General features: G+C 60.8%; 103 protein-coding genes and 3 pseudogenes (1 of these 106 running past the window's edge). 50 read left to right on the forward strand and 56 right to left on the reverse strand.

Annotation, left to right across the window (positions count from 1 at the left end):
• The first annotated feature begins 123 nt into the window (after nucleotides 1–123).
• Nucleotides 124–1,926, forward strand: a complete 1,803-nt coding sequence (locus GPL81_RS03675) for an acyl-CoA dehydrogenase (RefSeq protein ID WP_160105243.1) — start codon at nucleotides 124–126, stop codon at nucleotides 1,924–1,926.
• A 141-nt stretch (nucleotides 1,927–2,067) separates the two neighbouring features.
• Here GPL81_RS03675 and GPL81_RS31775 read toward each other — a convergent pair whose 3' ends face one another.
• The 4 genes and pseudogenes from GPL81_RS31775 to GPL81_RS03690 all read right to left on the reverse strand — a co-directional run bounded on the left by GPL81_RS31775 (nucleotide 2,068) and on the right by GPL81_RS03690 (nucleotide 4,632).
• Nucleotides 2,068–2,913, reverse strand: a complete 846-nt coding sequence (locus tag GPL81_RS31775; RefSeq protein ID WP_425502522.1) for a methyl-accepting chemotaxis protein — start codon at nucleotides 2,911–2,913, stop codon at nucleotides 2,068–2,070.
• An 18-nt stretch (nucleotides 2,914–2,931) separates the two neighbouring features.
• Nucleotides 2,932–4,005, reverse strand: a pseudogene (locus GPL81_RS31865) (HAMP domain-containing protein); the annotation flags it as partial.
• 100 nt (nucleotides 4,006–4,105) lie between these two features.
• Nucleotides 4,106–4,405 carry a cell division protein ZapA gene (locus GPL81_RS03685; RefSeq protein WP_096513760.1) on the reverse strand — a complete coding sequence of 100 codons (300 nt, stop codon included), beginning with the start codon at nucleotides 4,403–4,405 and terminating at the stop codon, nucleotides 4,106–4,108.
• A complete protein-coding gene (locus GPL81_RS03690; protein WP_056852308.1) occupies nucleotides 4,402–4,632 on the reverse strand; it encodes a hypothetical protein in 231 nt (76 codons plus the stop codon). Before GPL81_RS03690 ends, GPL81_RS03685 begins: the two co-directional genes overlap by 4 nt.
• A gap of 378 nt (nucleotides 4,633–5,010) precedes the next feature.
• On the opposite strand from GPL81_RS03690, the pseudogene GPL81_RS31870 reads away from it, so the two are divergent.
• The 5 genes and pseudogenes from GPL81_RS31870 to selO all read left to right on the forward strand — a co-directional run.
• Nucleotides 5,011–5,766 (forward strand): annotated as a pseudogene (locus GPL81_RS31870) (MCP four helix bundle domain-containing protein); the annotation flags it as partial.
• Nucleotides 5,758–6,621 (forward strand): methyl-accepting chemotaxis protein, encoded by an 864-nt coding sequence (locus tag GPL81_RS31875; protein ID WP_425502523.1) that lies wholly within the window; start codon nucleotides 5,758–5,760, stop codon nucleotides 6,619–6,621. The pseudogene GPL81_RS31870 and the gene GPL81_RS31875, both read left to right, overlap by 9 nt.
• Nucleotides 6,622–6,867: 246 nt before the next feature.
• Nucleotides 6,868–8,610, forward strand: a complete 1,743-nt coding sequence (locus GPL81_RS03700) for a potassium/proton antiporter (RefSeq protein WP_160105246.1) — start codon at nucleotides 6,868–6,870, stop codon at nucleotides 8,608–8,610.
• 35 nt (nucleotides 8,611–8,645) lie between these two features.
• Complete coding sequence (gene mscK / locus GPL81_RS03705; RefSeq protein ID WP_121103890.1) at nucleotides 8,646–11,999, forward strand: mechanosensitive channel MscK; 3,354 nt, start codon at nucleotides 8,646–8,648, stop codon at nucleotides 11,997–11,999.
• Between the two features lie 48 nt (nucleotides 12,000–12,047).
• Nucleotides 12,048–13,511 (forward strand): protein adenylyltransferase SelO, encoded by a 1,464-nt coding sequence (gene selO, locus GPL81_RS03710; protein WP_160105247.1) that lies wholly within the window; start codon nucleotides 12,048–12,050, stop codon nucleotides 13,509–13,511.
• A gap of 6 nt (nucleotides 13,512–13,517) precedes the next feature.
• Here the strand turns inward: selO and GPL81_RS03715 are convergent, their stop codons facing one another.
• Nucleotides 13,518–13,907 (reverse strand): helix-turn-helix domain-containing protein, encoded by a 390-nt coding sequence (locus GPL81_RS03715; RefSeq protein WP_160105511.1) that lies wholly within the window; start codon nucleotides 13,905–13,907, stop codon nucleotides 13,518–13,520.
• Between the two features lie 390 nt (nucleotides 13,908–14,297).
• On the opposite strand from GPL81_RS03715, the gene trxC reads away from it, so the two are divergent.
• Nucleotides 14,298–14,732, forward strand: coding sequence for a thioredoxin TrxC (gene trxC / locus GPL81_RS03720; RefSeq protein WP_160105248.1), 435 nt, complete (start codon nucleotides 14,298–14,300; stop codon nucleotides 14,730–14,732).
• Nucleotides 14,733–14,866: 134 nt separating this feature from the next.
• Here trxC and GPL81_RS03725 read toward each other — a convergent pair whose 3' ends face one another.
• Nucleotides 14,867–15,637, reverse strand: a complete 771-nt coding sequence (locus tag GPL81_RS03725) for a ParA family protein (RefSeq protein WP_160105249.1) — start codon at nucleotides 15,635–15,637, stop codon at nucleotides 14,867–14,869.
• Nucleotides 15,638–15,991: 354 nt separating this feature from the next.
• Here GPL81_RS03725 and GPL81_RS03730 point away from each other — a divergent pair, with 354 nt between their 5' ends.
• The 20 genes from GPL81_RS03730 (at nucleotide 15,992) to GPL81_RS03825 (ending at nucleotide 34,358) form a co-directional block, all read left to right on the forward strand.
• Complete coding sequence (locus tag GPL81_RS03730; RefSeq protein ID WP_160105250.1) at nucleotides 15,992–16,717, forward strand: beta-ketoacyl synthase chain length factor; 726 nt, start codon at nucleotides 15,992–15,994, stop codon at nucleotides 16,715–16,717.
• The gene (locus GPL81_RS03735; RefSeq protein WP_160105251.1) at nucleotides 16,693–17,505 is read left to right on the forward strand and encodes a lysophospholipid acyltransferase family protein; all 813 of its coding nucleotides are present in this window, start codon (nucleotides 16,693–16,695) and stop codon (nucleotides 17,503–17,505) included. Before GPL81_RS03730 ends, GPL81_RS03735 begins: the two co-directional genes overlap by 25 nt.
• Nucleotides 17,483–17,758 carry a phosphopantetheine-binding protein gene (locus GPL81_RS03740; protein WP_077045064.1) on the forward strand — a complete coding sequence of 92 codons (276 nt, stop codon included), beginning with the start codon at nucleotides 17,483–17,485 and terminating at the stop codon, nucleotides 17,756–17,758. The genes GPL81_RS03735 and GPL81_RS03740 overlap by 23 nt, the downstream gene beginning before the upstream one ends.
• A 9-nt stretch (nucleotides 17,759–17,767) precedes the next feature.
• Complete coding sequence (locus tag GPL81_RS03745) at nucleotides 17,768–18,022, forward strand: acyl carrier protein (RefSeq protein WP_110965992.1); 255 nt, start codon at nucleotides 17,768–17,770, stop codon at nucleotides 18,020–18,022.
• The gene (locus GPL81_RS03750; RefSeq protein ID WP_096513769.1) at nucleotides 18,019–18,564 is read left to right on the forward strand and encodes a COG4648 family protein; all 546 of its coding nucleotides are present in this window, start codon (nucleotides 18,019–18,021) and stop codon (nucleotides 18,562–18,564) included. The genes GPL81_RS03745 and GPL81_RS03750 overlap by 4 nt, the downstream gene beginning before the upstream one ends.
• Nucleotides 18,561–20,246 (forward strand): acyl-CoA synthetase family protein, encoded by a 1,686-nt coding sequence (locus GPL81_RS03755; protein ID WP_160105252.1) that lies wholly within the window; start codon nucleotides 18,561–18,563, stop codon nucleotides 20,244–20,246. Before GPL81_RS03750 ends, GPL81_RS03755 begins: the two co-directional genes overlap by 4 nt.
• A 131-nt stretch (nucleotides 20,247–20,377) precedes the next feature.
• Entirely contained in the window at nucleotides 20,378–21,112 is a 735-nt protein-coding gene (locus tag GPL81_RS03760) for a glycosyltransferase family 2 protein (RefSeq protein WP_160105253.1), read from the forward strand.
• Entirely contained in the window at nucleotides 21,109–22,050 is a 942-nt protein-coding gene (locus GPL81_RS03765; RefSeq protein ID WP_160105254.1) for a lysophospholipid acyltransferase family protein, read from the forward strand. Before GPL81_RS03760 ends, GPL81_RS03765 begins: the two co-directional genes overlap by 4 nt.
• Entirely contained in the window at nucleotides 22,031–23,575 is a 1,545-nt protein-coding gene (locus GPL81_RS03770; protein ID WP_160105255.1) for an HAL/PAL/TAL family ammonia-lyase, read from the forward strand. The genes GPL81_RS03765 and GPL81_RS03770 overlap by 20 nt, the downstream gene beginning before the upstream one ends.
• A complete protein-coding gene (locus GPL81_RS03775) occupies nucleotides 23,568–23,993 on the forward strand; it encodes an acyl-CoA thioesterase (RefSeq protein WP_160105256.1) in 426 nt (141 codons plus the stop codon). The genes GPL81_RS03770 and GPL81_RS03775 overlap by 8 nt, the downstream gene beginning before the upstream one ends.
• Nucleotides 23,990–24,694: an outer membrane lipoprotein carrier protein LolA gene (locus tag GPL81_RS03780; protein ID WP_160105257.1), complete on the forward strand. Its 705-nt coding sequence runs from the start codon at nucleotides 23,990–23,992 to the stop codon at nucleotides 24,692–24,694. Before GPL81_RS03775 ends, GPL81_RS03780 begins: the two co-directional genes overlap by 4 nt.
• On the forward strand, nucleotides 24,678–27,017 hold the full coding sequence (locus GPL81_RS03785; RefSeq protein ID WP_160105258.1) for an MMPL family transporter: 2,340 nt from the start codon (nucleotides 24,678–24,680) through the stop codon (nucleotides 27,015–27,017). Before GPL81_RS03780 ends, GPL81_RS03785 begins: the two co-directional genes overlap by 17 nt.
• Nucleotides 27,014–28,174: a cation:proton antiporter gene (locus tag GPL81_RS03790; protein WP_160105259.1), complete on the forward strand. Its 1,161-nt coding sequence runs from the start codon at nucleotides 27,014–27,016 to the stop codon at nucleotides 28,172–28,174. Before GPL81_RS03785 ends, GPL81_RS03790 begins: the two co-directional genes overlap by 4 nt.
• Entirely contained in the window at nucleotides 28,161–29,408 is a 1,248-nt protein-coding gene (locus GPL81_RS03795; protein ID WP_160105260.1) for an NAD(P)/FAD-dependent oxidoreductase, read from the forward strand. Before GPL81_RS03790 ends, GPL81_RS03795 begins: the two co-directional genes overlap by 14 nt.
• A complete protein-coding gene (locus GPL81_RS03800) occupies nucleotides 29,405–30,130 on the forward strand; it encodes a class I SAM-dependent methyltransferase (RefSeq protein ID WP_160105261.1) in 726 nt (241 codons plus the stop codon). The genes GPL81_RS03795 and GPL81_RS03800 overlap by 4 nt, the downstream gene beginning before the upstream one ends.
• 173 nt (nucleotides 30,131–30,303) lie before the next feature.
• Nucleotides 30,304–30,756, forward strand: coding sequence for a hypothetical protein (locus tag GPL81_RS03805; RefSeq protein ID WP_246218879.1), 453 nt, complete (start codon nucleotides 30,304–30,306; stop codon nucleotides 30,754–30,756).
• Nucleotides 30,753–31,949, forward strand: coding sequence for a beta-ketoacyl-[acyl-carrier-protein] synthase family protein (locus GPL81_RS03810; protein ID WP_160105262.1), 1,197 nt, complete (start codon nucleotides 30,753–30,755; stop codon nucleotides 31,947–31,949). Before GPL81_RS03805 ends, GPL81_RS03810 begins: the two co-directional genes overlap by 4 nt.
• Complete coding sequence (locus GPL81_RS03815) at nucleotides 31,946–32,407, forward strand: hotdog family protein (protein WP_160105263.1); 462 nt, start codon at nucleotides 31,946–31,948, stop codon at nucleotides 32,405–32,407. The genes GPL81_RS03810 and GPL81_RS03815 overlap by 4 nt, the downstream gene beginning before the upstream one ends.
• Complete coding sequence (gene fabG / locus GPL81_RS03820; RefSeq protein ID WP_160105264.1) at nucleotides 32,404–33,132, forward strand: 3-oxoacyl-ACP reductase FabG; 729 nt, start codon at nucleotides 32,404–32,406, stop codon at nucleotides 33,130–33,132. The genes GPL81_RS03815 and fabG overlap by 4 nt, the downstream gene beginning before the upstream one ends.
• Nucleotides 33,132–34,358 carry a beta-ketoacyl-ACP synthase gene (locus tag GPL81_RS03825; protein WP_160105265.1) on the forward strand — a complete coding sequence of 409 codons (1,227 nt, stop codon included), beginning with the start codon at nucleotides 33,132–33,134 and terminating at the stop codon, nucleotides 34,356–34,358. The genes fabG and GPL81_RS03825 overlap by 1 nt, the downstream gene beginning before the upstream one ends.
• Before the next feature lie 157 nt (nucleotides 34,359–34,515).
• Here the strand turns inward: GPL81_RS03825 and GPL81_RS03830 are convergent, their stop codons facing one another.
• Together GPL81_RS03830 and GPL81_RS03835 are read right to left on the reverse strand one after the other, a co-directional pair.
• Nucleotides 34,516–34,779, reverse strand: a complete 264-nt coding sequence (locus tag GPL81_RS03830; protein ID WP_160105266.1) for a DUF6124 family protein — start codon at nucleotides 34,777–34,779, stop codon at nucleotides 34,516–34,518.
• A gap of 519 nt (nucleotides 34,780–35,298) precedes the next feature.
• Nucleotides 35,299–36,201 carry a LysR family transcriptional regulator gene (locus GPL81_RS03835; RefSeq protein ID WP_160105267.1) on the reverse strand — a complete coding sequence of 301 codons (903 nt, stop codon included), beginning with the start codon at nucleotides 36,199–36,201 and terminating at the stop codon, nucleotides 35,299–35,301.
• A gap of 176 nt (nucleotides 36,202–36,377) precedes the next feature.
• Here GPL81_RS03835 and GPL81_RS03840 point away from each other — a divergent pair, with 176 nt between their 5' ends.
• A complete protein-coding gene (locus tag GPL81_RS03840) occupies nucleotides 36,378–37,583 on the forward strand; it encodes an MFS transporter (protein WP_425502524.1) in 1,206 nt (401 codons plus the stop codon).
• A gap of 115 nt (nucleotides 37,584–37,698) precedes the next feature.
• Here GPL81_RS03840 and gspM read toward each other — a convergent pair whose 3' ends face one another.
• The 24 genes from gspM to GPL81_RS03960 form a co-directional block, all read right to left on the reverse strand.
• Nucleotides 37,699–38,154: a type II secretion system protein GspM gene (gene gspM / locus GPL81_RS03845; RefSeq protein WP_425502515.1), complete on the reverse strand. Its 456-nt coding sequence runs from the start codon at nucleotides 38,152–38,154 to the stop codon at nucleotides 37,699–37,701.
• Nucleotides 38,151–39,251 carry a type II secretion system protein GspL gene (gene gspL / locus GPL81_RS03850; RefSeq protein WP_160105269.1) on the reverse strand — a complete coding sequence of 367 codons (1,101 nt, stop codon included), beginning with the start codon at nucleotides 39,249–39,251 and terminating at the stop codon, nucleotides 38,151–38,153. The genes gspM and gspL overlap by 4 nt, the downstream gene beginning before the upstream one ends.
• Nucleotides 39,248–40,078, reverse strand: a complete 831-nt coding sequence (locus GPL81_RS03855; RefSeq protein ID WP_160105270.1) for a type II secretion system minor pseudopilin — start codon at nucleotides 40,076–40,078, stop codon at nucleotides 39,248–39,250. Before GPL81_RS03855 ends, gspL begins: the two co-directional genes overlap by 4 nt.
• Nucleotides 40,075–40,605, reverse strand: coding sequence for a type II secretion system protein GspJ (locus GPL81_RS03860; RefSeq protein WP_160105271.1), 531 nt, complete (start codon nucleotides 40,603–40,605; stop codon nucleotides 40,075–40,077). Before GPL81_RS03860 ends, GPL81_RS03855 begins: the two co-directional genes overlap by 4 nt.
• Nucleotides 40,598–40,981 carry a type II secretion system minor pseudopilin GspI gene (gene gspI / locus GPL81_RS03865; RefSeq protein WP_160105272.1) on the reverse strand — a complete coding sequence of 128 codons (384 nt, stop codon included), beginning with the start codon at nucleotides 40,979–40,981 and terminating at the stop codon, nucleotides 40,598–40,600. The genes GPL81_RS03860 and gspI overlap by 8 nt, the downstream gene beginning before the upstream one ends.
• Nucleotides 40,974–41,441, reverse strand: a complete 468-nt coding sequence (gene gspH / locus GPL81_RS03870; RefSeq protein WP_160105273.1) for a type II secretion system minor pseudopilin GspH — start codon at nucleotides 41,439–41,441, stop codon at nucleotides 40,974–40,976. Before gspH ends, gspI begins: the two co-directional genes overlap by 8 nt.
• Nucleotides 41,442–41,444: 3 nt before the next feature.
• Nucleotides 41,445–41,894: a type II secretion system major pseudopilin GspG gene (gspG, locus tag GPL81_RS03875; protein ID WP_160105274.1), complete on the reverse strand. Its 450-nt coding sequence runs from the start codon at nucleotides 41,892–41,894 to the stop codon at nucleotides 41,445–41,447.
• Nucleotides 41,895–41,897: 3 nt separating this feature from the next.
• Nucleotides 41,898–43,106 (reverse strand): type II secretion system inner membrane protein GspF, encoded by a 1,209-nt coding sequence (gspF, locus tag GPL81_RS03880; protein WP_160105275.1) that lies wholly within the window; start codon nucleotides 43,104–43,106, stop codon nucleotides 41,898–41,900.
• Nucleotides 43,107–43,108: 2 nt separating this feature from the next.
• Nucleotides 43,109–44,584: a type II secretion system ATPase GspE gene (gspE, locus tag GPL81_RS03885; protein ID WP_160105276.1), complete on the reverse strand. Its 1,476-nt coding sequence runs from the start codon at nucleotides 44,582–44,584 to the stop codon at nucleotides 43,109–43,111.
• The gene (gene gspD / locus GPL81_RS03890; RefSeq protein WP_160105277.1) at nucleotides 44,581–46,509 is read right to left on the reverse strand and encodes a type II secretion system secretin GspD; all 1,929 of its coding nucleotides are present in this window, start codon (nucleotides 46,507–46,509) and stop codon (nucleotides 44,581–44,583) included. The genes gspE and gspD overlap by 4 nt, the downstream gene beginning before the upstream one ends.
• An 8-nt stretch (nucleotides 46,510–46,517) precedes the next feature.
• The gene (locus GPL81_RS03895; RefSeq protein ID WP_343038517.1) at nucleotides 46,518–46,922 is read right to left on the reverse strand and encodes a type II secretion system protein N; all 405 of its coding nucleotides are present in this window, start codon (nucleotides 46,920–46,922) and stop codon (nucleotides 46,518–46,520) included.
• 101 nt (nucleotides 46,923–47,023) lie between these two features.
• Nucleotides 47,024–47,566, reverse strand: a complete 543-nt coding sequence (locus tag GPL81_RS03900) for a cytochrome b (protein ID WP_160105278.1) — start codon at nucleotides 47,564–47,566, stop codon at nucleotides 47,024–47,026.
• Between the two features lie 76 nt (nucleotides 47,567–47,642).
• Nucleotides 47,643–49,109 (reverse strand): N-acetylglucosamine-binding protein GbpA, encoded by a 1,467-nt coding sequence (gbpA, locus tag GPL81_RS03905; RefSeq protein ID WP_160105279.1) that lies wholly within the window; start codon nucleotides 49,107–49,109, stop codon nucleotides 47,643–47,645.
• Nucleotides 49,110–49,384: 275 nt separating this feature from the next.
• Entirely contained in the window at nucleotides 49,385–50,452 is a 1,068-nt protein-coding gene (gene hemE / locus GPL81_RS03910; protein WP_096513788.1) for a uroporphyrinogen decarboxylase, read from the reverse strand.
• Nucleotides 50,453–50,693: 241 nt separating this feature from the next.
• On the reverse strand, nucleotides 50,694–52,112 hold the full coding sequence (locus GPL81_RS03915) for an FAD-dependent oxidoreductase (protein ID WP_160105280.1): 1,419 nt from the start codon (nucleotides 52,110–52,112) through the stop codon (nucleotides 50,694–50,696).
• A 32-nt stretch (nucleotides 52,113–52,144) separates the two neighbouring features.
• Nucleotides 52,145–56,590 carry a glutamate synthase large subunit gene (gltB, locus tag GPL81_RS03920; protein WP_160105281.1) on the reverse strand — a complete coding sequence of 1,482 codons (4,446 nt, stop codon included), beginning with the start codon at nucleotides 56,588–56,590 and terminating at the stop codon, nucleotides 52,145–52,147.
• A 348-nt stretch (nucleotides 56,591–56,938) separates the two neighbouring features.
• Nucleotides 56,939–58,543 carry an AAA family ATPase gene (locus tag GPL81_RS03925; RefSeq protein ID WP_160105282.1) on the reverse strand — a complete coding sequence of 535 codons (1,605 nt, stop codon included), beginning with the start codon at nucleotides 58,541–58,543 and terminating at the stop codon, nucleotides 56,939–56,941.
• Nucleotides 58,544–58,553: 10 nt separating this feature from the next.
• The gene (aroB, locus tag GPL81_RS03930; RefSeq protein WP_160105283.1) at nucleotides 58,554–59,654 is read right to left on the reverse strand and encodes a 3-dehydroquinate synthase; all 1,101 of its coding nucleotides are present in this window, start codon (nucleotides 59,652–59,654) and stop codon (nucleotides 58,554–58,556) included.
• A 147-nt stretch (nucleotides 59,655–59,801) separates the two neighbouring features.
• Entirely contained in the window at nucleotides 59,802–60,320 is a 519-nt protein-coding gene (gene aroK / locus GPL81_RS03935; protein WP_056725695.1) for a shikimate kinase AroK, read from the reverse strand.
• Between the two features lie 4 nt (nucleotides 60,321–60,324).
• On the reverse strand, nucleotides 60,325–62,400 hold the full coding sequence (locus GPL81_RS03940; RefSeq protein WP_160105519.1) for a type IV pilus secretin PilQ: 2,076 nt from the start codon (nucleotides 62,398–62,400) through the stop codon (nucleotides 60,325–60,327).
• 13 nt (nucleotides 62,401–62,413) lie between these two features.
• Nucleotides 62,414–62,941, reverse strand: a complete 528-nt coding sequence (locus tag GPL81_RS03945; protein WP_160105284.1) for a pilus assembly protein PilP — start codon at nucleotides 62,939–62,941, stop codon at nucleotides 62,414–62,416.
• A complete protein-coding gene (pilO, locus tag GPL81_RS03950) occupies nucleotides 62,938–63,561 on the reverse strand; it encodes a type 4a pilus biogenesis protein PilO (protein ID WP_160105285.1) in 624 nt (207 codons plus the stop codon). Before pilO ends, GPL81_RS03945 begins: the two co-directional genes overlap by 4 nt.
• Nucleotides 63,558–64,124 carry a PilN domain-containing protein gene (locus tag GPL81_RS03955; RefSeq protein WP_160105286.1) on the reverse strand — a complete coding sequence of 189 codons (567 nt, stop codon included), beginning with the start codon at nucleotides 64,122–64,124 and terminating at the stop codon, nucleotides 63,558–63,560. The genes pilO and GPL81_RS03955 overlap by 4 nt, the downstream gene beginning before the upstream one ends.
• Nucleotides 64,124–65,185 carry a pilus assembly protein PilM gene (locus GPL81_RS03960; protein ID WP_160105287.1) on the reverse strand — a complete coding sequence of 354 codons (1,062 nt, stop codon included), beginning with the start codon at nucleotides 65,183–65,185 and terminating at the stop codon, nucleotides 64,124–64,126. The genes GPL81_RS03955 and GPL81_RS03960 overlap by 1 nt, the downstream gene beginning before the upstream one ends.
• Nucleotides 65,186–65,402: 217 nt before the next feature.
• On the opposite strand from GPL81_RS03960, the gene GPL81_RS03965 reads away from it, so the two are divergent.
• On the forward strand, nucleotides 65,403–67,841 hold the full coding sequence (locus tag GPL81_RS03965; protein ID WP_425502525.1) for a penicillin-binding protein 1A: 2,439 nt from the start codon (nucleotides 65,403–65,405) through the stop codon (nucleotides 67,839–67,841).
• 264 nt (nucleotides 67,842–68,105) lie between these two features.
• On the opposite strand, the gene GPL81_RS03970 is transcribed toward GPL81_RS03965, so the two are convergent.
• The 3 genes from GPL81_RS03970 to rpmE form a co-directional block, all read right to left on the reverse strand.
• A complete protein-coding gene (locus GPL81_RS03970) occupies nucleotides 68,106–69,374 on the reverse strand; it encodes a malic enzyme-like NAD(P)-binding protein (protein ID WP_096513799.1) in 1,269 nt (422 codons plus the stop codon).
• A gap of 182 nt (nucleotides 69,375–69,556) precedes the next feature.
• Nucleotides 69,557–70,345: a thermonuclease family protein gene (locus GPL81_RS03975; protein WP_160105289.1), complete on the reverse strand. Its 789-nt coding sequence runs from the start codon at nucleotides 70,343–70,345 to the stop codon at nucleotides 69,557–69,559.
• A gap of 35 nt (nucleotides 70,346–70,380) precedes the next feature.
• Nucleotides 70,381–70,599: a 50S ribosomal protein L31 gene (gene rpmE / locus GPL81_RS03980; RefSeq protein WP_008047849.1), complete on the reverse strand. Its 219-nt coding sequence runs from the start codon at nucleotides 70,597–70,599 to the stop codon at nucleotides 70,381–70,383.
• Between the two features lie 285 nt (nucleotides 70,600–70,884).
• Here rpmE and GPL81_RS03985 point away from each other — a divergent pair, with 285 nt between their 5' ends.
• The 10 genes from GPL81_RS03985 (at nucleotide 70,885) to GPL81_RS04030 (ending at nucleotide 83,989) form a co-directional block, all read left to right on the forward strand.
• Nucleotides 70,885–73,104, forward strand: coding sequence for a primosomal protein N' (locus GPL81_RS03985; RefSeq protein WP_160105290.1), 2,220 nt, complete (start codon nucleotides 70,885–70,887; stop codon nucleotides 73,102–73,104).
• 220 nt (nucleotides 73,105–73,324) lie between these two features.
• Nucleotides 73,325–75,061, forward strand: a complete 1,737-nt coding sequence (gene argS / locus GPL81_RS03990; protein WP_160105291.1) for an arginine--tRNA ligase — start codon at nucleotides 73,325–73,327, stop codon at nucleotides 75,059–75,061.
• A 1-nt stretch (nucleotide 75,062) separates the two neighbouring features.
• Nucleotides 75,063–75,773: an SPOR domain-containing protein gene (locus GPL81_RS03995; RefSeq protein ID WP_096513803.1), complete on the forward strand. Its 711-nt coding sequence runs from the start codon at nucleotides 75,063–75,065 to the stop codon at nucleotides 75,771–75,773.
• Between the two features lie 232 nt (nucleotides 75,774–76,005).
• Nucleotides 76,006–76,536, forward strand: a complete 531-nt coding sequence (gene hslV / locus GPL81_RS04000) for an ATP-dependent protease subunit HslV (protein ID WP_096513804.1) — start codon at nucleotides 76,006–76,008, stop codon at nucleotides 76,534–76,536.
• A 57-nt stretch (nucleotides 76,537–76,593) separates the two neighbouring features.
• Nucleotides 76,594–77,931, forward strand: a complete 1,338-nt coding sequence (gene hslU / locus GPL81_RS04005; RefSeq protein ID WP_160105292.1) for an ATP-dependent protease ATPase subunit HslU — start codon at nucleotides 76,594–76,596, stop codon at nucleotides 77,929–77,931.
• 143 nt (nucleotides 77,932–78,074) lie between these two features.
• Nucleotides 78,075–78,446, forward strand: a complete 372-nt coding sequence (locus tag GPL81_RS04010; protein ID WP_160105293.1) for a gamma-butyrobetaine hydroxylase family protein — start codon at nucleotides 78,075–78,077, stop codon at nucleotides 78,444–78,446.
• A 260-nt stretch (nucleotides 78,447–78,706) separates the two neighbouring features.
• The gene (gene phaC, locus GPL81_RS04015; RefSeq protein WP_160105294.1) at nucleotides 78,707–80,386 is read left to right on the forward strand and encodes a class II poly(R)-hydroxyalkanoic acid synthase; all 1,680 of its coding nucleotides are present in this window, start codon (nucleotides 78,707–78,709) and stop codon (nucleotides 80,384–80,386) included.
• A 148-nt stretch (nucleotides 80,387–80,534) separates the two neighbouring features.
• Entirely contained in the window at nucleotides 80,535–81,389 is an 855-nt protein-coding gene (gene phaZ, locus GPL81_RS04020; protein WP_160105295.1) for a poly(3-hydroxyalkanoate) depolymerase, read from the forward strand.
• A 127-nt stretch (nucleotides 81,390–81,516) separates the two neighbouring features.
• On the forward strand, nucleotides 81,517–83,199 hold the full coding sequence (phaC, locus tag GPL81_RS04025; protein ID WP_096513809.1) for a class II poly(R)-hydroxyalkanoic acid synthase: 1,683 nt from the start codon (nucleotides 81,517–81,519) through the stop codon (nucleotides 83,197–83,199).
• A gap of 169 nt (nucleotides 83,200–83,368) precedes the next feature.
• Nucleotides 83,369–83,989, forward strand: a complete 621-nt coding sequence (locus GPL81_RS04030) for a TetR/AcrR family transcriptional regulator (RefSeq protein WP_160105296.1) — start codon at nucleotides 83,369–83,371, stop codon at nucleotides 83,987–83,989.
• Between the two features lie 171 nt (nucleotides 83,990–84,160).
• Here GPL81_RS04030 and GPL81_RS04035 read toward each other — a convergent pair whose 3' ends face one another.
• The 3 genes from GPL81_RS04035 to GPL81_RS04045 form a co-directional block, all read right to left on the reverse strand.
• Nucleotides 84,161–84,961 carry a phasin family protein gene (locus GPL81_RS04035; RefSeq protein WP_160105297.1) on the reverse strand — a complete coding sequence of 267 codons (801 nt, stop codon included), beginning with the start codon at nucleotides 84,959–84,961 and terminating at the stop codon, nucleotides 84,161–84,163.
• A gap of 10 nt (nucleotides 84,962–84,971) precedes the next feature.
• The gene (locus GPL81_RS04040; RefSeq protein ID WP_096513813.1) at nucleotides 84,972–85,394 is read right to left on the reverse strand and encodes a phasin family protein; all 423 of its coding nucleotides are present in this window, start codon (nucleotides 85,392–85,394) and stop codon (nucleotides 84,972–84,974) included.
• Nucleotides 85,395–85,620: 226 nt separating this feature from the next.
• Nucleotides 85,621–85,896 (reverse strand): polyhydroxyalkanoic acid system family protein, encoded by a 276-nt coding sequence (locus tag GPL81_RS04045; RefSeq protein WP_160105298.1) that lies wholly within the window; start codon nucleotides 85,894–85,896, stop codon nucleotides 85,621–85,623.
• A gap of 167 nt (nucleotides 85,897–86,063) precedes the next feature.
• Here GPL81_RS04045 and ubiE point away from each other — a divergent pair, with 167 nt between their 5' ends.
• The 11 genes and pseudogenes from ubiE (at nucleotide 86,064) to GPL81_RS31885 (ending at nucleotide 94,236) form a co-directional block, all read left to right on the forward strand.
• The gene (gene ubiE, locus GPL81_RS04050; RefSeq protein WP_007989286.1) at nucleotides 86,064–86,834 is read left to right on the forward strand and encodes a bifunctional demethylmenaquinone methyltransferase/2-methoxy-6-polyprenyl-1,4-benzoquinol methylase UbiE; all 771 of its coding nucleotides are present in this window, start codon (nucleotides 86,064–86,066) and stop codon (nucleotides 86,832–86,834) included.
• Nucleotides 86,834–87,457, forward strand: coding sequence for a ubiquinone biosynthesis accessory factor UbiJ (locus GPL81_RS04055; protein ID WP_160105299.1), 624 nt, complete (start codon nucleotides 86,834–86,836; stop codon nucleotides 87,455–87,457). The genes ubiE and GPL81_RS04055 overlap by 1 nt, the downstream gene beginning before the upstream one ends.
• The gene (gene ubiB, locus GPL81_RS04060; RefSeq protein WP_160105300.1) at nucleotides 87,454–89,058 is read left to right on the forward strand and encodes a ubiquinone biosynthesis regulatory protein kinase UbiB; all 1,605 of its coding nucleotides are present in this window, start codon (nucleotides 87,454–87,456) and stop codon (nucleotides 89,056–89,058) included. Before GPL81_RS04055 ends, ubiB begins: the two co-directional genes overlap by 4 nt.
• 68 nt (nucleotides 89,059–89,126) lie before the next feature.
• Nucleotides 89,127–89,552, forward strand: coding sequence for a phosphoribosyl-AMP cyclohydrolase (gene hisI / locus GPL81_RS04065; protein WP_484573236.1), 426 nt, complete (start codon nucleotides 89,127–89,129; stop codon nucleotides 89,550–89,552).
• Nucleotides 89,545–89,877 (forward strand): phosphoribosyl-ATP diphosphatase, encoded by a 333-nt coding sequence (locus GPL81_RS04070; RefSeq protein WP_046816939.1) that lies wholly within the window; start codon nucleotides 89,545–89,547, stop codon nucleotides 89,875–89,877. Before hisI ends, GPL81_RS04070 begins: the two co-directional genes overlap by 8 nt.
• 25 nt (nucleotides 89,878–89,902) lie before the next feature.
• Nucleotides 89,903–90,175, forward strand: a complete 273-nt coding sequence (locus GPL81_RS04075; RefSeq protein ID WP_160105301.1) for a twin-arginine translocase TatA/TatE family subunit — start codon at nucleotides 89,903–89,905, stop codon at nucleotides 90,173–90,175.
• Between the two features lie 10 nt (nucleotides 90,176–90,185).
• The gene (gene tatB / locus GPL81_RS04080; protein WP_160105302.1) at nucleotides 90,186–90,614 is read left to right on the forward strand and encodes a Sec-independent protein translocase protein TatB; all 429 of its coding nucleotides are present in this window, start codon (nucleotides 90,186–90,188) and stop codon (nucleotides 90,612–90,614) included.
• On the forward strand, nucleotides 90,611–91,405 hold the full coding sequence (gene tatC / locus GPL81_RS04085; protein ID WP_096513819.1) for a twin-arginine translocase subunit TatC: 795 nt from the start codon (nucleotides 90,611–90,613) through the stop codon (nucleotides 91,403–91,405). The genes tatB and tatC overlap by 4 nt, the downstream gene beginning before the upstream one ends.
• Nucleotides 91,402–92,109 (forward strand): 16S rRNA (uracil(1498)-N(3))-methyltransferase, encoded by a 708-nt coding sequence (locus GPL81_RS04090; protein ID WP_160105303.1) that lies wholly within the window; start codon nucleotides 91,402–91,404, stop codon nucleotides 92,107–92,109. The genes tatC and GPL81_RS04090 overlap by 4 nt, the downstream gene beginning before the upstream one ends.
• A gap of 210 nt (nucleotides 92,110–92,319) precedes the next feature.
• Nucleotides 92,320–93,381 (forward strand): annotated as a pseudogene (locus GPL81_RS31880) (methyl-accepting chemotaxis protein); the annotation flags it as partial.
• Between the two features lie 141 nt (nucleotides 93,382–93,522).
• A complete protein-coding gene (locus GPL81_RS31885) occupies nucleotides 93,523–94,236 on the forward strand; it encodes a methyl-accepting chemotaxis protein (RefSeq protein ID WP_425502526.1) in 714 nt (237 codons plus the stop codon).
• A gap of 157 nt (nucleotides 94,237–94,393) precedes the next feature.
• On the opposite strand, the gene GPL81_RS04100 is transcribed toward GPL81_RS31885, so the two are convergent.
• The 18 genes from GPL81_RS04100 to GPL81_RS04185 all read right to left on the reverse strand — a co-directional run.
• Nucleotides 94,394–95,128, reverse strand: coding sequence for an amino acid ABC transporter ATP-binding protein (locus tag GPL81_RS04100; protein WP_160105305.1), 735 nt, complete (start codon nucleotides 95,126–95,128; stop codon nucleotides 94,394–94,396).
• On the reverse strand, nucleotides 95,121–96,080 hold the full coding sequence (locus GPL81_RS04105) for an amino acid ABC transporter permease (protein WP_160105306.1): 960 nt from the start codon (nucleotides 96,078–96,080) through the stop codon (nucleotides 95,121–95,123). Before GPL81_RS04105 ends, GPL81_RS04100 begins: the two co-directional genes overlap by 8 nt.
• 130 nt (nucleotides 96,081–96,210) lie before the next feature.
• On the reverse strand, nucleotides 96,211–97,008 hold the full coding sequence (locus tag GPL81_RS04110; protein WP_160105307.1) for a transporter substrate-binding domain-containing protein: 798 nt from the start codon (nucleotides 97,006–97,008) through the stop codon (nucleotides 96,211–96,213).
• Nucleotides 97,009–97,303: 295 nt separating this feature from the next.
• The gene (gene mdoH, locus GPL81_RS04115; protein WP_160105308.1) at nucleotides 97,304–99,874 is read right to left on the reverse strand and encodes a glucans biosynthesis glucosyltransferase MdoH; all 2,571 of its coding nucleotides are present in this window, start codon (nucleotides 99,872–99,874) and stop codon (nucleotides 97,304–97,306) included.
• Nucleotides 99,867–101,681: a glucan biosynthesis protein G gene (locus GPL81_RS04120; RefSeq protein ID WP_160105309.1), complete on the reverse strand. Its 1,815-nt coding sequence runs from the start codon at nucleotides 101,679–101,681 to the stop codon at nucleotides 99,867–99,869. The genes mdoH and GPL81_RS04120 overlap by 8 nt, the downstream gene beginning before the upstream one ends.
• A 321-nt stretch (nucleotides 101,682–102,002) precedes the next feature.
• Nucleotides 102,003–102,440 (reverse strand): D-aminoacyl-tRNA deacylase, encoded by a 438-nt coding sequence (gene dtd, locus GPL81_RS04125; RefSeq protein ID WP_034148582.1) that lies wholly within the window; start codon nucleotides 102,438–102,440, stop codon nucleotides 102,003–102,005.
• Nucleotides 102,437–103,408, reverse strand: coding sequence for a prolyl aminopeptidase (gene pip, locus GPL81_RS04130; RefSeq protein WP_096513826.1), 972 nt, complete (start codon nucleotides 103,406–103,408; stop codon nucleotides 102,437–102,439). The genes dtd and pip overlap by 4 nt, the downstream gene beginning before the upstream one ends.
• A gap of 63 nt (nucleotides 103,409–103,471) precedes the next feature.
• Complete coding sequence (locus GPL81_RS04135; RefSeq protein WP_160105310.1) at nucleotides 103,472–104,443, reverse strand: alpha/beta hydrolase; 972 nt, start codon at nucleotides 104,441–104,443, stop codon at nucleotides 103,472–103,474.
• Nucleotides 104,443–105,390 (reverse strand): choline ABC transporter substrate-binding protein, encoded by a 948-nt coding sequence (locus tag GPL81_RS04140; RefSeq protein ID WP_160105520.1) that lies wholly within the window; start codon nucleotides 105,388–105,390, stop codon nucleotides 104,443–104,445. The genes GPL81_RS04135 and GPL81_RS04140 overlap by 1 nt, the downstream gene beginning before the upstream one ends.
• Before the next feature lie 282 nt (nucleotides 105,391–105,672).
• Nucleotides 105,673–106,476, reverse strand: coding sequence for an N-formylglutamate deformylase (gene hutG, locus GPL81_RS04145; RefSeq protein WP_160105311.1), 804 nt, complete (start codon nucleotides 106,474–106,476; stop codon nucleotides 105,673–105,675).
• 10 nt (nucleotides 106,477–106,486) lie between these two features.
• Entirely contained in the window at nucleotides 106,487–107,692 is a 1,206-nt protein-coding gene (hutI, locus tag GPL81_RS04150; RefSeq protein ID WP_160105312.1) for an imidazolonepropionase, read from the reverse strand.
• A gap of 17 nt (nucleotides 107,693–107,709) precedes the next feature.
• Complete coding sequence (locus GPL81_RS04155) at nucleotides 107,710–109,119, reverse strand: amino acid permease (protein ID WP_160105313.1); 1,410 nt, start codon at nucleotides 109,117–109,119, stop codon at nucleotides 107,710–107,712.
• A gap of 119 nt (nucleotides 109,120–109,238) precedes the next feature.
• Nucleotides 109,239–110,771: a histidine ammonia-lyase gene (gene hutH / locus GPL81_RS04160; protein ID WP_160105314.1), complete on the reverse strand. Its 1,533-nt coding sequence runs from the start codon at nucleotides 110,769–110,771 to the stop codon at nucleotides 109,239–109,241.
• Nucleotides 110,772–110,890: 119 nt separating this feature from the next.
• A complete protein-coding gene (hutH, locus tag GPL81_RS04165) occupies nucleotides 110,891–112,414 on the reverse strand; it encodes a histidine ammonia-lyase (RefSeq protein ID WP_121103926.1) in 1,524 nt (507 codons plus the stop codon).
• Nucleotides 112,415–112,550: 136 nt separating this feature from the next.
• On the reverse strand, nucleotides 112,551–113,381 hold the full coding sequence (locus GPL81_RS04170) for a quaternary amine ABC transporter ATP-binding protein (RefSeq protein ID WP_096513833.1): 831 nt from the start codon (nucleotides 113,379–113,381) through the stop codon (nucleotides 112,551–112,553).
• Nucleotides 113,378–114,229 (reverse strand): ABC transporter permease, encoded by an 852-nt coding sequence (locus tag GPL81_RS04175; protein WP_096513834.1) that lies wholly within the window; start codon nucleotides 114,227–114,229, stop codon nucleotides 113,378–113,380. Before GPL81_RS04175 ends, GPL81_RS04170 begins: the two co-directional genes overlap by 4 nt.
• 70 nt (nucleotides 114,230–114,299) lie before the next feature.
• A complete protein-coding gene (locus GPL81_RS04180) occupies nucleotides 114,300–115,268 on the reverse strand; it encodes an ABC transporter substrate-binding protein (protein WP_160105315.1) in 969 nt (322 codons plus the stop codon).
• Between the two features lie 69 nt (nucleotides 115,269–115,337).
• On the reverse strand, nucleotides 115,338–115,343 hold the final stretch of the coding sequence (locus GPL81_RS04185) for a purine-cytosine permease family protein (protein ID WP_160105316.1). 1,464 nt of this gene lie beyond the right edge of the window; only the last 6 of its 1,470 coding nucleotides appear in the window; its start codon lies beyond the right edge, outside the window — the gene reads right to left on this strand; the stop codon is at nucleotides 115,338–115,340.

Consider the following 115,343-nt stretch of genomic DNA (forward strand, 5'->3'; position numbering starts at 1 on the left):
GCAGGCTCACTCCTACATTTGATTAGTGTCGCCCTCACCTCTGCATCACTCTCATCAATCATCGTATCCAGCTTCAATTCGCCCACCTTAGACTCGGCCCATTCCAATGAAAGGTAGGCCGCCATGTCCGAGACGCTGCTCAGTTCCCGCAATCTGGCTTTCGAGCTGTATGAGGTCCTTGATGCCGAAGGCCTGACTCAGCGCGAGCGGTTTGCCGAGCACAACCGCGAAACCTTCGATGCCGCCCTCGGCACCGCCCGCAGCATTGCCGAGAAGTTCTTCGCCCCGCACAACCGCAAGGGCGACGAGAACGAGCCACGCTATGAGAACGGCCAGGCGATTCTGATTCCGGAAGTGAAACCGGCGGTGGACGCCTTCCTCGAAGCCGGTTTCCTCAATGCCGCGCGCAGTTTCGACGCCGGTGGCATGCAGCTTCCTACATTGCTGTCCCAAGCCTGCTTCGCCCACTTTCAATCGGCCAACGCGGCGTCGACCTCGTACCCGTTCCTGACCATGGGCGCGGCGAACCTGATCGAAAGCTTCGGCACCGAGGAGCAAAAAAGGCGCTTTCTGCAACCGATGATCGACGGGCGCTTCTTCGGCACCATGGCCCTGACCGAACCGCACGCGGGCTCATCGCTGTCGGATATTCGTACCCGCGCCGAGCCTGCGTCCGACGGCACTTATCGACTCAAGGGCAACAAGATCTTCATCTCCGGCGGTGATCACCCGTTGTCGGAAAATATCGTGCACATGGTCCTGGCCAAACTGCCCGATGCGCCCGCCGGGGTGAAGGGCATTTCGCTGTTTATCGTGCCCAAGTTCCTGGTCAACGATGACGGCAGCCTCGGCCAGCGCAACGATGTACTGCTGGCCGGCCTGTTCCACAAGATGGGCTGGCGCGGCACCACGTCCACCGCGCTTAACTTCGGCGATAACGGTGAATGCGTCGGCTATCTGGTAGGCAAGCCGCACCATGGCTTGAGCTACATGTTCCAGATGATGAACGAGGCGCGGATCGGCGTCGGCATGGGCGCGGTGATGCTCGGTTACGCAGGCTATCTGTACTCGCTGGAATACGCCCGTTTACGTCCGCAGGGTCGTGTGCCGGACAGCAAGGACCCGAACACCGCACCGGTGGCGATCATCCAGCACGCCGACGTCAAACGCATGCTGTTGACCCAGAAAGCCTACGTCGAAGGCTCATTCGACCTGGGGCTGTATGCCGCGCGGCTGTTCGACGACACCACCACCCTCGGGACCGAAGCCGAGCGCAAACAGGCCCACGAGTTGCTGGATCTGCTGACGCCTATCGTCAAATCCTGGCCGTCGGAGTTCTGCCTGAAGGCCAACGAACTGGCGATCCAGATCCTCGGCGGCCACGGTTACACCCGCGAATACCCGGTGGAGCAGTACTACCGCGACAATCGCCTGAACCCGATCCATGAAGGCACCCACGGCATTCAGTCGCTGGACCTGCTGGGGCGCAAACTGGCACAGAACGGTGGCGCGGGGCTCAAGCAACTGATCCGCCTGATCGCCGACACCGCCGAGCGTGCCCAGGCCCATGAGTCGCTTGACGCCCTGCGTGATCCACTGGAAAAACTGGTGGCGCGCCTGCAAACCGTGACCATTGGCCTGCTGACTGATCTGGCGCAGGGCAAGGTCAACAGCAGCCTGGCGAATTCGGCGCTGTACCTGAAAGTGTTCGGCCACACGGTGATTGGCTGGCGCTGGCTGGAACAGGCGATCCGGGCCGAGGAAGGGTTGGCCAAGGGCAGTGCGGCGGATGTGGGTTTCTATAAAGGCAAGTTGCAGGCGGCGCGCTATTTCCTGACCTGGGAAATTCCTGGATGCCACCATGAACTGGCGATTCTTGAGGCGCGGGATGATGTTTGCCTGGGCATGCAGGATGAGTGGTTCTGACCATAGCCTTTCGGTGCTGCTGAAAACCAATCGCGGGCAAGCCCGCTCCCACAGTGATCTCAGTTGCTCACAATAATGTGTTCAACACACAAACCCTGTGGGAGCGGGCTAGCCCGCGATGAGGACGGCACAGACAACACATCAACTGAGTTTGAACCCTCCCACCTGCCGCGCCAGGTCATCGGCCAGCCGCTGCAGCGTCTGGCAATCCTCACGACAAGCCCTGACCTCCCCCGCCGTCGCCCGTGCCAGATCGGAAATCCCCTGCACATTGCGGTTGATCTCCTCCGTCACCGCCGATTGCTCTTCTGTCGCCGTCGCGACCTGTTGGTTCATGTCGCTGATGTGCTCGACCTGCCCGGTTATCGCCGTCAATGACGCTCCTGTCCTCTGGCTCGACTCGACACCGGTGCCCGTTGCCGCCTGCCCGGCATGCATCGATGACACCGCATTCTCGGCGCCCTGCTTGAGGCTGCCGATCATCTGCTGAATTTCATCGGTAGAGGCCTGCGTACGTCGAGCCAACGTGCGAACCTCATCGGCGACCACGGCAAACCCGCGCCCCATGTCCCCGGCCCGCGCCGCTTCGATGGCGGCATTCAAGGCCAACAGGTTGGTCTGCTCGGAAATCCCGCGAATCACCGCCAGCACCTGATCGATCGACGCCACCTGATCGGCCAGCTCTCCCACGGCGCTGGCGGCGACACCGATTTCGTCGGACATGCTTTCGATATGGCGAATCGAACCGCCCACCACCTCCCTCGCCTGCATGGCCTCATCACGAGCCGTCTGCGAAGCGAGCGCCGCATGGCCGGCGTTCTGCGCGATGTCCTGCACGGTCAGACCCATTTCGTGGACCGCCGTGGCAACCATATCGGTCATCTCCTGCTGACGACCGGAACGCTCGGCGGTGTTATCCACCACCCGCGCCACCTGGCTGACCGCCGTGCGCAAGTGCCCGCTGGTGGTAAGAACTTCGCCGATCATGTCGCGCTGGCTGTCGAGGAATCGATTGAAGCCGCGAGCCAGGTCACCCAACTCATCGGCGCGACTGGAATCCAGCCGCTGGGTCAAATCTCCACCACCGCTACCAATGGCGACCAGCGCGGCTGTTACCTGACGAATCGGCCGCACCAACCCTCGGGCCAGCAATACCACCAGCAACAGGCATACCAACGCCACCGCCAGGCCGATACCGCTGCTCATCCACATGGCACGGCGTGCTTCGGCATAGATTTGCGACTGCGGCACTTCGGCCACCAGCGTCCAGCCCAGATCCCGCAGCGGCAGGCTTAATGCCAGATAATTTTCGCCCTCGCGCACAAAGCTGCTGCTGGTGGCGGAAAGTTGACCCATGACCGCACGCGCCGCCGGCTCGCTGATTTGCTCGGCCAAGGTACGTTTGCCGCTGAATTGCGCTTCGGGGTGAACCTGGATCAAACCGTCGGAACGCACGAGATAGACCTTGCCGCGCTTTCCGAAACTGAAGTTGTGGATCAGCTCCGACAGCTCTTTCATGCTCAGTCCGAGCCCGGCGACGCCCACGACTTTGCCGGCCTGTTCGACCTTGATGTCGATGAACAGCGCCAATTCTCCGGTAGCCGTGTCGTTGTCGATATTGAGGGTACGTGGCTGGCTGCTGTCGAGGAACGAGTAGAACCAGGCGTCTTTGGGATTGGAACGGCTCAGGGTCCGGTCCAGACCTTTTTCGGTGATGTAGTGGCTGGAAGCAGTCCCGATAATCAGCGCGGTAAAGGCCTTGTGCTCGGCGCGAATGCCTTCCAGATACTGCGCAAATGTGGAGGTCTGGCTACTGTTCTCACCCCCGGCCAACCAGTCGCGCACCATGCTGTTGCTGGCGATGTCCTTGGCGGCGGTAAGCGGTTGAACGAGGATGCGCTCGATGTCGTTGCGCATCGCCTCGATGCTCGATGGCAGCGCTTGTTCGACCAGATAGCGCTGGGCGAGTCGGTTGACCACGAGGGTATAAATGCCAACCACAATAAGAATACTGAGCAGCAAGGCGGTGCCCATGCTCAGGATCAACTGCCATTGAATACTGCGTCGCCAGAACTGCATGGAGCACCCCCAAAGAATAAGAGGCTGAAACACTGCAACAGCCGTGCCGATTGTATACAACTAAACCGACAATTTATTCTTTGGTTGTGCGCAAAGCCGATCAGGCCTGATTGATCGTCTTGGAGATCACTTCAACCGTGGCGCTGACTTGCTCTTGGTAACGGTCGAGTTCGAGCTTGTGCTGCTTTTGCATTTCAATCTGCTGGGAACACAGATTCATCGCGGCCAGCACCAGCAGTCGATCACCGATCAGGGTCGGGTATTTCTTTTTGGTCTCTGCCAGGGCAGCCTTCAACATCAATGCAGCGTCCAGCAGGGTCTGCTCTTCCCCGGCCGGCGCCTTGATCGAATAGTCCTCCCCCAGGATCGAGACGACTTTTACCCCTGGGCCGTAACTCATGCGCTGACAGGGCCAGCGCTGACGCGCTCAACCAGGGCCTGGATGCGTGCGGCGGTGGCGCCTTGTTTCTCTTCCTGTTCCATCAGGCTCAGTTGCAGGCTCTCGTTTTCATCCTTGGCCTGGGCCAGTTCGGCGCTCAGGGCTTGGTTGGTGCCGAGCAGGGTTTGGTTCTGTTGTACCAGGTCGCTGACCAGCTGTTCCAATTGGCTTAGGGATGCTTCCAACATTTTGATTTTCCAGGCATTTTCAAAGGGCGCGTACGATAAAGAAAAGTCACCGTGGATGCCAGGGTTAAACAGGCGCAAGGCCTTGATTTTCCTGACCGGTGACCTTCTCGCGAACTTTAAAGACTGTGATTGGCCGATCTGGTTCCTGCACTTCGTCGCCCGCCCCTTTTCCTTTTGCAGGAGCGAGCACGCTCGCGATGGACGTTAAGGTTTACGCGGGCAGTCTGGATAAGCGCGTTATCGTTAACGTCCATCGCGAGCAAGCTTTGCTCCCACGAGGCTCAAGACTTCAGCCGCATGACCGATAAGTCGTTCATACGTCAGCCCCGGCACCGCTCAGGTGCGTTCCATTCGGTAAATACCATGTCCCTTCGTAATATGAACATCGCCCCTCGGGCGTTCCTCAGCTTCGCGCTGATCGGTGGCCTGATGATGGTTCTGGGAGTGTTTGCCTTGAACCAGATGAGCAAGATCCGTGGCGCCGCCGAAGACATCACCAACAACAGTGTGCCGAGCATCAAGAGCCTGGACGACTTCACCCAACTGACCTTGCGTTTGCGTGTGCTTTCTTATCGTTTGCTGGTGAATCGTGAACCGGATGTTCAGCAAAAAACCATGGAACTGCTCGAACTGCGCAATCAGCAGATTCGCACGGCCCAGGCCACCTACGAAAAACTGATCGCCAGCCCGCAGGAACGTGCGGCCTACGATCAGTACGTGCAGCTGCTGGGACAATACCGCCAGATCGAAGACCGGATGAAGACCCTGTCACGCAATAATCAGGTCGACGAACTGCGCAGCCTGCTCAACACCGATTTGCTGAACAACTCCGAAGCGATCAACACGGTGCTGAACACGCTGCTGGAGATCAACACCCGGCAGACCCTCGACACCAACCAGCAAGCCGCCGATCAGTACGCTTCGGCATTCACTCTGGTGATCACCCTGCTGGTGATCGCCACCGGCCTGACCCTTCTGCTCGCCTGGTTGCTGACCAACAGCATCACCAAACCGATCGCCAACGCCTTGAATGCCGCCGAGCAAATCGCCGAAGGCAACCTGACGCGCCCAATCACCGTTGATGGCGAAGACGAGGCCGGCCGCCTGCTGCAGGCGATGTCCAGGATGCAGGACAAGTTGCGCGACACCCTGCAACGGATTTCCGGTTCGGCCACTCAATTGGCTTCTGCCGCCGAAGAACTCAACAGCGTGACCGACGAAAGCGCCCGCGGCCTGACCCAACAGAACAATGAAATCGAACAGGCCGCCACGGCGGTCAACGAAATGACCAGCGCCGTGGAGGAGGTCGCGCGCAATGCCGTCAGCACGTCCGAAGCCTCGAAGAACGCCACCACCTCTGCCGGTGATGGTCGTGACCTGGTGCAGGAAACCGTCAGCGCCATCGAACGCATGAGTGCTGACGTGCAGAGCACGGCCACGCTGATCAGCGATCTGGCCAATGAATCGCGCGATATCGGCAAGGTACTGGACGTGATTCGCGGCCTGGCCGACCAGACCAACCTGCTGGCCCTCAACGCCGCCATCGAAGCGGCACGTGCCGGTGAGGCCGGTCGCGGTTTTGCGGTGGTGGCGGATGAAGTGCGGGCCCTGGCGCACCGCACCCAACAGTCGACCAGTGAAATCGAACGCATGATCGGCAGCATCCAGAGCGGCACCGAGCACGCGGTGGATTCGATGCGCAATAGCACCGAGCGCGCCGAGTCGACCCTGAACATCGCCCGCGGCGCCGGGATGTCGCTCGACACCATCAACAGTGCCATCGTGGAAATCAACGAGCGCAACCTGGTGATCGCCAGCGCCGCCGAAGAACAGGCGCAAGTGGCCCGCGAAGTGGACCGCAACCTGGTGAACATTCGCGACCTGTCGGTACAGTCGGCCACCGGCGCCAACCAGACCAGCGCGGCCAGTAGCGAGCTGTCGCGATTGGCACTGGACCTGAACAATATGGTCGCGCGATTCAGCCTGTAATAAAGGGTAGTCACCATCCCGTAGGAGCTGGCTTGCCAGCGAAGACGGCCTCAAGAACATTGCAATATTTGAGGGCCTCTTCGCTGGCAAGCCAGCTCCTACAAGGGATCGGCGGCATTTGCAGATTGGGTTTTATTGATCTGCAAAACCTTTTTGACAGCATCACATTTCAACAGGTTAGAATCGCTGGCACGCAGACTGCATGGTCAGTTTGTGCCCGCCTTTCAGCTTTCTGGAGTACTGCCTTTGAATGCGACGACCATCAACAGCCTGTTCTTGATCGGCGCGTTGCTGGTAGGTGCGAGCATTCTGGTGAGTTCACTATCTTCGCGCCTCGGCATTCCGATTCTGGTCATCATCCTGGCCGTGGGCATGGCCGCCGGGGTCGATGGCGGCGGCATCATTTTCGATAACTACCCCACGGCTTATCTGGTCGGCAACCTGGCGCTGGCGGTGATCCTGCTGGACGGCGGTTTACGCACCCGGGTGTCGAGTTTCCGCGTGGCGTTATGGCCTGCATTGTCGCTGGCAACGGTCGGCGTGTTGATCACCACCGGGCTGACCGGCATGGCCGCCGCCTGGCTGTTCAATCTGAACCTGATTCAAGGCCTGCTGATCGGCGCCATCGTCGGCTCCACCGACGCTGCGGCGGTGTTCTCATTGCTCGGTGGCAAAGGCCTGAACGAGCGGGTGACCGCCAGCCTTGAGATCGAATCCGGCAGCAACGACCCGATGGCGGTGTTCCTCACCGTGACCTTGATCGACATGCTCGCCAGCGGCCAGACCGGCTTGCACTGGAGCCTGCTGACCCACCTGCTGCGCGAGTTCGGTATCGGTGCCGTTATCGGCCTGGGCGGTGGCTGGCTCATGCTGCAATTGGTCAACCGTATCAACCTGGCCACCGGTCTTTATCCGATTCTGGTCATCGCCGGCGGCCTGGTGGTGTTTGCCCTGACCAACGCCCTGCATGGCAGCGGTTTCCTGGCGGTGTACCTGTGCGGCCTGGTGATCGGCAACCGGCCGGTACGCAGTCGCCATGGCATCCTGCACATGCTCGACGGCATGGCCTGGCTGGCGCAGATCGGCATGTTCCTGGTGCTGGGGCTGCTGGTCACCCCCCACGACTTGCTGCCAATTGCGTTGCCGGCATTGGGCCTGGCGCTGTGGATGATTCTGTTTGCCCGCCCGCTGTCGGTGCTGGCCGGCCTGCTGCCGTTCAAGGCCTTCCATGGGCGTGAAAAGGCGTTCATTTCCTGGGTCGGCTTGCGTGGCGCAGTGCCGATCATTCTGGCGGTGTTCCCGCTGATGGCGGGCCTGCCCAACGCCCAGCTCTATTTCAACCTCGCCTTCTTTATCGTGCTGGTGTCGCTGCTGGTCCAGGGCACGAGCCTGCCGTGGATCGCCAAACTGCTGAAGGTGACGGTGCCACCGGAGCCCGCGCCGATTTCGCGCTCCGCCCTGGAAGTCCATGTCACCAGCGAATGGGAGCTGTTCGTTTATCGTCTCGGCGCCGAAAAATGGTGCATCGGCTCGCACCTTCGTGAACTGAAAATGCCCGAAGGCACCCGCATCGCAGCCCTGTTTCGGGGCGAACAACTGCTCCATCCGTCGGGTAGTACGGTGCTCGAAGTCGACGATTTGCTCTGCGTAATCGGCCACGAACACAACCTTCCCGCCCTCGGAAAGCTGTTCAGCCAGGCGCCGCAACGGGGCCTCGATTTGCGCTTCTTCGGCGACTTCGTGCTCGAAGGAGACGCCCAGCTGGCCGCGGTTGCTGCCCTGTACGGGTTGAAGGTCGAAGGCATCGATCCGGACATGTCCCTGGGCCACTTCATTGCCCAAAAAGTGGGCGGCGCACCGGTGGTTGGCGACCAGGTGGAATGGAACAACACCATCTGGACCGTCGCGGTCATGGAGGGGAACAAGATCGGCAAAGTGGGCGTCAGATTCCCCGAAGGAAGTCGCCCGGGTCCCGGCTTGTTCCTCTAAACTCCAATCTTCGTCCTGTTTTTTAATCGGTCTTTATGTCAAGCCTGCGCACTTTTTTCGTCCTGGTCCTGTTGGGCCTGAGTCTCTCCGTCGGCACGCTGCAAGCCGCCGAACCACCCACCCGCGAAACCGTGCAGGCGAGCCTGGACAAGATCGCCGACCGCAAATTGCCGGAGGCGGATCAAAAGGCCCTGCAATCGGTCCTGCAAGCCACGCTGACACAGCTCAACAACCGGCGTGATTACGAGCAAAAGCTCAGCGACCTCAAGCAGCGCCTGGCCACAGCCCCCAAGCAAACCGTCGAGAACCAGCGCGAGCTGACGCGTCTCAAGGCCAGCAGCGAGGTGCCGGTCGCGCAACGCTTCACCAAAGAGTCGATCCAGCAGCTTGAGCAAATGCTCACCGAGCGTTCAACTCAGCAAAGCGATCTGCAAAAGGCCCTGGCCGACGCCAATAGCCTGATCATTACCGCCCAGACCCGCCCGGAGCGCGCCCAGGCGGAAATCTCCACCAGCCAGACGCGCATCCAGCAGATCAACAATATCCTCAAGGCCGGCAAGGACAGCGGCAAGACCTTGAGCGCCGAGCAGCGCGACCAGCTCAACGCCGAACTGTCGGCCCTCAACGCCCTGATCCCGCTGCGTCGCCAGGAACTGGCCGGCAACACCCAGTTGCAAGACCTGGGCAACAGTCAGCATGACTTGTTAACGGAAAAGTCCGATCGCCTGGACCGTGAAATCCAGGAAATGCAAAACCTGATCAACCAGAAACGCCTGGCTCAATCCCAGGAGACGGTGACGCAGCAGTCCATCGAAGCGCAAAAGGCCGGTGGCAGCAGCCTGTTGGCCACCGAAAGCGCGGCCAACCTGAAGCTCTCTGACTATCTGCTCAAAAGCACTGACCGCCTCAACGAGGTCACCCAGCAGAACCTGCAGACCAAGCAACAACTGGACAGCGTGACCCAGAGTGATGCGGCCCTGGACGAGCAGATCAATGTGCTCAAGGGCAGCCTGCTGCTCTCGAAGATTCTCTACAAACAGAAACAGGCCTTGCCGCGCCTCAGGGTCGACCGAGACCTGGCCGACCAGATCGCCGACATCCGCCTGTATCAGTTCGAAGTCAGCCAGCAACGGGAGCTGCTCAGCAACCCGGCCACCTACGTCGACAACCTGCTGTCGGCTCAACCGCCCGAGCAAGTCACCCCGCAACTGCGCAAAAGCCTGCTGGAACTGGCCACCACTCGGGCGGATCTGCTGGAGCGGTTGAACCGCGAACTGAGTGCCGTACTCAACGAATCCATCACCCTGCAACTGAACCAGAAGCAACTGCTCAGTACCGCGCAAAGCCTGCGGGCAACGCTCGACGAACAGATGTTCTGGATTCCCAGCAACAAGCCGCTGGATCTGGAATGGATACGCGGCACACCGGATCGCCTGAAACGTCAGATCGATGCGCTTCCCCTGGCCTCCAGCCTGAGCGAACTGATTGATGGCCTGACCCAGCGACCGTTGCTGTTCCTGCCGCTGGCGCTGCTGATCGGTGCCCTGCTGTGGCGTCGCAAGAACCTGTATGCAAGGTTGAACAAGGTTCACCAGGACATCGGCCACTTCAAGCGCGACAGCCAGTTGCACACCCCGCAGGCGATCTTGATCAACATTCTGCTGGCGATGCCTGTGTCGCTGGGCCTGGCGTTATGCGGCCTGGCCCTGCAAATCGACGCCCGAGGGCAGAACGCCTATATGGGCTCGGCCTTGCTGCAAATGGCCCAGGCGTGGCTGGTGTTCTACACCGCCTATCGGGTCCTGGCACCGGGCGGCGTGGCAGAGCTGCATTTCCGCTGGGAAAAACCTCAGGTCGAATTCCTGCGCGGCTGGGTCCGCCGGCTCGGCATGGTGGTGATGGCGTTGGTGGCGGTGGTGGCGGTTGCCGAGCTGCAACCGGCGGCCCTGGCCGACGACGTGATGGGTATGCCGGTGGTGCTCACCTGCTACGCCTTGATGACCTGGCTGCTCAGCCGCCTGCTGATCAGCAGCCCGACCCACGAACACGCCTCGCTGTTCCGCAAGTCCGTGGCCATCATGTTCACCGCCCTGCCGGTGGCCCTGTTCGTCGCCGTGTGCTTTGGCTACTACTACACCGCGCTGAAACTCAGCGACCGGTTGATCAACACCCTGTACCTGCTGATGTTCTGGCTGGTGATCGAAGCCACCTTCGTGCGCGGCCTCAGCGTGGCGGCACGACGCCTGGCCTATCAACGCGCGCTGGCCAAGCGCCAGGCCGCAAAAGAAGCCGGCGACGGCGAAGCGGTGATCGAAGAACCAACCCTGGATATCGAGAAGGTCAACGAACAGTCCCTGCGCCTGATCCGCCTGGCCCTGCTCGGCGGCTTCATGGCAGCGCTGTACTGGGTCTGGGCCGACCTGATCACGGTGTTCTCGTACCTGGACAACATCACCCTCTACGAATACACCAGCGGCACCGGTGCCAACATGAGCATGGTACCGATCAGCATCGGCGACATGCTGGGTGCGCTGATCATCATCGGCATCACCTTTGCCCTGGCGCGCAACCTGCCTGGTCTGCTCGAAGTCTTTGTGCTGTCGAAGCTGAACCTGGCCCAAGGGAGTGCCTACGCCACCACCACGCTGTTGTCCTACGTGATCGCCGGGGTCGGTTTTGTCTCGACGCTCTCGACCCTCGGCGTCAGCTGGGACAAGTTGCAGTGGCTGGTGGCAGCCCTGTCCGTGGGACTTGGCTTCGGCATGCAAGAGATTTTCGCCAACTTCATCTCCGGCATCATGATCCTGTTCGAACGCCCGGTTCGGATCGGCGACACCATCACCATCGGCAACCTGTCGGGCACGGTCAGCAAGATCCGTATCCGTGCCACGACCATCACCGATTTTGACCGCAAGGACATCATTGTCCCGAACAAGACGTTCATTACCGGACAACTGATCAACTGGTCCCTGACCGATACCATCACCCGCGTGACGCTCAAGCTCGGGGTCGATTACGGCTCGGACCTGGACCTGGTGAAGGAACTGCTGCTCAAGGCCGCCCGTGATAACCCGCGCGTCCTGAAAGACCCGGAACCTCACGTGTATTTCCTGAACTTCGGCGAAAGCACCCTCGACCACGAGCTGCGCATGCATGTGCGTGACCTCGGTGACCGTAACCCCGTGCTCGATGAGGTCAACCGCTTCATCAACCGCGAGTTCAAGAAGCAGCACATCAACATCTCGTTCCGGCAGATGGAGGTCTACCTCAAGAACCTTCATGGCCAGGAATACAAGATGGTGCCGATCGAGCCGGAAACCAAAACCATCGTGCCACTCAACGATGACAAGCAACCGCCGCTGGCACCGCCTGCCGCCAAACTCGACTAACCGGGCATTCCCCAGCAGAATGCTCGGACATTCTGCTGGAGACGGCCTTTGAAAGCCCTCGACGAACTGACCTTCGATAATCGCTTCGACCGCCTGGGCGATGCGTTTTCCGCCCACGTGCTGCCCGAACCGATCGACAACCCGCGCCTGGTCGTGGCCAGCCCCGCCGCCATGGCGCTGCTGGATCTCGACCCGGCCGTGGCCGAAACCCCGGAGTTCGCCGAGCTGTTCAGCGGCCACAAGCTCTGGGCCGATGCGATCCCGAGGGCGATGGTCTATGCCGGTCATCAGTTCGGTTTCTACAACCCGCAACTGGGCGACGGTCGCGGCCTGTTGCTGGGCGAGGTGTACAACGAGGCCGGCGAGCATTGGGACCTGCACCTCAAGGGCGCCGGGCAGACACCCTTTTCGCGCATGGGTGACGGACGGGCGGTGCTGCGCTCCTCGATCCGCGAATTCCTCGCTTCCGAAGCCCTGCATGCATTGAACATTCCGACCACCCGGGCGCTGTGTGTGATCGGCTCCGACACGCCGGTCTGGCGCGAGAAACAAGAGCGCGCGGCCATGGTCCTGCGCCTGGCACCGAGCCATGTGCGCTTCGGCCATTTCGAATATTTCTACTACACCAAACGTCCCGAACAGCAGAAAGAACTCGGCGACCACGTCCTCGCCATGCATTTTCCAGAGTGCCTTGAACAACCGGAACCCTACCTGGCGATGTTCCGCGAGATTGTCGAGCGCAATGCCGAGCTGATCGCCAAGTGGCAGGCCTATGGTTTCTGCCACGGGGTGATGAACACCGACAACATGTCGATCCTCGGTATTACTTTCGATTTCGGCCCGTTCGCCTTCCTCGACGATTTCGACGCCAATTTCATCTGCAACCACTCCGACGATCAGGGCCGCTACTCCTTCAGCAACCAGGTGCCAATCGGGCAATGGAACCTCAGCGCCCTGGCCCAGGCCCTGACGCCGTTCATCAGCGTCGAGGCCCTGCGCGAAACCCTCGGCCTGTACCTGCCGTTGTTCCAGGCCCACTACCTTGACCTGATGCGCCGCCGCCTGGGCCTCACCATCGCCGAAGACGACGACCAGAAACTGCTGGAACAACTGTTGCAACTGATGCAGAACAGCGGCGTCGACTACAGCCTGTTCTTCCGCCGCCTGGGCGAAGAATCACCCGAAGCAGCTGTCCGTCGTCTGCGCGATGACTTCGTCGACATCAAGGGCTTCGATGCCTGGGGCGAACTCTATGTCACCCGGGTTGCCCGTGAAGGCGAGCTGGATCAGGAGCAGCGTCGCAAGCGAATGCACGCGGTCAATCCGCTGTACATCCTGCGCAACTACCTGGCGCAGAAGGCTATCGATGCAGCAGAAAAAGGCGATTACTCGGAAGTCCGCCGGCTGCACGCGGTACTGGGCAAGCCATTCGAGGAACAGCCGGGGATGGAAAGCTACGCCGAACGGCCGCCGGAGTGGGGCAAGCATCTGGAGATCAGTTGTTCTTCGTGAGGCGGGCTAGATAAAGGTTTCCACCGACGTTCCGAAGCGCTCGGCCAGCCAGCGGATCTGCCGCAGGTTGAGCTGGCGCTTGCCGCTAAGAATCTCTGAGACAACTGATTGGGTACCCACACCGGGCAGGTCACTCTGAGTCAGCCCGTGTTCTCGCATCAGGTAGCCCAGAACATCAACACCACTGGCTTCTGCCATAGGGTGATGCTTGTGATCCCAATCCTCGATCCAGTCTCCAATGATGTCTACAAGACTCATCAGAGGATGCGATTCGTCATCGCCGGTTATCTCGAGTAACTCGTCGAGTGCCAGCACCAGCGCGTCATAGTCGTCTTCGTTTTTTGGTTTGCGTAGCAAAGGCGAGACGAACTCCCAATGCTCAACTGCATTTTTCATAACATCGGGGCAAAGCCTGGCTTGCCACACTTGCTTTCCCTTTTTCTGATCACACCAAACATCCTCACGCCCAACAAAACCTCCCTCGTCTACGACAATGGGTTGAGCATTCACAACTGCGACACATTCAGCGTCACCAAGAAGCTCTGAAAGCGAATAGCGCTTATTGGCTCTTGCAGTCATTGGCTACGAGTTCCATAGGAGTAAAACGTCGGTTCTAGTGTTGCAGAACATTAGAAGCCGATTTCTCATTAGCCAATCAGTCGTAGCAGCAATACGCGTAGGCCTTCTCCGCAACTAGAGAAGGCAATGACTTACAACCTTTTCCTTGATTAAAGCCACCTTCGAACCCAGATCAGTGTCGTATTCTGCCTAATTGAGATCCAACTCATGACCGACCCACTCCTCATCCCCTGCCCCCACTGCAACGGCCTCAACCGCATCCCGGCAGAACGCCTGAACGACCATCCAAAATGCGGTCGCTGCAAGTCCGAGGTCCTGCTGAACAAATCCTTCGAACTGAAGCAAGGCGATTACGCCAGCCAGATCAAGGGCGATCTGCCGCTGCTGGTGGACGTGTGGGCGGACTGGTGTGGGCCGTGCAAGTCGTTTGCGCCGGTGTTCGAGCAGGCGGCCGGGCAATTGGCGGGCAAGTGCCGGTTGGCCAAGCTGGACAGCGAGGCTAATCAGCAGCTGTCGGCGCAATTGGGGATTCGTTCGATTCCGAGCCTGATTCTGTTCAAGAACGGCCGGGAAGTCGCGCGCCAGAGCGGGGCTTTTCCTTTGCCGCAGTTGATGAGTTGGTTGCGTAGCCAGGGGATCTGACGGCCGCGTCGATCAAAATGTGGGAGCGAGCCTGCTCGCGATGAGGGCCTCATATTCAACATTTCTGTTGATCGGTCTACCGCTTTCGCGAGCAGGCTCGCTCCCACATTGATGGATGGTGCCAGTAGCAGGAATCAGGCGTTTTCCAGCAGGTTATGCAACTCGACGAACTGTTGCGTCAGCTTGTGCCGCGGGTCGAGATGGATCAGCGGTGTATTGGCCTGGTGGGATTCGCGCATGCGTACCGAACTGCCCAGGTACACCGGTAGCACCGGCAAGCCTTCGGCAATCAATTCGTCGAGCATTTGCTGGGGCAGGCTGGCGCGGGCCTGGAACTGGTTGACCACGATACCTTCGACTTCCAGCCCTTCGTTGTGGTCGTCCTTCAATTCTTCGATTTCCGCCAACAGGCCATAAAGCGCCTGGCGCGAGAAACTGTCGCAATCAAAAGGAATCAGTACACGATCGGCAGCGATCAGCGCCGAAACCGCATAAAAATTCAGTGCTGGCGGTGTATCGAGGTAAATCCGGTCGTAATCTGCGTCAAGCTCTTCCAACAACTTACGTAGCTTGTTGATTTTATGCTTGGCTTCAAGCTTGGGCTGCAAGTCCGCCAGTTCGGCCGTGGCGGTGATGACATGGAGGTTGTCGAACGGGGTTTCGTAAATATCGACCTTGCTCTTCTTCGCAAATGGCCCGGAAGACAAGGTTTGCTTGAAGAAATCGGCAATACCCATCGGAATGTCATTGCCGGTGAGTCCCGTCAGGTATTGAGTGGAGTTGGCCTGGGCATCGAGATCCACCAACAGGGTGCGATAACCCTCGGTGGCGCTGACCGCCGCCAGATTGCAGGCAATACTGGACTTGCCCACGCCACCTTTCTGATTGAACACCACACGCCGCATGTCAAAACCTCCGTGTATCAAAGAATGACCGAGTGTAGTGGTCCACGGCATGGCTTAGCTACCTCCCTGACAGAGGGACTACGCGGTCATCGGCAATCTCCCGCCAGAAAAGCGGCAAACGCGGGCGTGAACAGTCACCAGAGCCGACAGACGGGGCGCTAGCATTGTGAATAATTTTCAAACGCGCAGTTTTCACCCACTAACCGGCCCATCGCGCTGTGCAAAATGTAACCAGCATTTGCTACACGTTCGCGGCACCGGGATAATGCGCACCACTCGGCGCCAGGCGCCACGTAGAGTGAGTCGTGGTTTTCTACCACTCACCGCGTCAAGAAGCCCGCAGGGGCGGGATGAATGTCTGTGATCAATTTCAACATCGCCCAGTGGCGCGCGTGGGCCCCGGGGCTCGAAAGCGTGGACGATTGGCAAGCCTGGAGCCGACAACCGGTCGTGCTGCCGGTCAGCGATGCCGCTCCCGACGTGTCGTTCCTGCCCGCCATGCAACGCCGACGCCTCAGTCGCCTGGCGCGAATGGCGTTCAGTGTCGGCTGGCCCCTGGCCGAAGGTCGTGAGGATTTGCCGCTGGTGTTTGTTTCCCGTCACGGTGAAACGCCACGCACCTTCGACATTCTTAGCGATCTGGCCGCCGATCAGCCGCTGTCGCCGACACAGTTCAGCCTGTCGGTGCATAACGCGATCATCGGCCTGTGGTCGATCATGCGCGGTGAAACCAGCGAAATGACGGCGCTCGCCTCTGCCGGTGACGGTCTTGAACACGGCATGCTGGAAGCGGCGGCCCTGCTCGATGAAGGTGCGCCCGCGGTATTGCTGGTGGTGACCGAGGACCAGCCGCCCGAGGCTTACTCGACCTGGATCGACGATGTACCTTTTCCTTATGCCGTCGGCCTGCTGATCACACCCGGCAATGACTGGCAGCTGTCGCTGAACAGCCCCGCGGATGCGTTGTCCAAACCCCGTTGGCCGCACGCGCTGAATCTGTTGCGTACATTGCTTGGCCAGCAAACCACCTGCCAACATGCCTGGAAAAATCGTGTATGGACCTGGCAACGCAACCCGTGACCGAAAAGAACCGCGACGCCTATTACTGGCGCCTGCTGGCCACCGCCGCGAGCTTTGCCCTGTTCGGGCTGGGCGGGCTTTGCCTGCGCCTGGTGGTTTTCCCGCTGCTGGGTTGCCTGCCGGGCGATGCCCAGACCCATCGGCTGCGCGCGCGGCAAACCGTCAGTCGCTGCTTCTGGTTTTTTGTCCGGTTCATGGCACGCGCCGGTGTGCTGACCTACGACATCCAGGGCGCGGAAAAACTTGGACGGCCCGGGCAAATGATCGTCGCCAATCACCCGTCGCTGATCGATGTGGTGTTCCTGATCGGCCTGGTGCGCCACGCCAACTGCGTGGTCAAGCAAAGCCTCTGGGAAAACCCGTTCACCCGCGCGCCCCTGCGCCGTACCGAATACATCAGCAACGACGGCAGCATGGACATGCTCGATGCCGCCGCCGATGCACTGAAAAGCGGCCAGACCCTGATCATCTTTCCCGAAGGCACCCGCACCCAACCGGGCCAGGCCCCAGCCTTTCATCGGGGGGGTGCGGCAATTGCCGTGCGGGGTGCGAAAATCCTCACCCCGGTGGTCATCAAGGTCAGTCCGACGACATTGACCAAGGCCGAGCCCTGGTATCGGATCCCCAAACGCCGCGTGCACTTCAGTTTCCGTGTCGGCGCCGATATAGACCCACAGGCCTTCGCCGCGCTGGGCCCGGCCCCTCAGGCCTCGCGCAAGCTCAACGATCATTTGCATTCTTACTTCATCAAGGAGCTCGCCGAAGATGAGCGATCTGAACACCGATAGCCTGAACCGGGACATCAAAGAGTTGATCATCGAAGCCCTCGGCCTCGAAGACATCAGCGCCGAAGACATTGGCGACCAACAGACACTGTTCGGCGAAGGCCTGGGCCTGGACTCGGTTGACGCGCTGGAACTCGGCCTGGCCATTCAGAAAAAGTACGGCATCAAAATCGACGCCGACGCCAAGGACACTCGTAATCACTTCAGCAACGTGGCAAGCCTCGCGGCGTTCGTCACTGCAAAACAGGCAGCTTGAGACCGGACCATGCAAACTCGTGACGACATTTTCAACACTCTGCGCGATGCCCTGGTCGAGCTGTTCGAACTGGACCCCAAACGGGTGAGCCTCGAATCCAACCTGTACCAGGACCTGGAAATCGACAGCATTGACGCGGTCGACCTGATCGATCACATCAAACGTCAGACCGGCAAGAAAATCGCCGCCGAGGAATTCAAATCGGTGCGCACTGTCAGTGACGTGGTCGAGGCGGTCTATCGCCTGGTTCAACCGGCCGCATGAGCCGACTGATCGGCCTCGGCCTGCTGCTGGCAGGCCTGCTGTACCCCTTCGCGGTGTATTTCGGCATGGAACATTTTGCGCCATGGCAGTTCGGTTTGCTGCTGGGCAGTCTGTGGCTGGCGCGGGCGCTGACCGGACGGCGGCGACCGGGCAGCCTGTGGATGGCCACGGTGGCCATCGTGTTCTGCCTGTTGCTGGCACTGTTCGACAGCCCTGCGTTATTGCGCTGGTACCCGGTATTGATCAGCGGCTTCATGCTGGTGCTGTTCGGGTCGAGTCTGATTTACGGTCCACCGATCGTCGAGCGCCTGGCCCAACTGCGTGAGGGGCATCTACCCGTCGAAGGCATTCGCTACACCCGCCAGGTCACCATCGCCTGGAGTGTTTTTTTTCTCTGCAACGGTTTGTGCGCCGCCGCCCTGACGCTTTGGGCGCCGCTGAGCTGGTGGACGTTGTACACCGGCCTGATTTCCTACGGATTGATAGGCCTGATGTTTGCCATTGAATGGCTCATACGACAACGGGTACGAGGCCACTCATGAATTGGATAAAACTTGAGCACCTGTTGCTCAAGGCTCAGCCGGAGCGTGCCGTAACGGCCGATCCGGCGTTGAATCACGCGCAGTGGTGCGAACAGGCCCTGAGCCTGGCCGCCGGCCTGCAAGCCTTGGGCGTGCGACGTATCGCCGTGCACCTGGCAGACGCCGCCGACCTGGCGATTGCCCTGTTCGGCGCCTGGCGCGCCGGGGTCAGCGTCCTGTTGCCGGCCGACTTGCAAGCCCAGACTCGCCAGCGCTGGTCGGGCGAAGTCGACCTGTGGCTGACCGATCAGCCCGATGACGCCCATCTGAACGATTTCCGCCACCCGCCGCTCAACGCTGCGGCGCTGGATCTGGATCTGGATCACTGTTCCCTGAGCCTGTGCACGTCCGGCTCCAGTGGCGAGCCCAAGCGCATCGAAAAAAGCCTGCGCCAGCTGGTCAATGAAGTCGAAGCCCTGGAACGGCTGTGGGGTGCCGACCTGGGCCCCGCCTGCATCATTGGCAGCGTCGCCACCCAACACATTTATGGCCTGCTGTTTCGGGTGCTGTGGCCGCTGTGCGCCGGGCGCCCATTCGTACGCCTGCAACTGGCCTTTCCGGAAGACCTGCAACGTACCAGTCGCGAACACCCGGCCTTCGCCTGGGTCACCAGCCCGGCGCTGCTCAAACGGATGGGTGACAATCTCGACTGGCCGGCCTTGAGCGCAGTGCGTCGGGTATTTTCTTCGGGTGGTGCATTACCGGCCGAGGCGGCGCAGAGCCTGAACGAACGCCTGCATCAATGGCCGACCGAAATTTTCGGGAGCTCGGAAACCGGGGGCATCGCCTGGCGCCAGGGGCACGATCTGTGGCAGCCCTTCGCTGATGTTGCACTGAGCCAGGACAATGACGGCGCATTGCTCATCACCTCGCCCTACTTGCCCGCCGGCCACGTCGAACACACCGCCGATGCCGCGCGAATCGCGGCGGATGGCCGTTTCGAACTGCTCGGGCGACTGGACAGGATCGTCAAACTGGAAGAAAAACGTATCTCGCTGCCAATGCTGGAACAGGCGCTGACGGCCCATGATTGGGTCTCTGAAGCGCGGCTCGGTGTCGTCCAGGAAAACCGGGCCTCACTGGGAGTGCTGTTGGTTCTCAGCGAAGCCGGGTTGCACGCCTTGCGCAATCAAGGCCGACGCAGCCTCACCGAGGCCTTGCGCCAACACCTGAGCCAGCATTGTGAAGCCCTGGCCCTGCCACGGCGCTGGCGTTTGCTGCGGCAACTACCGCTGAACGCTCAAGGCAAACTGCCCCAGGCCGACGTCGAGGCCCTGCTGCTGGCACCGCGCCCCAAGGCGCCGCAGGTGCTGGAACAGGTTGAAACCGAAGGCGAATGGAGCCTGCAACTGGCCGTGCCACCGGACCTTGCCTATTTCAGCGGCCACTTTCCCCGGGCGCCTGTGCTGCCGGGAGTGGTACAAGTGGAGTGGGCGCTGAATCTGGGCCAGCACTTGATGAACCTGCCGGCAAAGTTCGCCGGCATGGAAGTGCTGAAGTTCCAGCAACTGGTGCGTCCGGGGGATGAAGTCCAGTTGCACCTGCGCTTCGACCCGACCCGCAGCAAACTGTATTTCGCCTATCGCAATGAAACCGCCACCTGCTCCAGCGGGCGGATTTTGCTGGAGGCCGAGCATGCATAAGATTGGTGAGTGCTGCGCACTCATTCGCGAGCAGGCTCGCTCCTACACTGAGCGGGTGAACACCACAGCCCCCCTGTGGGAGCGAGCCTGCTCGCGATGCAGACACCTCGATCCCTCAGGTGTACCCAAAGATGCATAACCCCTGCGCTGTCATCCCGGTCTACAACCACGAAACCGCGATCACCACCGTGGTCGATGCAGTGCTCGCCAGCAATCTGCCCTGCATCCTGGTGGACGATGCCAGCGATAAACCCTGCGCCGTAGTCCTCGATCAACTGGCCCGACGAGACAACATCCACCTGATCCGCCTCGCCGCCAATCAGGGCAAGGGCGGTGCGGTGATGACCGGCCTGCGTGAAGCGGCGCGCCTGGGCTTCAGCCACGCCTTGCAGGTGGATGCCGACGGCCAGCACGACCTGCAAGACGTCCAACGTTTCATCGAACACTCGCGCAGCTATCCCGAGGCCGTGATTTGCGGCTATCCGCAGTACGACGCCAGTGTGCCGAAAGGTCGCTTGTATGCCCGTTACCTGACTCACGTCATGGTCTGGATCAACACCCTGTCATTGCAGATCCGCGATTCCATGTGCGGTTTCCGCGTCTATCCGTTGCCACCGGTCCTGGCCCTGATCGACACCGCGAAGATCGGCAAGCGCATGGATTTCGACTCGGACATTCTGGTGCGCCTGGCGTGGCGCAATCAGCCGATGCAATGGCTGAAAACCAAAGTCCATTACCCCTTGGACGGTGTTTCGCATTTCCGGATGTTCCACGACAACGTGTTGATTTCAAGCATGCACACCCGGTTGTTCTTCGGCATGTTGCTGCGCTCGCCCCTGATTCTCTGGCGACGGTGGCGAGCATGAACGCCGACAAGCAACACTGGGCCGATCGCGAGGAGCGCGGCAGCTTCTGGCTGATGAAATTCACCGCGTGCGCCGCCAAACTGCTCGGTCGCCGGCTGTTGAGCCCGCTGCTGTACGGCATCGTGTTGTACTTTTTCCTGTTCGGTCGCAGCGCCCGCCACAGCGCCTGGCAATACCAGCGTCGGCTCGCCGATTGGAGCGGTCGCAGCGAACTGCGCCCGACCCAGTGGCGAGTGTTCGGCCAGTTCATGGCCTTCGCCGATTCCATGCTCGACAAGCTCGACGTATGGAACGGCAAGCTGAGCATCGAGCAGATCGAAATCATCGACCCGGCGCTACTGCGCAACAAACTGCGCGGCAGGCGCGGACAGATGCTGGTGGGTGCGCATTTGGGCAATCTCGAAGTCTGCCGCGCGCTGGCGGAGATGGGTGAGAAGGTCACGATGAACGTGCTGGTGCACACCAAGCACGCCGCGCAGTTCAACCGGTTGTTGGGCGAAGCCGGCGCGACCAATCTGCGTCTGATTCAGGTCAGCGAACTGGACCCGGTGATTATGCTGCAACTGCACGAACGCCTGGAGCGCGGCGAATGGCTGGCGATTGCCGGCGACCGTGTACCGTTGCATGGCGGGCGCAGCGTGACCGTGGATTTCCTCGGCCACCTGGCAAAATTCCCGCAAGGCCCCTGGCTGCTGGCGGGCCTTTTGAAATGCCCGATCAACCTGCTGCTGTGCCTGAAGAAACCCGACGGTGATTATCGACTGACCATTGAACCCTTCGCTGACGCAATCACCTGGAACCGCAGCGACCGCGAGCAGGTCATTCATCAGTGGGCTTCCCGCTATGCCGAGCGCCTGGGTCACTATTGCCTCGAAGCACCTCAACAATGGTTCAACTTTTACCCTTTCTGGAAAACCGATGACGACGCCAACGCTTGAGCCGGTAACCTTCGGCGAACTCCCTTTGCGCATCGAAGACGTGCTGGCCCTGGCCAACCGCCAGGCGCCGACGCAGTTGCAGGGCGACCCCGCGTACCGCGAGCGTATCGCCAAGGGCGCGCGCTTTCTCGATTCCCTGCTGGACAAGGAAGGCGTGATCTATGGCGTGACCACCGGTTACGGCGATTCCTGCGTGGTGGCGGTTCCGTTGCATCACGTCGAGGCGTTGCCCCGTCATTTGTACACGTTCCACGGCTGCGGGCTGGGCAAGCTGCTCGACGCCCAAGCCACCCGGGCGGTGCTGGCGGCGCGGTTACAGTCGCTGTGCCACGGCGTGTCCGGGGTGCGCGTGGAACTGCTGGAGCGCCTGCAAGCCTTCCTCGAACACGACATCCTGCCGCTGATCCCGGAAGAAGGCTCGGTAGGCGCCAGCGGCGATCTGACGCCACTGTCCTATGTCGCTGCCACCCTGTCCGGCGAGCGTGAAGTGATGTTCCGTGGCGAACGCCGTCAGGCGGCCGATGTGCACCGTGAACTCGGCTGGCAGCCGCTGGTGCTGCGTCCCAAGGAAGCCCTGGCCCTGATGAACGGCACAGCGGTGATGACGGGGCTCGCTTGCCTGGCCTACGCCCGCGCCGATTACCTGCTGCAACTGGCGACCCGTATCACCGCGTTGAACGTGGTCGCCCTGCAAGGCAACCCGGAGCACTTCGACGAACGTCTGTTCGCCGCCAAACCGCACCCGGGGCAGATGCAAGTCGCCGCGTGGTTGCGCAAGGATCTGGCGATCGACGCACCGACCGCGCCGCTGCATCGCCTGCAGGACCGCTATTCCCTGCGTTGTGCGCCTCACGTGCTCGGCGTGCTGGCCGACAGCCTGAACTGGTTGCGTTCGTTCATCGAGATCGAACTCAACAGCGCCAACGACAACCCGATCATCGACGCCGAGGCCGAACGCGTGCTGCACGGTGGGCACTTCTATGGCGGCCATATCGCCTTTGCCATGGACAGCCTGAAAAACCTGGTGGCCAACGTCGCCGATCTGCTGGATCGCCAGCTCGCGCTGCTGGTGGATGAACGCTATAACCATGGACTGCCGAGCAATTTGTCCGGTGCCAGCGCCGAGCGCGCGATGCTCAATCATGGCTTCAAGGCCGTGCAGATCGGCGCCAGTGCCTGGACCGCCGAAGCGCTGAAAAATACGATGCCGGCCAGCGTGTTTTCACGCTCCACCGAATGCCACAATCAGGACAAGGTGAGCATGGGCACCATCGCCGCCCGTGATGCGATTCGCGTGCTGGAACTGACCGAACAGGTCGCCGCCGCCACGCTGTTGGCTGCCAATCAGGGCGTGTGGCTGCGCGAACAGGCGGACGATGCACGACCACTGCCACCCGCTCTGGCCGCCATGCACGAGGAATTGTCCAGGGACTTCCCGCCGGTCATCGAAGACCGCGCGCTGGAAAGCGAGTTGCGCCTGTGCCTGCAACGAATCGCCGAACAACACTGGAGGCTGCATGCGTAGCAAGGGAGTGCTCCACACCGATACGGAAATCCTCGTGCCGTTCTTTGACGTCGACAGCATGAACGTTGTCTGGCACGGCCATTACGTCAAATACCTGGAAATCGCCCGCTGCGCGTTGCTGGACAAGATCGGCCATAACTATACGGCCATGTCCGAAACGGGCTACGCGTGGCCGGTGATCGACCTGCAACTGCGTTATGTGCGCGGCGCGGTGTTTGGCCAGCGGCTGAACGTGCGCGCCAATCTGGTGGAGTGGGAGAACCGCTTGAAGATCAACTACCTGATCAGCGATCTGGAAACCGGTGAACGTCTGACCCGTGCCGTTTCCGTGCAGGTAGCCGTCGATATGAGCAACCGCGAGATGCAACTGGCCTCGCCGAAGGTCTTCACCGACGCTGTGGAGAGGGCCCTGCCATGATTTTCTGCCACCCCCGTTCCCCTGTAGGAGCGAGCCTGCTCGCGAAAAACGTCCGGGCAACGCGCTCATTCAGGCAGTACGCGTTATCGTTCCCGTCCATCGCGAGCAAGCTCGCTCCTACAGTTTTCTGTGTGTTACTGGGCATTCCGGGGCTGGCCCATGCCTTCGATCTGCAACAGCTCAGCGATCAACTGGCCAAACCCGAGGTGATTCACGGCAATTTCATCCAGGAAAAGCACCTACGCGCCCTGCCTCAGCCGCTGACCAGCAAGGGCACCTTCGTCCTGGCGAAAAACCACGGATTACTGTGGCTGCTCAAAACCCCGCTGCAACAGGATTACCGCATCACCGCCAAGGGCATTGCCCGACGTGATGCCGGCGGCTGGCAAATGCTGCCGGGCAAGAGCGCCGGTGCCGAGCAGAACCGCTTGTTCCTCGCCGTGCTGCAAGGCGACAGCAGTGGGCTGCAACGGGATTTCGAGCTGTCACTGAGCGGCGACGCACAGCACTGGAAGCTGACGCTGGTGCCACGCTCGATGCTGCTCAAGCAGGTGTTCAATCAGATCAACATCACCGGTGGCGAACTGGTGCACAGCATCGAACTGCTGGAAACCCAGGGCGACAGCACGCTGTTGCGCATGCAGGACAGCACCAGCACCCAACCGTTGAGCGACGCGGAGCAACATGACTTTGCCGAGTGAACGCAGGCTGCCGCGGCTGTTCCTGATCCTGCTGCTGGCAGTGCTGGCGCTCGCCGGTTGGCAATGGCGCGACGGAGCGCCGTTATCGGCCAACCTGATGGAACTGGTGCCCGGTACCGCGCCGGACGCCTTGGAACTGCGCGCCGAACAGCGCATGCAAGAACCGCTCAATCGCGAAATGCTGGTGCTGGTTGGCCATGAACATCGAGAGCAAGCCATCGCCATGGCGCAAAGACTGGGTGATCAATGGCAAGCCAGCGGCCTGTTCGAAAAGGTCCAGTGGAACCTGCAAGCCGACCTGCCGGCGCTGCGCACGCAACTGCTGCAAGGCCGACTGGCGATGCTCTCGGCCGATGACCGGCAGCAACTGATCGAGCACCCGGACGCGTTTATCCAGCAACGGGTGCAGGCGCTGTTCGACCCCTTCACCGGTTTCACCCTGGTGCCCAGCCAGGACGACTGGCTGGGCCTGACCGGGCGCATCCAGAACAGCCAGCCACAACACGGCTCGGTGCAACTGGACATCGGCAGCGGTGCATTGATTGCCGATGCCAATGGCAAAAGCTGGGTGTTGCTGCGCGCGCGGAGCACCGGCAACGCCTTTGACATGAACCTGCCGCTGCAAGTGGCCAACCTGCTCCAGCACAGCCGCGAGGAGGCCGCCGAATCCGGTGCGCAACTGCTGGCGGCCAGTGGTCTGCTTTATGCCGCCAACGGTCAGAAGCAAGCCAGCCGTGAGATCACCTGGGTCGGCGGCGGTGCCACATTCGGGATCCTGTTGCTGCTGTTGCTGGCATTCCGCAATTGGCGCGTGTTGCTGGCCTTCGTCCCGGTGCTGGTGGGCATGTTGTTCGGCGCGGTGGCCTGCGTCGCGCTGTTTGGTCACCTGCACGTGATGACCCTGGTGCTGGGTTCGAGCCTGATCGGCGTCGCGGTCGATTACCCGCTGCATTACCTGTCCAAAGGCTGGAGCCTGAAACCCTGGCACAGCTGGCCGGCCCTGCGCCTGACCTTGCCGGGCTTGACCCTGAGCCTGATCACCAGCGCCATCGGTTACCTTGCGCTGGCCTGGACCCCGTTCCCGGCACTGACCCAGATCGCGGTGTTCTCCGCCGCTGGCCTGCTGGGTGCCTATTTGTCCGCCGTGTGCCTGCTCCCGGCACTGCTCAAGGGTGTGGAGCTGCGGCCGGCACAGTGGCCATTGCGGGTGTCCGAGTTTTTGCTGGGACTGCGTGAAGCATTGCTCAAGCGCTTGCACACGCCGGTGCTGCTGGCGCTGTTGATTGCCTTCTGCGCCGGCGGCCTGTTGCAGCTCGAAACGAAAAATGACATCCGCCAATGGGTCGGTGCGCCGCAGCAATTGACCGACGAAGCGCAAACCATCGCACGGATCACCGGCTATCAGCCCACCAGCCAGTTCTTTCTGGTGCAGGCGGCCGATCAACAGCAATTGCTCGAGCGCCAGGCCGCGCTCAGTGAACGTCTGGATCAACTGGTCAACCTGGAAAAGCTCCAGGGTTACCTGTCGCTCAATAAACTGGTCAACCCGCCGAGCGAACAGCGTCAGGTGCGCGATGCATTGAACAAACTGCCGCAATTCTGGCAGCCGTTGCTCGATGTCGGCGTGCCGGTGGAGGCGCTGCAAGCGGAGTTGACGAAATTGCAGGCGCTGCCCGTCGAAGACATCGACGCCGCATTGTCCGGCCCCCTGGCCGAGCCTTATCGCCTGTTGTGGCTCGGGCCGACCGCTGATGGCGTGGCCGCGATGGTCAGCCTGCAAGGCTTGAACAACCCTTCCCTGCTGCGGGTCCAGGCCAAGGATTTGCCGGGGGTGACGCTGGTGGATCGACTGGGTGAGTTGAACAACGTGTTCGCGGCGACCCAGATCAGTGCCGCGGAGCTGAAACTCGCCTCCTGCGTGTTGATCGTGCTGGTGCTGACCCTGCCGTTCGGCTTTGGCGGCGCACTGCGCATCGTCTCCCTGCCGCTGCTGGCCGCGCTGTGCAGCCTCGCCAGCCTCGGTTGGCTGGGGCAACCGCTCACCTTGTTCAGTCTATTCGGATTGCTGCTGGTGACGGCGATCAGTGTCGACTACGCGATCCTCATGCGCGAGCAAGTCGGCGGCGCCGCCGTCAGCCTGCTGGGCACCTTGCTGGCGGCGTTGACCACCTGGCTGTCCTTCGGCCTGCTGGCGGTGTCGAGCACGCCGGCAGTGAGTAACTTCGGCCTGTCGGTCAGCCTGGGCCTGATGTTCAGTTTCATGCTCGCCCCCTGGGCCGGTCGCCAGGTGCATGCGGCCACGGTCGCGGAGCCGACAGCATGATGATTGCACTGTTTTGGGTAATGGCCCTGACGCTGTTCGCCGTGGCGACCCGAATCGGTCGCCACTTCGGCTTGATTCCGATCGTCAGTCAGTTGCTGTTGGCGACCGTTGGCTTGCCGTTGCTGATGTACTTCTGGATCGAGCCGCAATGGCAATTGAACGGCGCGGCGCTGGTGTCGCCGGTCTGGCTGAAAAACCTGTATAGCCTCAGTTTCGCGCTGTTGCTGGGCTATATCCTCAGCGATGTGATCGACCTGCACCTGGACCGCCAGAGCCTGAAAATCGCCTTGCCGAGCTTCTGCATTCCGTTTGCCTGCGGCCTGGCCACGGCGATCTGGCTGTTGCCGGCGCAACCCTGGATCAGTTCCCTGGCGGTCGGCCTGTTGTTCGCCATTACCGCGATCCCGGTGCTGTACCTGTACCTGCGGCATATCGATTACCCGCCCGCCGCCACCCGACGGCTGGTGCAGACCGCGATCCTCATCGACCTCACCTGCTGGACCCTGTTTGCCATCGCCCAGGGCACTCTGCACCTGAGCAGCCTGTTGCTGCCGTTGGCCGGCGCCTGCCTGCCCGTGCTGCTGAGACTGCTGGGGCTGCGTCAACTGTGGCTGTACAGCCTGAGCTTTTTCGCCCTGCTGGTGGTGGCCGAACACTACAAGCTCAATGCGCTGATTTTCGGCATTGGCTATGTATTGATCATGGCGGCGTTGAAAGCGCCGCTGGTACTGCCGTTGCCGGCGATCTGGATGAGTCGCTTGCAGACCTACATGGCCATTCCGCTGATCCTCACCTTCGGCATCGTGCAAATCAACGTGCACAGCGCGATGGACAGTCTTGGCTGGGTGCAACTGGCGGCGCTGCTGCTGTTGCCGATTGCGAGCAAACTGCTGGGCAACTGGCTCGGTCTCGGCTGGGCCGGCGCCTCGTTCCAGGGTGCCAGCCGGTGGCGGGAAAGCGTGCTGCTGAACATTCGCGGCTTGAGTGAGATCGTGTTTCTCAACCTGCTGCTGCAACAACAGCTCATCAGCCCGGCGCTGTACTTTGCGCTCATGCTGATGGGCCTGGTCGCGACCCTGCTGCCGGCATTGGCCGGCATGCACCGGATCCCCTTGAACGCTGCCGCCCCGGCAAGGAGCCCTCATGCCAACCGTTGAAACGGAACATCGCCAGATCGTGGTTATCGGCGCAGGCCCTTCGGGCGCCATCGCCGCCGCGCTGCTCAAGCGCAAGGGACATGATGTACTGGTGATCGAGCGCCAGCATTTCCCACGGTTTTCCATCGGCGAAAGCCTGTTATGCCACTGCCTGGATTTCGTCGAAGAAGCGGGCATGCTCGACGCCGTCAACGCTGCCGGTTTCCAGCTGAAAACCGGCGCCGCGTTTGCCTGGGGCGAGCAGTACAGCACCTTCGATTTCAGCGAAAGCTTCAGCCACGGCAAACCGACGACCTTCCAGGTGCAACGCGCCGATTTCGACCAGTTGCTGGCCGATCAGGCGGCGCTGCAAGGGGTGGAAATCCGTTATGGCGAAACCATCGCCAGCGTCGCTGTCGATCAAGGCAAGCCAGGGCTTGGCGTACGTCGCGAGGACGGCAGCGTATACCGCATCGAGGCTGATTTCCTGCTCGACGCCAGTGGTTACGGACGCGTCCTGCCACGCCTGCTCGACCTCGAAGCACCGTCGAACTTCCCGGTGCGCCAAGCGGTGTTCACCCACGTCGAAGACTTTATCGACAGCCCGGCTTTCGATCGCACCAAAATCCTCATCACCACCCACCCGACCCAGCGCGATATCTGGTTCTGGACCATCCCGTTCAGCAACGGACGCTGCTCGGTGGGCGTGGTCGCGGCCGCCGAACACTTCGAGGGCCGCACCGACAATCTGGACGACTGCCTGCGCGGTTTCATTGCCCAAACGCCAAGTCTGGCCAGCGTGCTGAACAATGCCGTATGGGACACGCCTGCGCGCACCATCGGTGGTTACTCGGCCAACGTCAAAACCCTGCATGGACCGGGATTTGCGCTGCTGGGTAACGCGGCGGAATTCCTCGACCCGGTGTTCTCCTCCGGCGTCACCATTGCCATGCGCTCGGCGAGCATGGCCGCTGGGGTGCTGCACCGCCAGTTACAGGGAGAGACGGTGGACTGGCAAAAAGAATTCGCCGAACCGCTCAAGCGCGGCGTCGATACCTTCCGTTGCTACGTCGAAGGCTGGTACTCGGGGACTTTCCAGGACGTGATTTTCCATGAGGGCAGCTCGCCGGAAATCCGCCGCATGATCAGCTCGATCCTGGCCGGTTATGCCTGGGACGCGCGCAATCCGTTCGTCAGCGAGGCCAAGCGTCGGTTGAAGGTCATATCCGAACTGTGCGCAAGGAATGCGACATGAGCTATTTGAGCGACAACTACGTCGAAGAAACCCGATTCGGCCTTTGGTTCCTGCGAAGCCATGCCTGGCAGCACTATGTGCTGCGCGTGGCGGTCAACGACTTGCGCAGCCTGTTCAGCGAAGCCCCGCCAAGCCATCCGGTGCTGCTGGATGCCGGTTGCGGCCAGGGCAAGTCATTCCAGTACCTGCGCCAGGCCTTCATGCCCGGGCGCCTGATCGGCGTGGACGCCGACCCGCACAGCCTGAACCGCAGCCGTGAAGAAGCGGTCAATCAGGGTATGACGGTGGAGTTGATCGGCAGCGACTGCGCCAGTATCAATGTACCGGACGCCAGCGTTGACCTGCTGTTCTGCCACCAGACCTTTCATCATCTGGTGGAGCAGGAACAGGCGCTGGCCGAGTTTTACCGCGTGCTCAAGCCCGGCGGCTATCTGCTGTTCGCCGAATCCACCGAGGCTTACATTGATACTTGGGTGATCCGCTGGCTGTTCCGTCACCCGATGCACGTGCAGAAAAGCGCCGCGCAGTACCTGGAGATGATTCGCCGGCAGGGTTTCGAATTTGGCCCGCGAAACGTGTCTTATCCGTACCTGTGGTGGAGCCGCGCCAAGGATTTTGGCCTGTTGGAATGTTTGGGCCTGAGCAAGCCGAAGCCCTTTGGCCAGCGGGAAGAAACCCTGGTCAATGTGGTTGCGCGCAAACCCCTTGAAGGTGCTGTTTGATGTTCACTGCCCGTTGCTCGATGCACTCTCCTGTAGGAGCGAGCTTGCTCGCGAAAAACGCATGGTCAACGCGTTTATTCAGACAGCACGCGTTATCGTTAACGCCCATCGCGAGCAAGCTCGCTCCTACAGGGGTAGTGAGTATTCTGCGATTTTTGTTGTTAGGTTTTGCCATGTTGCTCAATGCCTGCGCCAGCCAGGCGCCGTTGCCCGAGCAAACGCCGAATCTGTCGCTGCCACTGCAATTGCACATTCAGCGGCTGCAAGCCGAACAGCGTCAGGACTGGGTGCTGGTGATCCAGCGGGAAGGCCCGGCCATTCGCTGGTCGATGATGGACCTGCTGGGCATTCCCCAGGCACGCCAGAAGCTGATTGGCGGCCAATGGCGCGCCGATGGCTTGCTGCCACCCAACCCCGAGGCCCGGGAGCTGTTCGCCGCGCTGCTGTTTGCGCTGACCCCGCAAAAGGAGTTGAACGGCAACTATCCGGCAGCCTGGCAACATGGCGCCCAACGCTCCTTGCCGGAGCGTTGGGACGTCCGCTATTCACAACCGATGAGCTTTGAATTGAACCTGCCCAAAGGTCCGAAATACCAAGTCACGCCACTGAGCGGGGAGGCACCATGACCGCCTACCTGAACGCCCTGGGGGTCATCTGCTCCCTGGGCCGTGACAAGCACGAAATCGCGCGCAACCTGTTTGCCGGCGATTGTTCCGGCATGCGCAGCGAAGCCGGCTGGGTGCCGCAACGCTCCTTGCCGGTGGGCGCGGTGCGGGGCGAACTGGCGGCGATTCCCGCCGGACTGTCCCGGCAAAACACCCGCAACAATCAGCTGCTGATGGAAGCCGCCCTGCAAATTCGCCAGGACATCGATCACGCGATCCAGACGTATGGTCGCGACCGTATCGGCGTCGTTCTTGGCACCAGCACATCGGGCATCGACGAAGCCAGCCAGGGCCTGGCCCATTACATCCGCGAGCACCATTTCCCGGCGGAATACGACTACCAGCAACAGGAACTCGGCGCGCCGGCCAGTTTTCTCGCTGACTGGCTGCAACTGAGCGGCCCCGCTTATGTAATTTCCACCGCTTGTACCTCCAGCGCCCGGGCGCTGATGAGCGCCCAGCGCCTGCTCGACCTCGGGGTCTGCGACGTGGTGTTGTGCGGTGGCGTCGACAGCTTGTGCAAACTGACCCTCAATGGTTTCTCGGCGCTGGAAGCGGTGTCCGATCAGCGCTGCAACCCGTTCTCGGTCAACCGCAACGGCATCAATATCGGCGAAGCGGCCGCGCTGTTCCTGATGAGCAAGCAGGCGGGCGGCAACTCACCGATTGCCCTGCTCGGCAGCGGCGCCAGCTCCGATGCGCATCACATTTCCGCGCCGGAACCTACCGGGCGAGGCGCTTTGCAAGCGATGCACAAGGCGTTGAACCGCGCCGGCCTGCAACCGCAACAGATCAGTTACCTGAACCTGCACGGCACCGCCACCCAGCACAACGACGCCATGGAAAGCCGGGCGGTGGCCGCCCTGTTCCCCGCCGGCGTGCCCTGTTCCTCGACCAAACCCATGACCGGCCACACCCTTGGCGCAGCCGGCGCGCTGGAGGCGGCGTTCTGCTGGTTGAGCCTGAGCGCAGGCAACCCTGAACATGCCCTGGCGCCGCATGTCTGGGATGGCCAACCGGATCCTGAGTTACCTGCCCTGAATTGGGTGACCCCGACCGATCGCCTGGCGTCCACAGGTCCTCGCTACCTGATGAGCAATTCCTTCGCCTTCGGTGGCAACAACGTCAGCCTGATTATCGGAGACGCCCCATGATTGACTGGCCGCTCGCCGAATTGCTGCCCCACGCTGGCGACATGATCCTCATCGACCGGATCCTGGCGTTCGATGAGGAGCAGATTCACACCCGCCTCACGGTCAAGCCCGACGGGCTGTTCAACCGCCCCGACGGCAGTTTGCCGGCCTGGGTCGGCATTGAGCTGATGGCCCAGAGCGTCGCGCTCTTCGCCGGTTGCCATGCACGCCAGCGTGGGGATGCGGTGGAGCTCGGCTTCCTGCTGGGCAGCCGAAAGTTCGAATGCAACGTCGAGAGTTTTCCAGCGGGGACCGAACTGACCATCCACGGCATTCGCTCGCTGGAAGACGACAATGGCATGGGCGTGTTCGAATGCCACATCAACGCACCGGACATTCATGCCACTGCCCGTCTGAACGTGTACCGCCCGCCTCAGCCGGCTCAATATCTTGATGAACCCCAAGGAACCCAATCATGACTGAATCCGTACTGGTCACCGGTTCCAGCCGTGGCATCGGCCGCGCCATCGCCCTGCGCCTGGCCCAGGCCGGACATGACATCGTGCTGCATTGCCGCAGCGGCCTGACGGACGCCATCGCGGTGCAGGGCGAAATCGAAGCCTTGGGGCGCAAGGCGCGCGTCCTGCAATTCGACGTGTCGGACCGCGCCGCTTGTAAGACCATCCTTGAAGCCGACGTGGAAACCCACGGTGCCTATTACGGTGTGGTGCTCAACGCCGGACTGACCCGTGACGGTGCTTTTCCGGCGCTGAGCGAGGATGATTGGGATGTGGTGATGCGCACCAACCTCGACGGTTTCTACAACGTACTGCACCCGGTGATGATGCCGATGATCCGTCGTCGCGCCGCCGGGCGAATTGTTTGCATCACCTCGGTGTCCGGGCTGATCGGCAACCGCGGCCAGGTCAACTACAGTGCCTCCAAGGCCGGTTTGATCGGCGCGGCGAAGGCGTTGGCGATCGAACTGGGCAAACGCAAGATCACCGTCAACTGTGTTGCGCCCGGCCTGATCGACACCGCGATGCTCGATGAAAACGTGCCGGTGGAAGAACTGATGAAAATGATCCCCGCACAACGCATGGGCACCCCCGAAGAGGTGGCCGGCGCGGTGAATTTCCTGATGTCGGCGGAAGCCTCGTACATCACCCGGCAGGTTTTGGCCGTCAATGGAGGCCTGTGTTGATGAAACGCGTCGTCGTCACCGGCATGGCCGGCATCACCTCACTGGGCAGCGACTGGGACACCATTGTCGGCAACTTCGCGGCCAACCGCAGCGGCATCCGCCGGATGGATGAGTGGGATCGCTTCACCGAACTCAACACGCGCCTGGCCGGCCCTATCGATGACTTCAAGGTGCCGAGCCACTGGACCCGCAAACAGCTGCGCAGCATGGGCCGGGTATCACGGCTGGCGGTCGGCGCGGCGGAACAGGCGCTGGCCGACGCCGGATTGCTGGGCGACGAATCGATCAAGGACGGGCGCATGGGCGTTGCTTGCGGCTCGTCCACCGGCAGCACCGACGAGATCAAGGCGTTCGGCAACATGCTGCTCAACTCAGTGGCCGAAGGCCTGAACGCCAACTCCTACGTGCGCATGATGCCGCACACCACGGCGGCCAATATCAGCATTTTCTTCGGCCTTACCGGCCGGCTGATCCCGACGTCCAGCGCCTGCACCAGTGGCAGCCAGGGCATCGGTTATGCCTACGAAGCCATCAAGTTCGGACGCCTGCCGCTGATGCTTGCCGGTGGCGCCGAAGAGCTGTGCCCGACCGAAGCCATGGTCTTCGACGCGCTCTATGCCACCAGCCTGAAAAACGACACCCCGCAGTTGTCCCCCCGTCCCTACGACAGTGCTCGCGACGGCCTGGTGATCGGTGAAGGCGGCGGCATGCTGGTGCTCGAAGAACTGGAACACGCCCTCGCCCGGGGTGCGCACATCCATGCCGAGATCGTCGGCTTCGGCAGCAACGCCGACGGCCAGCACACCACCCGTCCGGAGCAAGTCACCATGCGCCGGGCCATGGAACTGGCGCTGGAAGATGCAGGGCTCAAACCGTCGGACATCGGCTACGTGAACGGTCACGGCACCGCGACAGAGCAAGGTGACATCGCCGAAACCCTGGCCACCAGCAGCCTGTTCGGCGAACACATGCCGATCAGCTCGCAGAAGAGTTTCCTGGGCCACACCCTTGGCGCGTGCGGTGCGCTGGAGTCCTGGTTCAGCATCGAAATGCTCAACCGCGACCTGTACGTGCACACCCTCAACCTGGACGAGGTTGATCCGAACTGCGGCAAGCTCGACTACCTGCGCGGTGAGTTCCGGCAGATGAGCAATCAATTTGTGATGAACAATAACTTTGCGTTTGGTGGGGTGAATACGTCGCTGATTTTCAAGCGCTGGTCATAAAAAAACACGCCCCCCTGCTGCAGCTATCCCTTGTGGGAGCGAGCCTGCTCGCGAAGGACGTCAACGATAACGCGTGCTGCCTGAATGAACGCGTTGTCTGGACGTTTTTCGCCAGCAGGCTCGCTCCCACAGGGTTCCACTGCACTCGCCTGATCGGTCATGGTGGATCGAGGTTATCCAACACCCGATTCACCGCCAGTTCCCCCAACATGATCGACTGCTGAATTCCCAATAGCGTGTGGCCCTGCGCGCCCTTCAGGTCTCTCGCGAAGTCACTCGCCATGACATTCGCCGAGGCCAGTGATACGCAGGCGTATTCCAGCAGGGTGTGGTTGTCGATGTCGGGCGCGATGAGGAAGATCGGACTGGGTTGGCGTGGCGCGTCCGGATCGGTGTCCGGGGGATTTGGCGTATGGATCATGAGTCAGCGTCCTGAAAAAGAAGGGTGGCAGCTGTACGCAGGTTAGTAGACCGGGCTACGACGAAACCGGCGCGCCCGAAGGCGCCCTGCGCACAGCCACCGTCAAGGGCAGGTATGGACATACCTGCCTATCAGGAGCGCAAATGCGCTTCGTCGAGCTACGGGCTACTAAACCCGATCACTGACCATCAGTGACCCGACTCAAGTTAGCGATGGCCCTCGAAGTGCACAAGCCGGCGGATTCTGGAGTAGGTGTAGGCAGCGCCGCAAGGCGCTGTAGCCTGTTGGAGGTACTTCAGAAAAGTCCCACAACCAGTGGCGAAGCTTCTGATCTTCTGTAGGAGCGAGCTTGCTCGCGATGGTCGTGAACGATGGCGCGTGTTTGCTGAGTACACGCGGCGTTCTTTAGTCCATCGCGAGCAGGCTCGCTCCTACAAAGGATTGGCCGCGCAGCACAGATCGAGTTCACACCGCGGAATCCTGTGGGAGCGAGCCTGCTCGCGAATGACGGCGCAGCCGTCAAGATTTCAGGGGTTCAACCTTGCGCGTGAGCAATTCGACAAACGCCCTGGCCATCGCCGACTTCTGATCCTTGCGCTGCACCAGCCACACCGCCGACACCGCCGCCGGATCCAGCAATGGCCGGTAAACCACGCCATCTATGCGCATCCGCTGATAAGACGCCGGCAGTACCGATACACCCAACCCCGCCGCCACCAGCCCGATGATCGTCATCGCCTCCCCAGCCTCCTGGGCGAAGTGCGGGCTGAAGCCAGCGTCCCGTGCCAGGCTGAGCAGTTGCGCATACAGACCACTGCCGTAGCTGCGTGGGAAAAATACGAAGGGTTCGAGGGCCAGGGCGGACAGGAACAATCCCTCTTCACTGTCCTTGACCAGCGGATGCTTGGAGCTGAGCACCGCCACCAAAGGCTCGCGCATCAACTCGACCACACTGAGCGAATCGGGTAGTCCAAGCGGCCGCATGATCCCGACCTCGATCGACTCATCGACCAGTGCATCGGCCACCTGCGTACTGCTCATTTCCCGCAGGTTCAGGTGCACCGCCGGGAAGCGCTGGCGAAACGAGAAGATCGCCTGGGGTATCGTCGAGTTGAACGGTGCTGAAGAGGTGAAGCCGATTTTCAGTTCGCCCAACTCACCCAATTGCGCCCTCCGGGCGACATCCGCCGCTTTGTCGACCTGCGCCAGCACCAGCCGTGCCTCTTCCAGAAACAGCCGACCGGCCTCGCTCAGCTCGACCCGACGATTGGTACGCTCGAACAAACGCGCGCCGACCTCTTGTTCCAGCGCCTGAATCTGCTGGCTCAACGGCGGCTGGGAGATGCCCAGCACCTGTGCAGCGCGGCCGAAGTGCAGTTCCTCGGCGACGGCAATGAAGTAGCGCAAATGACGCAATTCCATGGAAACCCCATTAGGTCGTTAAAGCTATCAAACAGGTCGAACAATATATTGGATTGAATCATTAGCCAGCTATATGCTTTTTTCATTGCCTGACCGGCTGCGCTCCTCCGAGGTCTACCGTGAAAACTGCTGTCGCTCCACTCACCCATGAAGTTTCTCCTGCCGCACAGGACGAAGTGGTCGCTGAACTCAAAGAGATCTACATCGAAAAAGGCACGCCAGCGTTCATGCGCACGGTGCTGGCATTGTTCTGTGGCGGCTTCGCGACGTTCGCCCTGCTCTACTGCGTGCAGCCGATGATGCCGCTGCTGTCCCACGAATATTCCATCAACGCAGCGCAAAGCAGCCTGATTCTCTCGGTGGCCACGGGCATGCTCGCCATTGGTCTGCTGATCACCGGCCCGATCTCCGATCGCATCGGACGCAAACCGGTGATGGTCGCGGCGCTGTTCGCCGCAGCGCTGTTCACCATGGCCAGCGCAATGATGCCGAGCTGGCACGGCGTGCTGGTGATGCGCGCGCTGATCGGATTGTCGTTGAGCGGCCTGGCGGCGGTCGCCATGACGTATCTGAGCGAAGAGATTCACCCTCACCACATCGGCCTGGCGATGGGCCTGTACATCGGCGGTAACGCCATTGGCGGGATGAGCGGGCGATTGATTACCGGCGTGTTGATCGACTTCGTCAGTTGGCACACGGCAATGCTGGTGATTGGCGGCCTGGCCATGATCGCGGCGGCGGTGTTCTGGAAGATCCTTCCCGAATCGCGCAACTTCCGCGCCCGTTCGCTGCATCCGCGCAGCCTGCTCGACGGCTTCACCATGCACTTTCGCGACGCCGGCTTGCCGCTGCTGTTCCTCGAAGCCTTTGTGCTGATGGGCGCGTTCGTCACGCTGTTCAACTACATTGGCTACCGCTTGCTGGCCGAGCCTTATCACATGGAGCAGGCGTTCGTCGGGCTGCTGTCGGTGGTGTACCTGTCGGGTATCTACAGCTCGGCGAAAATCGGCGCGCTGGCGGACAAACTCGGTCGTCGCAAAGTGCTCTGGAGCACCATCGCGCTGATGATCGCCGGCCTCGTCCTGACGATGTTCACGCCGCTGCCGCTGGTGATCTTCGGCATGCTGGTCTTCACCTTCGGCTTCTTCGGCGCCCATTCGGTGGCCAGCAGCTGGATCGGCCGCCGCGCCATCAGGGCCAAGGGTCAGGCGTCGTCGTTGTACCTGTTTTGCTATTACGCCGGTGGCAGCATCGCCGGTACCGCAGGCGGCTATTTCTGGCATCTGGGCGGCTGGAACGGCATCGGCCTGTTCATTGGCGCGCTGCTGGTGGTGGCGCTGTTGATCGCGTTGAAATTGGCGAAGCTCCCCCCATTGCGGTAAAGACCCTTGTGGGAGCGAGCCTGCTCGCGAAGGCGTACTGACATTCAGCATTGATGTTGGCTGACCAAGCGCTTTCGCGAGCAGGCTCGCTCCCACAAGGGGAATGTGTTTGGTTTCACTGTCGGAGCACCACCCGCGCCTCCAGTATGGCGTCACGCTTTTCCAGGGTCAGCGATTGCAGCGCGACACCCTCGTGCTCGATGTGATCCAGCCACAACAGCAATGCCTTGGCGTCGCCGCTGAGGGTCAGGCGCAGCAGTTCGCTGTCGGTATCCATCTGATGCAATTCCAGCCCAGCTCTGGCGGCACTTTCGCTGATGCGCAGCGATAAGGGTTGGTCAGTCGATACAGGTTTGCTGCTGTGGGGTAGCGTCTGTTGCAGTTGCGCCGCCAGCGCCAGTTGCCGTTGATACTGGCGTTCGGCAATGGCCAGCCGTTGCTGCACCGGTTGCCAGATCAGGCTGAATGCCGCAACGCTCAGGAAAAAAACACCCAGTACCATCAACACCCATTGTTCGCGCATGGACAGGCGTTGCCAACGCTGGACGATCACTGCCTTGAATGGCTTCATGCGCCCTGCTCCATGCTCAGGGTCGCCTGTACCCGGTCACCCTCTTTGCTCGCGCTGTCCACCCGCACTGGCAAACCTTGCTGACGCCCGCGCTCGCGCAGCAGTTCCAGCTCGGCAAAGCTGTTGGCGCTAAGCTGGACTTTCCAGCCATCGCCTTCACGAAACTCCATGCGCCGGACGTCGACATGGCTTGCACCGATGACTTGCTCGACCCGTTTGACCAGGCCGGCGATGTGACCGCCCTGCGGCTGCTCCCCCTGGCTTTGCAGCGCCTGGAGTTGCGCGGCGAGGTCGACGATGCGGGTTTGCTCCGGGTAGAGCGCCTTGAACTGCTGCTCATTGCGGCTGTAGAGCTGACGACTTTCATCTTGCAGAAAGCGGATTCGCGCTTCACTGGCCCCCCAGTTCAGCAGCAACAACATCAGTATCGCCGACCCACCCATTCGCCACGGCAGCGGCTTTCGCCCCTGGACAAAATCACCGTGCAGCAGGTTGATTGCCTGCCCATGACCCTCCATCAGCCACCGATCGACATTCCCCTCACGCTCGTCCCGCCATTGCCTGTCCAAGGTCAATATCGGCCTGATCAGCGCCAATCCTTCGTCCGACAATGTCAGACGAGCCGCCAGACCGCCGCCTAACAGCCAACGGCCGAACCACCAGACACCGAACGCCTGATCCCGTGGCAACAGATCGGCATCGACATAGGCCGAACGCACTTCAACACCCACTTCGGTCAGCAACGAGAGCACAGTGGCAAAGCGCTCCCGACCAATCACCATCACCGGATAGCGCCCTTGCGGGTCGCGTCTCCCGACGCTCAAATGCACCCTTTCCAGCACCTCACTCAGTTGTTCTTCAACGGCGAAGGCAATGGCTTGTGCGGAGGGCCGCCGTGCGGAGGGCCACGGCTCGCTGCGCAACCAACTGCACAATTCCATGGGCAACAGCAGGTCGACGGGATTGCCGTTCAGTACTTGAACCGCCTGATTCAAAGGCATGAGCTGTCGTTGACCGGTCGGTGACCACAGGCAGCAGGGCCAGTCGGCCGCCGGCGCGGCCAGGCCTTCGGGTGTCAGGTAGAGCCAGGTTTTCATTGGGCTATCTCGTGGACATTCGACGGCAGTAACCGTCGCTGCAGGATTTTCAGTTGGCGGGTCTTGGGGTCGCGTTCGACATCGGTTGCCAGGCGCAATCGACTTTGCCCCTGCGTCACCTGAACGCTGACCCGATACCAGCGACTTTCGATGCCCAGTCCATGGCTGCTCAACCCCGAACCGGAAAGCAATGGGTCGTGGGTAAACGCCTGAACGCTTGCCCAGGGCGTCGAAGAACGCTGGCGCAGCAGTGCGTCAGCCATCGCAGGCTCGACGCCATCGAGCGCGCGCAGTACCAGCGCCGGAGCCGTGTTGATGTTCAACGCGGCGTCCGTGGGCAATAGGGCGACCCAGGGTTCCAGTCGACGCAGCAGCGGACCGTCGACACCCGGCAGCAGGCGCAACTGACTCAGCTCCCGCAAAACGCCTACCTGTTCAAGTGACAATGGCGCAAGCTCGAGCAGTTTCAGCAAACGCATCCAGCGATTGAGCGTGACCTGATCGATCTGCCCCTGAACCAGCAAGGCATTGAGATTGAAGCGTCCGGCCAGGTCTTCGATGTCGACGTGGATTTGCGCGTCTTCAATGTCGAATCCGAGTGTTCGATCAGGGATCAAATCGCTGTTTTTTTGCTGCGCCTGCAACTGCAATAACGCCCAGGCTTCCCCACTGGCAGCCAGTTGCCGCAGGTGTATCTGCTGCAACTGTTGCCCGCTGCCTTGCAGCAATAAACGATGACTGCGCAGCACTCCGCCGATGATCAACAGCGCCAGGCTCATGACCAGCAACACGCTGATCAATGCCACGCCGCGCTGAGACGTCCTCATGGCAATACACCGGGCAACAACAGCACGCGGCGGATCGCCTCGAAACGCCCCGCCGATACTTGCAGTTCCAGCGCTTGCGGCGCCTTTACGCTCCCATCGTTATGCCAACCGGTCTGGCCGTCGTACAGGCGCCAGCTCAGCTGCCGCACATCCCCCAGCAGTTTTTGCCGTTGCAGGATCAGCGTGCCTTCGCCCCGGCTTTCGCGCCACAACGTGCCGCTGTCGAGCCGATAGGTCAGCGCCTGTCGTTCGCTGCGTGGCTGGTCCAGCGGGTTGCGCCAATGGCTGCGCTGCAAATGCAGCGCAGCGTGCTCAAGCACGATCGGTTGTTCGGTGATATGCAGCACGTCGCGCTCGATCACGGCCACGGCGCGTTGCAGGCCTCGTAGTTCACGCTCGTGGGCCATGGTTCCCTGCTGCATGCGCACCACGCCGTCGAACAGCGTCCAACTCGCCAGCCCCAGCAAAGCGAAGATCGCAATGGCGATCACCAGCTCGATCAGTGTGAAGCCGACCTGTTTACTCATGGGGTTGGGCTATCCAGCCACTGGCGCGGTGCACGGTCTGCTCGCGCCCGGCGAGGCTGACCTCGACATCGACTTTGTACAGACGCTCGTCGCTCGCTGCCCGGATGTGATGACGCACCACCCAGTCGCGACGATCCATTTGCACAACCCGCTGCGATTGCCCGATAACCCGGCCAGGTTGCAGGCGCAGCTCGTTCAATTGGTTGTCTGCCACCCACGCAGCGATAAGCCTCTGCTCAGCGGCGCCAGCCTGCTTCACCACGTATTGGCCTGCTGACAGCACGGCGGTCGCCAGGGTCGCAAAAATCGCCAGCGCCACCATGATTTCCAGCAGTGTGAACCCATCCATGCGCGGCACGAACGACGGCCTAGCCATCGATCCGCACCTCGCCGATACCATCGCCGGAAAGACTCAACCAACGCCGGTCCTTAGTCTCGAATGTCAGGGTGAATACGCTGGTTTCATCGCTGCTGAGCATCAACAATTGAGGTGGCCCTTCGTTGGTACCCAGGCTCGCGGAATAGCCGTCGTGCTCCAGACGTAAACGCAAGTTATCGGGCCATCGATAAAACGCCGACACCGGTTCCCAGCCCCGAATCGCCAGCCGTAGCGCGCGGTAACCCTCGTCGCTCAGGCGCACGCCGTACTCCTGACCTTCCAGCACCGCGCGTTCACGCAACTGTCGAATCATGCCCGCGAGGGTGTCTGCCTCTTGCCTGACCTGACGCGCCGGGTTCATGCCGCCGGCAAAACTCACCATGCCCACCAGCACGCCGATCAGCACGATCACGATCATCAGCTCCAGCAAGGTAAATCCCCGACAGCGGCGTCCCACGGATCAGCCACCCCAGTTGCCGATGTCGGTGGCATGCCCTTCGCCACCGACCACGCCATCAGAACCGAGAGAATACAAATCGTAGGTGCCATCGACCGATTTCACGCCGGGATTAAGGTACTGATAAGGCGTGCCCCACGGGTCCACGGGCAGGCTTTTCAGGTAACCCTGAGGGTTCCAGTTACGCGCTGCCGGCAGCCCGGAAGGACGTTTGTGCAACGCCTCCAGCCCTTGCTGCGTCGAGGGGTATTGGAAGTTGTCGAGGCGATACATTTCCAGGGCGGTGGCAATGGCCTGGATATCCGTCTTGGCCGCCGTGACCTTGGCCTGATCAGGGCGGCTCATGAACTGCGGCACCACGATGGCCCCCAGGATGCCGATGATGACCACCACCACCATGATTTCGATCAGGGTAAAACCGCGCTGGGACGTTCTGTGATTCAAGGCATTCATGGGTCAATTCACCAATTGGTTGAGGCTGAGAATGGGTAGCAGGATGGCCAGGACGATCAGCAGCACGACGGCGCCCATCACTACGAGCATGGCCGGCTCGAACAGGCTCACCACCAGGGCGATGCGTGCTGCCAGGCTACTTTCCTGTTGCTCGGCGGCACGTGCCAGCATGCGGTCGAGTTCGCCGGCCCGTTCGCCGCTGGCGATCATGTGCAGCATCATCGGCGGGATGTCGCCGCTCAGTTCCAGGCCCCGGGTCAAGGTGCCGCCCTCGCGGACAGAACGGGCGACATCGGCCATCCGTGCACGAATGGTCAGGTTGCCGATCACGGCGGCGGCGATTTCCAGTGCATCGACCAACGGCACTGCACTTTTGCCGAGAATCGCCAGGGTGCTGGCAAACCGCGCCGCTTCCATTGCCCGCAGCACCTCACCAATGACCGGCAGGTTCAACACCAGGCGATGCCAGCGCAGCCGCCAGACCGGTTGGCGCAGGCTCCAGCGCCAGAGGCTGATCAATAGCGCCATGCCACCGATGATCAGCAGGCCATGATTGCGAAAACCGTCGCTCACGCCGATCAACGCATGGGTCAGCCAAGGCAATGCCTGGCCGCTGTCGACGAAAATCTTCACCACGTCCGGCACCACGTAACCGAGCAGAAAGCCGACGATCGCCACGCTGGTCAGCATCAGGATCAACGGGTACACCAGGGCCATCTGGATTTTCTGCCGCGAGGCCTGCCGCGCTTGGGTGTAGGCCGCCAGTTGCTCTAGCACGTCACCCAAATGCCCGGAACGTTCACCGGCGGCGACGGTGGCACGAAACAATTCCGGGAACGCCTTGGGAAAAAGACCCAGCGCTGTGGAAAGGGCATGACCTTCCATCACCCGGCTGCGAACCGTCGATAACAGACCGGCAACCTTGCGTTTGACACTCTGTTTCGCCACCGCCCCGAGGGCTTCTTCAAGGGGCAAACCAGCCTGAACGAGGGTGGACAGTTGCAGCGTCAACAGCGCCAGGTCCGCCGCGCCGAGGCGCCCGCCCCGTGGTTGCGACCCCGCGTTGCCGCCTACCCTGACCTCCTGCAATTCGCGCGGCCATAAACCTCGCTCGCGCATCAGTTGCCGGGCATGGCGCGGACCGTCGGCTTCAAGTCGGCCCTTGCAGCGTCGGCCCTGGGCATCGTCGGCACGGTAATCGAAAGTCGGCATGCTTATTCCTCCTGGACCACGCGCAGTAACTCGTCGAGGCTGGTCACGCCGTCCAGCACCCGCTGGCGTCCATCCTGAAACAGGCTGCGAGACAGCTTGCGCGTCTCTTCGATCAACGCCTGCTCGCTGGCCCCTTGATGAATCAACGTCGACACGGCAGGCGTCACGCCGATCAGTTCGTAGATGCCGATTCGCCCGCGATAACCGTGCTGGCACTGATCGCAGCCCGCCGCCCTGAACAGCAGCGGAGGCGCCGCGCAATCGAGCCCCAGCCTTTGACACGCCGCCGCATCGGCGCTGTACGACACCTTGCAATGGCCACACAAGGTGCGCAGTAAACGCTGGGCCAGAATGCCCACCAATGACGACGCCAGCAGGTAGGCATCGACGCCCATGTCCACCAGACGCGTGACCGCGCCGACCGCGCTGTTGGTGTGCAAGGTCGAGAGCACCAGGTGCCCGGTCAGCGAAGCCTGCACGGCGATTTCCGCAGTCTCGCGGTCACGGATCTCACCGACCATCACCACGTCCGGGTCTTGTCGCAGGATCGCCCGCAAGCCTCTGGCGAAGGTCATGTCGACTTTCGGATTGACCGGCATCTGACCGATCCCCAGCAGGTGGTATTCGATGGGGTCTTCAACCGTGAGGATGTTGCGGGTCTGATCGTTCAGACTGCTCAGGGCGGCATACAGGCTGGTGGTCTTGCCGGAGCCGGTAGGCCCGGTCACCAAGAGAATGCCGTGGGGTCTGCCCAGTAGCTGACGCAGGGCCGCGAGGGTATCGTCGGGCATGCCCAGACGTTGCAACTCCAGTCGCCCGGCCTGCTTGTCGAGCAAACGCAACACCACCCGCTCACCGTGCGCCGAAGGCAGCGTCGAGACCCGCACATCGACTTCATGCCCCGCCAGTCGCAGGGCCATGCGTCCATCCTGTGGCACGCGCTTTTCCGCGATATCCAGCCGCGCCATGACCTTGATCCGCGACACCAGCAACGTTGCCAATTCACGCCTTGGCCGCAGCATTTCGCGCAATTGCCCATCGATGCGCATGCGTACCGAGAGGTACTGCTCAAAGGTTTCCAGATGCACGTCCGACGCCTGCTCGCGCACGGCTTCGCTGAGCAGTGCGTTGATCAGGCGGATGATCGGCGCATCGCCTTGCTGCTCCAGCAGATCGGCGGTTTGCGGCACCTGGTCCACCAGACTCAGCAGATCAAGCTCTTCGTCCAATCCTTGGGCCACTTGCTCGGCAGCGCTCTGTCCTTCGCGGTAGGCCGCAGCCAACCGGATCGAAAATTCCTCAGGTTGCAGTACGCGCAGCTGCAATGCATGACCACATAAGCGACGCGCCTCCGCCACCGCCGTGAGCGGCGTATCGGCACGTATCGCCAAGGTGCACTCGTCGCCTTCGCGCTCCAGCAAAACGCCGAATCTGCGGGCGAAACCGAAAGGCAATGGCTCGAAAACCCTGGCAGTCATGGCGATGTCGGCGCCGATTGGCGCAGGTCGAATAGCGGCGCATCGGAAACCGGCTCGAACAACTGACGTGCATCGGCGGGCAATAGCAACGAGTTGTTGCCCTGCGCCCCCGGCTTGCTCAGGTCACGCAGCGCGTTGTAACGCTGCTGGCTGACATCGACCAGGTCTTCCTTGCTGCGCACGATGGTGGGCCGCAAAAACACCATCAGATTGCTTTTGGTCTGGGTATCCCGGGTCCAGCGAAACAGGGCGCCAAGGTAAGGAATGTCGCGCAGCAACGGCACCCCGCTTTTCTGCGTGCGCACACTGTCGCGGATCAGGCCGCCGATCACGATGATTTCGCCGTCGTCGGCCAGGATGGTGCTTTTGAGCGCCCGCTTGTTGGTGATCAGGTCAGAAGAATCGATGCCCGATACCGAGGGCGCGATGTCCGACACTTCCTGCTCGACTTCCAGGCGCAGGCTCGAGCCGTCATTGATGTACGGCTTGATCTTCAGGCTGATGCCCACGTCCTTGCGCTCGACCGTGGTAAACGGGTTGTCCGCACCACTGCTGTTGGTGGCGTAGGAGCCGGTTTTAAACGGTACGTTCTGGCCAACAATGATTTCCGCTTCCTGGTTGTCCAGGGTTAAAAGACTCGGCGTAGAGAGCAGGTTGCTGCGGGTATTACTGGCCAGGGCTGAAATCAACGCGCCAAAACGGTCCCTGCCTAACTGCAGGGTCGCGCCTTCAGGTGCCGATTTTTTCTCGTCGAATTTCAAGCCGCCAACGATTGGAACATCGGTGCCGGGAAAATTGATGAACCCCTTGGCATCGCCCGTATTGAGACCCCACTGCACGCCCACGGCTTCAGCGATGTCCCCGGAAATTTCGACGATTGCCGCATGGATCAGCACTTGCGCCCGAGGTTGATCCAGCTGACGCACGATGCTCTCGATGGTCTTGACTTGCGCCGGTTCCGCGATCAACACCAGCGCATTCTGGCTTTCGTCGGCCTTGATCATGAAGGTCGCGCCGGTGGAGGTATCCTTTGCGCCGCCAATCGCGGTGGGCGCTTTTCTGCCCTGCCCCATAGATTCGAGAATCTCGGCCAATTGTTTGGCATCGCTGTGACGCAGACGAAGAACCCGGGCATTGTCGGGCGTCGCCGTGGCGCGAATGTCGAGACCGCGGGCAAGTTCGGTCAGGCGTTGGCGGACCGCTGACGGGCCAATGAGGATCAGACGATTGGTGCGGCTGTCGGCCAGCACCTGTATCGCAGTATCGGCGTTGCGCTTGCCCAGGGAAGCTTCCATCAACGAGACCACGTCGCTGGCCTGGGCGTGATGCAGTTGGACCACCGCGTGCATGTTGCCCTGCCCGGAGTCCAGTTGCCGAACCACCCGGGCAATGCGTTGTGTATTGGCGGCGGTATCGGTGACCACCAGTGCATTGGCCGACACCGACGGGCCGACATACCCATTGGCCGATATCAGCGGCCGCACCAACCCGGCAATGTCTGCGGCGCTGCTGGTGTTCAGCTCGATGACCCGAGTGACAAACTGCGATGCCGTGGCGTTTTTCGCCGTGCCTTGACCGGCACGGGTTTTCGCCTCAGCCACGGGTGTGATCAGGATCCGATCGCCCTCGTCGATCACCGTGAAGTTGTGGGCATCGAGCACCGAGTAAAACAATCGGCGCACACCCTCGCGGTCAAGGGCCTGACGGGACATGACGGTAATGCGCCCGGAAACCCGAGGGTCGAGCACCACGGTGGTCCCGAGAATGGACGAGATTTCTTCGACGATGTCCCGCAGCTCGGCGTTATTCATCGCCAGCTGCCATTTTTCTTCCTCGGCCCACAGTGCACCGGGCAAGATTGTTACTGACAACAGGGCAAGAAGAAGCATGGAGCGCAAAGCCCGCGCGCCAATGAAGCTGTTCATGGGGTTGCTCACTCTGACGGCCCGGAATGTGGGCGTAGATAACGCGCAGATATAACGCGGGTTTGGGTCTCGGCTTGTGGGTCGAATCGGCGCAGGAAACCCGCGGTGGACGTCTGTAGCGTCAACACTTCCTCTCGACCCTTGTTCCACAACACCGCCTGATTCGCCTCGACGCGGCGCAGCACGCTGCCGCCCGGCAGTTGATCGCCGACCTGGTAGATCCGCGAACCTTGCCCATCCGCCAGCAACGCTCGGGACAGACCCGAATCGCGGACAAAACTGGCCTGCAAGGTGAGCGGTTCCGCACTGGGCAGCAACGGGGTTTCTGCCGACAGGCCGAACACCGTGAGAATCGCTGATGTATCCAGGGGCGCACGAGGGGTTGGCGTCGCAACCGGTGCCGGGAACGACATGGGTGAGGCAAGGCTTGCGCGAAAGCTCGACTCCTGCCACGTCAAAAAAGCCGCATAACCTACGGACAAACCCAACACGCAGAGTGTGCAGAGTCGTCTGTTCACTCGATTTGTTCACTTCGAACACGATCGCAAAGGGACATACGCCGCAGCACGCGATGGCCGCACAGCTCATGGACAATCACCGCGCCGACATGCACAGCGATCAGCAACGAAAGGAACAGGCACGACCAGACGTGAATCGTGAAAAATCGCGCAATGAGCGCCGGATCACTCAGCGGCTGTGCGATCTCGACCACCCCGAACACATCGATCGGGCGATCCATCATCAACACACCGGTCGCCAGCACGACAGTGACCACGAAATAAATAAGCGTATGGACGAAAAACACGAGTTTTTTCTCCACCGACAAAATGCTCAAGTCCATGCTCCGGACGTGGGCGACAAAAATACCGAGGCGCCAGACAAAAAACGGGATGAACACCGTTGTCAGCGACACATTGATAAAGGCAACCCACTGACTGATCCGCACAGGCACTTCGACCATGGCCACGTAGAACCCTGACGCCAAGGTCCAGATGATCACAGCCGCCGATAGCCAATGCAGCCATACGCGCTGCCCGGAATAACCCGAAACCGACATGTTCAACTCGAACTTCAAACAGGAGAAAGCCTTCAGGCGATCCTTTGCTGATCGCCTGAAGGGTTACGGGAAGGGCTTAGATTTTGTCCCAGGCCATGTGCCAATGCGCACCGACGCCAGGTTCAAAACCATTGGCGGTCGGGGAGTATTGCTTGCAGTAACCGGACGCCTGGAGCGGCTTGCATTCAAAGACTTCGTTGGTCTTTGGTTGCAGCACTTTGGTACCGGCTTTGTAGTCGCTGAGGCCTTCAGGGAACACGAAGTCGTAGTCGGCACCAGCGCCTTCACCGGTCACGTTGACCGACTTTGTGTCCTGACGGGTGGTGCGGCCATCCAGGGTTGTGCCAACCAGGGTCAGGGTGTGCTCGCCAGGATTGCTGCGAACATCCATGACCAGGTTTGTAGAACCACTTTCCACCTGGGCCTTGGTGGAACCGACCGGCTTGTTGTTCTCGTCGAACAAGGTCGCTTCAACGTTCATTTTGCGGTTGGAGATCATGCCGAAATCGACCTTGACCTGGCCTTTCACCAGCACGTATTCGGCTTGCTGGGAGGCTACCGACATGCGCGCTGCGGTGTCTTCCTTCATGTCCAGTTGAACTTCGTAACGGGTCACGCCGCTTTCTTTTTGCGCATACAGACTGTTGTTGCCCTTGACCGGCTCAATGTTGCCTTCCGCGTCGCGAACGCCTGCACGGATGAGGGTGTGAGCCTTGTTGATCGCTTCTGCCAGCTTGAACGACCAGTTGTCTGGCGAGCCTTGTTCGGCAGTATCGATGGAGACTTCAACGCTGTAAGCGCTGCTCTCGCCACTGGCCGAGAACGCACGGGCCTTGACCTTGTCGCCCACAAGCAACTGGGTCGAAGGCGCGATGCTGCCTACGGAGGACCAGCCGCCCGGCAGTTCCGCTTCGGCAATGATGTTTACATCGGTTGCGTTGTAAAAGGCCGCATCGGTGTCACCGACGGTCCAGATCGCCAGAATGACATGCTGGCCGGTTTTGTCGGCCGGGAGGGTGCAGTTGTGCTTGGCACCGGACTCTGGCTTCTGGTTGCCGCCGTCAATGGTGCAGAACGGCGTGCTTTCGAACGTGGCGCGTTTGAGCGATTCGTTCGGGTTCCAGCCATTACGGCTGATGAAATATTCGTGTTTTGTCGCTGGGTGTACAGCGGTGTAACGCCATTGGAAATCAATATTGCGATCCTTGATTTCATTCAAATGCCAACGAGTGGCGGACTGTGCATCCATTGCGGAGAACAGCGAGTGGCCACCACTGGCGATCTTTCCGTCAATCGGCCCTTGCAACGGCGCACCGCCGGAACCGGCCGGGAAGCCCTTGAAGGTTTCGCCGACACTTTGCGGCTCGTATTGCGCGCCACCGCAGTTGGTATTCAAGCCTTTCTGGCAAAGCAGCGCACGGGAAGGTGGTACTTCCAGGTAGCCATGCGCCGAGGCGCTTTGTGATGCCAACATTGTCGATAACAGGATCATTGAAGAAGTGCAGACGGCCAGCGCACTTCCCTTGTAAGAATTATTTTTCATCGAACGAACTCCAGACTACTTATCGAATATTCAGTCGCGCATTACTTGCGCCGATGCTTGCGATACTGCCCAGCGCAGGGCTGAGCAAGAGGTCCGGACATTACGTGGATGAATGAATTTTCTATGTAGGGCAAATCTGTGGTGATAGCAGGAACATTCTCTACAACACCTGGATGTAAGAACTTCCTGACGACGCGCGACTACAACCAAACAGAAACCAAAAAAAAGCCTGTCGGGCGCCATGCCCGACAGGCTTTCAAACAACTTGCATGTTTTTACTCGTGATACTGCGCCGACAACTCATGTACGGCCCGCAAGAAGGCGCCTGCATGTTCCGGGTCGACTTCCGGCGTGATGCCGTGCCCCAGGTTGAACACGTGGCCACTGCCCTTGCCATAACTGGCGAGGATGCGACCGACTTCGGCGCGGATGGCTTCAGGCTTGGCGTAGAGCACGGTCGGATCCATGTTGCCTTGCAGGGCGACTTTGCTGCCGACGCGTTCACGAGCGTTGCCGATGTCGCAGGTCCAGTCCAGGCCCAGCGCATCCGCACCGGCGTCGGCGATGCTTTCCAGCCACAGGCCGCCGTTCTTGGTGAACAGGATGACCGGCACCTTGCGACCTTCGTGCTCGCGGATCAGGCCGCTGACGATTTTGCGCATGTAGGCCAGGGAGAATTCCTGATACGCCGCCGCCGACAGGTTGCCGCCCCAGGTGTCGAAGATCTGCACCGCTTGTGCACCGGCCAGGATCTGGCCGTTGAGGTAGCTGGTGACCGACTGCGCGAGTTTATCCAGCAGCAGGTGCATGGCTTGCGGGTTGTCGTAGAGCATGGCTTTGGTCTTGCGGAAGTCTTTCGACGAGCCGCCTTCGACCATGTAGGTGGCCAGGGTCCACGGGCTGCCGGAGAACCCGATCAGCGGCACGCGACCATTGAGTTCGCGGCGGATGGTGCTGACTGCGTCCATGACGTAGCCCAGGTCTTTCTGCGGATCGGGAATCGGCAGGGCTTCGATGTCGGCCAGGGTGCTGACGACTTTCTTGAAACGCGGGCCTTCACCGGTTTCGAAGTACAGGCCTTGGCCCATGGCATCGGGAATGGTGAGGATGTCGGAAAAGAGGATCGCCGCGTCCAGTTGTGGATAACGGTCGAGGGGTTGCATCGTGACTTCGCAAGCGAACGCCGGGTTCATGCACAGGCTCATGAAATCACCGGCCTTGGCACGGCTGGCGCGGTATTCAGGCAGGTAGCGACCGGCCTGACGCATCATCCACACAGGGGTGACGTCTACGGGTTGCTTGAGCAGGGCGCGCAGGAAACGGTCGTTCTTCAGGGCAGTCATGTCGGCATCCGGAAAAAAAGTGCGGGCATTTTCTCAGAGCCGGGCGCAAAAGGCACGGATACAGCTCAGCCTTTTGTCTATCGGGTCAATTTGTCGCGGGGGGAACACATCACAAATAACCCCAACCCTGTAGGAGCAAAGCTTGCTCGCGATGCAGGCGACTCGGTCAATTTGAACACCGCGCTGAAGCTATCGCGAGCAAGCTTTGCTCCTACAGAACAGGCCTGCTCGCGATTTCGGTTTAGACGCCCAGGTAATCCAGGATCCCTTCCGCCGCATTGCGGCCTTCGAAGATCGCCGTCACCACCAGGTCAGAACCACGAACCATGTCGCCACCGGCGAAGATTTTCGGGTTGCTGGTCTGGTGCTTGTACTGGCCTTGTTCCGGTGCCACGACGCGGCCCTGGCTGTCGGTCTGGATCTCGAACTGCTCGAACCACGGTGCCGGGCTCGGGCGGAAACCGAAAGCAATGACCACGGCGTCGGCCGGGATGATCTCTTCGGAGCCCGGGATCGGCTCGGGGCTGCGACGGCCACGGGCATCCGGTTCGCCAAGACGGGTCTCGACCACCTTCACGCCTTCGACCTTGTCTTCGCCGACGATAGCAATCGGCTGGCGGTTGTAGAGGAATTTCACGCCTTCTTCCTTGGCGTTTTTCACCTCTTTGCGCGAGCCCGGCATGTTCGCTTCGTCACGACGATAGGCGCAGGTCACCGATTTGGCCCCCTGGCGAATCGAAGTACGGTTGCAGTCCATCGCCGTGTCGCCACCACCCAGCACCACGACCTTCTTGCCCTTCATGTCGACGAAGTCTTCCGGCGACTTTTCAAAGCCCAGGTTGCGGTTGACGTTGGCGATCAGGAAGTCCAGGGCATCGTACACGCCCGGCAGGTCCTCACCGGCGAAACCGCCCTTCATGTAGGTGTAGGTACCCATGCCCATGAACACCGCATCGTATTCGGCGAGCAGTTGCTCCATGGTGACATCCTTGCCCACCTCGGTGTTGAGGCGGAACTCGATGCCCATGCCGGTGAAGACTTCGCGGCGATTGCTCAGCACGGTCTTTTCCAGCTTGAACTCGGGGATACCGAAGGTCAGCAGGCCACCGATTTCCGGGTTCTTGTCGAACACCACCGGAGTCACGCCGCCGCGCACCAGCACGTCGGCACAGCCCAGGCCCGCAGGCCCTGCGCCGATGATCGCAACACGCTTGCCGGTCGGCTTGACCCTGGACATGTCCGGGCGCCAGCCCATGGCGAACGCGGTGTCGGTGATGTACTTCTCCACCGAACCAATGGTCACCGCGCCGAAGCCGTCGTTGAGGGTGCAGGCACCCTCACACAGACGGTCCTGCGGGCACACCCGGCCGCAGACTTCCGGCAGGGTGTTGGTCTGGTGCGACAGCTCGGCGGCGGCGAGGATGTTGCCCTCGGCCACCAGTTTCAGCCAGTTGGGAATGAAGTTGTGCACCGGGCACTTCCATTCGCAATACGGGTTGCCGCAACCCAGGCAGCGGTGGGCCTGGTCGGCCGACTGCTGGGGTTTGAAGGGTTCGTAGATTTCCACGAACTCTTTCTTGCGTTGACGCAACAGTTTCTTCTTCGGATCCTTGCGCCCGACCTCGATGAACTGGAAGTCATTATTCAGACGTTCAGCCATTTTAAAACCTCATCAAACTCTTCAGGCGCATATCACTGCGGGTTGGCACGGGTGCTGGAAAGCAACGATTTCAGGGAGGCAGCCTTGGGCTTGACCAACCAGAAACGGCGCACGTAATCGTCGAGGTTTTCGGCGAGTTCACGACCCCACTCGCTGTCGGTTTCCTCGACGTACTCGTTCAGCACGCGTTGCAAATGGCTGCGGTAGGCTTCCATCGCCTCGCCGCTGATCCGCTGGATTTCCACCAATTCGTGGTTGACCCGGTCAACGAAGGAGTTGTCCTGGTCGAGCACGTAGGCGAAACCGCCGGTCATGCCAGAGCCGAAGTTGTAACCGGTCTTGCCCAGGACGCAGACGAAACCACCGGTCATGTACTCGCAGCAGTGATCGCCGGTGCCTTCCACCACGGTGTGAGCACCGGAGTTACGCACGGCGAAACGCTCACCCGCGGTGCCGGCGGCGAACAGCTTGCCGCCAGTGGCGCCGTACAGGCAGGTGTTGCCGATGATGGCACTGTCCTGGGTCTTGTAGACGCTGCCCTTCGGCGGAACGATGACCAGCTTGCCGCCGGTCATGCCTTTGCCGACGTAATCGTTGGCGTCGCCTTCCAGGTACATGTTCAGACCACCGGCGTTCCACACACCAAAGCTCTGACCGGCAGTGCCTTTGAAGCGGAAGGTGATAGGCGCATTGGCCATGCCCTGGTTGCCGTGTTTGCGGGCGATTTCGCCGGAGATCCGCGCGCCGATGGAACGGTCGCAGTTGCAGATATCCAGGGCGAACTCGGCGCCGCTCAGGTCGTTGATCGCCGAAGTGGCCATCTCGACCATTTTCTCGGCCAGCAGGCCCTTGTCGAACGGCGGGTTGCGCTCAACACCACAGAATTGCGGCTTGTCTGCCGGCACGTGGTCGCTGCCCAGTAACGGGGTCAGGTCCAGGTGATGCTGCTTGGCGGTCTGGCCTTCGAGGATTTCCAGCAGATCGGTACGTCCGATCAGCTCTTCGAGGGAGCGCACGCCCAGCTTGGCCAGCCACTCACGGGTTTCTTCGGCGACGTAGGTGAAGAAGTTCACCACCATGTCGACGGTGCCGATGTAGTGATCCTTGCGCAGCTTCTCGTTCTGAGTCGCGACGCCGGTGGCGCAGTTGTTGAGGTGGCAGATACGCAGGTATTTGCAACCCAAAGCAATCATAGGCGCCGTACCGAAGCCGAAGCTTTCAGCGCCGAGGATGGCAGCCTTGATCACGTCGAGGCCGGTTTTCAGGCCGCCGTCGGTCTGTACCCGGACTTTGCCGCGCAGATCGTTGCCACGCAGGGTCTGGTGGGTTTCGGCCAGGCCGAGCTCCCACGGAGCGCCCGCGTATTTGATCGAGGTCAGTGGCGATGCACCGGTGCCGCCGTCGTAGCCGGAGATGGTGATCAAGTCCGCGTAGGCCTTGGCCACCCCGGCGGCGATGGTGCCGACGCCCGCTTCCGCTACCAGCTTCACCGAGACCAGCGCCTTCGGGTTGACTTGTTTCAGGTCGAAAATCAGCTGCGACAAGTCTTCGATCGAGTAGATGTCGTGGTGCGGCGGTGGCGAAATCAGGGTCACGCCCGGCACTGCGTAACGCAGCTTGGCGATCAGACCGTTGACCTTGCCGCCTGGCAGTTGACCGCCCTCGCCCGGCTTGGCGCCCTGGGCGACCTTGATCTGCAGCACTTCGGCGTTGACCAGGTATTCCGGGGTCACACCGAAACGGCCGGTGGCCACCTGCTTGATTTTCGAGCTCTTGATGGTGCCGTAGCGCGCCGGGTCTTCACCGCCTTCACCGGAGTTGGAACGCGCACCGAGGCGGTTCATGGCTTCGGCCAGGGCTTCGTGAGCTTCCGGCGACAGGGCGCCCAGCGAGATACCGGCGGAGTCGAAGCGCTTGAGCACCGATTCCAGCGGCTCGACTTCGCTCATGTCCAATGGTGTGTCGAGGGTTTTGACTTTCAGCAGGTCGCGGATCATCGACACCGGACGATTGTCCACCAGCGACGTGTATTCCTTGAACTTGCTGTAGTCGCCCTGCTGCACGGCGGCTTGCAGGGTGTTGACCACGTCCGGGTTGTACGCGTGATATTCGCCACCGTGGACGAACTTCAGCAGGCCGCCTTGCTGGATCGGCTTGCGCGGGCTCCAGGCTTCGGTGGCCAGGGCTTTCTGCTCGGCTTCGATGTCGACGAAGCGCGCGCCCTTGATGCGGCTCGGTACGCCCTTGAAGCTCAGGTTGCAGACTTCCTCGGACAGGCCGATCGCTTCGAACAGTTGTGCCCCGCGATAGGAGGTGATGGTCGAGATACCCATCTTCGACAGGATCTTGAGCAGGCCCTTGGTGATGCCTTTACGGTAGTTCTTGAACACCTCGTAGAGGTCGCCCAGCACTTCACCGGTACGGATCAGGTCGCCCAGCACTTCATAAGCCAGGAACGGATAAACGGCAGAGGCGCCGAAACCGATCAACACGGCGAAATGATGCGGATCGCGAGCAGTGGCGGTTTCCACCAGGATGTTGGAATCGCAGCGCAGGCCTTTTTCGGTCAGGCGGTGGTGCACCGCGCCGGTGGCCAGGGAGGCGTGGATCGGCAGCTTGCCCGGGGCAATATGACGGTCGCTCAGTACAACCTGGGTACGACCGGCGCGCACGGCTTCTTCAGCCTGATCGGCGACGTTGCGGATCGCCGCTTCGAGGCCGACGCTTACGTCGTAGTTGAGGTCGATGATCGCGCGCTCGAAGCCCGGACGATCGAGGTTCATCAGCGAGCGCCACTTGGCCGGGGAAATGACCGGCGAGCTGAGGATCACGCGCGAAGCGTGTTCCGGCGACTCCTGGAAGATGTTGCGCTCGGCACCGAGGCAGATCTCCAGCGACATGACGATGGCTTCACGCAGCGGGTCGATCGGCGGGTTGGTGACCTGCGCGAACTGCTGGCGGAAATAGTCGTACGGCGTGCGCACGCGCTGGGACAGCACGGCCATCGGCGTATCGTCGCCCATCGAACCCACGGCTTCGTAGCCTTGTTCGCCAAGCGGACGCAGCACCTGGTCGCGCTCTTCGAACGTGACCTGGTACATCTTCATGTATTGCTTGAGCTGATCGACGTCGTAGAACGCCGAACCGTGGTCGTTGTCTTCCATGGTCGCCTGGATGCGCAGGGCATTCTTGCGCAGCCATTGCTTGTACGGATGACGGGACTTCAGGCGGTTGTCGATGGCATCGGTGTCGAGGATCTGACCGGTTTCGGTGTCCACGGCAAAGATCTGGCCCGGGCCAACGCGACCTTTGGCGATCACATCTTCAGGCTGGTAGTTCCAGACGCCGATTTCCGACGCCAGGGTGATGAAGCCGTTCTTGGTGGTGACCCAACGCGCCGGACGCAGACCGTTACGGTCGAGCAGGCACACCGCGTAGCGACCGTCGGTCATGACCACGCCGGCCGGGCCGTCCCACGGCTCCATGTGCATCGAGTTGTATTCGTAGAACGCACGCAGGTCCGGGTCCATGGTTTCGACGTTCTGCCACGCAGGCGGAATGATCATCCGCACGCCACGGAACAGGTCGATGCCACCGGTGACCATCAGCTCAAGCATGTTGTCCATGCTGGAGGAGTCGGAGCCAACACGGTTGACCAGCGGGCCGAGTTCTTCCAGGTCCATCAAGTCGTTGGTGAACTTGGTGCGACGGGCCACGGCCCAGTTGCGGTTGCCGGTGATGGTGTTGATCTCGCCGTTGTGCGCCAGGAAGCGGAACGGTTGGGCCAGCGGCCATTTCGGCAGGGTGTTGGTGGAGAAGCGCTGGTGGAACACGCAAATCGAGGTTTGCAGGCGCTCATCGCTCAGGTCTGGATAGAAGGCGGTCAAATCCGCCGGCATCATCAGGCCTTTGTAAATGATGGTCTTGTGCGAAAAGCTGCACACGTAGTGGTCGACGTCGGCGGCATTGGCCACGGACGAGCGGCGACGGGAGGTGAACAGCTTGACGGCCATGTCCTGATCGCTCAGGCCTTCGCCACCGATGTACACCTGCTCGATCTGTGGCAGGCGTTCAAGGGCCAGGCGGCCGAGGACGCTGGTGTCGATTGGCACTTTGCGCCAGCCGACCAGTTGCAGACCGGCGGCCAGGATCTCGCGGTTCATGTTCTCGCGAGCGGCTTCGGCTTTGACCGGGTCCTGATTGAAGAAGACCATGCCCACGGCGTATTGCTTGGGCAGTGCGACGCCGAACGTTTCCTGGGCGATGGCTCGCAGGAACACGTCCGGTTTTTGAATCAGCAGACCGCAACCGTCACCGGTCTTGCCGTCAGCATTAATCCCACCGCGGTGGGTCATGCAGGTCAGGGCCTCGATGGCCGTTTGCAAAAGGGTATGACTGGGCTCGCCCTGCATATGGGCTATCAGGCCGAAACCGCAGTTATCCTTGAATTCATCTGGTTGGTACAGACCTGCTTTCATAGACACTTTCTCACCAGGCTGCCTCTTGTCGAGGCAAATTTCTTTTCAATTCAACCACTTACCATCCGCGCCGAACGTACGCCAGCTTTGCGGGGGCAAAAGGGAGGTCATTGTACACACCGACACTTGGCCTCACAAATTTGACGACGAAATGTCGCAAATCTATGTCGCATTTGTGAAAGGTTTAAAGCGATCTGCTGTGCTAGTCAAAACTTTTTTAATTTTGACCGCAACGACTCAAAGACTACTGTGACGCAGACACCACAAAGCATGCGGCCTTGAGGGCGGCATGCCTTGCAGAAATTTTGAGGTGCCGGGAGAGGCGGCCTGGGTAAGGCCGCCGAATCTTCAGCGAGCTGTTGCCAGTTCCTGTTGGACGCTGGCGACAGAGCGAGGCCAAGGTTTACCAGCCTGAACCTTCGCTGGCAAGGCCTTGATGGCGGTAACGGCTGCATCGCGGTTGGCGAAGTTACCGTAGGTGATGACGTAAAGCGGTTTGCCGTTGAGGACTTTCTTGAAATAACGGTACTCGCCGCCCTGCTCCTTGACGAAGTTTTGCGCGGTCGCTTCGGAGCTGGTGCCGAGGATTTGCACGACGTAGTTGCCCGGTGCCTGACCGGCATACCAGGTACCGCCAGCAGCCTTGGCCGCAGGCGCCGGCTTCTCGGCAGGTTTCTCGGCAGGCTTGGCAGCAGCGGCAACGGCCGGTTTGGCGGGCGCTGGAGCAGGCTTGGCGGCGACTGGTGCTGGAGCCGGTGCCGGCTTGGCGGTAGCGACTTGAGTCGGTGAAGGTACCGGCTTGGCCGCTGGCGTCGGTGCAGGGCCGGCAGGGACGCCGGCAGGCGGTGCGATCGTGGTCACGGTCGGTGGTGTGGCGCTGGAACCTTCCACCGGCACGCCATCATCGCCTTCGGTGATGCCACCAGCCGCTTCGGCGAGCGGTTTACGCATGACCGGCTGTGAATTACCGACCAACGGCAGTGGCATCGGCTGAGTGTTACCTGCGAATTCGACGGCCGGAGCACCGCCGTTCGCCGAACCCTGGCCGAGCGGCAATTGCGCCTGCTCGTTGGCTGGTGCACCTGTGGTCGGTGCTTTGCTGCGACCCGGCATCAACCAGGCGGCGGCCACCGCGACCACAACGACGGCGGATATCGCCAATACGTGTTTCTTCGGCATATTGAACCCCATACTTGGACGCTTCACCGCTGAACGGCTGGCAATCATGGCTTCGATCATCGCATCGCGGGCGACCTGATTGATGTTGCCAGGCCAACCGTCGGAGCTTTCGTGAATATCAGAGATCTGATCCGCGGTGAAAAGTTCGATACCGCGCCCCGCGCCTTCAAGCCGCTGATCCAGATATTCGCGGGTTTCTTCTTCGGTGTAAGGCTGCAACTCGATGACGTGGAAGCGCTCTTCCTCAAGCTGCAAAGCCTCAAGCTGGGCAATCAGCGACGTCTCGCCGAACAGGAACACATGCGGGCGACCTTCCGATGCACCGGCGGCCAGCGTCATCAAGGCTTCGAGCGCAGACTCGTCGAGCTGCTCGGCGTCATCCACCAGCAGATAGACTTCCTGCCCCGTGAGAGCCAGCTGCACCACCTGATCCAGAATGGCACCGGTCTCGGCCTGGGCAATGTCCAGCGCCTGGGCGACCTGGCGCAGCAGGCCGGCAGAGTCGCCGGCGCCCCGGGCGGAAACCACCACGCTCTGCACTGACTGCTTGTTGGTGCTGGCCACCAAGGCCTGACGCAACAGGGTCTTGCCACTGCCTTGCGGGCCAGTGACCACCAGCAGCAACTGGCTGTAACGTGCCAGGTGGTGCAACTGCCCCAGCACCGGTTTGCGCTGGGCCGGGAAAAACTTGAAGCCAGGCACCCGTGGAGCAAAAGGGTCGTGACTCAACTGGAAATGGCCGAGGAAAGCCTCGTCGGCATGCAAACTAGTCATCGCGTTCTTATTAACCTTTAAGCTGAGCCAGGGCGCGGTAATCCGCTCCCAGCGTGGCCTGTAGAACCTCTTTCGGATAATCGTCGGTCACCACCGCTTCGCCCATGCGGCGCAGCAGCACCAGGCGCAAACGACCGTCGATCACTTTTTTATCAATAGCCATGTGTTCGAGGAAATCGGCTTCGGTCATCTCTTCAGGCGGGATGACCGGCAGGCCGGCGCGCTGGAACAGACGAATGCCGCGGTCGCGGTCCTGTTCGCTGATCCAGCCCAGGCGTGCGGACATTTCCAATGCCATCACGGTGCCAGCGGCTACCGCTTCGCCATGCAGCCAGACACCGTACCCCATATGGGTTTCGATGGCGTGGCCAAAGGTGTGGCCCAGGTTGAGCGTGGCTCGCACACCGGTTTCTTTTTCGTCAGCCCCGACCACGGCGGCCTTGGCCGCACAAGAGCGTTCGATGGCATAGGTCAGGGCTTGCTGATCCAGATTGCGCAGGCGGTCGACGTTGTCTTCGAGCCAGGTCAGGAACGGCTCGTCGCAGATCAGCCCGTACTTGATGACTTCGGCCAGACCGGCGGACAGCTCGCGGGCCGGCAGGGTGTTGAGGGAGGCAGTGTCGATCAGCACGACGTTCGGCTGATAGAAGGCGCCGACCATGTTCTTGCCCAGCGGGTGGTTGATACCGGTCTTGCCACCCACCGAAGAGTCGACTTGCGACAGCAACGTGGTCGGGACCTGGATGAAATCGACGCCGCGCTGGTAGCAGGCCGCCGCAAAACCGGCCATATCGCCAATCACACCGCCACCAAGGGCGATCACTGTGGTGCGACGATCATGCCGCGCGGTCAGCAGACCATCGAAAATCAGTTGCAGGGTTTCCCAGGTCTTGAAGGCTTCGCCGTCGGGCAGCACCACGGAAATCACCGAAAACTGCGCAAGGCTGCGGGTCAGACGTTCGAGATAGAGCGGCGCCACGGTTTCGTTGGAGATGATCGCCACTTGCCGACCGCGAATATGCGGGGCCAGCAGCTCAGGCTGATCCAACAGACCTTCGCCAATATGAATCGGGTAGCTGCGCTCGCCTAGATCGACCTTGAGTGTCTGCATGTGTCCCCACAGTGAAGATGGAATCAGGATTCCTGCCTTGAGTTAACGCTCCACGGCTTGTGTCGGTGTGACGCCGCTTGATAGCCGTTCGCCACAACCTTGAGCGGTTGTGGCAGACGCCGAGGATAGCGCATTTCGCGCCGCGCATTAACGGGGAGGCAGCTGCTGCAAGCGTTCGAGAATATCGAGCACGACCATTCGCGGCGGCCGCTCATCGGTTTCCACCACCAGATCGGCGATTTCCCGATACAGCGGATCACGGATCGCCAACAGGTCACGAAGGGTCTTGGCCGGATCGGCAGTGCGCAACAAGGGCCGATTGCGGTCGCGGGAGGTACGGCCGACCTGCTGCTCGACGGACGCATGCAGATAAACCACCCGTCCACCGGCATGCAGCGCCCGACGATTGGCTTCGCGCATGACTGCGCCACCACCGGTCGCCAGCACCACACCGTCGTAATCGCACAGCTCGGCAATCATTGCCTGCTCACGGTCACGAAAGCCCGGTTCGCCTTCCTTGTCGAAGATCCATGGGATATTGGCGCCCGTGCGTAATTCAATTTCCTTATCGGAATCTTTGAATGGCAAGCGCAGCTCTTTGGCCAGCAACCGGCCGATGGTGCTTTTTCCAGCGCCCATCGGTCCTACAAGAATCAAATTTCGCACAGAATCAACGACTCACAGCAATCGCCTGGTTATTCATGATACGCGGAGTGAGAAACACCAACAGCTCGGATTTTTTCTCCGAAACCACGTCACGCCGGAAAAGGCGGCCAAGATACGGCACATCGCCAAGAAATGGCACCTTATCTACAACCTTGCTTTGAGTATTTGAGAAAACGCCCCCAATCACGATGGTCTCGCCATCGTTCACCAGCACCTTGGCATTGACCTCGTTTTTCTTGATTGGCGGCACATCCTGCACCTTGTTCAGGTAGTCCGGCTCGTCCTTGGTGACCTTGACCTCCATGATGATCCGGTTGTCCGGGGTGATTTGCGGCGTCACTTCCAGCGACAGCGAAGCCTCCTTGAACGAGACCGAAGTAGCGCCGCTGGAGCTGGCTTCCTGATAGGGAATCTCGGTGCCCTTGAGGATTTTCGCGGTTTCCTTGTCGGACGTGACCACCTTGGGTTGCGAGACGATTTCGCCGTTGCCGGTTTTCTCCATGGCGGTAAGTTCCAGATCGAGCAAGACGTTATCAGTGATGAACGCGATGCCGATCCCCGAGGTATTGTTGGCAGCCCCCATGTCGACGAACGGCGAATTGGTACTGGTGCTTCCTGGCGTACCAATGGTCGATGAGCCGTTGACACCGTTACTGACACCAGACGTGTTCCAGTTGCCCCTATTCTGGACCGAGCCGCCCCAGCGCACCCCAAGACTCTTGTCGTAATCGACGTTCGCTTCGACGATCCGCGCCTCGATCATCACCTGGCGCACCGGGATATCCAGTTGCGCCACGATTCGCCGCAACTCGTCGAGTCGGTCCTGGGTCTGGTAGGCAATGATGTTGTTGGTGCGCTCATCGACGGTGATCGAACCCCGTTCGTCGACTTTCGCCTCGGCGCTGGTCACCGACTGGAACAACTTGGCAATATCGGCTGCCTTGGCGTAATTGACCTGCAGCAGCTCCCGGCGCAGCGGTGCCAGCTCGGCAATCTGTTTCTGCGACTCCAGTTCCTGGCGTTCCCGGGCGGCGATTTCATCGGCCGGCGCCACCAACAGCACATTGCCGATCTTGCGCTTGTCCAGCCCCTTGGTTTTCAACACCAGGTCCAGCGCCTGATCCCAGGGCACGTTTTGCAAACGCAACGTGATGCCACCCTGCACCGTGTCACTGGCCACCAGATTGAGATTGGTGAAATCGGCGATCAGTTGCAGTACCGAACGCACATCAATGTCCTGGAAATTCAACGAGAGCTTTTCACCACTATAGGCGTAGCGGTCGGCGTTACGTTTCTGCAGATCATCTACCGTCATCGGGCGGATGCTGACGGTCAGCTTGTTGTCGGTCTGGTAGGTCGAATAATCGAAGGCACCGCTGGGCTCGATCGTGATCGTGGCCTTGTCACCTGTGGCGCTGGCATTGACGAACTGCACCGGTGTGGCGAAGTCCTTGACGTCCAGGCGCACACGCAGCGGCTCGGGCAATCGGGTCTTGGTGAAACCGAGAACGATCTTGCCCTCGCGCTCCTGAATATCTGGCGCGATGGACGGATCCGACAAATCGATTACGACATTGCCTTCACCCTGAGTGCCGCGCTGAAAATCCACCGCGCGGATGGCCTTCGTCGTTGCTGCAGGTGCACGCGCCGGGGCCGGAGTCGGAACTACAGCGGCTGGCTGCCTGGAGGCTGTGCTTTTGGCACCCTGGCCCACCACCACAAACAGGTTATTGCCTTCGACCCGTGTGTCGTAAGGGGTCAACTGGGTCAGATTGATGATCAACCTCGTGCGGTCCTTGACCTCGACCACCGTCGCGCTTCGGGCATTGCCACTGCCAAGGTCGCGAGTCTTGTTCGACAGCTGACTGACGACACCCGGCAAGTCCAGTGCGATCCGTGCCGGGGACTCTGTCGTATACCCATGGGGCCTCGGAGGTTGCCCATCGAACGCCAGCTTCAACTCGACACGGTCCCCCGGCAGCGCAGCGACATCCAGCGCCTTGAGGTTAGCCGCTTGTACCATCGGCGAAAGCAGCGCTATCCATAGCGACATACCGAGGGTTGAGAAAATCCTGTTCATCATTCGAGTTCCACTATGAGTGCTCTTTCAAAGGGAGGGTCCGCGGCCTCTCCAGCCAGGCCCCCTGGCCATCAGGGACGATTTCCACCACATCGACTTGCGAGGCGTTGATAGCGACGATCCGGCCATCGTTACGCCCCAGATAATCTCCGACTTTCAGCCGGTGTACTCCGCCGGCACCCCGTAGCAGCGCAAAGGAGCCTGACGCATTGGAAATCGTGCCGACCATTTCAAACTGCTCGATGTTGAAGCCCTCGAGGTACTGCTTGACCCGATCGGGGTCCGGCTTGACGTTACGCGAGCCGCGCTGCTGACCGGCCAGGTCGATCCTGACCTGCCGGGAAAACGGACTGCGCAGGTTGGCGGCGTTGTAAGTGAATGTCGGGTAAGACCGGAATGTCGGCGTTGGTTCAATCTTGCCCGGCGCCCGCAGGCGCATTTCGTTCATGTAGGCATCCAGATCACTGAAGTCATTACCGCCACCGCAGCCCGTCAGCTGGACCAGCACCACGACCATGGAAAAAACACGAATCGGGCTCATGGGTGCAGCCCCTCGTCGTTGTAGCGATAGGTCCTGGCCAAAATGCTCATGCGCAATTTGGGGCCGCCGTCGGAACTGACCGGTGCCAGGTCGAAATCGTGCAGGGTGACAATGCGCGGCAGCCCGGCCACACCGCTGACGAAAGTGGCCAGGTCGTGATAGGCGCCGGTGACGGTAATCTGGATTGGCAACTCGATGTAGAACGGCTGGGTGACCTCCGGCAACAGCTTGATCTCTTCAAACTCCAGACCGCTGCCCAGGCCGGTGCGGGTGATGTCTTCCAGCAGGCCGGGCACTTCGGTATCACTGGGTAGTTGTCGCAGCAGTACGCCAAAGGAGTTCTCCATTTCCTTCATTTGCTGGGTGTACAGCTCCAGATTCGCCGCCATATGAGCCTTGGTCGCGAATTGCTCCTTGAGGGTCGACTCTTCCTCACGCTTGAGATTGAGCTGGCTCTCGAGTTCACCTGTGGAAAAGCTGTAACCGAACGCCAGCACCAGCACCATGATCAGTACACCCACCACAACCTTGATCGCGGGCGGCCAGGAACCGATGTTATGGGTGTCCAGATCATTGATATCGATCTTGCGCAGGCCTTCGAACCATTCGGACAGACTCATTTCCCGCCCTCCACCACTGCAGGCTGGGTCTGACGAACGGTGAGTTGAAAGACATTCGCCTGGTCCAGTTGACCGGCGGTGGTCGCCTTGACTTCCGTCAGGCTGGGCGCATCGAACCAGTCGGAGGCATCCAGATTGCGCATCAGGTCGGATACACGGTTGTTGGATTCTGCCGCGCCAGTAATGGACAAGGTCTTGCCAACCATTTTTACTTCGCTGAAATAGACCCCGTCAGGCAGCGTCCGCGCCAGCTGGTCAAAAATTCGCCCGCTGATCGGCCGATTGCCTTGCAGGTCCTGAATGATGCGCATGCGCTCGATCAATTGCTGGCGACGCGCCTTGAGGTCACTGATCTGCTTGATCCGCTCATCGACCACGACGATCTGCTGGCCGATGTAATCGTTACGCGCAACCTGCCGGTCGATGGCGTTGCTGATCGCCTGGTTTGCGATCAAAACCGCACCTGTCGCCCCCACCAACACGCCGACCAGCGTCAACAAAAAGCGCTTGCGGCGCTCTTCGCGAAGCTCTTCGCGCCAGGGTAAAAGATTGATCTGCGCCATCAGTCGAAACTCCTGAGGGCCAGCCCGCAGGCGATCATCAGGGCGGGCGCGTCACTGGCCAGCGCCATGGCGTTGACCTTGCTGCTCAGGGTCATGTTGGAAAACGGGTTGGCCACCTGCGTTGGCGTGCGTAATTGCTGCTCGATCAGTCGATCCAGACCGGGGACTGACGCAGTGCCACCGGCCAACAGAATGTGATCGACCGCGTGGTACTGGCCAGAGGCAAAGAAAAACTGCAGTGAACGCGAGACCTGCTGCACCAATGCCTCGCGAAACGGCTGCAACACCTCGCTGACGTAATCGTCCGGCAAACCGCCCTGCTTCTTCGCCAGGCCTGCCTGCTCGGTCGTCAGGCCATACCGACGCTGGATCTCTTCGGTCAGTTGACGGCCACCGAACAACTGTTCACGGGTGTAGATGATTCGCCCGCCAAGCAGCACGCTCAGCGTCGTCATGGTTGCGCCGATATCGACCACCGCCACCAGGCGCCCCTCGGAGATTGCCGAATGATTCTCCAGCAAACCAAATGATCGCTCCAGGGCATAGGCCTCCACGTCGACCACGCGAGCGGTCAGGCCGGCCAGGGTCAGGGCGGCTTCCCGAACCTCGACGTTTTCCTTGCGGCAGGCCGCGAGCAACACATTGACCCGCTCGGGGTTGCGCGTTGACACACCCTGGACTTCGAAGTCGATGGCAACCTCGTCCAGTGGATAGGGAATGTACTGATCGGCCTCGATTTTCAGCTGGCTTTCCATCTCGTCGTCGGAAAGACTGGCATCCATCTCGATGGTCTTGGTGATCACCGCCGAACCGGCCACTGCCACAGCCACGTTCCTGAGGCTGGTTTTAGCCTTGGTCAGCACACGAGAGAGCGCCTGACCCACACCTTCGAGCTCGGCGATGTTCTTCTCGATAACTGCGCTGGCAGGCAGCGGCTCGACGGCATAGGCCTCGACCCGATAGCGTTCGCCCTGGCGGCTCAGTTCCAGCAGTTTTACCGATGTGGAGCTGATGTCGATGCCCAAAAGCGCATTGGCTTTTTTATTGAAGAGTCCTGGCACTAGCAATTCCCTATGACTATCCGTGAGTTACGGACTCTGTAATGTGTATTGCGTTCCATCCGCCCGTCTTGACAGCAGCCGCCAATGACGCCTGCGACAGAAAAATGCTTATAATGCCGAGCGTTTTTTTCCGCTTTTTCTCAAGCGCGGGTTGTTTGCCTTTAGCCTGAACCCTGATGCCTAATTCATTTTTTGCCCTGGATATCCAAAAGCCTTGATTCGTCTGCTGAAATTTCTCGGTTGGTCCATCGTCGCGGTTTTCTGCGGACTGCTTTTGGGTCTGAGCGGGGCGTTTCTTTACCTTAGCCCCGGATTGCCATCCGTGGAGGCGCTGAGAAGCATCCAGTTGCAGATTCCGCTACGGGTGTACAGCAGCGACAACAAACTGATCGCAGAGTTTGGCGAAATGCGCCGTACTCCCATCCGTTTCGCCGACATTCCCCCCAATTTCATCAATGCGTTACTAAGTGCTGAAGACGATAACTTCGCCAATCACTACGGGGTCGATCCAAGCAGCCTGATGCGCGCCGCCAGCCAACTGGTCAAAAGCGGTCACATCCAGTCCGGCGGCAGCACCATCACCATGCAGGTGGCGAAGAACTTCTTCCTGACCAGCGAGCGCAGTTTTTCGCGTAAAACCACTGAAATTCTTCTGGCCCTGCAGATCGAACGGCAGCTGACCAAGGACGAAATCCTTGAGCTGTACGTCAACAAGATCTACCTGGGCAACCGTGCCTACGGCATCGAAGCGGCAGCTCAGGTTTACTATGGCAAGTCGATTCGTGACGTCAGCCTGGCGCAAATGGCGATGATCGCCGGCTTGCCGAAAGCCCCGTCACGCTTCAACCCGCTCGCCAACCCGGCGCGCAGCAAGGAACGTCGCGACTGGATCCTGGGGCGCATGTACAAGCTCGGCAAAATCACCGAAGCTGATTACACCGCCGCGATCAACGAGCCGCTGAACGCCAGTTATCACGTGCCGACACCGGAAGTGAATGCCCCTTACATCGCCGAAATGGCCCGCGCCGAAATGGTCGGCCGTTATGGCAGCGACGCCTACACCGAAGGTTTCCGCGTCACCACCACGGTGCCGAGCAACCTGCAGGAAATGGCCAATACCGCCGTCCACGAAGGCTTGATGACCTACGACCAGCGTCATGGTTATCGCGGCCCTGAATCACGCCTGCCGGGCAAGACCCGCGAAGCGTGGGCGACCGAGCTGACCAAGCAGCGCACCATCAGCAGCCTTGAGCCGGCCATCGTCACCCAGGTCGACAAGAACGGCCTGCAGGTCCTCACCCGCACGGGCAGCGAGCACGTGGGCTGGGACAGCATGAAATGGGCTCGCCCGTTCCTGAACACCAACAGCGTGGGCGCCAATCCCAAGCAGCCGTCGGACGTGGCGCAGGTCGGCGACCTGATTCGCGTGCAGCGCCAACCGGACGATTCGCTGAAGTTCAGCCAGATCCCGCAAGCCCAAGGTGCACTGGTGTCCCTCGACCCGCAAAACGGTGCGATCCGTGCACTGGTCGGCGGCTTCGCCTTCGAACAGAGTAACTACAACCGCGCATTGCAGGCCAAGCGCCAACCGGGCTCGAGCTTCAAGCCATTCGTCTACAGTGCCGCGCTGGATAACGGGTATACCGCTGCCAGTCTGGTGAACGATGCTCCAATCGTGTTCGTCGACGAGTACCTGGACAAGGTCTGGCGTCCGAAAAACGACACCAATACCTTCCTCGGCCCGATCCGCCTGCGCGAAGCGCTGTACAAGTCGCGCAACCTGGTGTCGATCCGCCTGCTGCAGGCGATGGGCGTTGGCAAAACCATCGACTACATCACCCGCTTTGGCTTCAACAAGCAGGATCTACCGCCCAACCTGTCCCTGGCACTGGGCACCGCGACCTTGACGCCAATGGAAATCGCTACCGGCTGGAGCACTTTTGCCAACGGCGGCTACAAGATCACCCCATATATCATCGACAAGGTCGAAAGCCGCAATGGCGATACATTGTTTGTCGCCAACCCGCCGAGCGTTCCCAAGGGCGATGTGGCCAGCGACGGTATCGCCGCGCCGGTCGCCGGGGCCTTTACGGTCAACGCCACGCCGGGCGAAGCACTGACCGCCCAACCAGCACCACAAGCTCCGGCAGTGGCCGAGCGTATTGTCGATGGCCGCACCACCTATATCCTCAACAGCATGCTCGAGGACGTGATCAAACTTGGCACCGGACGTCGCGCCCTGGCCCTTGGCCGCGGCGATATCGCCGGCAAGACCGGCACCACCAACGAATCCAAGGACGCCTGGTTCTCCGGCTATAACGCCGATTACGTGACCACCGTCTGGACCGGCTTCGACCAGCCTGAAAGCCTGGGCCGCAAGGAGTTCGGCGGCACCGTGGCACTGCCGATCTGGATGAACTACATGGGTGCGGCACTCAAAGGCCTGCCGCCGCACACGCAACCAGAGCCGGAAGGCATCCTGAGCCTGCGTGTCGATCCGGTCAGCGGCCGCGCAGCGACTCCAGGCACGCCAGGGGCTTACTTCGAACTGTTCAAGGCCGAAGACACACCGCCGTCGGTCAATGAGCTGGGTAACGGCAATGCGCCGGGCAGCCCGCTGCCAGCGGACGAAGCGGCACCGATCGATTTGTTCTGATCGGAGTCAAAAAAGCCCTGCCCTCGAGAGAGTCGCAGGGCTTTTCACTGCCTGCTGTTTTTTCGGTGATTGATCCGGCCCCTTCGCGGGCAAGCCCGCTCCCACAAGGTTCTGCGGCGCTCTCACGAATTGTCAATCACCGCAATCCCTGTGGGAGCTGGCTTGCCAGCGAAGAGGCCCGCACAGACAACACAAAAACCGCAGCCAATAAAAAGCCCCGACTCAATACGAGCCGGGGCTTTTTGGTTGAAGCGCTACAACGACTTAGCCGTTAAACACATCATCCACGCTTTTCAGCGGGTAGTGCTTCGGATACGGCAGGGTCGCCACGCCGGTCTCGATCGCTGCCTTGGCAACGGCGTCGGAGATCAGGGTGATCAGACGGGCATCCATTGGCTTCGGAATGATGTACTCACGACCGAATTCCAGCTTGATGCCGCCGTAGGCGTCGCACACTTCCTGAGGAACCGGCAGCTTGGCCAGTTCGCGCAGGGCATTGGCCGCGGCCACTTTCATTTCTTCGTTGATGCGCTTGGCGCGTACGTCCAGGGCACCGCGGAAGATGAACGGGAAGCCCAGTACGTTGTTGACCTGGTTCGGGTAGTCCGAACGGCCGGTAGCCATGATCACATCGCTACGGGTAGCGTGTGCCAGTTCCGGGGAGATTTCCGGATCCGGGTTCGAGCATGCGAAGACGATCGGGTTGGCCGCCATGCGCTTGAGTTGCTCGGCGCTCAGCAGGTTAGGGCCCGACAGGCCTACGAACACATCGGCGCCTTCGATGGCGTCATCCAGCGTGCGCTTCTCGGTAGCGTGGGCGAATACGGCCTTGTACTGGTTCAGGTCGTCACGGCCAGCATGGATCACACCGGTACGGTCGATCATGAAGATGTTCTCGACCTTGGCGCCCATGCTCACCAGCAATTTCATGCAGGAGATGGCGGCAGCACCGGCACCCAGGCAGACAATCTTGGCTTCCGGGAGGGTTTTGCCGGCGATTTCCAGGGCGTTGATCATACCAGCGGCGGTCACGATCGCGGTGCCGTGCTGGTCATCGTGGAACACCGGAATGTCGCACTGTTCGATCAGGGCGCGTTCGATCTCAAAGCACTCCGGTGCCTTGATGTCTTCCAGGTTGATGCCACCGAAAGTGATGGAGATGCGTTTGACGGTGTCGATGAAGGCTTGCGGGCTTTCGGAATCGACTTCGATGTCGAAAACGTCGATGCCGGCGAAGCGCTTGAACAGCACGCCTTTACCTTCCATCACGGGCTTGGAAGCCAATGGGCCGAGGTTACCCAGGCCCAGAATCGCGGTGCCATCGGAAATGACTGCAACCAGGTTGCCTTTGCCGGTGTATTTGTAGGCCAGTTCAGGATCGCGGGCGATTTCGCGAACTGGTTCGGCTACGCCGGGGCTGTAGGCCAGCGACAGGTCGCGGGCGGTAGCGGTGGCCTTGGTGAGCTCGACGCTCAGCTTCCCTGGACGAGGATTGGCATGATATTCGAGAGCGGCAGTTTTCAGATCAGACATTTTGGCATTCCGCTTTTACTGTTGGACAGACTGGTCAGCGAGGATACGCGCCTCGTAAAATCCCCACAAGACTGACCGGTCACCCCTGTCAACCGCCCTGCCCTACGACTTTTGGCCAAGAGCCGCGGAACACAAGGGATAGACTGTTCACAATCGACAGAAAAAATGTCTACAATTTTTTATCACTGCGCCACTTCGAGCATTGCCGGGTCCGTCAGCGGCAACATCCAGCGCGCCTGACCGTCCTTGAGTCCACCGCGGCGCGAACGATCCAGCACCCAGCCACGCGCCTCGATCTGCTTGCCCTTGAGCCTTTCGAGCGAAGCCGCATCGAAGCGGGCGAGTACATTGGGTGCAACACGCAATACAACCGACTCCTGCAACTCGATCCAAACCCCGCCACGATTGCGCTGAACCTTGCTCACACGACCGCTGAGCACGGCAAAACCGGACGCACTGATCTGATCCGCTTTCAGTACAGGTGACTGGCGCCACACGCCAAGCCCGGCCTGGCGGGCACTGCGTTCGGCGGCTTGCTGACAACCAACCAGATCGACATTCGGTGCAATCGCCACCAGAAATCCGAGGCCTTCGGCGAGCATTTGTGCTTCGAGATTGGCGCCATCGGCGCTGTAGACGTGGGCCAGGGTCCGGCCGTAGTGGTCCTGGCTTTCTTTACCGGGCAGCAAACCGACCCGCCCGTCGCTGGCCGCCACCAAGGCTTCGAGGCGTTTGCGCGCAGCCACGGCGAACGGCTCGTCGGAACGACCTTTCTTGCCCAGCTCCGGGGTATTCAAACCGATCATGCGTACGCTGCGGCCATCGACCAGGCGCAGTGTGTCGCCATCCACCACCCGCTGCACCGCGACAGACGTCAAAGCGCCCGGCGCCGGGCAGAAGGCCTGGGCAACGGATAGCCAAATCGCGGACACAAAAAAGGCGCCCACAAGGGACGCCTTTTTCATCAGCATGGAAAAACCGGAACGGCCTCCCAAGTTGATCGGCCTTAGGCCTTTTTCGCGCCGAAAGCACCGAAACGGTCGGCGAAGCGCTGAACGCGGCCGCCAGTGTCCAGAGTCTTTTGCTTACCGGTGTAGAACGGGTGGCATTCGTTGCAAACGTCGATCGCCAGGGCTTTGCCGAAGGTCGAACGGGTTTCGAACTTGTTGCCGCAGCTGCAGGTAACAGCAACTGCTGGGTATTCTGGATGGATATCAGCTTTCATGGTGTCTTCCTCGGGCTAGCGTGCCGCCACCCAACACTATTGTTGAATACCGCACGTAATTAGGCCGCGGATTCTACCAGACAATCCTGATCACGCAAGCTGTCACTGAGACCGACCGTCTGCTAGGCTCCCGGCCCAATATGCGTTCCCCTGCAGGAGTGAGCCTGCTCGCGATAGCAGTCTGCCAGTCGCCACAATATTGACTGAAAGATTGCTATCGCGAGCAGGCTCACTCCTACAGGTTGTATGCCACGCCCCTTTTGTTTGTCGATCGAGAACCCCCGCGTGCCCGACGCCATTCTGCGCCTCGCCCTGCCTTCGCCCCTGCGCCGCCTGTTCGACTACCGCGCTCCGGCCGGGGTACTGCGCGCCCGACTGCACCCCGGCATGCGCCTGCGGGTACCTTTTGGCAGGCGGGAAATGATCGGGATTCTGGTGGAGGTCGCCGATTCCAGCGAAGTCCCGGCGGAAAAGCTCAAGCGGGCCCTGGCACTGCTCGACGCCACGCCACCGCTGCCATCCGCATTGTTCAAGCTGTGCCTGTGGACATCCCAGTATTACCAGCACAGCCTCGGCGACACCTTGAGCTGGGCACTGCCGGTGTTGCTGCGTCAGGGCGAATTGGCCGAAGCGCGCCAGGAACGTTTCTGGTCTGCCGCCCCCGGCGCCAGTCTCGATGATCCGCGTATCGCCCGCGCCCCGCGCCAGCGTGAGGCCCTGGCGACACTAGCCCAGCATCCCCACGGTGTCGCCCATCAGTTGCTGAGCAAATTGATGCTGAACAAAGATAGCCTTGATCTGTTGCTGGCCAAGGAACTGGTGCAAGTCGAAGTCCGCAAGCACGCTCCCGGCGCGCGCCATGAACACTGGCTGGCCCAACCGGAGTTGCCGCTCAACCCGGAGCAGCGTGCAGCTTATGAGGCCATTCGCGCCGGCTTCGACAGCTATCACGCGTTCTTGTTGGCCGGTGTCACCGGCAGCGGCAAGACGGAAGTGTATTTGCAATTGATCCGCGAAACCCTTGAGGCCGGCAAACAGGCGTTGGTGCTGATCCCGGAAATCAACCTGGGCCCGCAAACCCTGGCGCGCTTCGAACAACGCTTCAATGCGCGCATCGCGCTGATTCACTCGGCAGTCAATGATCGCGAACGTCTCGATGCCTGGCTCGCCGCCCGCGACGGTGAGGCCGACATCATTATCGGCACCCGCTCGGCGCTGTTCACGCCAATGAAAAATCCGGGGCTGATCATCATCGATGAAGAGCACGACGGCTCTTATAAACAGCAGGAAGGCCTGCGCTATCACGCTCGCGATCTCGCACTGGTGCGCGCCCGGCAGGAAAACATTCCGATTGTGCTCGGTTCGGCCACACCCTCTCTGGAAAGCCTGCACAACGCCTACACCGGCCGTTACGGCCTGCTACGCCTGAATGAGCGCGCCGGCGGCGCCAAACAACCGCGTTTCCTGCGCCTGGACGTGAAAAGCCGCCCGCTGGACAGCGGCATTTCCGGGCCGATGCAACAAGCCATCGGCCAGACCCTGGCAGCTGGCCAGCAAGTATTGGTTTTCCTTAACCGCCGCGGTTTCGCCCCGACCCTGCTTTGCCATGACTGCGGCTGGATGTCTGAATGCCAGCGCTGCGATGCGCGCATGACCGTGCATCAGCGCCATGGCGAACTGCGTTGCCACCATTGCGGCTATGTCGAGCGCGTGCCGCGCCAGTGCCCGAAGTGCAACAAGGTCGATTTGCGCCCGGTGGGGGCCGGCACCGAACGGGCCGAAGAGCGTTTGGGCATCTTGTTCCCGGACTACCCGGTATTGCGGGTCGACCGCGACAGCACGTCACGAAAGGACGCGATGAATCAATTGTTCGCGACCATTCAGAAGGGCCAGCCGTGCATCCTGGTGGGCACGCAAATGCTCGCCAAGGGCCACCACTTTCCACGGGTGACTCTGGTGTCGATTCTCGATGCCGATGGCGGCCTGTTCTCCGGCGATTTCCGCGCCAGCGAGCGCATGGCGCAACTGATCGTGCAGGTCGCCGGGCGCGCCGGGCGGGCGGAAGAACCGGGCAAAGTGATCATCCAGACACACCTGGCCGACCATCCGCTGCTGGTGCAATTGACCGAACAAGGCTATTTCGCCTTTGCGGAACAAGCCTTGAGCGAACGTCGCGCTGCGGGTTTGCCGCCGTTCGCGCACTTGGCGCTGTTGCGGGCCGAAGCGCACAAACCGGGTCAGGCCGAAGGTTTTCTCGATGAAGCCTGCAGCGAGGCCGAGCGTTTGCTGGCCGAACAGGGTTTAACGGGGATTGAGCTGCTCGGGCCGGTTCCCGCACCGATGGAACGCCGGGCCGGACGCTATCGTGCGCAGTTGTTGTTGCAGGCGACAGCCCGTGCCCCGCTGCACCGCTTGCTTGCCAGCTGGTTGCTGGTGCTGGAGCAGATGCCAAGTGGGCGGGCGGTGCGTTGGTCTTTGGATGTCGATCCGGTCGATTTGTATTGATCTGAAGATCACCTCATCGCCTGTGGGAGCAAGGCTTGCCCGCGATAGCGCCCTCTAGATCGCCATCGCGGGCAAGCCTTGCTCCCACAGGGCCAATTTGTCACCACATATCCACATCCTGCCTGCTAAGGTTGGCAAGCCCGCCTTCGCCACGGATAATGCCCAGTTTTTCCACCAGCGCATCGAAGCGCCGCCGCGCCTGCGGTTGAAAGAGAAGACCATGAAAGACACCATTCGCCAGCTGATCCAACAAGCCATCACCCAACTCGTCAACGAAGGTGTGTTGCCTGAAGGCCTGTCGCCGGCGATCCAGGTGGAAAATTCCCGCGACAAGAAGAACGGCGACTTCGCCAGCAACATCGCCATGATGCTGGCCAAGCCTGCGGGCATGAAGCCACGCGACCTGGCGGAGAAAATCATCGCCGCGCTGCCGGCTGACGAGAACGTCTCCAAGGCCGAAATCGCCGGCCCAGGCTTCCTGAACTTCTTCCAGAACACCCAGGCCCTGGCCACACGCCTGGACGCCGCCCTCGCCGATGAACACATCGGCGTACGCAAGGCCGGCCCAGTGCAGCGCACCGTGGTTGACCTGTCCGCGCCGAACCTGGCCAAAGAGATGCACGTCGGCCACTTGCGCTCGACCATCATCGGCGACGGCGTGGCCCGGGTGCTGGAGTTCCTCGGCGACGAAGTCATCCGTCAGAACCACGTCGGCGACTGGGGCACCCAGTTCGGCATGCTGATGGCCTACCTGCAGGAAAACCCGATCACCAGCGACGAGCTGTCGGACCTGGAAAACTTCTACCGCGCCGCCAAGCAGCGCTTCGATGAATCCGAAGAGTTCGCCGACCGCGCCCGCGGCCTGGTGGTCAAGTTGCAGGCCGGCGATGCCGATTGCCTGGCGCTGTGGACCAAGTTCAAGGACATCTCGCTGTCCCACTGCCAAAAGATCTACGAACTACTGAACGTCAAGCTGACCATGGCCGACGTAATGGGCGAAAGCGCCTACAACGACGATCTGATCAACGTGGTCAACGACCTCAAGGCCGCCGGCATGCTGGTCGAGAGCAACGGCGCCCAGTGCGTGTTCCTCGACGAATTCAAGAACGCCGACGGCGATCCGCTGCCAGTGATCATCGTCAAGGCTGATGGCGGCTACCTCTACGCCACCACCGACCTGGCCGCCGTGCGCTACCGCAGCGGCAAGCTCAAGGCCGATCGCGCGCTGTACTTCGTCGATCAGCGTCAGGCCCTGCACTTCCAGCAGGTGTTCGCCGTGGCCCGCAAAGCCGGTTTCGTGACGCATCCGATGGAAATGGAACACATGGGCTTCGGCACCATGAACGGCGCCGATGGCCGCCCGTTCAAGACCCGTGACGGCGGCACCGTGAAGCTGATCGACCTGCTGACCGAAGCCCAAGAACGTGCCTACACCCTGGTGAAGGACAAGAACCCGGAACTGGCCGAGGCCGACCTGCGCAACATCGCCAAGGTCGTGGGCATCGGCGCGGTGAAATACGCCGACCTGTCCAAGCACCGCACCAGCGACTACAGCTTCAACTTCGACCTGATGCTGAATTTTGAAGGCAACACCGCGCCGTACCTGCTGTACGCCTACACCCGTGTGGCCGGTGTGTTCCGCAAACTCGGCAAGGACTTCAGCGAAGTCGAAGGCCGGATCGTTCTGGAAGCACCGCACGAGCACGAACTGGCCGCGAAACTCGCACAGTTTGGCGAAGTGCTGAACAACGTGTCCGAGAAAGGCACACCGCACATCCTCTGCACCTACCTGTACGACGTCGCCGGCCTGTTCTCCAGTTTCTACGAGAACTGCCCGATTCTCGCCGCCGACACCCCGGAACAAATGCAGAGCCGCCTGCGCCTCGCCGCGCTGACCGGTCGCACCCTCAAGCAAGGCCTGGAACTCTTGGGTCTGGAAACTCTGGAGCGCATGTAAGTTGGCTGCCAAGAAAAAACCTGCACCCAAACGTGGCGCCAGCCGTTACCAAGCTCCAGCGAAGCAACCGATCCCGGGCTGGCTATGGATGGCCATCGGCCTGACGGTTGGTGCCTTCATCGTGTTCCTGATGAAGCTGGAGCCGGGCAAAGGCAGCGATACGGTCAAGCGCGAGAAGGTCGAGCAGCAACAGAAAGCCACCAAGATCGCCGAGGCCAACAAGACCCCGCCGAGCCCTACGCAACCGGTGAAGCCGAAGTACGACTTCTACACCCTGCTGCCGGAGTCGGAAGTCATCGTGCCGCCGGATGCCGTACCGGAAAAAACCCTGCCGACACCACAAGTGCCGGCCATACCCACCACGCCGGTAACCCCGGCGGAAGCGGCGAAAATCGACACCGCCCGTGCCCAGGCCGCCCTGGCCGGGATCACGCCGCCCCCAGCGCCGCCCGTCTCCAAGGCCGCGCCGGTGACCAAGTTCTTCCTGCAGGCCGGTTCGTTCCGCAAGCAAACTGACGCGGACAAGGTTCGGGCACAGATCATTCTGCTTGGCCAGGCTGTGGCGGTTGAGTCCGGTACGGTCAAGGACGAGACCTGGTACCGGGTCTTGGTGGGGCCGTTCAGCAACCGCGAACAACTGACCACTGCGCAGAAACAACTGTCTGGCGCCGGGTTCAGCAATCTGTTGTTACAACAACGCCAGAGCCGCTGATTCCACCGGAAAGTCCGCGTCATCGTTCATCGCGGGCAAGCCTTGCTCCCACAGGGATCACGTAAATCCTGTAGGAGCAAGGCTTGCCCGCGATGGCGCCAGAACAGACAACACAGCATTCCCCGTCCAACACCGCTCGTCCCCTCTCCCGCCCCACAGTTGAAATCCTCTCCACCACCCCCATATGTATCGGCATAAGGCATTTTCGCCCCGCTGCGTGGAGACTCTTCCCTTGACCACCATCGTTTCAGTTCGCCGCCAAGGCAAAGTCGTCATGGGCGGCGACGGCCAGGTATCTCTCGGCAATACCGTGATGAAAGGCAACGCAAAGAAAGTTCGTCGCCTGTACCACGGTGAAGTCCTCGCCGGTTTTGCCGGTGCCACGGCTGACGCCTTTACCCTTTTCGAACGTTTCGAGGGTCAGCTGGAGAAACACCAGGGCCATTTGGTTCGCGCCGCTGTCGAACTCGCCAAGGAATGGCGCACCGACCGCTCCCTGAGCCGCCTCGAAGCCATGCTCGCGGTCGCCAACAAGGACGCCTCCCTGATCATCACCGGCAACGGCGATGTGGTCGAGCCTGAAAACGGCCTGATCGCCATGGGCTCCGGTGGCGCCTATGCCCAGGCTGCCGCCAGCGCACTGCTGAAAAAAACCGACCTGTCGGCCCGGGAAATCGTCGAGACCGCCCTTGGCATCGCCGGCGATATCTGCGTATTCACCAACCACACCCAGACCATTGAGGAGCAGGACTGCGCCGAGTAAGCCCGTACAGGCGCTATCGCGCCACGGCTCATTCTTGCTTGAGGTCCGCCAAATACTATGTCCATGACTCCCCGTGAAATCGTCCACGAACTCAATCGCCATATCATCGGCCAGGACGATGCCAAGCGCGCCGTCGCCATTGCCCTGCGCAATCGCTGGCGCCGGATGCAGCTGCCCGAAGAGCTGCGCGTTGAAGTCACCCCGAAAAACATCCTGATGATCGGCCCGACCGGCGTCGGTAAAACCGAGATCGCCCGTCGCCTGGCCAAGCTGGCCAACGCACCGTTCATCAAGGTCGAAGCGACCAAGTTCACCGAAGTCGGCTATGTCGGACGTGACGTCGAATCGATCATTCGCGATCTGGCCGACGCTGCGATCAAGCTGTTGCGCGAACAGGAAATCACCAAGGTTCGCCACCGCGCCGAAGACGCCGCCGAAGAACGCATCCTGGATGCGCTGCTGCCGCCGGCACGCATGGGCTTCAGCAACGATGACGCGCCGACGTCCGATTCCAACACCCGTCAGCTGTTCCGCAAGCGCCTGCGCGAAGGTCAGCTGGATGACAAGGAAATCGAAATCGAAGTCGCCGAAATGTCCGGCGTCGATATCTCCGCGCCACCAGGCATGGAAGAGATGACCAACCAGTTGCAGAGCCTGTTCGCCAACATGGGCAAGGGCAAGCGCAAGAGCCGCAAGCTCAAGGTCAAGGAAGCGCTGAAACTGGTGCGCGACGAAGAGGCCGGCCGCCTGGTCAACGATGAAGAGTTGAAGGCCAAGGCGCTGGAAGCGGTCGAGCAGCACGGCATTGTGTTCATCGACGAAATCGACAAGGTCGCCAAACGCGGCAACGTCGGCGGCGCCGATGTATCCCGTGAAGGCGTACAGCGTGACCTGCTGCCGCTTATCGAAGGCTGCACCGTCAACACCAAACTGGGCATGGTCAAGACCGACCACATCCTGTTCATCGCTTCCGGCGCATTCCACCTGAGCAAGCCGAGTGATCTGGTGCCCGAGCTACAGGGTCGCCTGCCGATCCGCGTTGAGCTGAAGGCGCTGTCGCCGCAAGACTTCGAGCGCATTCTGAGCGAACCGCACGCATCGCTCACCGAGCAATATTGCGCACTGCTGAAAACCGAAGGTCTGACCATCGAGTTCCAGCCGGACGGCATCAAGCGCATTGCGGAAATCGCCTGGCAGGTCAACGAGAAAACCGAGAACATCGGTGCCCGTCGCCTGCACACCCTGCTCGAGCGCCTGCTTGAAGAGGTGTCGTTCAGCGCCGGCGACCTGGCCAGCGCCCACGATGACAAGGCGATCCAGATCGACGCCGACTACGTCAACAACCACTTGGGCGAATTGGCGCAGAACGAAGACCTGTCCCGTTATATCCTGTAAGCAACTCTTACAGACGTAATGGAACTGTAGGAGCGAGCCTGCTCGCGATGACGGCGGTACATTCAACCCTTGTGTTGACTGTTGCACCGCTATCGCGAGCAGGCTCGCTCCTACAGGGTTCCGCACAAGACGGAAATCCGGTCATGATCCCCACCGACATCAAACTGCACAAAGCCTCGAAAACCCTGACGCTCAAGTACGCGTCCGGCGAGGAATACACCTTGCCCGCCGAGTTCCTGCGCGTGCACTCTCCTTCCGCCGAGGTCCAGGGCCACGGCAAACCCATCCTGCAATTTGGCAAGATCAACGTCGGCCTGACCAAGGTAGAACCGGCCGGTCAGTACGCACTGAAATTGACCTTCGACGATGGCCACGACAGCGGCCTGTTCACCTGGGAATACCTCTATGAACTGGGGCGACGTTATGACGCACTCTGGGAGGATTATCTGGCCGAACTCAAAGCCGCCGGAAAAACCCGCGATCCGAACGAATCCATCGTCAAGCTGATGCTCTAGCCCAAGCCTCTCGCTCATTAGAGGGCATTTTCTAATTCCATCTGTTTGAATGCTCGGCTTCAGAGTCGGCGATTGGCCTGCTTGCGAAAAAAATTAAACTCGGGTAACCAATGGAGCTGGCAAGTTCCCTGCAGTGCTCTCTGCGAACAAAAAGCAGCGATGCAGTATTAACGGTCACCTGGGCAGAAGTACCTGGTATTGGCTGTGTGACTGCACAGCAGGACCCCGGGTACTCGTGTCAGGACAATGGAGCGTCGTAGATGAGTAACAAGAATAACGATGACTTGAAGTATCAGGCCTCGGAAAACACCTTGGGACTGAATCCTGTCGTTGGGCTGCGTGGAAAGGATCTACTGGCTTCTGCTCGAATGGTGCTCAGGCAGGCCATCAAACAACCTGTGCACAGCGCCAAACATGTCGCGCATTTCGGCCTTGAACTCAAGAATGTGCTGTTCGGCAAGTCCGGGTTGCAACCGACCAGCGACGATCGTCGTTTCGCCGATCCGGCCTGGAGCCAGAACCCGCTCTACAAACGTTATCTGCAAACCTACCTGGCGTGGCGCAAGGAACTCCACGACTGGATCGACGACAGCAACCTCCCGGCCAAGGACGTGGCTCGCGGGCACTTCGTGATCAACCTCATGACCGAAGCCATGGCCCCGACCAATACGGCGGCCAACCCGGCAGCGGTCAAACGCTTCTTCGAAACCGGCGGCAAAAGCCTGCTCGACGGACTCTCGCATCTGGCCAAGGACATGGTGCACAACGGCGGTATGCCGAGCCAGGTCAACATGGGTGCATTCGAGGTCGGCAAGACCCTGGGTGTGACCGAAGGCGCGGTGGTGTTCCGCAACGACGTGCTGGAGCTGATCCAGTACAAGCCGATCACCGAGCAGGTCCATGAGCGCCCCTTGCTAGTGGTGCCGCCGCAGATCAACAAGTTCTACGTTTTCGACCTGAGCCCGGACAAGAGCCTGGCGCGATTCTGCCTGCGCAACAACGTGCAGACCTTCATCGTCAGCTGGCGCAACCCGACCAAGGAACAGCGCGAGTGGGGCCTGTCGACCTACATCGAGGCGCTCAAGGAAGCGGTCGACGTGGTCACCGCCATCACCGGCAGCAAAGACGTGAACATGCTCGGTGCCTGCTCCGGCGGCATCACCTGCACCGCGCTGCTGGGCCACTACGCCGCAATCGGTGAGAACAAGGTCAACGCCCTCACCCTGCTGGTGAGCGTGCTCGACACCACCCTGGACAGCGACGTCGCCCTGTTCGTCAACGAGCAAACCCTCGAAGCCGCCAAGCGTCACTCGTACCAGGCCGGCGTGCTGGAAGGTCGCGACATGGCCAAGGTCTTCGCCTGGATGCGCCCCAACGACCTGATCTGGAACTACTGGGTCAACAACTACCTGCTGGGCAACGAGCCACCGGTGTTCGACATCCTGTTCTGGAACAACGACACCACGCGGTTGCCGGCCGCGTTCCATGGCGACCTGATCGAGTTGTTCAAAAACAATCCACTGATTCGCCCCAATGCACTGGAAGTGTGCGGTACCGCCATCGACCTCAAGCAGGTGACGGCCGACATCTTTTCCCTGGCCGGCACCAACGACCACATCACCCCGTGGAAGTCCTGCTACAAGTCGGCGCAGCTGTTCGGCGGCAATGTTGAATTCGTGTTGTCCAGCAGTGGGCACATCCAGAGCATTCTGAACCCGCCGGGCAACCCCAAATCCCGTTACATGACCAGCACCGAGATGGCGGACAGTGCCGATGAGTGGCAAGAAAACGCCAGCAAGCACACCGATTCCTGGTGGCTGCACTGGCAGGCCTGGCAGGCCGAGCGCTCGGGCGAGCTGAAAAAATCACCGTTGAAACTGGGCAACAAGGCTTATCCGGCGGGCGAAGCGTCGCCGGGTACATACGTACATGAGCGGTAACTGACACACCCCGCCTCCCCCTGTGGGAGCGAGCCTGCTCGCGAAAGCGGTCAAACATTCAACATTGAAGTTGACTGACCCGACGCATTCGCGAGCAGGCTCGCTCCCACAAAGGATTCGGGGATGAATTCATAAACAGGGCTGAAGCATGCCGCAACCGTTCATATTCCGTACCGTCGACCTGGATGGCCAGACCCTCCGCACGGCGGTACGCCCCGGCAAGCCTCACTTGACGCCCTTGCTGATTTTCAACGGCATCGGCGCCAACCTGGAGCTGGTGTTTCCGTTCGTCGCCGCACTGGACCCGGACCTGGAAGTCATCGCCTTCGACGTTCCCGGTGTCGGCGGTTCGTCGACGCCAAATCTTCCGTACCGCTTTCCCAGCCTGGCGAAACTCACGGCACGCATGCTCGATTACCTCGATTACGGACAGGTCAATGTGATCGGCGTGTCCTGGGGTGGCGCCCTGGCGCAGCAGTTCGCCTATGACTATCCGGAGCGCTGCAAGAAGCTGGTGCTCGCCGCCACGGCGGCGGGCGCAGTGATGGTGCCGGGCAAGCCGAAAGTGCTATGGATGATGGCCAGCCCACGACGCTACATCCAGCCCTCGCACGTGATCCGCATCGCGCCGATGATCTACGGCGGCTCGTTCCGCCGCGACCCGACGCTGGCCGCAAGCCATGCGGCCAAGGTGCGTTCGGCGGGCAAGCTGGGTTACTACTGGCAGTTGTTCGCCGGCCTCGGCTGGACCAGCATTCACTGGCTGCACAAGATCAACCAGCCGACCCTGGTACTGGCCGGCGACGACGATCCATTGATCCCGCTGGTCAACATGCGTCTGCTGGCCTGGCGGATTCCCAACGCCCAGATGCACATCATCGATGACGGGCATCTGTTCCTGATAACCCGGGCCGAAGCCGTGGCGCCGATCATCATGAAGTTTCTCGAGGAGGAGCGGCAGCGTGCGGTGATGCACCCGCACCCGTCGTCACTGGGCGGTTAATCCGCCGCGCTTTTCTCAAGAAAAGTGGACGGCAGGATGCCGCGCCGCGCAACAACCCGTTACAGCGTCTATGGTGTTCTGGTTCGGTGTGTTTGTATTTGGCCTGAAGACGAAGGAGTGTTGAGTCATGCGCGACAAACCAGCGAGGGAATCTCTACCGACTCCCGCCGCGTTCATCAATGCACAGAGTGCGATTACCGGCCTGAGGGGTCGGGATCTGTTTTCAACCCTGCGCAGCGTTGCCGCACATGGTTTGCGCAACCCGGTGCACAGCGCCCGGCACGCCCTGAAACTGGGCGGTCAATTGGGTCGGGTGCTGCTGGGCGAAACCCTGCACCCGACCAACCCGCAAGACAGCCGTTTCACCGATCCGGCCTGGAGCCTCAACCCGTTTTATCGTCGCAGCCTGCAGGCCTACCTGAGTTGGCAGAAGCAGGTCAAAAGCTGGATCGACGAGAGCAACATGAGCCCGGATGATCGTGCCCGCGCGCACTTCGCGTTTGCCCTGCTCAACGATGCCGTGTCGCCGTCCAACAGCCTGCTCAATCCGCTGGCGATCAAGGAAATATTCAACTCCGGCGGCAATAGCCTGATCCGCGGGATCAGTCACCTGGTGGACGATTTCCTGCACAACGATGGTCTGCCCCGGCAGGTCACCAAGCAGGCTTTCGAAGTCGGCAAGACCGTCGCGACCACCACCGGCGCCGTGGTGTTCCGCAATGAACTGCTGGAACTGATCCAGTACAAGCCGATGAGTGAAAAGCAGTATTCCAAACCGCTGCTGGTGGTGCCGCCACAGATCAACAAGTACTACATTTTCGACCTGAGCCCCCACAACAGCTTCGTCCAGTTCGCGCTCAAGAATGGCCTGCAAACCTTCGTGATCAGTTGGCGCAACCCCGATGTGCGCCACCGCGAATGGGGCCTGTCGAGCTACGTTGAAGCGGTGGAAGAAGCCATGAATGTCTGCCGGGCGATCACCGGTGCGCGCGAAGTCAACCTGATGGGCGCCTGCGCCGGCGGGCTGACCATTGCCGCGCTACAGGGTCACCTGCAAGCCAAGCGGCAGTTGCGGCGGGTGTCCAGTGCGACGTACCTGGTCAGCCTGCTCGATAGCCAGCTGGATTCGCCGGCAACCCTCTTCGCCGACGAGCAGACACTGGAAGCCGCCAAGCGCCGCTCCTATCAAAAAGGCGTGCTCGACGGTCGGGACATGGCCAAGGTCTTCGCCTGGATGCGCCCCAACGATCTGATCTGGAGTTACTTCGTCAATAACTACTTGCTGGGCAAAGAGCCGCCAGCGTTCGACATCCTCTACTGGAACAATGACAACACGCGTCTGCCGGCAGCGCTGCATGGCGATTTGCTGGATTTCTTCAAGCACAACCCGCTGAGCCATCCGGGCGGCCTCGAAGTGTGCGGCACGCCGATCGACTTGCAGAAGGTCACGGTCGATAGCTTCAGCGTTGCCGGCATCAACGACCACATCACGCCGTGGGATGCGGTGTATCGCTCGACGCTGCTGCTGGGGGGCGAGCGCCGCTTCGTACTGTCCAACAGCGGCCATGTGCAGAGCATTCTCAACCCGCCGAGCAACCCGAAAGCCAACTACGTCGAGGGTGCCAAACTGAGCAGCGACCCACGGGCCTGGTACTACGACGCCAAGCAAGTCGACGGCAGCTGGTGGACGCAATGGCTGGGCTGGATTCAGGAACGCTCAGGCGCACAAAAGGAAACCCTGATGACCCTCGGCAACCAGAACTATCCACCGATGGAGGCCGCACCCGGCACCTACGTGCGCGTGCGCTGAAACTCAACACTCCACAGCCGGCACCCCCCCTGTAGGAGCGAGCTTGCTCGCGAAAAACGTTTGGGCAACGCGTTTATCCAGACAGCACGCGTTATCGTTAACGCCCATCGCGAGCAAGCTCGCTCCTACAGAGTTGGGGTTCGCTTGGCATGATCATTAAGAAGACTGGATGAAAACCCGCGATCGCATCCTCGAATGTGCCCTGCAGTTGTTCAATCAGAAGGGCGAACCGAACGTTTCCACCATGGAAGTTGCCAACGAAATGGGCATCAGCCCCGGCAACCTCTACTACCACTTCCACGGCAAGGAGCCGTTGATACTCGGGCTGTTCGAACGCTTTCAGGCCGAGCTGGCGCCCCTGCTCGATCCACCCGCCGACGTCGAACTGGGCCCCGACGATTACTGGCTGTTCCTGCACCTGATCGTCGAACGCCTGGCCCACTATCGTTTTCTGTTCCAGGACCTGTCGAACCTGGCCGGGCGCTTGCCGAAACTGGCCAAGGGCATTCGAAACCTGCTCAACGGCCTGAAGCGCACGCTGGCCTCATTGCTCGCGCAATTGAAGGCCCAGGGGCAATTGGTCAGCGAAACCCAGGCCCTGGGGCAACTGGTGGAACAGATCACCATGACTCTGCTGTTCTCGCTGGACTATCAGCGGATTCTCGATCGCGAAGGTGAAGTGCGATTGGTGGTTTACCAGATCATGATGCTGGTAGCCCCGCATCTGTTGCCGCCGATCAAAATAGCGACGGAGCGATTGGCGCTTCAATACCTGGAAGAACACGAATAACCCTTGTAGGAGCTGAGCTTGCTCGCGATGGAGTGTCAGACAACGATCGCTGACTGACACTCCATCGCGAGCAAGCTCAGCTCCTACAGGGGGTCGCGCTGTCCATGGAGTCGTGCACAAACAAAAACGCCCGACCTTGGCAGGCCGGGCGTTTTCTTGAGCCCTGAAGAATCAGGACTGACTGGTTGGCGTCGATGGAGCTGGCGCGACAGTCGGGGTTACAGCAGGGGTCGGTGCGGCAGCGGAGTTCGATGCGCTGACCGGAGCAGCCGGGGTTGCCGGCTTGGCGGCTGCCACTGCTGGTTTGGCTGCGGCGGCTTTAGGAGCGGCCGGTTTTTTCACTGCGGGCTTCTTCGCGGCAGCTGGTTTGGCTGCAGCGGTTTTTGCTGCAGGTTTAGCCGCAGCTTTTGCTGCGACCGGTTTGGCCGCCGGCTTGGCAGCGGCAGGTTTTGCAGCGGCCGTTTTGGCAGCAGGTTTAGCCGCCGCTTTGGCCAGCGGTTTAGCTGCGGTCTTCGCGGCCGGTTTGGCTGCCGCGGTTTTCGCCGCAACAGGCGCAACCTTGGCACCGGTCAGTTTTTCGATTTGCTTGGTCAGGGTATCGACCTTGCTGTGCAGTGCCTTGACCTCATTGCGGCTCGGTACGCCCAGACGCGAAATGGCGCTGTTCAGGCGCTTGTCGAAAGCCCCTTCCAGCTCATCCCACTTGCCCAGTGCGCGGTCTTTCACGCCGCTGATGCGCGACTTCGCCGAAGAAGCGGAGTCCTTCGCGGTATCCTTGGCAGTGTCGACTTTCTTGCCAATCGCCTTCTCAGCCTTCTCGCCGTCTTTAACCAATGCATCGAAGATTTTGCTGCCGTCAGTGTCGATCTTCGAGTACACGCCTAAACCAGCCAGCCAGATTTTTCGGGAGTAGTCTTCGACTTTCCCGATCCACGAGCTGCTTTCTTTTTCGGTGATCTTTTTAACAGCCATCCCGTTCTCCTTAAGATTTACGCGCGACGCGTTCGAGCAGTGCCGTCAGCTCATCGAGCTTGACAGAGAGTGTCTCAACGTCATGTTTAGACGGAATGCCGATACGATTCAAGGCACTTGCGACACGCGAGTCGAACGCCTTCTCGACCTTGTCGAGTTGCAGTTCGACCCGGCCCTTGAAAGTGCTCACTTCAGTCTTCGCTTCGTCGATCTCGGCATTGGCTGCTTCGAGTTTCTCGGCGACTGCCTTTTTGCTTTTGTTTTCAACAGTTTGACCAGCCTTGATCAGCTCTTGAAAGTACTCGCTGCCCTCTTGGCCAACCTTGGCGTAGGCCCCCAGGCCTGCCAGCCAGATCTTGCGGGCATAGGATTTGACGTCGCTGAGAGCGGCGGTCGAAGCGTCGATTTTTTTCTTCAAAATAACTTTGGCCATGGTGCACCTCACGCGCAGAAGGTTTGAGGAACTGCCCGCGAAAGTGTCGGGCTCCGGCACAAAGTAGGGAGAAAAATTAGAAACGGCACCCTAACAACTGACATAAACAGCAGGTGCCACAAACCTGTAGGAGCAAAGCTTGCTCGCGATGGCATCAACTCGGTGTAACTGAAAAACCGAGGCGCCTGCATCGCGAGCAAGCTTTGCTCCTACAGAAAAGCGCGAGCTACACCAACGCTTTGTCGAGCCCCTTTTCGATTTCCGCCTTGATCATGCTGCTCATGGCCGACATCATCAGGCCCAACTCCACATCGACCCTGATCGAATCTTCGCTCACATGCACCGCACCTTTCACACCCGGACGCCTGAGGTTCAGGGTGTCGCCGGACCATTGCGGCTCCAGGCCATATTGGTCGCAGAGTTTCTGCGCCAGCTTGTCGGCCTTCTCGCGTGCCGCTTCCTTACCCAGGCCGTGGGCACGCTCAACACTAATACGGGCCATCGATTGACTCCTGCTTTTTGAATACCGCCATGAATGCTTGTTCGGTGATTCCTGACCGCCGCTGCGGCAAAACGTCCCGAGGTTGATCCATCTTACCTTCAGCCTTGCCAAGACAAAGCATCCCTTGGGGATTAGAATGTCGCGCATTCTCTTTTGGTGACAGCGATATGACTGATCAGCGCAAAGGCAGCGATGCCGAACCCACCACTCACTTCGGCTTCAAAAACGTTCCGGAAAGCCAGAAAGCGGAAAAAGTCGCTGAGGTTTTCCATTCGGTAGCCGCCAAGTACGACCTGATGAACGACCTTCTGTCGGGCGGCATGCACCGTCTATGGAAGCGTTTTGCGATTGAACTGTCAGGTGTACGCACCGGCAACCGCGTGCTGGACATCGCCGGCGGCACCGGCGACCTGACCCGCAAGTTCTCGCACCTCGTAGGCCCGACCGGTCAGGTAGTGCTGGCCGACATCAACGAATCCATGCTCAAGGTCGGTCGTGACCGCCTGCTGGACCTGGGTGTGGCCGGCAACGTCGAATTCGTCCAGGCCGACGCGGAAAAACTGCCGTTCCCGGACAACCATTTCGACTGCGTGACCATCGCGTTCGGCCTGCGCAACGTCACGCACAAGGAAGACGCCCTGCGTTCCATGCTGCGTGTACTCAAGCCGGGCGGCCGCCTGCTGGTGCTGGAGTTCTCCAAACCGACCAACGCGCTGATGTCCAAGGCCTACGACGCCTACTCGTTCGCTTTCATGCCGTTGATGGGCAAGCTGATCACCAATGACTCGGAAAGCTATCGCTACCTGGCCGAGTCGATCCGCATGCACCCGAACCAGGAAACCCTGAAGTCGATGATGGTCGAGGCCGGTTTCGACCGCGTGACCTATCACAACATGACCGCAGGCATCGTCGCCCTGCACCGCGGCATCAAGCCCTGATGCTGCTCGCCGGCCTGCTCGCCAGCGTTGAACTCGGCCTGAACCGGGTGTTGCGTCTCGACAGCACGGCGCTGCCGCGGCTGGCGCATTTGAGCGGCAAGGTGATTGCCGTCGATTGCCGCAGCCCGGCGCTGCAACTGTTCATCCTTCCCAGTGACGAAGGCCTGATGCTCGCCTCCCAATGGGAAACCGGCGCCGACTGTACTTTGCGCGCGCCGGCCTCCAGCCTGTTGAAACTGGCGATGAGCAAGGACAAGACGTCGGTGCTGCACGCGCCGCAAGTCGAGCTCGACGGCGACAGCGGGGTGCTGCTGGAACTGGCGGCCATCCTGCAGGACCTTGAGCTGGACTGGGAGTACGAACTCTCGCGCTGGCTCGGCCCCGTTGCCACGCAACTGGTCGGCGGCCACCTGCGCAGCCGCGCCCGCTGGTATCAGCAAGGGTTCGCCAGCCTGGGCCAGAATCTGGGCGAATACCTGGCAGAAGAATCACGCACCCTCGTTGGTCAACGCGAAGCCGAAGCCCGATTCAGTGAACTGGACCAGATCAAGCTTGATCTGGAACGTCTCGAGGCGCGTTTCGAGCGCCTTTCCCGATCCCTCGACCCAAGCGATAACGCATGAAGCTGCTTGCCGTCCGCCGACTGTTGCGCATCCAGCGCGTCGTAATCCGCTACCGCCTCGATGACCTGCTGTTCGCCCTGCCGCTGCCCTGGTTTTTGCGGGCGCTGCGCTATGCCTTGCCGTGGCGCTGGTTCCCGCGCAAGACCCTCGACCTGAGCCGTGGCGCGCGATTGCGCCTGGCGTTGCAGGACCTTGGGCCGATATTCATCAAGTTCGGGCAAATTTTGTCCACCCGGCGCGACCTGCTGCCCGAAGACATCGCCGATGAGCTGATGATGTTGCAGGACCGCGTGCCGCCGTTCGATTCGCAAGTGTCGGTCAAGTTGATCGAAGAGCAGCTCGGCAAGAAGATCAGCGAAGTGTTCAGCCGTTTCGACGTCGAACCCCTCGCCTCGGCCTCGGTGGCGCAGGTGCATGCCGCGCAACTGAAAACCGGTGAAGAAGTCGTCGTCAAGGTGATCCGCCCGGGCCTCAAACCGGTCATCAAGCAGGATCTGGCGTGGCTGTTCATCCTCGCCCGCGCCGCCGAAAAAGTCTCTGCCGATGCGCGCCTGCTGCACCCGGTGGACGTGGTCAGCGACTACGAAAAAACCATCTACGACGAACTCGACCTGCTGCGCGAGGCGGCCAACGCCAGCCAGTTGAAGCGCAACTTCGACGGATCGCCGCTGCTTTACGTACCGCAGGTCTATTGGGACTGGTGCCGGCCGAAAGTGCTGGTGATGGAGCGCATCTACGGCATTCAGGTCACCGACCTGGCCACCCTGGCCGACCAGCGCACCGACATGAAAATGCTAGCCGAACGTGGTGTGGAAATTTTCTTCACCCAGGTGTTCCGCGACAGCTTCTTCCATGCCGACATGCACCCCGGCAACATTTTCGTCAGCACCGTGAACCCGTGGAGCCCGCAGTACATTGCGATCGACTGCGGCATCGTCGGCAGCCTGACCCCCGAAGACCAGGATTACCTGGCGCGCAACCTGTTCGCCTTCTTCAAGCGTGATTATCGGCGCGTGGCGCAGTTGCACATCGATTCGGGCTGGGTGCCAGCCGAGACCAAACTCAACGAATTCGAAGCGGCGATCCGTACCGTATGCGAGCCGATCTTCGAAAAACCGTTAAAGGATATTTCCTTCGGTCAGGTGCTGATGCGCCTGTTCCAGACGGCCCGGCGTTTCAACATGGAAGTGCAGCCGCAACTCGTGCTGCTGCAAAAAACCCTGTTGAACATCGAAGGCCTGGGCCGCCAGCTGTACCCGGAACTCGACCTGTGGAACACCGCGCAGCCATTCCTGGAGCGCTGGATGCGCGAACGTGTCAGCCCCAAGGCCTTGTTCGGTAACGTGCAGAGCCAGATCGAGCAGATCCCGCACCTGGCCAACATGACCCGCGACTTGCTCGAGCGCCTGTCCCAGCCCCACGCCAGCGATCCGCCGCCATCATGGCACCGACGCCGGGACGACTGGTTCCTGCGCCTGCTTGGCACCGCCCACCTGGCCGGTGGCGCCATCCTCGCCGCCGGAGGGCCGCTGAACCAGTTGGCCTATTGGCCGGCGGGCATCATGATGGCCGTCGGCTTGTATCTGGTCGTTCGCAGATAGCCAGTTGTGTCGCACGCTGGCACACTGTTTCAACGCCCTGATTTGTAATTTAGGCCACGGCTAATGAAGTGCGGGCCGCATCGGAGTCGAAGATGAAAAACTGGCTGGACGAGATCAAGTGGGATGCCGATGGCCTGGTGCCCGCCATTGCCCAGGATCACAAGACCGGGCGCGTCCTGATGATGGCCTGGATGAACCGCGAAGCGCTGGAACTGACCGCCGCCGAGAACCGTGCGATCTACTGGTCGCGCTCCCGTGGCAAGCTGTGGCGCAAGGGCGAAGAGTCCGGCCATGTGCAGACCCTGCACGAGATGCGCCTGGACTGTGATGCCGACGTCATTATCTTGATGGTCGAGCAGATCGGTGATATCGCCTGCCATACCGGCCGTCAGAGCTGCTTCTACCGCGTCTTTGAGAACGGCGACTGGACAACCGTCGACCCGGTCCTCAAGGATCCGCACGCCATCTATTCCGCAGGGCACAAACATGAGTGACACTCTGACCCGTCTGGCACAAGTACTGGAAGAGCGCAAAGGCGCCGCCGCCGACAGCTCGTATGTCGCCAGCCTGTACCACAAGGGCTTGAACAAGATTCTGGAAAAAGTCGGCGAAGAGTCGGTCGAAACCATCATTGCCGCCAAGGATGCCGCCGTTAGCGGCGACTGCAGCGATGTGATCTACGAAACCGCCGATTTGTGGTTCCACAGCATGGTCATGCTCGCCCAATTGGGGCAGCATCCACAGGCTGTACTCGATGAACTGGACCGTCGCTTCGGTCTGTCCGGACACGCTGAGAAAGCCTCGCGCCCGTCCGCCTGAATAACTATTAGAGAGGAGCAGCAACATGGGCATTTTTGACTGGAAACACTGGATCGTCATCCTGGTTGTTGTCGTACTGGTGTTCGGCACCAAGAAACTGAAAAACCTCGGTACCGACGTCGGCGAATCGATCAAGGGCTTCAAGAAAGCCATGAACGACGACGAAAAACCGGCCGATCCAACGGCGACGCCGGCCCAACCGGTGCCACCTGCTCAGCCGCAGGCCTCGGTGAACCAGCCGCACACCATCGACGTGCAGGCACAAAAAGTCGAAGAGCCGATCCGCAAAGACGTGTGAGCACTGACTTATGTTTGGTATCAGCTTCTCTGAACTGCTGCTCGTCGGCCTCGTTGCCCTGCTGGTCCTGGGCCCCGAGCGTCTGCCGGGCGCTGCGCGCACCGCCGGCCTGTGGGTCGGACGCCTGAAGCGCAGCTTCAACGCGATCAAACAGGAAGTTGAACGTGAAATCGGTGCCGACGAAATTCGTCGGCAACTGCACAACGAGCACATTCTGTCCCTGGAGCAGGAGGCGCGGAAGATTTTCACGCCGACCCAGCAGGAGCCGACGCCGGTAACGCCTGAGGCGACGCCGACGACTCAGGCGCCTGCCGTCGAACCTGCACCTGCTGAACCGACGCCCGTTGTTGCAGCGACACCGGTTGAACCCGTTATACCTGCGGCTGCGCCTGTCGTGCCGGCCCCTCAAGACCCAACATTGCCGCCGCGAGCCCCATGAGCGATCTTCCTGAAAACGACCAGCACATGCCGCTGGTTTCGCACCTCACCGAGTTGCGTACCCGTCTGCTGCGCTGTGTAGCGGCGATCTTCATCATTTTCGCCGGGTTGTTCGCCTTCACCCAGCAGATCTACACCTTCGTCTCCACGCCGCTGCGCCAGTACCTGCCAGTGGGCGCGACGATGATCGCCACCGACGTGTCGTCGCCGTTCCTGACGCCGCTGAAGCTGACGATGATGGTCTCGCTGTTCCTCGCCATCCCGGTGATCCTGCACCAGATCTGGGGCTTCATCGCGCCTGGCCTGTACAAGCATGAGAAACGCATCGCCGTGCCCTTGCTGGTATCGAGCATCCTGCTGTTCTACGCCGGCATGGCGTTCGCCTACTTCCTGGTGTTCCCGTTGATCTTCAAGTTCTTTGCCGCCGCCACCCCGGCCGGTGTGGAAATGATGACCGACATCACCAGCTACCTCGACTTCGTCATGACGCTGTTCTTCGCCTTCGGCGTAGCGTTCGAAATTCCGGTGGCCGTGGTGCTGCTGGTTTGGATCGGCGTGGTCGACGTCAAATACCTGAAGAAAATCCGTCCGTACGTGGTCATCGGCTGCTTCGTGGTCGGCATGATCCTGACGCCGCCGGACATCTTCTCGCAGACGCTTCTCGCCGTCCCGATGTGGCTGTTGTTTGAAATCGGCGTGCTGTTCGGCGGCCTGATCAGCAAACGTGGCGAACATCCCGACGACCAGCCGGCTGACGATCACAACGACCAGCCACCAGCGACCCAGCCGTGAACCTGCTGCTCCTCGAAGACGCCGACTTCATTGCGGCCGACCGGGTGATCCTGCGCGATCGCCGGCTGACCCACATGCAGGAAGTCCATCGCTGCGAAGTCGGTGACAGCATGCGCGTCGGGCGTCTTGGCGGGCTGATGGGCTCGGCCGAAGTACTGCGCCTGGACGCCGCCGAAGCGGAGTTGCGCGTCACTCTCGACCAGCCGCCACCCGCCAAGCTGCCACTGACCCTGGTTTTGGCCCTGCCACGCCCCAAAATGCTGCGCAGGGTGTTCCAGACCGTGGCCGCCATGGGTGTGCCACGCGTCGTGCTGGTAAACAGCTATCGCGTCGAGAAGAGCTTCTGGCAGACCCCCTTCCTGGAGCCGGAAGCGATTCGCGAGCAATTGATCCTCGGCCTCGAACAAGCCCGGGACAGTGTGCTGCCGCAAGTCATCATTGAGAAACGCTTCAAGCCGTTCGTCGAGGACCGCCTGCCTGGCATCACCGACGGCACCCTCGGCCTGGTTGGCCATCCGGGAAACTACCCGCCCTGCCCACGCGCGCTGAATGAACCGGTGACATTGGCCATCGGCCCGGAGGGTGGCTGGATTCCTTACGAAATCGATTTGCTCGGCAAATCCGGCCTGCAACCGGTGCAGTTGGGCGAGCGCATCTTGCGCGTAGAAACCGCCGTCACTGCGCTGCTGGCACGCCTTTTCTAACCACACATTCTCCCCTGTAGGAGCGAGCCTGCTCGCGATAGCGATGGCACATTCAACATGCCATTGACTGACCCGACGCCATCGCGAGCAGGCTCGCTCCTACAGGTCATCATTCCCCCAGGTCCGTCCATCGGGCTGCGCCTACAGAACCCCGCTCCCCTGCCGATATACCCCCCATAAAACCAATGTGTGGTCCGGGGGAGTTGCAGCATGTACCAATGGCTGGCCGATAAACTGGGGAACGTACGCGTCAATCGCAAACTGGGCATCGGCTTCGGACTTGTGTTGCTGCTGACTTTACTGATCACCGTCACCGGCTGGACCGGCCTGAGCGATGTGACCAGTCGCGGCGATAAGCTGGGGTTCATTTCCGATATCAACGGACTGACCAAAGACCTGCGCATTGCCCGCCTGGACTACGAAATGCGCCGCGGCGAACAAGGCCCGGGCGCCGTCAACGACCTGCTGGGCAAGCTCGACAGCAGCCTGCAAGCCGCTCGCCGGATGATCGAACAATCCACCGATGTGGCCATGATCGACCAGCAACTGGCCGCGGTCAGTCAGTACAAGCAAGCCTTCGCCGCCATGACCCAGGCCGGCGCCAACCGCGAAGACGCCCGCAGCAAACTGGGCGCGACCGCCGACAATGCCGTGGCCAAGGTCGCCGACGTCGAAAAGTCCATGCTGCAAGGTGACAGCGTTGCGCAGTTCAACAGCGTGATCGACCTGAGCAAACTGATCCAGCAGGCGCGCTTTCAGGTGCGTGGCTACACCTACAGCGGCAAGGCCGAGGCCGAACAGCCCGCGCTGGACGCCATCGACAATGCCCTGAAATACCTGGAAAGCCTGCCGTCGAAACTGCCGGAACAGCACATCGCCAACCTGCAGCAAGCGACCGACTCGCTCAAGGCCTACCGTGCTGCGGTCAGCCAATACCGTGATTCCCAGGTCGCCAGTGCCGAAGCGCTCAAACGCATGGGCACCCAAGGCGAAATCCTGCTCGATGTGAGCAACAAGCTCACCCTGTCGCAAACCCTCGTGCGTGACACCGACGTGGCGCACGCCCGGAACATGCTGTTGCTGGCAACTGCCCTGGCACTGGTCTTCGGCCTGTTTGCCGCCTGGGCCATTACCCGGCAGATCGTGGTCCCGCTGAACCAGACCCTCAAAGTGGCCGAACGCATCGCCGCCGGCGACCTGACCCACAACCTGACCTCCAAGCGCCAGGACGAGTTGGGCCAGCTGCAACGCGCCATCCAGAGCATGACCCAGGGCTTGCGCGAACTGATCGGCGGCATCAGCGACGGCGTCACGCAAATCGCCAGCGCCGCCGAAGAGTTGTCGGCGGTCACCGAGCAGACCAGCGCCGGGGTCAACAGCCAGAAGGTCGAGACCGACCAGGTGGCCACCGCCATGAACGAAATGACCGCCACCGTGCAGGAAGTCGCACGCAACGCCGAGGAAGCCTCCGAGGCCGCCATCACCGCCGATCAACAGGCCCGTGAAGGCGACAAGGTGGTGGGCGAAGCCATCGTGCAGATCGAACGCCTGGCCAAGGAAGTCGGCAACTCCACCGAAGCCATGGGCGAGCTCAAGCGCGAAAGCGACAAGATCGGCAGCGTGCTCGACGTGATCAAGTCCGTGGCCCAGCAAACCAACCTGCTGGCGCTCAACGCTGCCATCGAAGCCGCCCGCGCCGGTGAAGCCGGACGCGGTTTTGCCGTGGTCGCCGACGAAGTCCGCAGCCTGGCCCAACGCACCCAGAAGTCCACCGAGGAAATCGAAGAGCTGATCGTCGGCCTGCAAAACGGCACCCAGCAAGTGGCGACCATCATGGACAACAGCCGCAGCCTGACCGACAGCAGCGTCGAACTGACTCGCCGCGCCGGGAGCTCACTGGAAAGCATCACTCGCACGGTGTCAGCGATCCAGGCGATGAACCAGCAGATCGCCGCCGCTGCCGAGCAGCAAACCGCCGTGGCCGAAGAGATCAACCGTAGCGTGCTGAATGTGCGGGATGTGTCGGATCAGACGTCGGCGGCGAGTGAAGAGACCGCGGCGTCCAGTGTTGAGCTGGCGCGGCTGGGGACGCATTTGCAGATGCTGGTGGGTCGGTTCAAGGTTTAAGGCGATTCAATAACCTCGGTTCACTCCGAACCGAGGTGATGCCATCGCGAGCAGGCTCCCTCCCACAGGGGTTATGCGTCGAACACGAATGTTGTGTTCACCGCCGATCAATGTGGGAGCGAGCCTGCTCGCGATGGCGGTTCATCAGGCGCTGAAGTTACAGAACCTGCCGCAAAAAGGCCTGCGCCCGCGGATCCTTCGGCGCATCGAAGAACTGCGCCGGCGAAGCATCTTCCAGCAACTTGCCATGATCGAAGAACAACACCCGGTCCGCCACTTCCCGCGCAAAGCCCATTTCATGGGTCACGCAGACCATGGTCATACCTTCCACGGCCAGGTTCTTCATCACGTCCAGCACCTCACCGACCATTTCCGGGTCGAGTGCCGAGGTCGGTTCGTCGAACAGCATGACTTTCGGCTCCATCGCCAGCGCCCGGGCAATCGCCACGCGCTGTTGCTGGCCGCCTGACAAGCGCGAAGGAAATTCGTGGGCCTTTTGCGCAATCCCGACCTTTTCCAGCAGCGCCAGGGCCTTGGCCTCGCGCTCTTTCTTGCCGCGCTTGCGTACGACTTTCTGCGCCAGGCACAGGTTTTCCAGCACGGTCATGTGCGGAAACAGGTTGAAATGCTGGAACACCATGCCGACTTCCCGACGATAGGCGTTCACGTCGGTTTTCGGGTCGGCCAGTTGCAGGCCATCGATGCTCACCGAGCCGGAGTCGAATGTTTCCAGGCCATTGAGGCAGCGCAGGAAGGTCGATTTTCCGGAGCCGGACGGGCCGATCACCACCAGCACTTCGCCCTTGGCAACGTTAGTGGAAACGTTATCCACCGCGCGGACCACCTGGCCACGGGTGTCGAAGACTTTTACCAGATCGCGGACTTCAATCACTTTGCGCGAGCCTCCGCTCAAGCCGGCCGGCGATTTTCGACAGCGGCAGGTTGATCAACAAATACAGACCGGCAACGCAGAACAGGATTTCGAACGGCGAAAACGAGGTGGTGATGACTTCACGGCCACTTTTGAGCAGTTCGGTAATCGCGATGACCGATACCAGCGACGTGTCTTTCACCAGGCTGATGAACTGCCCGGCCAGCGGCGGCAGCACGCGCTTGAACGCTTGCGGCAGGACCACGTGACGCATCGACTGGCCGGCGCTCAAACCCAGGGAGCGCGCGGCTTCGTTCTGGCCACGGGCAATCGACTGCACGCCGGAACGAATGATTTCCGCCACGTAGGCGCCGGTGAACAGCGACAGCGCGGCGATCCCGGCGAACTCCCGCGACAGGTTCATCACCGTGCCAATGAAGAAGTAGAAAATGAAGATCTGTACCAGCAGCGGCGTGCCGCGCACCAGTTCGACGTAGATGGTCGAGAGGTCGCGCAGGGTCGGGTTGTTCGACAGCCGGCACAGGCCTGTCGCGAGGCCGATCAGCAGCCCGAGAACGCCAGATACCACGGACAGCCACAAGGTGGTCCAGAGCCCCCACATCAACGGTCCCGCGGCCCAGTGACGGGTCACGCCGATGACATCGCCTTCAGCCACATCATCGCCCTGGGCGACTTGCAGGCTGTTTTCGTCGACGCTCAGGTGTTGCTCATCACCGGCGTCGTTGCGCAGGGTGACTTCAGCCTTGTCGCCCTTGCGCAACAGTTCGCTGACGGTGGAGATGTCCGCAGCACGCTGGGTCTCTTCGGCATGGTAGGCGAAGTACTGCGGCACACGATTCCAGCGCCATTCGTAGGACATCAGCGAGGTGGCGTAATACAGCGCGCCGGCCAGGCCGATCAGCACCAGCACGGTCAGGGCGTGCCAGGGCCATTGGGCTTTTCTTTGTTTCATTGCAAGTTCCGGATTCTGTGTTGCCTTGGAGGCCCTCATCGCGAGCAGGCTCACTCCTACATTGGAATGCGTTCACCTGTAGGAGTGAGCCTGCTCGCGATTGAGGCGACGCGGTCAGTCTGACCGGCGCTTATTCCATGTCCTTGAGCCACTCGCTGCTCTTGAACCACTTGTCATGGATGCGATCGTAGGTGCCGTCTTCGTGGATCTGGTGCAGGAAGTTGTTGATGAAGTTGATGCTGTCGTAGTCACCCTTCTTCAAACCGAAGGCCAGCGGTTCGTAGGTGAACGGCTTGTCGAGGAATACCAGTTTGCCGTTGCCGACCTTGTTCAGCGCCACGACGTTGTAAGGCGCGTCGTAGATGAAGGCGTCAGCCTTGCCGTTGACCACGTCGAGCACCGCTTCCTGCTCATTGTCGTAGCCGTGGTACTTGGCTTTGGAGATCAGCTTTTTGGCGACCATTTCGCCGGTGGTGCCGAGCTTGGAGGTGATGCGGTAGTCAGCGGTGTTCAGGTCTTTATAGGACTTGATGGTGCCTTCCAGATCCTTGCGGATCAGCAGCGTCTGGCCGACCACGATGAAGGGTTCGCTGAAGTTCAGGCGCAGGTTTCGCTCCTGAGTCAGGGTCATGCCGCTGCCGATCATGTCGAACTTATCGGTCAGCAGGGCCGGGATGATGCCGTCGTAACCGGTGGACACCAGCTCCAGCTTGACGCCCATGGCCTTGGTCATGGCTTTGAGGATGTCGACTTCGAAACCGATGATCTCGCCGCGCTTGTTGGTCATTTCGAACGGCATGTAGGTCGGATCCATACCGACCTTCAACGTGCCGCGCTTGACCGCGTCATCGATGGCACCGGCCTGCACCGTACTGACTGCAACCAATGCCGTGACGCCGACCAGCAGCATCGACAGATACTTCTTCATCTTCAAGTCCCCAAAACCATTGCGTTGTGAGGCGCGCAAAAATGGCGGCTCCCCAGGAGGAAACGCACCAATACGGACAAAAATTATCCGGGCACACCAATTCGGGGACGGATCCTAAACTACTCGCCCGTTTGCACAAGGGTTTGGGAACGATCAGGCAAAAAAAAGCCCCGCTGGCTAGCGGGGCTTATGTAGGAGCGAGCTTGCTCGCGATGGTCGTTAACGATTACGCGTTTTTACTGGTTGAACGCGGCGCTCTTGAATCCATCGCGAGCAGGCTCGCTCCTACAGTTTTTCAGGCCAGTTGCGCCTGCACGCTCAGCGGTTTGAGCGGCAGCAGCGGTGCATGGGGGTCGGCCTTGACCGACTTGCGCCATGCGCCCAGCCACTCGGCGTGGCCTTCGCTCCAGACCTGCTCATGCAGGCGAGCCAAGGCGACCGGGTCGCTCAGCAGTTGCACACGCTCGTTGTTGCTCAGGCCTTCCGGTCCGACTTTCATCGCGTGCCGTACCCGCTCGACCCGCAGCCATTCGATCGGCTCGGCCTGACGGTGACGGGAGGTCGCCAGCGAGCATGCCAGGGCATTCTGCTGTGGATCGACCACCGAACGGACGAAGCCGTCGTTCAGCGCGTGGTAACGGTTTTCGTGGGTGTACTGGTCGGTCGCCAGCAACGCTTGTGGCGGATTGTATTCCTCGGGAATCAGGAACAGGCTCTCGTCACGGGACTTGAGGCCCAGGCCGACACGGCTGGAAATCACCGACACCGGAATCGACAGCATCAACGAACCGACGATCGGTACCAGCCACCACAGGAAGCTCGGATTCAGCCAGATCACCAGCAGGGCCCAGAAGAAGCCCAGCACGGTTTGCGGACCATGGCGCTTGACCGCCTCGCTCCATGGCGTGGAGTCGTCGTCACGCTGCGGCGAGTTCCAGGTCGCGGCCCAGCCGAGGAACGCGGCGAGGACGAAACGGGTGTGGAAAATCATCCGCACCGGCGCCAGCAGCATGGAGAACAACATCTCCAGCAGCATCGACAACGTCACCTTGAACTTGCCACCGAACTCTTTCGCGCCCTTGGCCCAGATCAGGATGATGCTCAACAGCTTCGGCAGGAACAGCAGCACGATGGTGGTCGAGAACAGCGCAATCGCCTTGTCCGGATGCCATTGTGGCCACAGCGGGTAGAGCTGGCGCGGTTCGAGGAAGTATTGCGGCTCCATCAAGGTGTTGACCGCCAGCAGCGCCGTCGACAGCACGAGGAAGAAGAACCACAGCGGCGCCGACAGGTAGGACATCACGCCGGTCAGGAATACCGCGCGGTGCACCGGGTGCATGCCCTTGACCAGGAACAGGCGGAAGTTCATCAGGTTGCCGTGGCACCAGCGACGGTCACGCTTGAGTTCGTCCAGCAGGTTCGGCGGCAGTTCTTCATAGCTGCCTGGCAAGTCGTAGGCAATCCACACGCCCCAACCGGCACGGCGCATCAACGCGGCTTCAACGAAGTCGTGGGACAGGATCGCACCGGCGAACGCGCCTTTACCGGGCAGCGGCGCCAGGGCGCAGTGCTCGATGAACGGCTTCATGCGGATGATCGCGTTGTGGCCCCAGTAGTGCGATTCGCCCAACTGCCAGAAGTGCAGACCGGCGGTGAACAGCGGACCGTACACACGGGTGGCGAACTGCTGCATACGCGCATACAGGGTGTCCATGCCCGACGCACGTGGCGCGGTCTGGATGATCCCGGCGTCCGGCGTGGCTTCCATCAGGCGCACCAGGCTGGTCAGGCACTCGCCGCTCATCACGGAGTCGGCGTCGAGTACGACCATGTACTTGTAGTCACCGCCCCAGCGACGGCAGAAGTCGTCGAGGTTGCCGCTCTTGCGCTTTACGCGGCGACGGCGGCGGCGATAGAAGATCTTGCCGAAGCCACCGGCTTCGCGGCAGACATCCAGCCAGGCCTGCTGTTCGGCGACACAGATATCGGCGTCGTTACTGTCGCTGAGGACGAAGAAGTCGAAACGGTCCAGGTCTCCCGTGGCCGCAACCGACTCGAACGTCGCGCGCAGACCGGCGAATACCCGAGGCACGTCTTCGTTGCAGATCGGCATCACCAGTGCGGTGCGCGCGTCTTTCGGAATCGGCTCGTTGCCGGCGCTGGCACCGGAAATGCGGTATTTATCGTGACCGGTGAGCAACTCGAGGAAGCCCATCAGCGCGGTCCAGAAACCAGCCGAAACCCAGCAGAACAGAATCCCGAACAGGATCAGGATGCTGGTCTGCAGCGCATACGGCAGCACTTGGGTGGCCGTTTGCAGCAGCGGTTGGTGCAGGACTTCTTCAAGGTCGACGAACGACCAGCCCTGGTACGGCATGATGCCTTTCATGTACCAGCCGGCGACGATGGTCTGGCCAAGCATCAGCACTAGCAGAATGTAGCGTCGGATCGAACCAACGGTACGCCAGCGCGCCGCCGGCAGCACGTTCTCGTCTTTCGGCGGCTGCGGCGGATTGGTGCGACCGGTCAAACGACGCCAGCCGCGCACCAGGATGTTGGTGCGCCACGGCTCCGGCACGACCTTGGTCCGGCGAATCGGTGGGGTCGCCTTCAGGCAGACCCGACCGCTGGCATCGAGCGCCAGCATTTCCGCGTCCTGCAGTTCTTCGGCGGTGCTCAGGGTCAGGCGCTTGCCGACCGAAGCCTGGGCGGCTTCGCTCGGTGCGTCGAACGTCGAAGACGACAGACGCTCATGCAATTCGCTGAAGGACTTGCAGCCCGCGAGTTCCACGCGCTGCTGGTCGGTCATCGGCAGATGTGCCAGATACTCGGAAAGCGTCTCTGGCTGTACTTGAGAATTACTCATCGGCAGGCAACTGATAGCTCCAGGTCTCGGTCAGGACTTCTTCAGTCGGTGCCGATTCTGGTGTGGCTGGGGCGGCGTTGGCAGCAGCAGGCTGCTTGGCGTCGTTGTTCGCCTTGTCCTTGGCATCTGCGACTGGCTTGGCTTCAGCCTGCTTGGCTTCTGCGGCCTTCGCTTCCTTGTCCACTTTCTCCGCTTGCTTGGCGGCAACCTTGTCAGCCTTGGCAACGGAAGAGGTGGACGCCGGGATCGAAGTCTTGGCCAGATCGGCAGGCACGATGTTCTGCACCAGTGCAGCACGCATCTCGGTGGACTTGCTCGCGTCCTTGATCTTCATGCGCAAGGTCAGGCGCCAGCCCTTGGTTTCAGGGTTGTAGCGCACGCTGTTCTCGACCAGTTCGGCGTTTTCGCCGACGCTGACCTGACTGCGCACATCCGCATCCGATGGCAGTGCCGCCAGGGATGGACCTTCAAAATCCACCAGATAGGCGACGCTTCCGTCCGGCTGACGAATCAGGTTGGACTGTTTGACGTCACCGGTGGATTTCAGGGTCTGGTTGACCCAGGCGCTGTCCGGCGCGTGCAGCGCCGCCTCGTCCATGGTCCAGTGCATGCGATAGGCGAAGTCCAGCGGCTGGCCCGGCTCCGGCATCTTTTCCGGGCTCCAGAAAGCCACGATATTGTCGTTCGTTTCGTCGGCGGTCGGAATCTCGACCAGATCGACGGTGCCCTTGCCCCAGTCGCCTTTCGGTTCGATCCAGGCGCTTGGACGCTTGTCGTAGCGGTCGTCGAGGTCTTCGTAGTGGCTGAAGTCGCGGCCACGTTGCAGCAAGCCGAAACCACGCGGGTTCTCGACCGAGAAGTTGCTCACCGCCAGGTGTTTCGGGTTGTTCAGCGGACGCCAGATCCACTCGCCGTTGCCGGCATGGATCGCCAGGCCACTGGAATCGTGCAGCTCACGACGGTAGTTGAGGACTTTCGACGGCTGGTTGGCGCCGAACAGGTACATGCTGGTCAGTGGCGCGATGCCCAATTTGCCGACCTTGTCACGCAGGAACATCTGCGCCTTGACGTCGACAATGGTATCGCTGCCCGGACGCAGGGTCAGGCGATAGGCACCGGTCGCCCGTGGCGAATCCAGCAGCGCAAAAATCACCAGGTGCTTGTCGCCCGGTTTCGGCTGTTGAATCCAGAACTCGCGAAAACGCGGGAATTCTTCGCCGGACGGCAAGGCGGTATCGATTGCCATGCCGCGAGCGGACAAACCGTAGACATGGCCCTTGCCGACAACGCGGAAGTAACTCGCGCCGAGCATGGTCATGATTTCGTCTTGCTTGTCAGCCTTGTTGACCGGGTACAGCACGCGGAAACCGGCGTAGCCCAGTTGCTCAGTGGCCTTCGGGTCGAACTTGACGTCGCCGAAATCGAAACGACTCGGGTCGTATTTGATCTCTTCGACGGTGTTCGCGGTGATTTCGTTGATTTTCACCGGCGTATCGAAGTGCATGCCCTGGTGATAGAACGACAGCTTGAATGGGGTCTTCTGGTCCGCCCATTCGGCTTTTTCCGTCAGGAAACGAATTTTCTGATAGTCGGCGAATTTCATTTCGCGGAATTCGGTCGGCAGGTTACTGCGCGGCGCTTCGTACTTCTGACCGGCCAGCTCTTTTGCCTTGGCCGATACATCATCCAGATTGAATGCCCAAAGCTGGCCGGCGCTGAGCAGGCAGAGCAGTGCCGAACCCGCTACAAGAGCGCTACGTAACCGTTTGGCAGACAATTTTGGTGCGTTACAGGGACTAACAATCACGAGCAACCCTCGCCGAAAACAGATCAAAAAACCAACGGCCAGTTGAAGGGTCTGTACGGAATCCGGTACAAAAAAACCGGCCTTGCAGACCACTCTTGCCAAGTTGGCGAGCATTGTTCCGACTCCGATGGGGCTAAATGATTCCCCAAACGGTCCAGGACAAGTCTCTACCTAAGTCAAAATGGACCAACGAACGCTGATCCCCGTAGCGCGCGATTATCTAGTAGGCCGCGTTACAACGCATCAGGGGTAACAAAGTATTTATCGGGAAAAACGCCTGTTTTCAGTCGAAATGCGCTTAAAAAGATGTTTCAAGCGCTTTCAGGTCTGTAACAGGAAGGTTACCGGGCCATCATTGACCAGGTGCACCTGCATATCCGCGCCGAATCTACCTGATGCCACAGTGCCATGCACCTGTTTCGCTTTGCCTAATAGATAGTCGAAAAGCTCTTCGCCCAGGGCCGGAGGGGCCGCGGTCGAGAAACTCGGGCGCAACCCGCTCTTGGTGTCGGCGGCCAGGGTGAACTGCGAGACCAGCAGCAACCCGCCACCCACATCCGCCAGGGACAGATTCATCTTGCCCTCAGCGTCGCTGAACACTCGATAGTTAAGCAGCTTATTGAGAAGTTTGTCGGCGCTGGCACGAGTGTCCTCGGGCTCGACGGCAACCAGCACCAGCAACCCCTGGTCGACCGCACCAACGACCTCCCCCGCTACCTCGACTCGCGCGCCGCGCACGCGTTGCAGCAGGCCCTTCATGCTTCTTCGGGGGCCAGGTCGAGCAGACGTCGTGCCATCCGATCGGCAGCACGCACCAACGCATCGGTAATCCCGGGTTCGGCGGCGGCATGACCCGCGTCACGGATTATTTGCAGTTCGCTGTTCGGCCAGGCCTGGTGCAGTTCCCAGGCGTTATCCAGCGGGCAGATCACGTCATAGCGACCATGGATGATCACGCCGGGCAAATGGGCGATCTTGCCCATGTCGCGGATCAACTGATCGGGTTCAAGGAAGGCGTTGTTGGTGAAGTAATGGCATTCGATGCGAGCGATGGACAGCGCACGTTGAGGTTCGGAGAAACGATCGACCACCAGCGGATTCGGACGCAGGGTTGCGGTCCGGCCTTCCCAGGTGGACCAGGCCTTGGCCGCGTGCATCTGGGCGATCTGATCGTTGCCTGTCAGGCGTTTGTGGAAGGCGCTGAGCAAATCGCCACGCTCGTCCTGCGGGATCGGCGCGATGTAGTCCTGCCAGTAATCGGGGAACAGACGGCTGGCACCGGCCTGGTAGAACCACTCGATTTCCTGAGGGCGGCAGAGAAATATGCCACGCAGGATCAGACCGTGCACACGCTCGGGGTGGGTTTGCGCGTAGGCCAGCGCCAGGGTCGAGCCCCAGGAACCACCGAACAACACCCACTTGTCGATGCCCAGGTGCTCGCGGATTCGCTCAAGGTCGGCGACCAGATCCCAGGTGGTGTTGTTTTCCAGGCTGGCGTGGGGCGTGGAACGACCGCAACCACGCTGGTCGAAGGTCACGATGCGGTACAGGTTTGGATCGAAATAGCAGCGACTCGCCGCATCGCACCCGGCGCCGGGACCGCCGTGAATGAACACCACCGGCAATCCTTCCGGTGAACCGCTTTCGTCGACATACAGCGTGTGGGTCTCGTCGACGGCCAGATCGTGCCGGGCGTGGGGTTTGATCTGCGGGTACAAAGTCTGCATTGCGCGCTCCGTAAGGGGTCGAGGTCATCCCTGGGGGGACTTCTATTATTCTGCCGTCCGGCATCATAAACCCGAATTACGCGAATGAGCATGCCCTTGCAAAGTCAGAGTTTTGCCGCCCGTTTTTTCAGCCAGATAGGCGAGCAGCGTTTCATACAGTGCATCGACCTCGACAGCCTGCCCCCGCGCCCGTAAACAACCGTGAACCAAGCCATCGCCGTAATACAGTGTCGCTGCCACGCCAGCGGTGTTGAGTCGTTCGGCATACTGCACGCCGTCATCGCGCAGCGGATCGAACTGCGCCACGGCAATCCATGCCGGTGGCAATCCGCGAAAATTCCCGGCCAGCAACGGCATCGCATAAGCGCCCGGTTTTGCCGTAGCACGCAGATACAACGCCCGATAACAGTCCAGGTCGCTGCTGCTGAGCAACGGGGCGTCAGCGCATTCGCTGCGCGACGGTAACCGGTGATCCCCACCAAGCCCCGGATAAATCAGAACCTGCGCGCAAGGCACCGGTTCACCGGCATCGCGCAGCGCCAGACACAAGGCGGCGGCAAGATTGCCGCCAGCACTGTCACCGACCACCAGCGTGCGCTCGGGATCCAGCCGAAACGGCCCGGTGCGCAACGCCCTCCAGACAGTCAGGCAGTCATCGAGCGCCGCCGGAAACGGATGCTCCGGCGCCAGGCGGTAATCGACCGCGATCACCAGTACTCCGAGTGTCGAAGCCAGTTCGGCACAAATGAAGTCGTGAGAGTCCAGGTTTCCCACCACCCAGCCACCGCCGTGCATATAAACGATGCACGGCACACCTGTGGCAGAGGGCAAAACCGGTGGCTGGTACGAGCGAACGGGGACACCCGCCAACTCGAAATCGACCACGTACAGCCCCTCGGGGCGTGGCGGGGTAAATGCCCGGCACATCTCGCTGTAAGCCCGGCGCAATCCGTCCAGGCTGCTTTCGGTGCTGTTGAAGCTGACGGTTTTCTCGACAAAAGCCGCCATCTGTTCGGATAGAGGATAGGTTGCCATCAGTTTTTCAAACTGGCCTGAACCGTGGCCACGCCATCCTTGCCATCAACGCTGCTCACGCCCGCCAGCCAGCGTTGCAGGTCCTGCGGGTGCTCGCGCAACCATTTCTTGGCGACATCCTGAGGCGTCTGGCGCTCCATGATCGGCACCATCAATTGGCTTTCCTGGGCAGCGGTGAAGGTCAGGTTTTCCAGCAGGCGATAAACGTTCGGGCAACGCTCGGCGTAATCGGGCGCGGTTACGGAGGAAACGGTTGCCGCCCCTTCGTTCGGCCCGTAGACGTCTTCACTGCCGGTCAGGTAGGCGATGTTCATGTTGATGTTCATCGGGTGCGGGGTCCAGCCGACGAACACCACGAACTCCTTGCGGTTCACCGCCCTTTGCACCGCCGCCAGCATGCCGGCCTCACCGGACTCGATCAGCTTGAAGTCCTTCAGGCCGAAGTGATTGGTTTCGATCATGGTCTTGATCGTGGTGTTGGCGCCGCTGCCCGGTTCGATGCCGTAGATCTTGCCGCCGAGCTGATCCTTGAATCTGGCGATGTCGGCGAAGGTTTTCAGGCCGGCAGCCGCCACGTAATCAGGTACCGCGAGGGTCGCCTGGGCATCGGCCAGGCTTGGCTGATCCATGACCTTGACCTGATTGGCCGCCAGGAACGGTGCGATGTTCTTGTCCATCGCCGGTTTCCAGTAACCCAGGAAGATGTCCAGGCGCTTGTCGCGAATGCCGGCGAAAATGATTTGCTGCACGGCGCTGGTTTGCTTGCTTTGGTAACCGAGGCCATTGAGCAGCACGTCGGCCATGCCGCTAGTGGCGATCACGTCGGTCCAGTTGACCACGCCCATGCGCACGGTTTTACAGGAGGGGTCCTCAGCGGCCAGGACGCTGGTGCTCAGAAGAGCAGAACCGCAGAGGATTGAGAGACAGCGGATGAACAAACCTTTGATGCTTGTCATAGGGAGCATTCTCGTGCGGCAGCGGATTATTGTCGGACCGGTGTCTTTGTGCACCGTGAGCGAAACATTACGCAGCAGACGAGCGGTAAAAGCGACCTGTGGCGACCGTGTTTTGCACGGTGGCGACTGTCAGCACGCACACGAATCTGTGGCGAGACAAAATACCTGTGGGAGCGAGCCTGCTCGCGAAGGCGGAATATCAGCCAACTGAGATGTTGACCGATACATAGCTTTCGCGAGCAGGCTCGCTCCCACAGGGTTATTCGCCAGGTTCTAGCGGTTGTAGTGCTTTTTGCCCCAGGCCAGCAAGCCTTGCAGCAGTTCCTTCAATACCACTTGGGTAGGCTCCGCCAGATCCGCCCGATAGCGGAACGGCTCGAACTCTTCCATGTAGGTGCACTGGCCCAGTTCCAGTTGCACCGCATGAATGTTTTGCGCCGGGTTGCCGTAATGACGGGTGATGTGCCCGCCCTTGAAGCGCCCGTTCAGCACATGGCTGTATTCCGGGTGGCCAGCGCATATCGCCTCCAACTGCGAAGCCAGCTGCGGATCGCAACTGGCACCGTTGAAGGTGCCGAGGTTGAAGTCCGGCAGTTTGCCGTCGAACAGGTGCGGAATCAGCGAACGAATCGAATGCGCGTCGAACAGCAGCGCATAGCCGAACTCGGCCTTGAGTCGTGCCAGTTCCTGCTGCAGGGTGCTGTGATACGGCGTCCAGATCTGCTCCAGATACGTCGCGCGCTCTTCTTTCGAAGGCTCCAGCCCTTCGCGGAACAACGGCACGCCGTCGAACAGCGTCGCCGGGTACAGGCCGGTGGTGGCGCCCACGTACAAAGGCTTGTCGTCGGACGGACGGTTCAAGTCAATGACGAACCGCGAATACTCGGCGGCCAGGGTGCTGGCTCCCAGCTCGGCGGCGAAGTCGTAAAGCTGCGGGATGTGCCAATCGGTATCCGGCAGGCTCTTCGCCTGGGGGATCAATCCGGCTTCGACCGCCGGGGTCAGGCGCACACCGGCGTGGGGCATGCTGATCAACAGCGGCACGCGGCCTTGTTTGAAGTTCAGAACCTTATCCACAACTGCTCTCCTACAGGCTCGTTTCAACGCCGTGACGCACGACGCGTTTTTCCAGATCACCGCCCAGCCAGTACGACAGGTCGGCCGGACGATCGATTTGCCAGGCGACGAAATCCGCAACCTTGCCTGCCTCGATCGAACCGTGGGTGTCGGCCATGCCCAGTGCCGTAGCCGCATGAATCGTCGCGCCCGCCAGGGCTTCTTCCGGGGTCATGCGGAAACAGGTGCAGGCCATGTTCAGCATCAGGCGCAGCGACAGCCCCGGCGAGGTACCGGGATTGAGGTCGCTGGCGATGGCGATTTTCACGCCGTGCTTGCGCAGGGCTTCCATCGGCGGCAATTGGGTTTCACGCAGGAAATAAAAGGCGCCGGGCAGCAACACGGCGACGGTGCCGGACGCGGCCATGGCGATCGCGTCTTCTTCAGTCATGAATTCCAGATGATCAGCGGACAGGGCGTGGTAACGCGCCGCGAGGCTGGAACCGTGCAGGGACGACAACTGCTCGGCGTGCAGCTTCACCGGCAAGCCAAGTTTCTGTGCGGTGATAAACACTCGCTCGACTTGCGCCGGGGAAAACGCCAGGTACTCGCAGAAGGCATCCACCGCATCCACCAGCCCTTCAGCGGCCAGTGCCGGAAGCATTTCAGCGCAGATGTGATCGATGTAGTCGTCGGCGCGATCCTTGTATTCCGGCGGCAGGGCATGAGCGGCCAGGCAAGTGCTGCGCACGCTGATCGGCAGTTCGGCGCCGAGACGTCGGGCAACCCGCAGCATCTTGCGTTCGTTGGCCAGGTCGAGACCGTAGCCGGACTTGATTTCGATGCTGGTGACACCGTCACGCATCAGGCTTTTCAGACGTTTGGCGGCGCTGGCGAACAATTCGTCTTCGGTCGCGGAGCGGGTGGCGCGCACGGTACTGGCAATGCCGCCGCCGCTGGCGGCGATTTCGGCGTAACTGACGCCTTGCAGGCGCTGCTCGAACTCACCGCTGCGGTTACCGCCAAACACGGTATGGGTGTGGCAGTCGATCAGGCCCGGTGTGACCCAGGCCCCGTTCAAATCATTGACCGCAGGGTATTCGCCGGACGGCAGTTCACTGCGCGGGCCGACCCACTCAATGTGCGCACCGGACGTCACGATGGCCGCATCCTCGATGACCGAGTAGACGCCTTGCACCATGGTTGCGACGTGACAGTGTTGCCAGAGCGTTTTCATCCGTGGCCTCCGTTAGGTTATCGATGAGAAAAAGAAGGTTCCTGCTCTACCAGCACCGCCTTGCCTGCCGCCGGTTTCACCCACGTCAGGTAGGCCAGCACCAGCAATGCAATCCAGACCACGCCAACGATCAGAGCCGCCTGGGTGTCCGGGAAGTAACCCAGCACGCCGAAGATGAACAGCATGAAGGCAATCGCCGCCATCGGCGCATAGGGCCAGAACGGCACCGGGAATTTCAATTGCTTGACCTGCTCGGCGCTCATGGTGCGACGCATGGCCACCTGGGTCACCAGAATCATCAGCCAGACCCACACCGTGGCGAAAGTCGCGATGGAGGCGATCAGCAAAAAGACGTTTTCCGGAATCAGGTAGTTGAGCAACACGCCCAGCAGCAGTGCACCGCTCATCACCACGACAGTCAGCCACGGCACGCCGTTGCGCGACAAGCGGGCGAAGCCTTTGGGTGCATGTCCCTGCTGAGCCAGGCCATACATCATGCGGCCCGCGCCGAAGATGTCACTGTTGATGGCCGACACTGCCGCCGAGATCACCACGATATTGAGTATGGTCGCTGCCGAACTGATCCCCAGCTTGTCAAAAATCTGCACGAACGGGCTGCCTTGGCTGCCGATCTGCTGCCACGGGAAGATCGACATCAGCACCAGCATCGTCAGCACATAGAACAACAGGATACGCAGCGGTACGGCGTTGATCGCCCGGGGCAACACGTGTTGCGGATCTTTGGCTTCACCGGCCGTAACGCCGATGATTTCAATACCGCCAAAGGCGAACATCACCACCGCAAACGAAGCGATCAGGCCGCCCACGCCATTGGGCATGAAACCGCCCTGGGACCAGAGGTTGCTGATATCGGTTGCCTGGGCGCCGGGGGCGGTGCTGATACCAAACCACATGATGCCGAAGCCGCCCAGAATCATCGCCACGATGGCCCCGACCTTGAGCAGCGACAACCAGAACTCCATTTCACCGAAGACCTTGACGTTGCACAGGTTCAAGCCACCCACCACGGAAACGATGCCCAGCACCCAGATCCAGCGGGAGACCTCCGGAAACCAGAAGCCCATGTAAATGCCGAACGCGGTCACATCGGCCATACCGACGATGACCATTTCAAACGCATAGGTCCAGCCGAGGATAAAGCCTGCCATCGGGCCCAGATAAGTGCTGGCGTACTGGCCGAATGAGCCGGCCACCGGGTTATGCACAGCCATCTCGCCGAGGGCGCGCATGACCATGAACACCGCTGCACCGCCAATCAGGTAAGCGAGCAGGACCGCAGGACCGGCCATTTGAATGGCCGAGGCAGAACCGTAAAACAGCCCGGTGCCGATCGCCGACCCCAGTGCCATGAAGCGAATATGTCGGGCAGAGAGCCCGCGTTTGAGCCCTTTTGTTTGCGCTTGCATTGCTCGTCCCTAATTATTTTTATCGACGCAAAATCGATTCGCGGGCAAGCTCGCTCCCACAGGGATTGGATGAATACTGAAGATCCAATGTGGGAGCGAGCCTGCTCGCGAAGAGGCCATTACAGGCTAGGCAACAACTTCGCCGCAACCAGCTCGTTCAGGCAACGCGAGGCCAACAACTCGCTCGCCGCGTTGATGTCCGGTGCAAAGAAACGGTCTTTCTCATAGAAAGGCACTTCGTTACGCAGGATCGCCCGAGCCTTTTCCAGCTTCGGCGAGGTCTTCAGACCGTCACGCAGATCCAGGCCCTGGGCCGCCGCCAGCCATTCCACCGCGAGAATGCCACGGGTGTTCTCGGCCATTTCCCACAGACGCTTGCCGGCAGCCGGAGCCATGGACACGTGGTCTTCCTGGTTGGCGGAAGTCGGCAGGCTGTCCACCGAATGCGGATGGGACAGCGCCTTGTTTTCGCTGGCCAGAGCGGCCGCGGTCACCTGGGCGATCATGAAACCGGAGTTCACGCCACCGTTGGCCACTAGGAACGGCGGCAGCTGCGACATGTGCTTGTCCATCATCAGCGAGATGCGACGCTCGCTCAGGGAGCCGATTTCAGCGATGGCCAGCGCCATGTTGTCAGCCGCCATGGCCACTGGTTCGGCGTGGAAGTTACCGCCGGAAATCACGTCGCCTTCAGCCGCGAATACCAACGGGTTGTCGGAAACGGCGTTGGCTTCGATGGCCAACACTTCGGCAGCCTGGCGGAACTGGGTCAGGCAGGCACCCATGACTTGCGGCTGGCAGCGCAGCGAGTACGGATCCTGGACCTTTTCGCAGTTCTCGTGGGAGTCGGAGACTTCACTGCGCTCACCCAGCAGATCGCGGTAAGCGGCGGCGGCGTCGATCTGGCCTTTTTGGCCACGAGCAGCGTGGATACGGGCGTCGAACGGCGAGCGCGAGCCCAGCACGGCTTCAACGGTCAGGCCACCCAGGGCCAGGGCGCCGGCGAACAGGTCTTCACCTTCGAACAGACCGCGCAGGGCGAATGCGGTAGACACCTGTGTGCCGTTGAGCAGCGCCAGGCCTTCTTTCGCAGCCAGGGTCAAGGGTTTCAGGCCAGCGACTTTCAGCGCTTCGGTGGCTTCCATCCACTCGCCTTTGTAGCGGGCCTTGCCTTCGCCCAGCAGCACCAGCGACATGTGCGCCAAAGGCGCCAGGTCACCGGAAGCACCCACCGAGCCTTTCAGTGGAATGTGCGGGTAAACCTCGGCATTGATCAGGGCGATCAGCGCGTCGATCACCACGCGGCGAATACCGGAGAACCCACGGCTCAGGCTGTTGACCTTGAGCACCATGATCAACCGCACCAGCTCGTCGCTGATCGGCTGGCCGACACCGGCGGCGTGGGACAGCACCAGCGAGCGCTGCAGGTTTTCCAGGTCTTCGCTGGCGATACGGGTCGAGGCCAGCAGGCCGAAACCGGTGTTGATGCCGTAGGCAGTGCGGTTTTCGACGAGAATCTGTTCTACGCACGCGACGCTGGCTTCGATCTGGGCCGAGGCACTGTGGTCGAGGGTCAGTTTCACCGGCTGCTGATAGACATCACGCAGTTGGGCAAGGGTCAGTTGGCCGGGAATCAGGTTAAGCGCAGTCATTTCATGCTCCTTTTGAGAGTGTGTTGGTAACTACCAGACGCTCCGGAAATATCCGTTGTCCGTCGCTTCCCTCTCTGTTGAAAGGGCTGGCGCCTTGGCACGCTGGTTTTGTATGGAAATCAGTTCAGATTCGGTAAGGTTTTTTGCAGCAAGGCCGGGTCTTTCAAAACGCCCGCGGCCGCGGCGATGTCCGGTGCCAGCCAGCGATCCTGATCGTAGGCCGGTACACGTTCACGCAGCAGACGCCAGGCGGCATCGGTGCCGGCGCCGAAGCGCTGCTCTTTCAAGAATTCAAACGCCTGGGCCGCCAACAGGTACTCGATGGCGAGGATCTGCGTGCAGTTTTCCAGCGCGCGATGCAGCTTCAACGCGGCGTTGGTGCCCATGCTCAGGTGGTCTTCCTGCAGACCCGAGGTGACGTAGTTATCGAGCACCGCCGGTTGCGCCAACTGGCGGTTTTCCGCACACAGCGAAGCGGCGACGTATTGCACGATCATCATCCCGGAGTTCACCCCGGGGTTGGCCACCAGGAACGCCGGCAGACCGCTGACGTGCGGGTTGATCAAACGGTCCAGGCGTCGTTCGGCGATGGAGCCGATTTCCGCCATGGCGATGGCCAGCAGGTCCGCCGCCAGTGCTACCGACTGACCATGGGGATTGGCCTGGGACATGACGCGGAAATTGTCCGGCGTGCCCAGCAACAGCGGGTTGTCGGTGCAGCCATTGAGTTCGGTTTCGATCTGTTTGATCGCATGATCGAGTTGATCGCGAGCCGCGCCGTGCACCTGGGGAATCGAACGGATGCTCAGCGCATCCTGAGTACGAATGCCTTTGCTCTGCGCGATCACTTCACTGCCATCGAGCAGCGCCCGCAGATTGATCCCGACCTGTTGCATGCCCGGATGCGGCTTGAGCGCAATGATCTCGGCGTCGAACGCAGCGATCTGGCCACGCTGGGCCTCGAAGCTCATGGCGCTGATCACGTCGGCCCATTGCAGCAGGCGCGTGGCATCGGCAATCGCCAGGCAGCTGAGGCCGGACATGCACGGCGTACCGTTGACCAGGCACAGACCGTCCTTGGCGCCGAGTTGAACCGGTTGCAGGCCTTCTTCGGCCAATGCCTGTTGTGCCGAGACGATCTGCCCCCGATAGCTGACATTGCCGACACCCAGCAGCGCGATACCGATGTGGGCCATGTGGGTCAGGTAACCGACCGAACCCTGGGACGGCACTTGCGGGGTGATGCCACGGTTAAGCAGCGCCAGCAAGGCTTCGACCACTTGGCGATGAATGCCGGATTTGCCATGGCTGTAATTGCGGATCGCGGCGCACATGATTGCGCGGGTCTGTTCATCGGCCAACACCGGGCCGACGCCGCAGGCATGACTGAGCAGGGTATTGCGCGACAGTTGGCTGAGTTGTTCGTCTTTGAGCGAGACGTTGGACAAACCGCCCAGGCCGGTGTTGACGCCATAGGCGCGTTCGCCACTGATGACGATGCGCTGGACGATCGCCTGGGCATTTTCGATGCGTGCCCAGGTCTGCGCCGACAGCTCCAGCTGTGCGCCATGGCGGGCGACCGCAACCACATCCTGCCAACGCAACGGGGCATCGGCGATAACGATTTTTTCAGCCTGGGACATCTTCAACCTCATACCTGAATATTGATGCAGCTCTGCCGGCCTCATCGCGAGCAAGCTTTGCTCCCACAGGGTTCAGCGCAGACCTGTGGGAGCAACGCTTGCCCGCGATAGGGCCGACACAAACGCCGCAAATCTCTTAAACCACCGCCGCCCGCCGCTGCACAAAGCGGTCGACGTACTCATCCGCCGGCGAGTGCAGGATCTCTTTCGGCGTGCCGACCTGGATCAGGCGGCCATCCTTGAGGATCGCGATGCGGTTGCCGATGCGCACGGCCTCGTCGAGGTCGTGGGTGATGAAGACGATGGTCTTGTGCAGGGTCTTTTGCAGCTCCAGCAACTGGTCCTGCATCTCGGCGCGGATCAGCGGGTCGAGGGCACTGAACGCTTCGTCCATCAGGATGATGTCGGTGTCCGCCGCCAGGGCGCGAGCCAGGCCCACACGTTGGCGCATGCCGCCGGAGAGCTGGTGCGGGTATTTGTTTTCGTAACCCTTGAGGCCCACGGTGTTGATCCAGTGCAGCGCACGCTCGGTGCACATCTGCTTGCTCTCGCCGCGCACCTTCAAGCCGTAGGCGACGTTATCCACCACGGTCTTGTGGGGCAGCAGGCCGAAGCTCTGGAACACCATGCTGATCTTGCGCCGACGAAATTCGCGCAGGGCTTCCATGTCGTATTGCAGGATGTCCACGCCGTCCACCAGGATCGCGCCGCTGGTCGGATCGATCAGGCGGTTGAAGTGACGCACCAGGGTCGATTTGCCGGAACCCGACAGGCCCATGATCACGAAGATCTCACCGCTGCCGATGCTCAGCGACAGGTCGTTCACGCCGACCACGCAGCCGGTTTCGGCCAGTACCTGGTCCTTGGTCTTTTTCTGGCGAATCATTTCCAGCGCGTCTTTGGAACGGCTGCCGAAAATCTTGAAGACGTTTTTGACTTCGATTTTGCTGATGGCTTGGTTGCTCATTTGCTCACCTCATGCCGTGCGCGACCGTACGCTTGTGTAATGCGGTCGATCACCACTGCCAGAATCACGATCGCCAGACCGGCTTCCAGGCCGCGTCCGACGTTGAGGGTCTGAATCCCCACCAACACGTCTTCACCCAGGCCACGGGCACCGATCATCGAGGCAATCACTACCATCGACAGGGCCATCATGGTGGTCTGGTTGATCCCGGCCATGATGCTCGGCAGGGCCAGCGGCAGTTGTACGCCGAACAGTTGCTGCCAGCGGTTGGCACCGAAGGCGTTGATCGCTTCCATCACCTCGCCGTCAACCTGGCGAATGCCCAGATCGGTCAGGCGGATCAGCGGTGGCGCGGCGTAGATCACGGTGGCGAAAATCGCCGGGACCTTGCCCAGGCCGAACAGCATCAGCACCGGAATCAGGTACACGAAACTCGGCATGGTCTGCATGATGTCCAGCAGCGGCATCAGCACAGAACGCAAGCGATTGCTGCGCGCCGAAAGAATGCCCAGCGGAATGCCGATCAGCACCGAGATGACTGTCGCGACCATCATCAGCGCCAGGGTCTGCATCAGCTTGTCCCAGAGGCCGACCGCACCCACCAGGAACAGCAAACCGACGATGACCGCCGTAGTCACCACTTTACGTGTCGCGTGCCAGGCCACACCGGCCACGATGGCCAGCATCAGCCACCAGGGCGCCGCGCGCAGCAGCCCTTCAAGATTGACGATGGCCCACAACAGGGTATCGGAGATGTGCCGGAACACGTCGCCGTAGTTGGTGACCAGCGAATCGACCCAACTGTTGACCCAGTCGGCGATGGAAAAGGTAAAGCTTTCGGGAAACATAAGAGACTCTCAATCAAGGGGTTGCGATCAAGCATCCGACTGCCGCCACCGGCAGTCGGAGAGGCCCAACCTACAAGGCCGCGTCGATTTTCTTGGCTGCGTCTTCGCTCACCCATGCGTGCCAGACTTCAGGATGTTCCTTCAGGAAGATCTTGGCCAGTTTTGGCGACTCGATCCGCTCTTTGGTCATCCGGCCCAGGTTCTGGTTCAGCAAGTCGATCGGCAGGTTGACCTTTTCCAGCACGGCCACCAGTTCCGGGGCCTCTTCGTGGAAAGTCTTGGACAGGCCGACCTTGATGGTCACGGTCTTATCCACGCCTGGTTTCTCTTCGAGTTTCACCACGTCAACCTGACCCATCAGCGGCGTTGGCGACCAGTAGTAGAACAGGATCGGCTCGCCACGCTTGTAGCTCGAGAGTACAGCCGCATCCAGCGCCGGGCCGGTGCCCGGGCGGAAGTTGGTGTAAGTGCTTTCCAGGCCGTAGCTCTTCAGCATTTCGCTGTTGTCGAGCTCACAGGTCCAACCGGCCGGGCAGTTGTAGAAACGGCCCTTGGAAGGCTCTTCGGCGTCCTTGAAAATCGCCGAGTATTTACCCAGGTCAGCAATGTTTTTCAGGTCAGGCGCCTTGGCTTCCAGCTTACGCTTGGCGTCGCCTTCGATCACGTAGCGCGGCACGTACCAGCCTTCGACAGCACCGACCACCGGAGCGCCGACACCGACGACCTTGCCGGCCTTCTCAGCCTTGTTCCAGACCTCGCTGCGGCCGACCCACTCTTCGGCAAACACCTGGATGTCGTTGCTGCTCAGGGCGTTCTCCATGGTGATGGAGTTGCCCGGCAGGCTGTCGGTCTTGCAGTCGTAGCCTTTCTCCAACACGACTTGCAGCACGTCGGTCAGCAGCATGGCGCTTTCCCAGTTCAGGCCGGCGAACTTCACCGGTTTGCCCGACTCGCACCAACCCGCCGCCTGAGTGGCGCCGGCGCTGGCCAGCAGGCCCATGGAAAGCAATGTGGTCAGCAGGGTCTTGTTCGATTTCATTATTGTGACGCTCCTAATCATGAATTGGCTTACGGCAGTCAAGAGGCATCCTGCCCTGTCCACGTCCAATCAGGC

The sequence above is a fragment of the Pseudomonas izuensis genome (assembly GCF_009861505.1).
GTDB lineage: Bacteria > Pseudomonadota > Gammaproteobacteria > Pseudomonadales > Pseudomonadaceae > Aquipseudomonas > Aquipseudomonas izuensis.

Bases quoted from the DNA above. Each gene is read 5' to 3' on its own strand.
- GPL81_RS03825 (WP_160105265.1), top strand. From the start codon at position 33,132: ATGAAACGCGTCGTCGTCACCGGCATGGCCGGCATCACCTCACTGGGC.
- gbpA (WP_160105279.1), bottom strand. From the start codon at position 49,109: ATGAAAAATAATTCTTACAAGGGAAGTGCGCTGGCCGTCTGCACTTCT.
- GPL81_RS31875 (WP_425502523.1), top strand. From the start codon at position 5,758: ATGCAGGACAAGTTGCGCGACACCCTGCAACGGATTTCCGGTTCGGCC.
- gspF (WP_160105275.1), bottom strand. From the start codon at position 43,106: ATGCCGACTTTCGATTACCGTGCCGACGATGCCCAGGGCCGACGCTGC.
- GPL81_RS03925 (WP_160105282.1), bottom strand. From the start codon at position 58,543: ATGACTAGTTTGCATGCCGACGAGGCTTTCCTCGGCCATTTCCAGTTG.
- dtd (WP_034148582.1), bottom strand. From the start codon at position 102,440: ATGAAGGGCCTGCTGCAACGCGTGCGCGGCGCGCGAGTCGAGGTAGCG.
- GPL81_RS03760 (WP_160105253.1), top strand. From the start codon at position 20,378: ATGCATAACCCCTGCGCTGTCATCCCGGTCTACAACCACGAAACCGCG.
- GPL81_RS03860 (WP_160105271.1), bottom strand. From the start codon at position 40,605: ATGAGTAAACAGGTCGGCTTCACACTGATCGAGCTGGTGATCGCCATT.
- gspM (WP_425502515.1), bottom strand. From the start codon at position 38,154: ATGAAGCCATTCAAGGCAGTGATCGTCCAGCGTTGGCAACGCCTGTCC.
- GPL81_RS04075 (WP_160105301.1), top strand. From the start codon at position 89,903: ATGGGCATTTTTGACTGGAAACACTGGATCGTCATCCTGGTTGTTGTC.
- GPL81_RS03735 (WP_160105251.1), top strand. From the start codon at position 16,693: ATGGACCTGGCAACGCAACCCGTGACCGAAAAGAACCGCGACGCCTAT.
- gspG (WP_160105274.1), bottom strand. From the start codon at position 41,894: ATGAATGCCTTGAATCACAGAACGTCCCAGCGCGGTTTTACCCTGATC.
- GPL81_RS04105 (WP_160105306.1), bottom strand. From the start codon at position 96,080: ATGAAACAAAGAAAAGCCCAATGGCCCTGGCACGCCCTGACCGTGCTG.
- pip (WP_096513826.1), bottom strand. From the start codon at position 103,408: ATGCAGACTTTGTACCCGCAGATCAAACCCCACGCCCGGCACGATCTG.
- GPL81_RS03780 (WP_160105257.1), top strand. From the start codon at position 23,990: ATGATTTTCTGCCACCCCCGTTCCCCTGTAGGAGCGAGCCTGCTCGCG.
- GPL81_RS04040 (WP_096513813.1), bottom strand. From the start codon at position 85,394: ATGGCCAAAGTTATTTTGAAGAAAAAAATCGACGCTTCGACCGCCGCT.
- GPL81_RS03975 (WP_160105289.1), bottom strand. From the start codon at position 70,345: ATGCTGATGAAAAAGGCGTCCCTTGTGGGCGCCTTTTTTGTGTCCGCG.
- hslU (WP_160105292.1), top strand. From the start codon at position 76,594: ATGTCCATGACTCCCCGTGAAATCGTCCACGAACTCAATCGCCATATC.
- gltB (WP_160105281.1), bottom strand. From the start codon at position 56,590: ATGAAAGCAGGTCTGTACCAACCAGATGAATTCAAGGATAACTGCGGT.
- GPL81_RS03955 (WP_160105286.1), bottom strand. From the start codon at position 64,124: ATGGCGCAGATCAATCTTTTACCCTGGCGCGAAGAGCTTCGCGAAGAG.
- fabG (WP_160105264.1), top strand. From the start codon at position 32,404: ATGACTGAATCCGTACTGGTCACCGGTTCCAGCCGTGGCATCGGCCGC.
- GPL81_RS04170 (WP_096513833.1), bottom strand. From the start codon at position 113,381: ATGAGCAACCAAGCCATCAGCAAAATCGAAGTCAAAAACGTCTTCAAG.
- GPL81_RS03675 (WP_160105243.1), top strand. From the start codon at position 124: ATGTCCGAGACGCTGCTCAGTTCCCGCAATCTGGCTTTCGAGCTGTAT.
- trxC (WP_160105248.1), top strand. From the start codon at position 14,298: ATGACCGACCCACTCCTCATCCCCTGCCCCCACTGCAACGGCCTCAAC.
- GPL81_RS03940 (WP_160105519.1), bottom strand. From the start codon at position 62,400: ATGAACAGGATTTTCTCAACCCTCGGTATGTCGCTATGGATAGCGCTG.
- GPL81_RS03810 (WP_160105262.1), top strand. From the start codon at position 30,753: ATGACCGCCTACCTGAACGCCCTGGGGGTCATCTGCTCCCTGGGCCGT.
- hemE (WP_096513788.1), bottom strand. From the start codon at position 50,452: ATGACTGCCCTGAAGAACGACCGTTTCCTGCGCGCCCTGCTCAAGCAA.
- GPL81_RS04180 (WP_160105315.1), bottom strand. From the start codon at position 115,268: ATGAAATCGAACAAGACCCTGCTGACCACATTGCTTTCCATGGGCCTG.
- GPL81_RS03790 (WP_160105259.1), top strand. From the start codon at position 27,014: ATGATGATTGCACTGTTTTGGGTAATGGCCCTGACGCTGTTCGCCGTG.
- GPL81_RS03785 (WP_160105258.1), top strand. From the start codon at position 24,678: ATGACTTTGCCGAGTGAACGCAGGCTGCCGCGGCTGTTCCTGATCCTG.
- ubiE (WP_007989286.1), top strand. From the start codon at position 86,064: ATGACTGATCAGCGCAAAGGCAGCGATGCCGAACCCACCACTCACTTC.
- GPL81_RS03765 (WP_160105254.1), top strand. From the start codon at position 21,109: ATGAACGCCGACAAGCAACACTGGGCCGATCGCGAGGAGCGCGGCAGC.
- GPL81_RS03895 (WP_343038517.1), bottom strand. From the start codon at position 46,922: ATGTCGTTCCCGGCACCGGTTGCGACGCCAACCCCTCGTGCGCCCCTG.
- GPL81_RS03815 (WP_160105263.1), top strand. From the start codon at position 31,946: ATGATTGACTGGCCGCTCGCCGAATTGCTGCCCCACGCTGGCGACATG.
- hutH (WP_160105314.1), bottom strand. From the start codon at position 110,771: ATGACTGCGCTTAACCTGATTCCCGGCCAACTGACCCTTGCCCAACTG.
- mscK (WP_121103890.1), top strand. From the start codon at position 8,646: ATGTCAAGCCTGCGCACTTTTTTCGTCCTGGTCCTGTTGGGCCTGAGT.
- phaC (WP_160105294.1), top strand. From the start codon at position 78,707: ATGAGTAACAAGAATAACGATGACTTGAAGTATCAGGCCTCGGAAAAC.
- hutH (WP_121103926.1), bottom strand. From the start codon at position 112,414: ATGTCCCAGGCTGAAAAAATCGTTATCGCCGATGCCCCGTTGCGTTGG.
- GPL81_RS04045 (WP_160105298.1), bottom strand. From the start codon at position 85,896: ATGGCCCGTATTAGTGTTGAGCGTGCCCACGGCCTGGGTAAGGAAGCG.
- GPL81_RS03775 (WP_160105256.1), top strand. From the start codon at position 23,568: ATGCGTAGCAAGGGAGTGCTCCACACCGATACGGAAATCCTCGTGCCG.
- rpmE (WP_008047849.1), bottom strand. From the start codon at position 70,599: ATGAAAGCTGATATCCATCCAGAATACCCAGCAGTTGCTGTTACCTGC.
- GPL81_RS03715 (WP_160105511.1), bottom strand. From the start codon at position 13,907: ATGAAAAATGCAGTTGAGCATTGGGAGTTCGTCTCGCCTTTGCTACGC.
- tatB (WP_160105302.1), top strand. From the start codon at position 90,186: ATGTTTGGTATCAGCTTCTCTGAACTGCTGCTCGTCGGCCTCGTTGCC.
- GPL81_RS03800 (WP_160105261.1), top strand. From the start codon at position 29,405: ATGAGCTATTTGAGCGACAACTACGTCGAAGAAACCCGATTCGGCCTT.
- GPL81_RS03755 (WP_160105252.1), top strand. From the start codon at position 18,561: ATGAATTGGATAAAACTTGAGCACCTGTTGCTCAAGGCTCAGCCGGAG.
- gspE (WP_160105276.1), bottom strand. From the start codon at position 44,584: ATGACTGCCAGGGTTTTCGAGCCATTGCCTTTCGGTTTCGCCCGCAGA.
- GPL81_RS04035 (WP_160105297.1), bottom strand. From the start codon at position 84,961: ATGGCTGTTAAAAAGATCACCGAAAAAGAAAGCAGCTCGTGGATCGGG.
- GPL81_RS04070 (WP_046816939.1), top strand. From the start codon at position 89,545: ATGAGTGACACTCTGACCCGTCTGGCACAAGTACTGGAAGAGCGCAAA.
- gspI (WP_160105272.1), bottom strand. From the start codon at position 40,981: ATGGCTAGGCCGTCGTTCGTGCCGCGCATGGATGGGTTCACACTGCTG.
- GPL81_RS03750 (WP_096513769.1), top strand. From the start codon at position 18,019: ATGAGCCGACTGATCGGCCTCGGCCTGCTGCTGGCAGGCCTGCTGTAC.
- GPL81_RS04175 (WP_096513834.1), bottom strand. From the start codon at position 114,229: ATGTTTCCCGAAAGCTTTACCTTTTCCATCGCCGACTGGGTCAACAGT.
- GPL81_RS03770 (WP_160105255.1), top strand. From the start codon at position 22,031: ATGACGACGCCAACGCTTGAGCCGGTAACCTTCGGCGAACTCCCTTTG.
- GPL81_RS03725 (WP_160105249.1), bottom strand. From the start codon at position 15,637: ATGCGGCGTGTGGTGTTCAATCAGAAAGGTGGCGTGGGCAAGTCCAGT.
- GPL81_RS04030 (WP_160105296.1), top strand. From the start codon at position 83,369: ATGAAAACCCGCGATCGCATCCTCGAATGTGCCCTGCAGTTGTTCAAT.
- GPL81_RS04010 (WP_160105293.1), top strand. From the start codon at position 78,075: ATGATCCCCACCGACATCAAACTGCACAAAGCCTCGAAAACCCTGACG.
- phaC (WP_096513809.1), top strand. From the start codon at position 81,517: ATGCGCGACAAACCAGCGAGGGAATCTCTACCGACTCCCGCCGCGTTC.
- GPL81_RS03835 (WP_160105267.1), bottom strand. From the start codon at position 36,201: ATGGAATTGCGTCATTTGCGCTACTTCATTGCCGTCGCCGAGGAACTG.
- GPL81_RS03945 (WP_160105284.1), bottom strand. From the start codon at position 62,941: ATGAGCCCGATTCGTGTTTTTTCCATGGTCGTGGTGCTGGTCCAGCTG.
- tatC (WP_096513819.1), top strand. From the start codon at position 90,611: ATGAGCGATCTTCCTGAAAACGACCAGCACATGCCGCTGGTTTCGCAC.
- GPL81_RS03805 (WP_246218879.1), top strand. From the start codon at position 30,304: ATGTTGCTCAATGCCTGCGCCAGCCAGGCGCCGTTGCCCGAGCAAACG.
- ubiB (WP_160105300.1), top strand. From the start codon at position 87,454: ATGAAGCTGCTTGCCGTCCGCCGACTGTTGCGCATCCAGCGCGTCGTA.
- GPL81_RS03830 (WP_160105266.1), bottom strand. From the start codon at position 34,779: ATGATCCATACGCCAAATCCCCCGGACACCGATCCGGACGCGCCACGC.
- GPL81_RS03795 (WP_160105260.1), top strand. From the start codon at position 28,161: ATGCCAACCGTTGAAACGGAACATCGCCAGATCGTGGTTATCGGCGCA.
- GPL81_RS03730 (WP_160105250.1), top strand. From the start codon at position 15,992: ATGTCTGTGATCAATTTCAACATCGCCCAGTGGCGCGCGTGGGCCCCG.
- phaZ (WP_160105295.1), top strand. From the start codon at position 80,535: ATGCCGCAACCGTTCATATTCCGTACCGTCGACCTGGATGGCCAGACC.
- GPL81_RS31775 (WP_425502522.1), bottom strand. From the start codon at position 2,913: ATGATCGGCGAAGTTCTTACCACCAGCGGGCACTTGCGCACGGCGGTC.
- GPL81_RS04110 (WP_160105307.1), bottom strand. From the start codon at position 97,008: ATGAAGAAGTATCTGTCGATGCTGCTGGTCGGCGTCACGGCATTGGTT.
- gspL (WP_160105269.1), bottom strand. From the start codon at position 39,251: ATGAAAACCTGGCTCTACCTGACACCCGAAGGCCTGGCCGCGCCGGCG.
- argS (WP_160105291.1), top strand. From the start codon at position 73,325: ATGAAAGACACCATTCGCCAGCTGATCCAACAAGCCATCACCCAACTC.
- mdoH (WP_160105308.1), bottom strand. From the start codon at position 99,874: ATGAGTAATTCTCAAGTACAGCCAGAGACGCTTTCCGAGTATCTGGCA.
- GPL81_RS03915 (WP_160105280.1), bottom strand. From the start codon at position 52,112: ATGGCTGAACGTCTGAATAATGACTTCCAGTTCATCGAGGTCGGGCGC.
- GPL81_RS31885 (WP_425502526.1), top strand. From the start codon at position 93,523: ATGAACGAAATGACCGCCACCGTGCAGGAAGTCGCACGCAACGCCGAG.
- GPL81_RS04155 (WP_160105313.1), bottom strand. From the start codon at position 109,119: ATGCAAGCGCAAACAAAAGGGCTCAAACGCGGGCTCTCTGCCCGACAT.
- GPL81_RS04055 (WP_160105299.1), top strand. From the start codon at position 86,834: ATGCTGCTCGCCGGCCTGCTCGCCAGCGTTGAACTCGGCCTGAACCGG.
- pilO (WP_160105285.1), bottom strand. From the start codon at position 63,561: ATGAGTCTGTCCGAATGGTTCGAAGGCCTGCGCAAGATCGATATCAAT.
- aroB (WP_160105283.1), bottom strand. From the start codon at position 59,654: ATGCAGACACTCAAGGTCGATCTAGGCGAGCGCAGCTACCCGATTCAT.
- GPL81_RS03745 (WP_110965992.1), top strand. From the start codon at position 17,768: ATGCAAACTCGTGACGACATTTTCAACACTCTGCGCGATGCCCTGGTC.
- hutI (WP_160105312.1), bottom strand. From the start codon at position 107,692: ATGAAAACGCTCTGGCAACACTGTCACGTCGCAACCATGGTGCAAGGC.
- gspD (WP_160105277.1), bottom strand. From the start codon at position 46,509: ATGAACAGCTTCATTGGCGCGCGGGCTTTGCGCTCCATGCTTCTTCTT.
- GPL81_RS04135 (WP_160105310.1), bottom strand. From the start codon at position 104,443: ATGGCAACCTATCCTCTATCCGAACAGATGGCGGCTTTTGTCGAGAAA.
- GPL81_RS03740 (WP_077045064.1), top strand. From the start codon at position 17,483: ATGAGCGATCTGAACACCGATAGCCTGAACCGGGACATCAAAGAGTTG.
- GPL81_RS03690 (WP_056852308.1), bottom strand. From the start codon at position 4,632: ATGTTGGAAGCATCCCTAAGCCAATTGGAACAGCTGGTCAGCGACCTG.
- GPL81_RS03900 (WP_160105278.1), bottom strand. From the start codon at position 47,566: ATGTCGGTTTCGGGTTATTCCGGGCAGCGCGTATGGCTGCATTGGCTA.
- GPL81_RS03855 (WP_160105270.1), bottom strand. From the start codon at position 40,078: ATGAGGACGTCTCAGCGCGGCGTGGCATTGATCAGCGTGTTGCTGGTC.
- GPL81_RS03685 (WP_096513760.1), bottom strand. From the start codon at position 4,405: ATGAGTTACGGCCCAGGGGTAAAAGTCGTCTCGATCCTGGGGGAGGAC.
- GPL81_RS03970 (WP_096513799.1), bottom strand. From the start codon at position 69,374: ATGTCTGATCTGAAAACTGCCGCTCTCGAATATCATGCCAATCCTCGT.